This window comes from Pseudomonas sp. D5(2026) (genome assembly GCF_057766845.1).
Genome location: NZ_CM173421.1, coordinates 1,313,452 through 1,423,137 on the forward strand (window position 1 = coordinate 1,313,452; position 109,686 = coordinate 1,423,137).

120 protein-coding genes, 2 tRNA genes and 2 pseudogenes (2 of these 124 cut by a window edge) are annotated in these 109,686 nt (G+C 61.5%); 82 read left to right on the forward strand and 42 right to left on the reverse strand.

The window, feature by feature from the left end:
* From ruvA to AC3B5Q_RS06090, 12 genes are all read left to right on the forward strand, one after another.
* Positions 1-35 carry the final stretch of a Holliday junction branch migration protein RuvA gene (gene ruvA / locus AC3B5Q_RS06035; protein WP_012273768.1) on the forward strand. The gene continues 583 nt to the left of window position 1, outside the view, so the window shows 35 of its 618 coding nt (coding positions 584-618); its start codon lies off the left edge, out of view; its stop codon occupies positions 33-35.
* Positions 32-1,078, forward strand: coding sequence for a Holliday junction branch migration DNA helicase RuvB (ruvB, locus tag AC3B5Q_RS06040; protein WP_003254766.1), 1,047 nt, complete (start codon positions 32-34; stop codon positions 1,076-1,078). Before ruvA ends, ruvB begins: the two co-directional genes overlap by 4 nt.
* Positions 1,079-1,203: 125 nt before the next feature.
* Positions 1,204-1,656 carry a tol-pal system-associated acyl-CoA thioesterase gene (ybgC, locus tag AC3B5Q_RS06045; protein ID WP_016711994.1) on the forward strand — a complete coding sequence of 151 codons (453 nt, stop codon included), beginning with the start codon at positions 1,204-1,206 and terminating at the stop codon, positions 1,654-1,656.
* A gap of 2 nt (positions 1,657-1,658) precedes the next feature.
* The gene (gene tolQ, locus AC3B5Q_RS06050; protein ID WP_010952367.1) at positions 1,659-2,354 is read left to right on the forward strand and encodes a protein TolQ; all 696 of its coding nucleotides are present in this window, start codon (positions 1,659-1,661) and stop codon (positions 2,352-2,354) included.
* Between the two features lie 14 nt (positions 2,355-2,368).
* Positions 2,369-2,821, forward strand: coding sequence for a protein TolR (gene tolR / locus AC3B5Q_RS06055; protein WP_488392901.1), 453 nt, complete (start codon positions 2,369-2,371; stop codon positions 2,819-2,821).
* On the forward strand, positions 2,821-3,927 hold the full coding sequence (tolA, locus tag AC3B5Q_RS06060) for a cell envelope integrity protein TolA (protein WP_021783334.1): 1,107 nt from the start codon (positions 2,821-2,823) through the stop codon (positions 3,925-3,927). The genes tolR and tolA overlap by 1 nt, the downstream gene beginning before the upstream one ends.
* Positions 3,928-3,953: 26 nt before the next feature.
* A complete protein-coding gene (gene tolB / locus AC3B5Q_RS06065; protein WP_021783335.1) occupies positions 3,954-5,225 on the forward strand; it encodes a Tol-Pal system beta propeller repeat protein TolB in 1,272 nt (423 codons plus the stop codon).
* Positions 5,226-5,279: 54 nt separating this feature from the next.
* Positions 5,280-5,780 (forward strand): peptidoglycan-associated lipoprotein Pal, encoded by a 501-nt coding sequence (gene pal, locus AC3B5Q_RS06070; RefSeq protein WP_003254755.1) that lies wholly within the window; start codon positions 5,280-5,282, stop codon positions 5,778-5,780.
* 6 nt (positions 5,781-5,786) lie between these two features.
* Positions 5,787-6,593, forward strand: a complete 807-nt coding sequence (gene ybgF / locus AC3B5Q_RS06075; RefSeq protein WP_028698156.1) for a tol-pal system protein YbgF — start codon at positions 5,787-5,789, stop codon at positions 6,591-6,593.
* Positions 6,594-6,761: 168 nt separating this feature from the next.
* Entirely contained in the window at positions 6,762-7,409 is a 648-nt protein-coding gene (gene queE, locus AC3B5Q_RS06080) for a 7-carboxy-7-deazaguanine synthase QueE (protein WP_003254753.1), read from the forward strand.
* A gap of 17 nt (positions 7,410-7,426) precedes the next feature.
* Positions 7,427-8,101 (forward strand): 7-cyano-7-deazaguanine synthase QueC, encoded by a 675-nt coding sequence (queC, locus tag AC3B5Q_RS06085; protein WP_488392902.1) that lies wholly within the window; start codon positions 7,427-7,429, stop codon positions 8,099-8,101.
* 60 nt (positions 8,102-8,161) lie between these two features.
* Positions 8,162-8,237 (forward strand) — tRNA-Lys (locus AC3B5Q_RS06090).
* Between the two features lie 654 nt (positions 8,238-8,891).
* Here the strand turns inward: AC3B5Q_RS06090 and AC3B5Q_RS06095 are convergent.
* The 6 genes and pseudogenes from AC3B5Q_RS06095 to AC3B5Q_RS06120 form a co-directional block, all read right to left on the reverse strand.
* Complete coding sequence (locus tag AC3B5Q_RS06095; protein WP_028698154.1) at positions 8,892-9,257, reverse strand: hypothetical protein; 366 nt, start codon at positions 9,255-9,257, stop codon at positions 8,892-8,894.
* Between the two features lie 708 nt (positions 9,258-9,965).
* Positions 9,966-10,435: pseudogene (locus tag AC3B5Q_RS06100) on the reverse strand (hypothetical protein); the annotation flags it as partial.
* A 173-nt stretch (positions 10,436-10,608) separates the two neighbouring features.
* A complete protein-coding gene (locus AC3B5Q_RS06105) occupies positions 10,609-11,568 on the reverse strand; it encodes a cation diffusion facilitator family transporter (RefSeq protein ID WP_101196311.1) in 960 nt (319 codons plus the stop codon).
* Positions 11,569-11,713: 145 nt separating this feature from the next.
* Positions 11,714-12,469 carry a methyl-accepting chemotaxis protein gene (locus tag AC3B5Q_RS06110; protein WP_370688784.1) on the reverse strand — a complete coding sequence of 252 codons (756 nt, stop codon included), beginning with the start codon at positions 12,467-12,469 and terminating at the stop codon, positions 11,714-11,716.
* Between the two features lie 102 nt (positions 12,470-12,571).
* A pseudogene (mcpU, locus tag AC3B5Q_RS06115) lies at positions 12,572-13,780 on the reverse strand (methyl-accepting chemotaxis protein McpU); the annotation flags it as partial.
* Positions 13,781-13,845: 65 nt separating this feature from the next.
* Positions 13,846-15,198, reverse strand: a complete 1,353-nt coding sequence (locus AC3B5Q_RS06120) for an APC family permease (protein ID WP_101196312.1) — start codon at positions 15,196-15,198, stop codon at positions 13,846-13,848.
* 446 nt (positions 15,199-15,644) lie between these two features.
* Here AC3B5Q_RS06120 and AC3B5Q_RS06125 point away from each other — a divergent pair, with 446 nt between their 5' ends.
* Positions 15,645-17,153, forward strand: a complete 1,509-nt coding sequence (locus tag AC3B5Q_RS06125; protein ID WP_021783343.1) for a YdgA family protein — start codon at positions 15,645-15,647, stop codon at positions 17,151-17,153.
* Between the two features lie 297 nt (positions 17,154-17,450).
* Complete coding sequence (gene nadA / locus AC3B5Q_RS06130) at positions 17,451-18,509, forward strand: quinolinate synthase NadA (protein ID WP_003254747.1); 1,059 nt, start codon at positions 17,451-17,453, stop codon at positions 18,507-18,509.
* Between the two features lie 108 nt (positions 18,510-18,617).
* On the opposite strand, the gene AC3B5Q_RS06135 is transcribed toward nadA, so the two are convergent.
* Positions 18,618-20,054: a M48 family metalloprotease gene (locus AC3B5Q_RS06135; RefSeq protein WP_101196315.1), complete on the reverse strand. Its 1,437-nt coding sequence runs from the start codon at positions 20,052-20,054 to the stop codon at positions 18,618-18,620.
* Between the two features lie 122 nt (positions 20,055-20,176).
* Here AC3B5Q_RS06135 and AC3B5Q_RS06140 point away from each other — a divergent pair, with 122 nt between their 5' ends.
* Positions 20,177-20,416, forward strand: coding sequence for a sulfurtransferase TusA family protein (locus AC3B5Q_RS06140; RefSeq protein WP_021783344.1), 240 nt, complete (start codon positions 20,177-20,179; stop codon positions 20,414-20,416).
* 20 nt (positions 20,417-20,436) lie between these two features.
* A complete protein-coding gene (locus AC3B5Q_RS06145; RefSeq protein WP_021783345.1) occupies positions 20,437-21,507 on the forward strand; it encodes an AI-2E family transporter in 1,071 nt (356 codons plus the stop codon).
* A gap of 117 nt (positions 21,508-21,624) precedes the next feature.
* Here the strand turns inward: AC3B5Q_RS06145 and AC3B5Q_RS06150 are convergent, their stop codons facing one another.
* Positions 21,625-22,098: a peroxiredoxin gene (locus tag AC3B5Q_RS06150; RefSeq protein ID WP_014755600.1), complete on the reverse strand. Its 474-nt coding sequence runs from the start codon at positions 22,096-22,098 to the stop codon at positions 21,625-21,627.
* 11 nt (positions 22,099-22,109) lie between these two features.
* Positions 22,110-22,670 (reverse strand): glycine cleavage system transcriptional repressor, encoded by a 561-nt coding sequence (locus tag AC3B5Q_RS06155; protein ID WP_003254741.1) that lies wholly within the window; start codon positions 22,668-22,670, stop codon positions 22,110-22,112.
* Positions 22,671-22,929: 259 nt separating this feature from the next.
* Here AC3B5Q_RS06155 and dapA point away from each other — a divergent pair, with 259 nt between their 5' ends.
* The 7 genes from dapA to AC3B5Q_RS06190 all read left to right on the forward strand — a co-directional run bounded on the left by dapA (position 22,930) and on the right by AC3B5Q_RS06190 (position 27,721).
* A complete protein-coding gene (gene dapA, locus AC3B5Q_RS06160) occupies positions 22,930-23,817 on the forward strand; it encodes a 4-hydroxy-tetrahydrodipicolinate synthase (RefSeq protein WP_003254739.1) in 888 nt (295 codons plus the stop codon).
* 15 nt (positions 23,818-23,832) lie between these two features.
* Positions 23,833-24,954, forward strand: a complete 1,122-nt coding sequence (bamC, locus tag AC3B5Q_RS06165; protein WP_021783346.1) for an NlpB/DapX family lipoprotein — start codon at positions 23,833-23,835, stop codon at positions 24,952-24,954.
* Positions 24,955-25,713: an MBL fold metallo-hydrolase gene (locus tag AC3B5Q_RS06170; protein WP_021783347.1), complete on the forward strand. Its 759-nt coding sequence runs from the start codon at positions 24,955-24,957 to the stop codon at positions 25,711-25,713.
* A gap of 30 nt (positions 25,714-25,743) precedes the next feature.
* Complete coding sequence (purC, locus tag AC3B5Q_RS06175; RefSeq protein WP_003254733.1) at positions 25,744-26,454, forward strand: phosphoribosylaminoimidazolesuccinocarboxamide synthase; 711 nt, start codon at positions 25,744-25,746, stop codon at positions 26,452-26,454.
* Positions 26,455-26,545: 91 nt separating this feature from the next.
* A tRNA-Ser gene (locus AC3B5Q_RS06180) sits at positions 26,546-26,635 on the forward strand.
* A 308-nt stretch (positions 26,636-26,943) separates the two neighbouring features.
* Positions 26,944-27,270, forward strand: a complete 327-nt coding sequence (locus AC3B5Q_RS06185) for a hypothetical protein (RefSeq protein WP_488392903.1) — start codon at positions 26,944-26,946, stop codon at positions 27,268-27,270.
* A gap of 1 nt (position 27,271) precedes the next feature.
* Positions 27,272-27,721 (forward strand): hypothetical protein, encoded by a 450-nt coding sequence (locus AC3B5Q_RS06190; protein ID WP_488392904.1) that lies wholly within the window; start codon positions 27,272-27,274, stop codon positions 27,719-27,721.
* A 31-nt stretch (positions 27,722-27,752) separates the two neighbouring features.
* On the opposite strand, the gene AC3B5Q_RS06195 is transcribed toward AC3B5Q_RS06190, so the two are convergent.
* From AC3B5Q_RS06195 to AC3B5Q_RS06250, 12 genes are all read right to left on the reverse strand, one after another.
* Positions 27,753-28,991, reverse strand: coding sequence for an Arm DNA-binding domain-containing protein (locus tag AC3B5Q_RS06195; protein ID WP_488392905.1), 1,239 nt, complete (start codon positions 28,989-28,991; stop codon positions 27,753-27,755).
* The gene (gene xisR / locus AC3B5Q_RS06200) at positions 28,988-29,242 is read right to left on the reverse strand and encodes an excisionase family protein (RefSeq protein WP_488392906.1); all 255 of its coding nucleotides are present in this window, start codon (positions 29,240-29,242) and stop codon (positions 28,988-28,990) included. The genes AC3B5Q_RS06195 and xisR overlap by 4 nt, the downstream gene beginning before the upstream one ends.
* 217 nt (positions 29,243-29,459) lie before the next feature.
* Positions 29,460-29,984: a hypothetical protein gene (locus AC3B5Q_RS06205; RefSeq protein WP_488392907.1), complete on the reverse strand. Its 525-nt coding sequence runs from the start codon at positions 29,982-29,984 to the stop codon at positions 29,460-29,462.
* On the reverse strand, positions 29,981-30,166 hold the full coding sequence (locus AC3B5Q_RS06210; protein ID WP_133978488.1) for a hypothetical protein: 186 nt from the start codon (positions 30,164-30,166) through the stop codon (positions 29,981-29,983). Before AC3B5Q_RS06210 ends, AC3B5Q_RS06205 begins: the two co-directional genes overlap by 4 nt.
* A complete protein-coding gene (locus AC3B5Q_RS06215; RefSeq protein WP_133978490.1) occupies positions 30,163-30,363 on the reverse strand; it encodes a hypothetical protein in 201 nt (66 codons plus the stop codon). Before AC3B5Q_RS06215 ends, AC3B5Q_RS06210 begins: the two co-directional genes overlap by 4 nt.
* Positions 30,356-30,544 carry a hypothetical protein gene (locus AC3B5Q_RS06220; RefSeq protein WP_133978492.1) on the reverse strand — a complete coding sequence of 63 codons (189 nt, stop codon included), beginning with the start codon at positions 30,542-30,544 and terminating at the stop codon, positions 30,356-30,358. The genes AC3B5Q_RS06215 and AC3B5Q_RS06220 overlap by 8 nt, the downstream gene beginning before the upstream one ends.
* Positions 30,541-32,214, reverse strand: a complete 1,674-nt coding sequence (locus AC3B5Q_RS06225) for a DNA cytosine methyltransferase (protein WP_488392908.1) — start codon at positions 32,212-32,214, stop codon at positions 30,541-30,543. Before AC3B5Q_RS06225 ends, AC3B5Q_RS06220 begins: the two co-directional genes overlap by 4 nt.
* The gene (locus AC3B5Q_RS06230) at positions 32,211-32,708 is read right to left on the reverse strand and encodes a hypothetical protein (RefSeq protein WP_133978496.1); all 498 of its coding nucleotides are present in this window, start codon (positions 32,706-32,708) and stop codon (positions 32,211-32,213) included. Before AC3B5Q_RS06230 ends, AC3B5Q_RS06225 begins: the two co-directional genes overlap by 4 nt.
* Positions 32,709-32,791: 83 nt before the next feature.
* Positions 32,792-33,037 carry a pyocin activator PrtN family protein gene (locus tag AC3B5Q_RS06235; protein ID WP_019096608.1) on the reverse strand — a complete coding sequence of 82 codons (246 nt, stop codon included), beginning with the start codon at positions 33,035-33,037 and terminating at the stop codon, positions 32,792-32,794.
* Positions 33,034-33,543 carry a hypothetical protein gene (locus AC3B5Q_RS06240; protein WP_488392909.1) on the reverse strand — a complete coding sequence of 170 codons (510 nt, stop codon included), beginning with the start codon at positions 33,541-33,543 and terminating at the stop codon, positions 33,034-33,036. Before AC3B5Q_RS06240 ends, AC3B5Q_RS06235 begins: the two co-directional genes overlap by 4 nt.
* Positions 33,540-33,704: a hypothetical protein gene (locus AC3B5Q_RS06245; RefSeq protein WP_488392910.1), complete on the reverse strand. Its 165-nt coding sequence runs from the start codon at positions 33,702-33,704 to the stop codon at positions 33,540-33,542. The genes AC3B5Q_RS06240 and AC3B5Q_RS06245 overlap by 4 nt, the downstream gene beginning before the upstream one ends.
* Positions 33,705-33,843: 139 nt before the next feature.
* The gene (locus AC3B5Q_RS06250) at positions 33,844-34,548 is read right to left on the reverse strand and encodes a LexA family transcriptional regulator (protein ID WP_019096611.1); all 705 of its coding nucleotides are present in this window, start codon (positions 34,546-34,548) and stop codon (positions 33,844-33,846) included.
* Between the two features lie 97 nt (positions 34,549-34,645).
* Here AC3B5Q_RS06250 and AC3B5Q_RS06255 point away from each other — a divergent pair, with 97 nt between their 5' ends.
* The 34 genes from AC3B5Q_RS06255 to AC3B5Q_RS06420 all read left to right on the forward strand — a co-directional run bounded on the left by AC3B5Q_RS06255 (position 34,646) and on the right by AC3B5Q_RS06420 (position 64,004).
* Positions 34,646-34,870, forward strand: a complete 225-nt coding sequence (locus tag AC3B5Q_RS06255) for a transcriptional regulator (RefSeq protein WP_019096612.1) — start codon at positions 34,646-34,648, stop codon at positions 34,868-34,870.
* A 215-nt stretch (positions 34,871-35,085) separates the two neighbouring features.
* Complete coding sequence (locus tag AC3B5Q_RS06260) at positions 35,086-35,574, forward strand: phage regulatory CII family protein (protein ID WP_488392911.1); 489 nt, start codon at positions 35,086-35,088, stop codon at positions 35,572-35,574.
* Positions 35,567-35,770 carry a TraR/DksA C4-type zinc finger protein gene (locus AC3B5Q_RS06265; RefSeq protein WP_182407943.1) on the forward strand — a complete coding sequence of 68 codons (204 nt, stop codon included), beginning with the start codon at positions 35,567-35,569 and terminating at the stop codon, positions 35,768-35,770. Before AC3B5Q_RS06260 ends, AC3B5Q_RS06265 begins: the two co-directional genes overlap by 8 nt.
* Entirely contained in the window at positions 35,767-38,535 is a 2,769-nt protein-coding gene (locus AC3B5Q_RS06270; RefSeq protein WP_488392912.1) for a bifunctional DNA primase/polymerase, read from the forward strand. The genes AC3B5Q_RS06265 and AC3B5Q_RS06270 overlap by 4 nt, the downstream gene beginning before the upstream one ends.
* Before the next feature lie 325 nt (positions 38,536-38,860).
* On the forward strand, positions 38,861-39,409 hold the full coding sequence (locus tag AC3B5Q_RS06275) for a hypothetical protein (protein WP_488392913.1): 549 nt from the start codon (positions 38,861-38,863) through the stop codon (positions 39,407-39,409).
* Between the two features lie 207 nt (positions 39,410-39,616).
* On the forward strand, positions 39,617-39,964 hold the full coding sequence (locus AC3B5Q_RS06280; RefSeq protein WP_125854740.1) for a phage holin family protein: 348 nt from the start codon (positions 39,617-39,619) through the stop codon (positions 39,962-39,964).
* Positions 39,965-40,124: 160 nt separating this feature from the next.
* Entirely contained in the window at positions 40,125-40,706 is a 582-nt protein-coding gene (locus AC3B5Q_RS06285; RefSeq protein WP_488392914.1) for a terminase small subunit, read from the forward strand.
* Positions 40,707-40,710: 4 nt separating this feature from the next.
* Positions 40,711-42,759: a phage terminase large subunit family protein gene (locus AC3B5Q_RS06290; RefSeq protein ID WP_488392915.1), complete on the forward strand. Its 2,049-nt coding sequence runs from the start codon at positions 40,711-40,713 to the stop codon at positions 42,757-42,759.
* A 1-nt stretch (position 42,760) separates the two neighbouring features.
* On the forward strand, positions 42,761-42,967 hold the full coding sequence (locus tag AC3B5Q_RS06295) for a phage head-tail joining protein (RefSeq protein ID WP_313853626.1): 207 nt from the start codon (positions 42,761-42,763) through the stop codon (positions 42,965-42,967).
* A complete protein-coding gene (locus AC3B5Q_RS06300) occupies positions 42,964-44,454 on the forward strand; it encodes a phage portal protein (RefSeq protein ID WP_488392916.1) in 1,491 nt (496 codons plus the stop codon). Before AC3B5Q_RS06295 ends, AC3B5Q_RS06300 begins: the two co-directional genes overlap by 4 nt.
* The gene (locus AC3B5Q_RS06305) at positions 44,451-45,608 is read left to right on the forward strand and encodes a head maturation protease, ClpP-related (protein ID WP_488392917.1); all 1,158 of its coding nucleotides are present in this window, start codon (positions 44,451-44,453) and stop codon (positions 45,606-45,608) included. Before AC3B5Q_RS06300 ends, AC3B5Q_RS06305 begins: the two co-directional genes overlap by 4 nt.
* On the forward strand, positions 45,605-45,952 hold the full coding sequence (locus tag AC3B5Q_RS06310; RefSeq protein WP_488392918.1) for a head decoration protein: 348 nt from the start codon (positions 45,605-45,607) through the stop codon (positions 45,950-45,952). Before AC3B5Q_RS06305 ends, AC3B5Q_RS06310 begins: the two co-directional genes overlap by 4 nt.
* 61 nt (positions 45,953-46,013) lie before the next feature.
* Positions 46,014-47,009 (forward strand): major capsid protein, encoded by a 996-nt coding sequence (locus AC3B5Q_RS06315; protein ID WP_488392919.1) that lies wholly within the window; start codon positions 46,014-46,016, stop codon positions 47,007-47,009.
* A 2-nt stretch (positions 47,010-47,011) separates the two neighbouring features.
* Positions 47,012-47,326 (forward strand): head-tail joining protein, encoded by a 315-nt coding sequence (locus tag AC3B5Q_RS06320; protein WP_488392920.1) that lies wholly within the window; start codon positions 47,012-47,014, stop codon positions 47,324-47,326.
* A complete protein-coding gene (locus AC3B5Q_RS06325; RefSeq protein ID WP_488392921.1) occupies positions 47,323-47,985 on the forward strand; it encodes a hypothetical protein in 663 nt (220 codons plus the stop codon). Before AC3B5Q_RS06320 ends, AC3B5Q_RS06325 begins: the two co-directional genes overlap by 4 nt.
* Positions 47,978-48,511 carry a hypothetical protein gene (locus AC3B5Q_RS06330; RefSeq protein WP_488392922.1) on the forward strand — a complete coding sequence of 178 codons (534 nt, stop codon included), beginning with the start codon at positions 47,978-47,980 and terminating at the stop codon, positions 48,509-48,511. The genes AC3B5Q_RS06325 and AC3B5Q_RS06330 overlap by 8 nt, the downstream gene beginning before the upstream one ends.
* A complete protein-coding gene (locus AC3B5Q_RS06335; RefSeq protein WP_488392923.1) occupies positions 48,508-49,068 on the forward strand; it encodes a phage baseplate assembly protein V in 561 nt (186 codons plus the stop codon). The genes AC3B5Q_RS06330 and AC3B5Q_RS06335 overlap by 4 nt, the downstream gene beginning before the upstream one ends.
* A 58-nt stretch (positions 49,069-49,126) precedes the next feature.
* Entirely contained in the window at positions 49,127-49,381 is a 255-nt protein-coding gene (locus tag AC3B5Q_RS06340; RefSeq protein ID WP_488392924.1) for a hypothetical protein, read from the forward strand.
* A 73-nt stretch (positions 49,382-49,454) separates the two neighbouring features.
* Entirely contained in the window at positions 49,455-49,664 is a 210-nt protein-coding gene (locus AC3B5Q_RS06345) for a hypothetical protein (RefSeq protein WP_488392925.1), read from the forward strand.
* 4 nt (positions 49,665-49,668) lie between these two features.
* Positions 49,669-49,995, forward strand: coding sequence for a GPW/gp25 family protein (locus AC3B5Q_RS06350; protein ID WP_488392926.1), 327 nt, complete (start codon positions 49,669-49,671; stop codon positions 49,993-49,995).
* Complete coding sequence (locus tag AC3B5Q_RS06355; protein ID WP_488392927.1) at positions 49,992-50,873, forward strand: baseplate assembly protein; 882 nt, start codon at positions 49,992-49,994, stop codon at positions 50,871-50,873. Before AC3B5Q_RS06350 ends, AC3B5Q_RS06355 begins: the two co-directional genes overlap by 4 nt.
* Complete coding sequence (locus AC3B5Q_RS06360; RefSeq protein ID WP_488392928.1) at positions 50,873-51,481, forward strand: phage tail protein I; 609 nt, start codon at positions 50,873-50,875, stop codon at positions 51,479-51,481. Before AC3B5Q_RS06355 ends, AC3B5Q_RS06360 begins: the two co-directional genes overlap by 1 nt.
* Positions 51,474-53,819, forward strand: coding sequence for a phage tail protein (locus AC3B5Q_RS06365; protein WP_488392929.1), 2,346 nt, complete (start codon positions 51,474-51,476; stop codon positions 53,817-53,819). The genes AC3B5Q_RS06360 and AC3B5Q_RS06365 overlap by 8 nt, the downstream gene beginning before the upstream one ends.
* Positions 53,820-53,835: 16 nt before the next feature.
* Positions 53,836-54,270 carry a phage tail assembly chaperone gene (locus AC3B5Q_RS06370; protein ID WP_488392930.1) on the forward strand — a complete coding sequence of 145 codons (435 nt, stop codon included), beginning with the start codon at positions 53,836-53,838 and terminating at the stop codon, positions 54,268-54,270.
* A gap of 82 nt (positions 54,271-54,352) precedes the next feature.
* Entirely contained in the window at positions 54,353-55,531 is a 1,179-nt protein-coding gene (locus tag AC3B5Q_RS06375; protein ID WP_488392931.1) for a phage tail sheath subtilisin-like domain-containing protein, read from the forward strand.
* Positions 55,532-55,543: 12 nt separating this feature from the next.
* Entirely contained in the window at positions 55,544-56,053 is a 510-nt protein-coding gene (locus tag AC3B5Q_RS06380; RefSeq protein WP_488392932.1) for a phage major tail tube protein, read from the forward strand.
* 35 nt (positions 56,054-56,088) lie between these two features.
* Positions 56,089-56,388: a phage tail assembly protein gene (locus AC3B5Q_RS06385; protein WP_488392933.1), complete on the forward strand. Its 300-nt coding sequence runs from the start codon at positions 56,089-56,091 to the stop codon at positions 56,386-56,388.
* A 126-nt stretch (positions 56,389-56,514) separates the two neighbouring features.
* Entirely contained in the window at positions 56,515-59,781 is a 3,267-nt protein-coding gene (locus AC3B5Q_RS06390; protein WP_488392934.1) for a phage tail tape measure protein, read from the forward strand.
* A gap of 9 nt (positions 59,782-59,790) precedes the next feature.
* Entirely contained in the window at positions 59,791-60,636 is an 846-nt protein-coding gene (locus tag AC3B5Q_RS06395; protein ID WP_488392935.1) for a phage tail protein, read from the forward strand.
* Complete coding sequence (locus tag AC3B5Q_RS06400; RefSeq protein WP_488392936.1) at positions 60,611-60,817, forward strand: tail protein X; 207 nt, start codon at positions 60,611-60,613, stop codon at positions 60,815-60,817. The genes AC3B5Q_RS06395 and AC3B5Q_RS06400 overlap by 26 nt, the downstream gene beginning before the upstream one ends.
* 61 nt (positions 60,818-60,878) lie before the next feature.
* A complete protein-coding gene (locus AC3B5Q_RS06405; RefSeq protein WP_488392937.1) occupies positions 60,879-61,931 on the forward strand; it encodes a phage late control D family protein in 1,053 nt (350 codons plus the stop codon).
* Positions 61,932-61,949: 18 nt separating this feature from the next.
* Positions 61,950-62,501, forward strand: a complete 552-nt coding sequence (locus AC3B5Q_RS06410) for a glycoside hydrolase family 19 protein (protein ID WP_488392938.1) — start codon at positions 61,950-61,952, stop codon at positions 62,499-62,501.
* Positions 62,498-63,058 carry a lysis system spanin subunit gene (locus AC3B5Q_RS06415; RefSeq protein ID WP_488392939.1) on the forward strand — a complete coding sequence of 187 codons (561 nt, stop codon included), beginning with the start codon at positions 62,498-62,500 and terminating at the stop codon, positions 63,056-63,058. The genes AC3B5Q_RS06410 and AC3B5Q_RS06415 overlap by 4 nt, the downstream gene beginning before the upstream one ends.
* Positions 63,059-63,209: 151 nt before the next feature.
* On the forward strand, positions 63,210-64,004 hold the full coding sequence (locus AC3B5Q_RS06420) for a DNA adenine methylase (RefSeq protein ID WP_488392940.1): 795 nt from the start codon (positions 63,210-63,212) through the stop codon (positions 64,002-64,004).
* An 8-nt stretch (positions 64,005-64,012) separates the two neighbouring features.
* Here the strand turns inward: AC3B5Q_RS06420 and AC3B5Q_RS06425 are convergent, their stop codons facing one another.
* From AC3B5Q_RS06425 to AC3B5Q_RS06445, 5 genes are all read right to left on the reverse strand, one after another.
* Positions 64,013-64,681: an HNH endonuclease gene (locus AC3B5Q_RS06425; protein ID WP_488392941.1), complete on the reverse strand. Its 669-nt coding sequence runs from the start codon at positions 64,679-64,681 to the stop codon at positions 64,013-64,015.
* Positions 64,668-65,894 carry an AAA family ATPase gene (locus AC3B5Q_RS06430; RefSeq protein ID WP_488392942.1) on the reverse strand — a complete coding sequence of 409 codons (1,227 nt, stop codon included), beginning with the start codon at positions 65,892-65,894 and terminating at the stop codon, positions 64,668-64,670. Before AC3B5Q_RS06430 ends, AC3B5Q_RS06425 begins: the two co-directional genes overlap by 14 nt.
* A 259-nt stretch (positions 65,895-66,153) precedes the next feature.
* On the reverse strand, positions 66,154-66,360 hold the full coding sequence (locus AC3B5Q_RS06435) for a hypothetical protein (protein WP_488392943.1): 207 nt from the start codon (positions 66,358-66,360) through the stop codon (positions 66,154-66,156).
* A gap of 216 nt (positions 66,361-66,576) precedes the next feature.
* Complete coding sequence (locus AC3B5Q_RS06440) at positions 66,577-66,849, reverse strand: DUF3077 domain-containing protein (protein ID WP_021783348.1); 273 nt, start codon at positions 66,847-66,849, stop codon at positions 66,577-66,579.
* Positions 66,850-66,985: 136 nt separating this feature from the next.
* Positions 66,986-67,249 (reverse strand): hypothetical protein, encoded by a 264-nt coding sequence (locus AC3B5Q_RS06445; RefSeq protein WP_021783349.1) that lies wholly within the window; start codon positions 67,247-67,249, stop codon positions 66,986-66,988.
* 640 nt (positions 67,250-67,889) lie between these two features.
* Here AC3B5Q_RS06445 and AC3B5Q_RS06450 point away from each other — a divergent pair.
* Genes AC3B5Q_RS06450 through AC3B5Q_RS06460 form a run of 3 tightly spaced genes read left to right on the forward strand, consistent with a single transcriptional unit; the run spans position 67,890 to position 71,882 of the window.
* The gene (locus AC3B5Q_RS06450) at positions 67,890-68,750 is read left to right on the forward strand and encodes an SH3 domain-containing protein (protein ID WP_021783350.1); all 861 of its coding nucleotides are present in this window, start codon (positions 67,890-67,892) and stop codon (positions 68,748-68,750) included.
* 8 nt (positions 68,751-68,758) lie between these two features.
* On the forward strand, positions 68,759-70,663 hold the full coding sequence (locus AC3B5Q_RS06455; RefSeq protein ID WP_279935112.1) for a hypothetical protein: 1,905 nt from the start codon (positions 68,759-68,761) through the stop codon (positions 70,661-70,663).
* 10 nt (positions 70,664-70,673) lie between these two features.
* Complete coding sequence (locus tag AC3B5Q_RS06460) at positions 70,674-71,882, forward strand: hypothetical protein (protein WP_004575731.1); 1,209 nt, start codon at positions 70,674-70,676, stop codon at positions 71,880-71,882.
* Between the two features lie 95 nt (positions 71,883-71,977).
* On the opposite strand, the gene AC3B5Q_RS06465 is transcribed toward AC3B5Q_RS06460, so the two are convergent.
* The gene (locus tag AC3B5Q_RS06465) at positions 71,978-72,595 is read right to left on the reverse strand and encodes a LysE family transporter (protein ID WP_003254721.1); all 618 of its coding nucleotides are present in this window, start codon (positions 72,593-72,595) and stop codon (positions 71,978-71,980) included.
* 190 nt (positions 72,596-72,785) lie between these two features.
* Here AC3B5Q_RS06465 and AC3B5Q_RS06470 point away from each other — a divergent pair, with 190 nt between their 5' ends.
* Positions 72,786-72,977 (forward strand): YhfL family protein, encoded by a 192-nt coding sequence (locus AC3B5Q_RS06470; protein WP_003254720.1) that lies wholly within the window; start codon positions 72,786-72,788, stop codon positions 72,975-72,977.
* Between the two features lie 328 nt (positions 72,978-73,305).
* Complete coding sequence (gene mqo, locus AC3B5Q_RS06475; RefSeq protein WP_021783353.1) at positions 73,306-74,943, forward strand: malate dehydrogenase (quinone); 1,638 nt, start codon at positions 73,306-73,308, stop codon at positions 74,941-74,943.
* A gap of 129 nt (positions 74,944-75,072) precedes the next feature.
* On the opposite strand, the gene AC3B5Q_RS06480 is transcribed toward mqo, so the two are convergent.
* On the reverse strand, positions 75,073-75,408 hold the full coding sequence (locus AC3B5Q_RS06480; RefSeq protein ID WP_021783354.1) for an ArsR/SmtB family transcription factor: 336 nt from the start codon (positions 75,406-75,408) through the stop codon (positions 75,073-75,075).
* 49 nt (positions 75,409-75,457) lie between these two features.
* On the opposite strand from AC3B5Q_RS06480, the gene xenA reads away from it, so the two are divergent.
* Entirely contained in the window at positions 75,458-76,549 is a 1,092-nt protein-coding gene (xenA, locus tag AC3B5Q_RS06485) for a xenobiotic reductase XenA (protein WP_021783355.1), read from the forward strand.
* A gap of 123 nt (positions 76,550-76,672) precedes the next feature.
* Here the strand turns inward: xenA and AC3B5Q_RS06490 are convergent, their stop codons facing one another.
* From AC3B5Q_RS06490 to AC3B5Q_RS06510, 5 genes are all read right to left on the reverse strand, one after another.
* Positions 76,673-77,920 carry an NAD(P)/FAD-dependent oxidoreductase gene (locus tag AC3B5Q_RS06490; protein WP_488392944.1) on the reverse strand — a complete coding sequence of 416 codons (1,248 nt, stop codon included), beginning with the start codon at positions 77,918-77,920 and terminating at the stop codon, positions 76,673-76,675.
* A 2-nt stretch (positions 77,921-77,922) separates the two neighbouring features.
* Positions 77,923-79,500, reverse strand: coding sequence for an aldehyde dehydrogenase (NADP(+)) (locus AC3B5Q_RS06495; RefSeq protein WP_274118616.1), 1,578 nt, complete (start codon positions 79,498-79,500; stop codon positions 77,923-77,925).
* A gap of 152 nt (positions 79,501-79,652) precedes the next feature.
* Positions 79,653-80,600 carry a dihydrodipicolinate synthase family protein gene (locus AC3B5Q_RS06500; RefSeq protein ID WP_028697738.1) on the reverse strand — a complete coding sequence of 316 codons (948 nt, stop codon included), beginning with the start codon at positions 80,598-80,600 and terminating at the stop codon, positions 79,653-79,655.
* Between the two features lie 41 nt (positions 80,601-80,641).
* A complete protein-coding gene (locus AC3B5Q_RS06505) occupies positions 80,642-81,568 on the reverse strand; it encodes a 4-hydroxyproline epimerase (protein ID WP_323601627.1) in 927 nt (308 codons plus the stop codon).
* A gap of 23 nt (positions 81,569-81,591) precedes the next feature.
* Positions 81,592-83,205, reverse strand: a complete 1,614-nt coding sequence (locus AC3B5Q_RS06510) for an APC family permease (RefSeq protein ID WP_021783360.1) — start codon at positions 83,203-83,205, stop codon at positions 81,592-81,594.
* Between the two features lie 377 nt (positions 83,206-83,582).
* On the opposite strand from AC3B5Q_RS06510, the gene AC3B5Q_RS06515 reads away from it, so the two are divergent.
* Positions 83,583-84,365 carry an AraC family transcriptional regulator gene (locus AC3B5Q_RS06515; protein WP_021783361.1) on the forward strand — a complete coding sequence of 261 codons (783 nt, stop codon included), beginning with the start codon at positions 83,583-83,585 and terminating at the stop codon, positions 84,363-84,365.
* On the opposite strand, the gene AC3B5Q_RS06520 is transcribed toward AC3B5Q_RS06515, so the two are convergent.
* Positions 84,353-85,240 carry a LysR family transcriptional regulator gene (locus AC3B5Q_RS06520; RefSeq protein ID WP_021783362.1) on the reverse strand — a complete coding sequence of 296 codons (888 nt, stop codon included), beginning with the start codon at positions 85,238-85,240 and terminating at the stop codon, positions 84,353-84,355. The genes AC3B5Q_RS06515 and AC3B5Q_RS06520 overlap by 13 nt on opposite strands.
* Positions 85,241-85,381: 141 nt before the next feature.
* Between AC3B5Q_RS06520 and moaB the strand changes: the two genes are divergently transcribed.
* On the forward strand, positions 85,382-85,921 hold the full coding sequence (gene moaB, locus AC3B5Q_RS06525; protein ID WP_021783363.1) for a molybdenum cofactor biosynthesis protein B: 540 nt from the start codon (positions 85,382-85,384) through the stop codon (positions 85,919-85,921).
* A gap of 102 nt (positions 85,922-86,023) precedes the next feature.
* On the opposite strand, the gene AC3B5Q_RS06530 is transcribed toward moaB, so the two are convergent.
* Both AC3B5Q_RS06530 and moaA read right to left on the reverse strand, forming a co-directional pair.
* Positions 86,024-86,923 (reverse strand): bestrophin family protein, encoded by a 900-nt coding sequence (locus AC3B5Q_RS06530; RefSeq protein WP_021783364.1) that lies wholly within the window; start codon positions 86,921-86,923, stop codon positions 86,024-86,026.
* A gap of 20 nt (positions 86,924-86,943) precedes the next feature.
* A complete protein-coding gene (gene moaA, locus AC3B5Q_RS06535; RefSeq protein ID WP_021783365.1) occupies positions 86,944-87,948 on the reverse strand; it encodes a GTP 3',8-cyclase MoaA in 1,005 nt (334 codons plus the stop codon).
* 551 nt (positions 87,949-88,499) lie between these two features.
* Between moaA and AC3B5Q_RS06540 the strand changes: the two genes are divergently transcribed.
* Complete coding sequence (locus AC3B5Q_RS06540; protein WP_488392945.1) at positions 88,500-90,830, forward strand: FdhF/YdeP family oxidoreductase; 2,331 nt, start codon at positions 88,500-88,502, stop codon at positions 90,828-90,830.
* A gap of 115 nt (positions 90,831-90,945) precedes the next feature.
* Here the strand turns inward: AC3B5Q_RS06540 and AC3B5Q_RS06545 are convergent, their stop codons facing one another.
* The gene (locus AC3B5Q_RS06545; protein ID WP_003254691.1) at positions 90,946-91,407 is read right to left on the reverse strand and encodes an Lrp/AsnC family transcriptional regulator; all 462 of its coding nucleotides are present in this window, start codon (positions 91,405-91,407) and stop codon (positions 90,946-90,948) included.
* 92 nt (positions 91,408-91,499) lie between these two features.
* Between AC3B5Q_RS06545 and AC3B5Q_RS06550 the strand changes: the two genes are divergently transcribed.
* Entirely contained in the window at positions 91,500-92,681 is a 1,182-nt protein-coding gene (locus AC3B5Q_RS06550; RefSeq protein WP_028697741.1) for a trans-sulfuration enzyme family protein, read from the forward strand.
* Between the two features lie 104 nt (positions 92,682-92,785).
* On the opposite strand, the gene AC3B5Q_RS06555 is transcribed toward AC3B5Q_RS06550, so the two are convergent.
* Entirely contained in the window at positions 92,786-93,022 is a 237-nt protein-coding gene (locus AC3B5Q_RS06555; RefSeq protein WP_016391913.1) for an HP1242/YdcH family protein, read from the reverse strand.
* Positions 93,023-93,275: 253 nt separating this feature from the next.
* Between AC3B5Q_RS06555 and AC3B5Q_RS06560 the strand changes: the two genes are divergently transcribed.
* The 7 genes from AC3B5Q_RS06560 (at position 93,276) to AC3B5Q_RS06590 (ending at position 99,581) form a co-directional block, all read left to right on the forward strand.
* Entirely contained in the window at positions 93,276-94,913 is a 1,638-nt protein-coding gene (locus AC3B5Q_RS06560) for a phosphoethanolamine transferase (RefSeq protein WP_021783368.1), read from the forward strand.
* A gap of 207 nt (positions 94,914-95,120) precedes the next feature.
* Positions 95,121-96,254, forward strand: coding sequence for a ribonuclease D (rnd, locus tag AC3B5Q_RS06565; protein ID WP_021783369.1), 1,134 nt, complete (start codon positions 95,121-95,123; stop codon positions 96,252-96,254).
* Positions 96,251-96,544, forward strand: coding sequence for a YcgL domain-containing protein (locus AC3B5Q_RS06570; protein WP_021783370.1), 294 nt, complete (start codon positions 96,251-96,253; stop codon positions 96,542-96,544). Before rnd ends, AC3B5Q_RS06570 begins: the two co-directional genes overlap by 4 nt.
* A gap of 2 nt (positions 96,545-96,546) precedes the next feature.
* Positions 96,547-97,479 carry a D-2-hydroxyacid dehydrogenase gene (locus AC3B5Q_RS06575; protein ID WP_021783371.1) on the forward strand — a complete coding sequence of 311 codons (933 nt, stop codon included), beginning with the start codon at positions 96,547-96,549 and terminating at the stop codon, positions 97,477-97,479.
* Positions 97,480-97,660: 181 nt separating this feature from the next.
* The gene (locus tag AC3B5Q_RS06580; RefSeq protein ID WP_028697742.1) at positions 97,661-98,110 is read left to right on the forward strand and encodes a YcgN family cysteine cluster protein; all 450 of its coding nucleotides are present in this window, start codon (positions 97,661-97,663) and stop codon (positions 98,108-98,110) included.
* A gap of 41 nt (positions 98,111-98,151) precedes the next feature.
* Positions 98,152-99,360: a hypothetical protein gene (locus tag AC3B5Q_RS06585; RefSeq protein WP_021783373.1), complete on the forward strand. Its 1,209-nt coding sequence runs from the start codon at positions 98,152-98,154 to the stop codon at positions 99,358-99,360.
* Positions 99,361-99,362: 2 nt separating this feature from the next.
* Complete coding sequence (locus AC3B5Q_RS06590) at positions 99,363-99,581, forward strand: aldehyde dehydrogenase family protein (RefSeq protein ID WP_135192473.1); 219 nt, start codon at positions 99,363-99,365, stop codon at positions 99,579-99,581.
* A gap of 64 nt (positions 99,582-99,645) precedes the next feature.
* Here AC3B5Q_RS06590 and AC3B5Q_RS06595 read toward each other — a convergent pair whose 3' ends face one another.
* Both AC3B5Q_RS06595 and AC3B5Q_RS06600 read right to left on the reverse strand, forming a co-directional pair.
* Positions 99,646-100,116 (reverse strand): RNA methyltransferase, encoded by a 471-nt coding sequence (locus AC3B5Q_RS06595; RefSeq protein WP_003254677.1) that lies wholly within the window; start codon positions 100,114-100,116, stop codon positions 99,646-99,648.
* Positions 100,117-100,188: 72 nt separating this feature from the next.
* Positions 100,189-100,560, reverse strand: a complete 372-nt coding sequence (locus AC3B5Q_RS06600; RefSeq protein WP_003254676.1) for a YajD family HNH nuclease — start codon at positions 100,558-100,560, stop codon at positions 100,189-100,191.
* A gap of 132 nt (positions 100,561-100,692) precedes the next feature.
* Between AC3B5Q_RS06600 and AC3B5Q_RS06605 the strand changes: the two genes are divergently transcribed.
* Positions 100,693-100,980 (forward strand): hypothetical protein, encoded by a 288-nt coding sequence (locus tag AC3B5Q_RS06605; protein ID WP_103444786.1) that lies wholly within the window; start codon positions 100,693-100,695, stop codon positions 100,978-100,980.
* A 181-nt stretch (positions 100,981-101,161) separates the two neighbouring features.
* Here AC3B5Q_RS06605 and AC3B5Q_RS06610 read toward each other — a convergent pair whose 3' ends face one another.
* The gene (locus AC3B5Q_RS06610) at positions 101,162-103,204 is read right to left on the reverse strand and encodes a S9 family peptidase (protein ID WP_488392946.1); all 2,043 of its coding nucleotides are present in this window, start codon (positions 103,202-103,204) and stop codon (positions 101,162-101,164) included.
* An 87-nt stretch (positions 103,205-103,291) separates the two neighbouring features.
* Between AC3B5Q_RS06610 and AC3B5Q_RS06615 the strand changes: the two genes are divergently transcribed.
* From AC3B5Q_RS06615 to AC3B5Q_RS06625, 3 genes are read left to right on the forward strand one after another with little or no spacing between them, the layout of a single operon-like run.
* Entirely contained in the window at positions 103,292-103,789 is a 498-nt protein-coding gene (locus AC3B5Q_RS06615) for a hypothetical protein (protein WP_021783376.1), read from the forward strand.
* 14 nt (positions 103,790-103,803) lie between these two features.
* Positions 103,804-104,577 (forward strand): class II glutamine amidotransferase, encoded by a 774-nt coding sequence (locus AC3B5Q_RS06620; RefSeq protein ID WP_021783377.1) that lies wholly within the window; start codon positions 103,804-103,806, stop codon positions 104,575-104,577.
* 10 nt (positions 104,578-104,587) lie between these two features.
* Positions 104,588-105,109 (forward strand): DUF2937 family protein, encoded by a 522-nt coding sequence (locus AC3B5Q_RS06625; RefSeq protein ID WP_135192471.1) that lies wholly within the window; start codon positions 104,588-104,590, stop codon positions 105,107-105,109.
* Positions 105,110-105,231: 122 nt separating this feature from the next.
* Here the strand turns inward: AC3B5Q_RS06625 and AC3B5Q_RS06630 are convergent, their stop codons facing one another.
* Complete coding sequence (locus tag AC3B5Q_RS06630; RefSeq protein ID WP_031322349.1) at positions 105,232-106,143, reverse strand: LysR family transcriptional regulator; 912 nt, start codon at positions 106,141-106,143, stop codon at positions 105,232-105,234.
* Between the two features lie 130 nt (positions 106,144-106,273).
* Between AC3B5Q_RS06630 and AC3B5Q_RS06635 the strand changes: the two genes are divergently transcribed.
* The 4 genes in view from AC3B5Q_RS06635 to AC3B5Q_RS06650 are tightly spaced (at most 9 nt apart) and all read left to right on the forward strand, a layout consistent with a single transcriptional unit that may run on beyond the window.
* Complete coding sequence (locus AC3B5Q_RS06635) at positions 106,274-107,560, forward strand: MFS transporter (RefSeq protein ID WP_021783380.1); 1,287 nt, start codon at positions 106,274-106,276, stop codon at positions 107,558-107,560.
* Positions 107,561-107,569: 9 nt separating this feature from the next.
* The gene (locus AC3B5Q_RS06640) at positions 107,570-108,346 is read left to right on the forward strand and encodes a 5-oxoprolinase subunit PxpA (protein ID WP_103444783.1); all 777 of its coding nucleotides are present in this window, start codon (positions 107,570-107,572) and stop codon (positions 108,344-108,346) included.
* Entirely contained in the window at positions 108,346-109,032 is a 687-nt protein-coding gene (pxpB, locus tag AC3B5Q_RS06645; RefSeq protein WP_135192470.1) for a 5-oxoprolinase subunit PxpB, read from the forward strand. The genes AC3B5Q_RS06640 and pxpB overlap by 1 nt, the downstream gene beginning before the upstream one ends.
* Positions 109,029-109,686 carry the 5' portion of a 5-oxoprolinase subunit C family protein gene (locus AC3B5Q_RS06650; RefSeq protein ID WP_338444642.1) on the forward strand. It continues 260 nt past the right edge of the window, so only the first 658 of its 918 coding nucleotides appear in the window; it begins with the start codon at positions 109,029-109,031; the stop codon falls past the right edge of the window. The genes pxpB and AC3B5Q_RS06650 overlap by 4 nt, the downstream gene beginning before the upstream one ends.

Below are 109,686 nucleotides of genomic sequence, written 5' to 3' on the forward strand. Positions count from 1 at the left end.
TTCGCCGCAGCCTGAAAGGGATGATTACCAAGTGATCGAAGCCGACCGCCTGATTGCCGCCAGTGGCCGCGACCGCGAAGAAGTCCAGGACCGTGCGATTCGCCCCCTGAGCCTGGACGAGTACATCGGCCAGCCAGTGGTGCGAGAGCAGATGGCGCTGTTCATCCAGGCGGCCCGAGGCCGCGGCGAGTCGCTTGACCACACGCTGATCTTCGGCCCGCCCGGCCTGGGCAAGACCACCCTGGCCAACATCATCGCCCATGAAATGGGGGTGTCGGTGAAGAGCACTTCGGGGCCGATTCTCGAGCGCCCCGGGGACCTGGCAGCCATGCTGACCAACCTCGAGCCGCACGACGTGCTGTTCATCGATGAAATCCACCGGCTGTCACCTGTTGTCGAAGAGGTGCTGTACCCGGCCATGGAGGACTTCCAGCTCGACATCATGATCGGCGAAGGCCCGGCAGCCCGATCCATCAAGCTTGATCTGCCACCCTTCACCCTGGTGGGGGCTACTACCCGTGCCGGCATGCTGACCAACCCGCTGCGTGACCGCTTCGGTATCGTCCAGCGCCTGGAGTTCTACAACGACAAGGATCTGAGCACCATCGTCAGCCGCTCGGCCAACATCCTTGGCCTGGCCATCGAAGACCAGGGCGCCTACGAGATTGCCCGCCGTGCCCGTGGCACGCCGCGCATCGCCAACCGCCTGCTGCGCCGCGTGCGTGACTACGCCGAGGTGCGCGGCAAGGGCCAGATCACCAAGGCCGTGGCGGACATGGCGCTGAACCTGCTGGACGTCGACGAGCGTGGTTTCGACCACTCGGACCGTCGCCTGCTGCTGACCATGATCGAGAAGTTCGATGGTGGCCCGGTGGGCGTGGACAACCTGGCTGCAGCCATCAGCGAAGAGCGTCATACCATCGAAGATGTGCTTGAGCCGTACCTCATCCAGCAGGGCTACATCATGCGCACGCCGCGCGGCCGCGTGGTTACCCGGCATGCCTACCTGCACTTTGGGCTGAATATCCCCGGGCGCTTGGGGGAGGGGGGCGATTTTTCCGAGCCAGGCGATGAATGACAGATCAAAAGCGACTTTTTGTGGTCCTACCGCTGGCATGCCCTTGGCGCGCTGGCAATAAGACATTAATGAAGAAAAAACAGTTGCCACAGCGGATTGGCAAGCTGAGGAGTAAGCACTAGAGTATGCGCGCGCAAAATCAGCTCGAACCGTTCGCACATCGGTGTCGCGTCTATTACGAAGATACCGATGCGGGCGGCGTGGTGTATTACGTCAACTACCTGAAATTCATGGAGCGCGCGCGCACCGAACGCCTGCGGCACCTGGGCTTTTCCCAGTCGCAGCTGGCTGAAGACAACCTGCTGTTCGTTGTCCATTCCAGCGAAGCGCGCTATCACGCGCCGGCGCGGCTTGATGACGAATTGCGGGTGACCGCGCAAGTACTTGAACTCAATCGCGCCAGCCTGCGTTTCGTACAGCAGGTGTGGCGGGAAAAGGATGAAACGCTGCTTTGCGAAGGGCAGTTCCTGGTGGCCGCCGTGCGCGCCGACACTTTCAAACCCCGAGCCATACCGCCCCAGCTGCGCGACGCCTTTGCGGCGGACGGCTCGGGTAATCAATCGAATGCAGGAGAATAAGCGTGGAAGCTAACGTCGTCGACCATACCTCCATGTGGAGTCTGGTCAGCAATGCCAGCGTGGTGGTACAGCTGGTAATGCTGACCCTGGTGGCCGCCTCGGTCACCTCATGGATCATGATCTTCCAGCGCAGCACCATGCTGCGCGCCGGTCGTCGTGCGCTGGATGCCTTCGAAGAGCGCTTCTGGTCGGGCATCGACCTGTCCAAGCTGTACCGCCAGGCAGGCAGCAACCCAGACCCGGACTCCGGTGTGGAGCAGGTGTTCCGTGCCGGTTTCAAGGAGTTCTCGCGTCTGCGTCAACAGCCGGGCGTTGATCCCGACGCGGTCATGGAAGGCGTTGGCCGTGCCATGCGCGTTGCCATTTCGCGCGAGGAAGAAAAACTCGAGCAGAGCCTGCCGTTCCTGGCCACCGTTGGTTCGACCAGCCCGTATATCGGCCTGTTCGGCACTGTATGGGGCATCATGAACTCCTTCCGCGGCCTGGCCAGCGCCCAGCAGGCCACCCTGGCCACCGTTGCTCCGGGCATCGCCGAAGCACTGATCGCAACCGCCATCGGCCTGTTCGCGGCAATCCCGGCTGTTATTGCCTACAACCGTTTCGCCGCACGCAGTGAAGTGCTGATCGGCCGTTACTACACCTTCGCCGACGAGTTCCAGGCGATCCTGCACCGCAAAGTGCACACCAGCGAAGAGTAATCAGGTAGAAGCCCATGGCCCGAGTTCGCCACAAACGCAAGCCCGTCGCCGAGATGAACGTGGTGCCCTACATCGACGTGATGCTGGTGCTGCTGGTCATCTTCATGGTGACGGCGCCCATGCTCAACCAGGGCGTGAAGGTCGACCTGCCCAAGGTTTCCAGCGAAGCCTTGCCGCAGGACAACAACGTCCAGATCCTCACCATCTCCATCAAGGCCGATAAAACCTATTACTGGAACCTCGGCAGCGAAGTCGATACCGACAAGCAGATGGACGAAGCCATGACCTTGCCGGCCATGACCGACGCCGTCACCAAGATCATTGCTGCCGGCCGTGACCAGGGCAAGCAGACCCAGGTGTTCATTCGTGGCGACAAGGCTGTCGACTATGGCGCGGTCATGGGTGCCATGGGCGGGTTGCAGAAGGCCGGTGTCGGTAACGTTGGCCTGATTACCGAGGCGCCCTGATGCAACAGCGAGAGCCATCCGCCTCGGAAAGCTACTTCTGGCCCAGTGTCTGGGCCATCGGCCTGCATGTGCTGGTGTTCGCCCTGCTGTTCGTCAGTTTTGCCATGACGCCTGAGCTGCCGCCATCCAAGCCGATTGTTCAGGCTACCTTGTATCAGCTCAAGTCCAAGAGCCAGGCGACCACCCAGACCAATCAGAAGATTGCCGGGGAGGCGAAGAAAACCGCTTCGCGCCAGACCGAAGTTGAGCAATTGGAACAGAAGAAGGTCGAGCAAGAGGCCGTGAAGGCCGCGGAACAAAAGAAGGCCGACGCTGCTCAAAAGGCCGAAGAGGCTCGCGAGGCTGCTGAAGCGAAAAAAGCCGAGGCCGCTGAAGCCGCCAAGGCTGCCGAGGCAAAGAAAGCTGCCGAAGCCAAGAAAGCCGAAGAGGCGAAGAAAGCCGCCGAGAAGCAGCAGGCCGACATCGCCAAGAAGAAGGCCGAGGACGAAGCGAAGAAAAAAGCCGAAGAAGAGGCCAAGAAAGCGGCCGCTGAAGAGGCGAAGAAACAAGCCGCCGAGGACGCCAGGAAGAAGGCAGCCGAAGAGGCCAAGAAGAAAGCAGCCGAGGACGCCAAGAAGAAAGCGGCGGCCGAGGACGCGAAGAAGAAGGCAGCTGAAGAGGCCAAGAAAAAGGCCGCTGCAGACGCCCAGAAGAAAAAGGCACAGGAAGCGGCCCGCAAGGCGGCAGAAGACAAGAAAGCCCAGGCCCTGGCCGAGCTGTTGTCTGACACCACCGAGCGGCAGCAGGCGCTGGCTGACGAGCAGGGCGATCAGGTAGCTGGCGACTTCGACGACCTGATCCGTATGCGCGCGGCCGAGGGCTGGGCGCGTCCGCCTTCCGCGCGCAAGGGCATGACGGTGACCCTGCAGGTCAGCATGTTGCCGGACGGTACCATTACCAGTGTCAGCGTGGCCCGTTCCAGTGGTGACGGCCCGTACGACAGTTCGGCAGTGGCTGCGGTCAAGAACATTGGTCGTCTGACCGAGATGCAGGGTATGAAGCCGAGCGATTTCAACCGTTATCGTTCGTTCAAGATGACATTTACACCTGAGGATCTAGCGTTGTGATTAAACGTCTGAGAGGACTGCTGGTCATGCTGTGCTGCGTGGCAGGCATGGCCGTTGCAGAGGAAAAGAACATCCTGGTCACCAGCGGCAGCGATCGGGCTACCCCCATCGCGGTAGTGCCGTTCGGTCTGCAGGGCGGCAGCGTGCTGCCAGAGGACATTGCTGACATCATCGGCAACGACCTGCGCAACTCTGGCTACTACTCGCCAATCCCGCGGCAGAACATGATCAGCCAGCCGTCGCAGGCCAGCGAAGTGATCTTCCGTGACTGGAAAGCGCTGGGAGCCCAGTACGTGATGGTCGGTAGCATTGTGCCGTCGGGCGGTCGCCTGCAGGTGCAGTACGCGCTGTTCAACGTCGCCACCGAGCAGCAAGTGCTGACCGGCAGCGTAGCGGGCAGCACCGACCAGCTGCGCGACATGGCGCACTACATCGCCGACCAGTCGTTCGAGAAGCTCACCGGCATCAAAGGCGCGTTCTCGACGCGCATGTTGTACGTAACGGCCGAGCGTTTCTCCACCAACAACACCCGCTACACCCTCCAGCGTTCGGACTACGACGGTGCACGTGCGGTGACCCTGCTGCAATCGCGTGAGCCGATCCTGTCGCCGCGCTTTGCGCCGGATGGCAAACGTATCGCCTACGTTTCGTTCGAGCAGAAGCGCCCACGTATCTTCGTGCAGAACATCGATACTGGCCGCCGCGAGCAGGTCACGAACTTCGAAGGCCTGAACGGTGCGCCAGCCTGGTCGCCGGACGGTTCGCGCCTGGCGTTCGTGCTGTCCAAGGACGGCAACCCGGACATCTACGTGATGAATATGGCTTCGCGCCAGATCAGCCGTGTTACTGCAGGCCCGGGTATCAATACCGAGCCGTTCTGGGGCAAAGATGGCAATACCCTTTACTTCACTTCCGACCGTGGCGGCAAACCGCAGATCTATAAACAGTCGGTCAGTGGCGGTGGTGCCGAGCGTGTGACGTTCGTGGGTAACTACAATGCCAACCCGAAACTTTCGGCGGACGAGAAGACCTTGGTAATGATTCATCGCCAACAGGGCTTTACCAACTTCAAAGTGGCGGCCCAGGACTTGCAGCGCGGAAGTGTAAAGATTCTGTCTGAAACAAGTCTTGATGAGTCTCCCACTGTTGCGCCAAACGGCACCATGCTAATCTACGCCACCCGCCAGCAGGGCCGGGGAGTCTTGATGCTCGTGTCGCTTAATGGCCGCGTGAGGCTCCCACTTCCTACCGCTCAAGGCGAAGTCAGAGAACCGTCCTGGTCCCCTTACCTGAACTGATTGCGGCGTAATACATTTTGCTTAACACACTGGGGTTTCATTAGGAGTTTCACGATGGAAATGCTGAAGTTTGGTAAATTTGCTGCGCTGGCCCTGGCCATGGCCGTAGCTGTAGGTTGCTCCTCGAAGGGCGGTGACAACGCAGGCGAAGGCGCTGCTGTAGACCCTAACGCTGGCTACGGTGCCAACACTGGCGCTGTTGACGGCTCCCTGAGCGAAGAAGCCGCTCTGCGCGCAATCACCACCTTCTACTTCGAATACGACAGCTCGGACCTGAAGCCAGAAGCCATGCGCGCTCTGGACGTTCACGCCAAGGACCTGAAAGCCAACGGCAACCGTGTTGTTCTGGAAGGTAACACCGACGAGCGCGGCACCCGCGAGTACAACATGGCTCTGGGTGAGCGTCGTGCCAAGGCCGTTCAGCGCTACCTGGTTCTGCAGGGCGTTTCCCCTGCTCAGCTGGAACTGGTTTCCTACGGCGAAGAGCGTCCAGTTGCTACCGGCAACGACGAGCAGTCCTGGGCTCAGAACCGTCGCGTAGAACTGCGTAAGTAAGTTCTTATGCGTATGTGCCGCCGTGTAGTAACCGTCCTCGCACTCAGCCTGCCGCTTGCGGCCTGGGCTGAGGTCCCTGTAGTAGATGACAACGCAGGCAGCTATCCGCCTGTGGGTTATGGCACGAGCGGCGCCTATGCCGGGTCAGGGGCTTCGGCCCCTGCCTCTGCACAGGGCCAGCTGTTCATGCAGCTGCAACAGATGCAGGATCAGCTTTCCCGCCAGCAAGGCATCATCGAAGAGCTGCAAAACGATGTGTCGCGCATGAAGCAGGAAAACCTGGAGCGTTACCAGGACCTGGACCGTCGCATCAACAGTGGCGCTGCGCCTGCCGCAACCCCTGACAATTCCTCCGGTGGTGGTGCGTCCAATGCCGCCCCCGATGCCGCAGCAGGTGCTGCTGCGCAACAACCGGCCGGCAGTAGCCAGCCCGGTGATCCGGCGAAAGAGAAGCTCTACTACGACGCTGCTTTCGACCTGATCAAACAGAAAGACTTCGACAAGGCCAGCCAGGCGTTCAACGCCTTCCTGCGCAAGTACCCCAACAGCCAGTACGCCGGTAATGCCCAATACTGGTTGGGTGAAGTGAACCTGGCCAAGGGCGACCTGCAAGGCGCCAGCCAGGCCTTTGCCCAGGTCAGCCAGAAGTACCCGAAGCACAGCAAGGTGCCTGATTCGCTGTACAAACTGGCTGATGTCGAGCGCCGTATGGGTCATACCGACAAGGTGAAGGGCATCCTGCAGCAGGTCATCACCCAGTACCCGGGCACCTCTGCTGCTCAACTGGCCCAGCGTGACCTGCAGAAGCTCTAGGCGTCCCCGCTGTACCGCTCGAAAGAAACCCGCGCCAGTCGCGGGTTTTTTCGTTAGAATCACTGCCCTTTTTTCTTAAACACGCTGCTGCGGATAACGCTATGTCGAGTCCGCAACAGTGCCTGACGGAGGCGGACAGCCTGTTTAGCTGTCACGCCCGTGGCGAGCATGCAAGACACATTACGCATCACCGAAGTCTTTTACTCTTTGCAGGGTGAGACGCGAACGGCCGGGCTGCCCACGGTTTTTGTGCGCCTCACCGGTTGCCCCCTGCGTTGCCAGTACTGCGACAGTGCCTATGCCTTTAGTGGCGGTACCGTGCGCACCCTTGATTCGATCCTTGAGCAGGTGGCCGGCTTCAAGCCGCGCTACGTCTGTGTCACCGGTGGCGAACCACTGGCGCAGCCCAACGCCTTGCCGTTGCTGCAGCGGCTGTGTGACGCCGGTTACGAGGTGTCGCTGGAGACCAGCGGTGCGCTGGATATTGCCGGCACCGACACCCGCGTCAGCCGTGTGGTCGACCTGAAAACCCCAGGTTCCGAAGAGTCGCACCGTAATCGCTACGAGAACATCGAGCAGCTGACGCGTAACGACCAGGTCAAGTTCGTCATCTGTTCCCGCGAGGACTATGACTGGGCGGTATCCAAGCTGATTCAGTACAACCTGGCTGAGCGTGCCGGTGAGGTGTTGTTCTCTCCCAGCCATCATCAGGTGAACGCCAGTGACCTGGCTGACTGGATCGTTGCCGACAACTTGCCCGTACGCTTCCAGTTGCAGTTGCACAAGCTGCTGTGGAACGACGAGCCCGGACGTTGATTGAGGAGCACGTATACATGACCGAAAAACGCGCAGTAATCCTGTTGTCCGGTGGCCTGGACTCAGCCACCGTGGTTGCCACGGCCAAAGCCGAAGGCTACAGCTGCTACACCATGAGCTTCGACTACGGGCAGCGTCATCGTGCCGAGCTGAACGCCGCTGCCCGCGTGGCCCGCGACTTGGGTGTGGTTGAGCACAAGGTCATTGGGCTGAATCTCGACGGCATCGGCGGTTCGGCATTGACCGACAGCAGCATCGACGTGCCGGAAGCCCCGGGTGAAGGCATTCCGGTCACTTACGTGCCGGCGCGCAATACTGTGTTCCTTTCGCTGGCCTTGGGTTGGGCAGAAGTGCTGGAAGCGCGCGACATCTTCATTGGCGTCAATGCCGTGGATTACTCTGGCTACCCGGATTGCCGACCCGAGTTCGTCGAGGCCTTCGAGCGTATGGCCAACCTGGCGACCAAGGCTGGCGTAGAAGGGCAGGGCTTCCGCATCCAGGCGCCGCTGCAGAACATGAGCAAGGCTCAGATCGTGCAGGCTGGTATGGCTCGTGGTGTGGACTACAGCTTGACCGTTTCCTGCTACCAGGCCGACGATGACGGCCGTGCCTGTGGCAAATGCGACAGCTGCCGCCTGCGCGCCGATGGCTTCAAGGCAGCCGGTATCGAAGACCCGACGCGGTATTTTTGAACAAAGTTTGATGGGGTATTGATTTCTCGTTAGAAATCAGTATTATACGCGCCATCCAACGGGTCGTTAGCTCAGTTGGTAGAGCAGTTGGCTTTTAACCAATTGGTCGTAGGTTCGAATCCTACACGACCCACCATATGCAAAGCGGTTCGTGAGTACTAGAGAGGGAGGCTTGCCTCAGCCAGTTTCTAGTCTTGCAGCCGTCTGAGGCGAACCTTAGGCTCGCTTCGTCGTGATGTAAATATGGAATAGCCCGCCTGTCATGGTGGGCTTTTTCGTGTCTGCCCTAGAAAAGTCAATGAGTTAGCGGGTTAGCGGGCTATCACGGCTATAGGTAACCGCGCGTCCGCATGGTCATAAATCGCACGCAGCCGAAACCATGGCGCCAGTTTCCTAGCACGATGACTTGGGATAGCTCTGCCTTGTTCGTCGAACTACGGGCGGATGGCTCGGCGCTCGCAGTGCTGGTTCAAGGGGAGGTGCGAGCGCTGTTGGGCGTGACTGTTTGACTTGCAGACGTTCGGGATGCCGGCGTCGTCTTTACGCCTGATGTCATCGATCTGAATAGCAGGGTGGGTGTGAAAAGCTCCTCTGGGGCAACAGGTCGCTGGAACAGCTTGCAGCGCCCCTTACTGCTCGACGCAGCGTTCTTGAGCAAGGAGTTCCACGAAGCGCGCGGCAATAAGGAATTTTGTACCTTTCTAACCAGGACTGAAGATGATTGGAGTTGGCCAGCTGGGACGAGGCCATCTATCTGGCCATCGTCCCGATAATGCCAGTCAATTATTTTTCAACGATCTGCATAATGGGAAATGGTAAGCGCAATGAGCAGCACGATTTGGATGGCTAACATGCTCACCAATAATCGTTTCATGTTGGGCGGGAAACGTTTAACTTCATTTAAGTCAATTAAGCCTCTGCGCAAAAAAATTGTCGGTATGGCAAGTACCATAGAGATCAATCCCGTACGCATGACTTTACCAAGCAAGCCTGCATGTTGGAATGTTTTTTTATTGCCAGTCACGAACTTACAATTTGTGAGAAACGACTCAAAGTCTTCAGTGTATCTATGCGCAATATAGCACTGCACGATCATCGCCAGATTCATGGGCGCAAGGATAAACAACGCAATTAATCCAGGGTCAACTTGATTCACTCCGATACCTCACGATATAAAAAATCACCCACCTTCTCGCCTCTCTCGCTCCCGAAGTCACCGGCGATTTTACCGCCTACTGTACCGCCTACCGCAGCACAAATCAGCGCTCTTGGGTCGCCTGTACTAAACCCCAGAACGACTGCACAAGCACCACCCCCCCTACCATACCCCCGAAGCTGCCGCCTCCCAGGCCACCTATCATAAAAACTCAGTCAGTGCAGTATATCTTCAACGGGCTTTGCCTACTTATAACTGGGACTGAAGGTGATTGGAGTTGGCCAGCTGGGACTGGGCTATCTATCTGGCCATCGTAACGATTAAGCTAATGTCACTCAGCTAAGCTTCAACTATATACATAATGGAAAATGGTTAGTGCGATTAGCAGCATGATTTGGATTGTTAACAAGCTCACCAATAACCGCTTCGTGTTGGGCGGGAAACGTTTAACTTCATTTAAGTCAATTAAGTTTCTACGCAAAAAAATTGTCGGCATCGCCAGCACCAGAGAGATCGATCCCGTGCGCATGACTTTGCCCAGTAAGCCTGCATGCTGGAATATTTTCTTATTTCCGGTCACGTACGTACAATTCGGAAGAAACGATTCAAAGTGCTCAGTATATTTGTGTGCGATGTAACAAAGCCCGATCATAGACAGAGTTATGGGGGCAAGTATCAACAGCGCAATCCATCCAGGGTCAACTGCATTCACTCTGAAACCTCACTATATAATAAATCACCCATCATCTCGCCTCCCCAGCTTCCGATGTCTCCGAATATTTTACCGCCTACTGCACCGCCTACCACAGCACAAACCAGCGCTCCAGGGCCGCCTGTACTAAATCCCAGAACGACTACACAAGCACCACCCCCTGCCATACCTCCCGCATACCCTCCGAGGCTGCCGCCTCCCAGGCCACCTATCAACGCCGAGCTTTCAACATATTTGGCGCGGCGGCACTGCTCCTCCCGGCCCATTGTGCAGGCTTTATGAATCGACAAGCCTGTGGCGGCCACATCCAGCGCAGTACCGATATACGTGCCTTTCTTGACCAGATTCGACGCTTTGGCAACACCAGATACCTTGTCTGCATAGCCGGCGATCTCGCTGTATGGAGGTAGCTGCGGGTCGAGATGCCCAATGCCTGCTTGACCTTCCCTTGGTTACGTGCATCGCTCATCGTCTTACCTCACGCGCAAGTCATCGGGGCTCGGCTGAGGAACGTTTTGAGCCTGGGGTTGATTGGTCGGACGCTGACCGCCGCCGCCAGACAGAGATACTTGCTCGATGCGATGTGGACGTTTCGTTTGCGCTACGGGTTTCGGAAAAAGGGCGCAGAGCGCCCACACATCACTCGGCCCATTCCGGGTCGCCAGTGAACACCACCGTCAGCCAACGGTCCGGCCCTTCACCGCCCACCGCGTCACCAATTTCGTTACGCCACGCATCCCATTCATCAATGGTCTTGGCCGCCATGGCCTTGGGCACGATGAAATACAGCTCAATTTCCCTCGAGCGCCCGACCTTGGCGACATAGGCGCGGTAAGACTGCAGGCCGTGGCGGGCGACGAAGGCCTTGGCCACTTCATCCACGTGCAGTTTGAGGTCGCCGGGGGTGACCAGGAAGATTTCAGACAGCGCCTGACGCACCACCGACATCGGCAACGGCACGATCACCAGGCACACCAGCGCCAGCACCGCCGGGTCGATGTACGGTGATACCCATTCCAGCGAAGTGCCCTGTACTGCATAGCCAAAGCAGAAGGCGATCAGCAGCGCGGCAGTGATGCTGGCTGACATCACCCAGCCCTTGACGTCCATGCGCACGAAGTCTGACTTCAGTTTGCGGTTGGCGCGTGCCTCGACGACGGCGATGCTCACGCAGGTGATCACCGTCAGCATTGCGTAGACCATGGCAATGCCGAACTCCAGGTGGCGCCCGCCTTGCAGCAGGCTGCTGACGGCGTTGATCAGCGCGTAGATTGCCACGCCGCTGAGCAGGATGCCGTTGAGTGCCAGTACCATGGGCTCCAGGTGCCAGAAACCCATGGTGAAGCGTTCGCGCAGCTTGCGCGACATCTGCACGCTGGTGGTGTGCGAAGTGATCAGCTTGACCACCACAAGCGACAGCCCGCTCATGCTGGCATCCACCAGCGAGTAGACGCCGTCGAAGATGATGGAGAACGAGCCGGAGGCCAGGCCGAAGGCGATGCCGATGGTGGCAATGAACAGGGTGGCGGCGATCGAGGTGCGTAAAAGCCCTTGTTCGCTGGTGATGTCGAAGAAGGTGGATCGGGTTGCGGTTTGCATGAGTAGTGCTCAGTAAAAACGACGATGCTGTTGTGTCTGCAAGGGCCTCTTCGCGGGCAAGCCCGCTCCCACAGGGTCTGCACCAGCCTCGAAAGCCACTACGCCCCTGTGGGAGCGGGCTTGCCCGCGAAGAGGCCCTTGCAGGTCAGACGCGAAACTGCTCCATCAGCGCCTGCTGCTGGTTGGCCAGCCGGTTCAATGCCTGGCTGATACGTGCTGATTCGTCGGCCTGGCCAGCCAGTGACTCTGTCACATCGCGGATGCCGGCCACGTTGCGGTTCACTTCCTCAGCCACCGCGCTCTGCTCTTCCGCTGCCGAGGCAATTTGCAGGTTCATGTCACTGATGACCGCCACCGCCTCGCCAATGCGTTGCAGTGCTGGCAATGCCTGTTCCATGCGTGCGGCGCTGTCCTGGGCCTGGCGTTGGCCTGCATGCATGGCCCCGACAACGTCTTGGGTGCCTTGCTGAAGGCCTTCGATAACTTGGCGAATTTCCTCCACCGAAACCTGCGTGCGCTGGGCCAGGCCGCGCACCTCATCGGCAACCACGGCGAAGCCACGCCCGGCTTCGCCTGCGCGGGCCGCTTCGATGGCGGCATTCAGTGCCAGCAGGTTGGTTTGCTCGGCAATGGTGCGGATCACTTCAAGCACCGAGCCGATTTGTCCGCTGCGGTCTTCCAGTGCGCGCGCCTCGTCCATGGCAGTGTTCATGCCTGCGGCCAGGCGGTCGATGCCCTGGCGCGTGCTGTCGACCAATTGCAAGCCTTCCTGGCTGGCTTGATCCGCAGCACGTGCGGCCTGGGCCGCCTGCGAGGCGTTGTGGGCGACATCCAGGGCCGTGGCGCTCATTTCGTTGGCCGCTGTGGCCACCTGTTCGATTTCGCGATGCTGTTGCTGCATACCGTTGCTGGTCTGGCTGGCGATGGCCGCCGATTGGTCGGCGGTGTCGCGTGCCTCCTGCAGCGACCCTTTGACCTGGGCGATAATCGGTTGCAACTTGTCGAGGAAGCGGTTGAACCAGTTGGTGAGCTGGCCCAGTTCATCCTGGCGGGCGTAGTCCAGGCGGCGAGTAAGGTCGCCTTCGCCACTGGCAATGTCTTCCAGGCGTGCAGCCACGGCCAGGATTGGCCGGCTAACACCGCGAGCGGTCAGCCACACCAGCAGCAAACCCGCGATTGCTGTGCCAATGCCTATCAGCAGGCTGGTGAGGTTGGCGTTCTGGTTATGGGCATCAAGGCGCTGGTTGAGGGCGACGGCAGGCGCCTGCAGCACGCTTTCTGGCAGCTCCAGCAGAACCTGCCACGGGGCTGTGTCAGGGATTGGCGTGAAGGGGTGGGCCACCCGCAGCAGGCCGTCGGGTACTGCCTTGTCCATGGGCTTGCCGAGCGCGCTGTCGTCGCGACTGTTGCCCGCCAGCAGACCGGCGGCGGTAGCGATGCTCACCTGGCCCTGGCCGTCGAACAGATCGCGGCGGCCGTCCACGCTCAGTTGCTGCAGATTGGCCAGGCCGATGTCCAGGCCGACCACGCCGACTACCTTGCCGTGTTCCAGCAATGGCAGAGCGATGCTGGTCATCAGCACCTGACGGCCGTTGACCTCGTCGAGGTACGGTTCGAGCATGCAGGTTCTGGCGGTGTCCTGCGGACAGGTCAGCCAGCGGTTTTTCGCCGCGCCGTTGCTGCCAATGCTGTTGTCACCGAGCATCGTTTCCGGCATGGCTTCAAGTTCCAGGGTGCCGGGACTGGGTTGTGACCAGTACAGCGAGAAACGCCCGCTCTCATTGCTGCCCATGGCGTCCTGGCCGAGGTACTGGCTGTCCTGTTGGTCCAGGGCGTTGGGCTGGAACACCAGGTACAGGCCGATCACGTCCGGGTTGCCGGCGAGGCTGGCACGCGCCTGGCGGGTCAGTTCGGCGCGCAGGTCGCCACCACCCCGGGCCTTCAGCACTTGCACCAGGCGGGCAAAGCCATTGCCGTACTGGTAGGCATCCATGAAGTAGCGCTGGATACGCAAGGCCTGGGTTTCGGCTTGGGCCTGCAGGCGCTGGCGGGCGCTGTTTTCAAGCATGGCGGTGTTGGCCTGGTTGACCAGGGCAGCGCTGCGGTGCGCCTGGGTCAGCGAGGTGGCTACCAGCAAGGCGACAATGGCCAGCAGGCACAGCCCGGCGAGCAGGGTGATCTTCCATTGGATGGAGAGGCGACGCAGCGGCATGAGGCTTTCCTTATCGATCAAGTACAACGCCCGCGGTCAGGCGCGGGCGTTGTGGGCAGCAGGGGTCATTCGGCGACATAGTTGGGCGGTGCCGAGCGGAAGGCTTTGGTCAGCCAGCCCAGGTAGATCAGCCCGAGCGCAGCCCAGATGCCGCCGAACATCAGCGAATGTGCGTTCAGGTCCAGCCATAGCGAGACGATGATGCAGAAGCCGATGGTAGGCAGTACCAGGTACTTCAACTGGTTGCTCAGGCCTTTGCGATTGCCTTCACGCAGGTAGCAGTGGTTGATCACCGACAGGTTGACGAAGCTGAACGCAACCAGGGCGCCGAAGTTGATGATCGAGGTGGCAGTCACCAGGTCGAAGAAGATCGCCGACAGCGAAATGACGCCGACCACGGCAATGTTCAGCACGGGTGTCTTGTAACGCGAATGCAGGCGGGCGAAGACGCTGGCCGGGATCACGTTGTCGCGGCCCATTACATACAGCAGGCGCGACACGCTGGTTTGCGAGGCCAGGCCCGAGGCGATGGTGTTGATCACGGTGCAGGCGATGAAGATCGACTGGAATAGCTTGCCGCCAACGTACAGGGCGATTTCCGGCAGGGCCGCTTCCTGGTCGTGGAAACGGGCCATGGTCGGGAAGTAGGCCTGGATGAAATACGACACAGTGATGAACACCACGCCACCGATCAATGCGGTGAGGAAGATCGCCCGGGGGATGGTCTTGGCCGGATCGCGAGTTTCCTCGGACAGGCATGTGACCGCGTCAAAGCCCAGGAACGAGAAGCACAGGATGGTCGCACCGGCGGCCAGGGCGCTGAACTGGGTTTGGCTGTCGGCGAACGGTATCAGGCTCCAGGTGGTACCCAGCCCTTCACCATGGTCCAGGCCACGCACGCACAGGTAAATGAATACGGCGATGATCGCCACCTGCACACCCACGAACAGCAGGTTGAAGTGCGCCACCAGGTTCACGCTGCGCATGTTGATCAGGCTGATCAGGGTGACGAAGCCGGCCACCCACATCCACTCCGGCACTTCCGGGAACATGGCTGAGAGGTAAAGCTTGGCCAGCAGTGCGTTGACCATTGGCAGCAGCAGGTAGTCCAGTAGTGAAGACCAGCCCACCAGGAAGCCCACGTGCGGGTTGATTGCGCGTTGGGTGTAGGTGTAGGCCGAGCCCGACTGCGGAAAGCGCTTTACCAGGGTGCCGTAGCTCACGGCAGTGAACAGGATGCCGGCCAGCGCCAGAATGTAGGCGCTGGGTACGTGGCCGGCGGTAATCCCGCTGACGATGCCGAAGGTGTCGAACACGGTCATCGGGGTCAGGTAGGCCAGGCCGATGATGATCACGTGCCAGAGGCGCAGGGTTTTGCGGAGTTGGCCGTGGCCGGAAGCGCTCTGGTCAGGCTGCATGCTGGCATGGCTCCTGCTGCTGGGCGTAAACGACGGGCACGGTGTATTGCGCATGCGGCAAGGGCGAGCGGATGGGCTCCATGTTGTTCACCTTTTATGTTGGAGCGGCGGGAGGCGCGGGGGAGCGCGCAAAGTGGTGAAAATAAAAAACGATGGATAGGTGAGTGTCAAGTTAAACATGACAAGATGTTGCTGAATTGAAATGTTTATCGATTAAATCCGGGTTTTGTTCGGTTTTTGCGCGTTTATTTGCGATTGTGATCAATTGGAGTGTTCGTAAAAATTAACGAATCCTGTGCTTGCCTTGTCTCGGTGTCAGACGTGTCCGAAAAATGGCATTTCTCGACCTGAGCCAGCACTCGGCCCAATCGGGGGTGGTACTCTTCGTTTTCTGCGTGGCCACTGGCCGCCTTCGAAGCCCTTACGGACAGCAATCGGTTCTATTCATGAAGAAAACAGTTGGCATCCTTTCCGGCCTGGCTATCGCCATTGCCGTCGCAACTACCGCAGGCGCCTGGTACACCGGCAAGCAGCTGCCGGCAGAGCTGGACAACGCGCTTGCCCGCAGTAACGCCGAACTCAGAAAGGCCCTGGTCAGCACCGGCGGTAGCATGAGCATCGAGCGCGTGTCGCTGGAGCAGCACCTCTTCAGCAGTACTGCCCAGTACCGGCTCAAGGCTCGCGACATCAACGTGGGTGAGGGTGAGGTGATCAATTTTGACGTAGGCGTGACCGACCAGATCGAGCACGGCCCGTTTCCCTGGTCCAGGGTCAGGGCGCTGAAGCTGATGCCGGTAATGGCGGTCAGCAACAGCACGCTGCAGAAGGATGAGGCCGTCGCGCCATGGTTCGCTGCTGCGGGTGGCAAGGCCCCGATCAGTGCGCAGACCAGCCTGGGTTACAGCGGCAGTGTGGTCAGCCAGGTTCAGCTGGCGCCGCTCAGGCTTGATGAAGCGGACGGCAACAGCCTGGATTTCTCGGGCATGCAGTTCGAAGCCAGCGGGGACAAGGAAGGCAAGGCCTCGACGTTCCACGGCCAGGCCGACAGTCTCGTGATTAAACGGGTGCAAGACGACCAGCCGCCGGCCACGTTCGAGCTCAAAGGGCTGAAGTTTGGCGGTAACCTCGCAGCCACCGCGCACGATGCCATCTATGTGGGTAACGTCGATCTGGCGTTGGCCGAAACCAAGGTCACACTTGGGCCGAAACAGCAGGTGCTGCTGATCAAGGGGCTGGAGCAGAAGGCCTTGCAAACCCTCGAGGGCACGGACACCGTGGGTGGCCGCGCGGAGTACAAGGTCGGCGACATCAGCTGGGATGGCCGCGCGGTAGGCAAGGCACAGATGGCGGTGAGCGTGACCTCGGTCAACGCCCCGGCGCTGCAGGCCTTGTCGAAGTGGTACCAGTCGCACTTGCCTGAGTTCGAGGCCGCCAGTGCGGCTGGTCAGCCGGTGCCGCAGATCCAGATGGACGATGCCGAAAAGGCCCGCTTCCAGGGTGACTTGCAGAAATTGCTGGCCGCCAAGCCCAAGCTGGCGGTGGAAAACTTGTCGTTCAAGACCGCCAATGGCGAGAGCCGCTTCAACCTGTCGATGGACCTCGCCGCGCCGGCCAGCTTCGACCTGCCGCCGGACCAGCTGAGCAAGCAGATCATCACTGAGGTGAAAGGCAAGCTGTCGCTGTCCAAGCCGATGATCGGTGACCTGGCGACCTTGCAAGCCTTGCTGGATGGCCAGACCGATGCCCAAGCCATTGCCATGCAGTCGAGCCAGGCGGGGGAGATGGTCGGCATGATGGCGCTGCAGAGCGGCATGGCCACCGTGCAGGGCGATGATGTGGTCAGCAGCCTGCACTATGCCGAGGGCATGGTCGATTTCAATGGCCGAAAAATGACCGTGGAAGAATTCGCCATGTTCATGGCGGCGCATCTGGCGGCCCTGTCGCCGCAGGGTTGATTGATTGAACCTGTACCGGTCTTTTCGCGGGCACGCCCGCCCCCACAGGTTACTCATTGCCCCTGAGGGCAGCACAGGAGCTGTGGGGGCGGGCGTGCCCGCGAAGAGGCCAGTACAGGCAACACAAAAACCCCTTTAGTAATCGCTGGATTGTCTGTAGCCTTCGGCCTCCGATAATAATCCGCGCCCGCAGAGGGCCGTGGCGGTCAGTGTGCCGTCCGGCACCCTTAGCCGATCTGCCAGGGCCGGGTGATACACTCGATTTGACGCGCAAGCGCGCCTGCAGGTCCAGCGATCATGACCCAGATTTCCGAACGCCTTTTGGTTCAGGCCCACCTCGACGCCAAGCAGCCCAACCCGCTGACAGCCGAGCAGGAGGCCGAATACCGTGCGGCCATCGCTGCCGAGCTCAAGGCCCAGAATGCCGTGCTGGTTGCCCACTACTACTGCGACCCGGTCATCCAGGCGCTGGCTGAAGAAACCGGCGGCTGTGTATCCGACTCTTTGGAAATGGCCCGTTTCGGCAAGAATCACCCTGCCGAAACGGTCATCGTGGCCGGTGTGCGCTTCATGGGCGAGACGGCAAAAATCCTCACCCCGGAAAAGCGCGTGCTAATGCCGACCCTGGAGGCCACCTGCTCGCTCGACCTGGGCTGCCCGGTAGAAGAGTTCTCGGCTTTCTGCGACCAGCACCCTGAACGCACCGTGGTGGTCTACGCCAACACGTCCGCAGCGGTGAAGGCACGCGCCGACTGGGTAGTGACTTCGAGCTGTGCGCTGGAAATTGTCGAAAGCCTGATGGACAACGGCGAAACCATCATCTGGGGCCCGGACCAGCACCTTGGCCGTTACATCCAGAAGCAGACTGGCGCCGACATGCTGCTGTGGGACGGTGCCTGCATCGTTCACGAAGAGTTCAAGTCGCGCCAGTTGGCCGACATGAAGGCACTGTACCCGGATGCTGCGATTCTGGTGCACCCCGAGTCGCCGGAAGCGGTGATCGAGTTGGCTGACGCGGTAGGTTCCACCAGCCAGCTGATCAAGGCTGCCCAGACCCTGCCGAACAAAACCTTCATCGTCGCCACTGACCGCGGCATCTTCTACAAGATGCAGCAGCTGTGCCCGGACAAGGAATTTGTCGAAGCTCCCACCGCCGGCAACGGCGCGGCATGCCGCAGCTGTGCGCATTGTCCGTGGATGGCGATGAACACCCTGGAGCGGGTGCTGGATTGCCTGCGTAACGGCACCAACGAAATTTTTGTCGACCCGGCGCTGGTGCCCAAGGCCATCAAGCCGCTTAACCGCATGCTGGACTTTACCCAGGCGGCGCGGCTGAAGCTGTCTGGTAATGCCTGACGCCAGACCGCGTCATACTCTTCGCGGGCTCACCCGCTCCCACAGATATTGCACCGTTTACCAAGGCGGTGGAGTAGCTGTGGGAGCGGGCGAGCCCGCGAATCGTCTTCAGCGCCCCATCATTTCCTGAACCATGCGCCGCTGCTCCATGATCTCGCGCTGGCGCTGGTCAATCTGTGAGGCCAGCGGGAAATTCCCACCCGCCCGGCGCTTGGCGTAATCCAGCTGCTGGATTGCCTGGTCAAAGTCGCCGACCAGTGTGAAGTACTCGGCCCGTGCCCGGTGCAAGCCGATGGTATTGCCCGACAAGCCCCGCACTTCAGCCATGTCGTACCACACATCCGGGTCATCCGGGCGGCTCTTGACCAGCTCGTTCAATACCTTCTCGGCCTCGGCCGGCTTGTTCTGTTTCACCAGCAGGTCGGCACGCACCTGTTTCAACGGGTAGTTGCCCGGGTACAGCCCCTGCATCCGTTCGGCGCGCTGCTGGGCGTCGGCAAGACGGTTGTTGGTGATGTCCAGGTCGATTTGCGCCAGGTTGTAGGTGATGTCGTTGGGCGCCTTGGCCAGCAGCGGCTTGAGCATTTCACGCGCCTCGTTCAATTGCCCACCCTTGATCTGTGCCAAGGCCAGGCCATAACGTGCAGCGTCCAGCTTTGGGTCTTCGTCCAGTTGGGCGCGGAAGCGCTTGGCGGCAAGCCCCGGTGTGCCCTCGTAGATCAGTGCCACCCGGGCGCGGATCAGTTGGTAGCGCATGCTGTCTTCGATACCACCCTTGGGCGCCTGGTCGGCGCGGTTACGGGTGTCGGCAATACGTGATTCGGTCACCGGGTGGGTCAGCAGGAATTCCGGCGGTTTGGCGTCATACCGGTACTGGCGTGCCAGGCGCTCGAACATGGTCGGCATGTTGCGCGGGTCGTAGCCGGCCTTTTCCAGGTTCTGGATGCCAATGCGGTCGGCTTCCTGTTCGTTCTGGCGCGAGAAGCGCCGCTGCTCCTGGATGGCCGCTGCCTGGGTGCCGGCAATCATGCCGATGCCCGCATCGCCGGCGCCACCTGCGGCCAGCACGATGCCGGCCAGCAGCGCCGCCATCATCGGCAGCTGCATCCGCTGCTGGGCCTCGACACCACGCGCGAAATGGCGTTGCGACAAGTGCGCCAGTTCGTGGGCCAGTACCGAGGCATATTCGCCCTCGGTCTGGGCGTTGAGGAACAGACCACCGTTGACCCCGACAATGCCACCTGGGGCTGCGAAGGCGTTGAGCTCGCGGCTGTCGATCAGGATGAACTCCAGGCGCCGGTCCTGCAGCTGGCTGGTTTCGGCCAGCTTGTAAACGCTGGTTTCGACGTAGTCCTTGAGCTGAGGGTCGTTGAGCTGATTGACCTGGCCACGCAGCAGGCTGAGCCAGGCGCGGCCCAGTTGGTGCTCCTGTTGCGGCGAGACGATCGCAGAACTGGCATCACCCAGTGATGGCAGGTCGTCAGCATGGCCGGGAAGGGCCATCAGGCAGGCCAGCGTCAGCAGGGTAGGGCGCAGTAGATTCATGCATGAAGCTCGCGTCGGATCAAAGATACCTACTGTAGCGGGCTCACACGTTGACGACCAGTGGCGCTATCCTAGCCAGCCATGCCAAGAAGCAGCCTGGCGATGCCTATGGAGACCCTGCGATGAGTAACACCCTGACCTGCGACGCCGAACTGGACGCCAGCGGGCTGAATTGTCCTTTGCCACTGCTCAAGGCCAAGATGGAGCTCAATCGCCTGGCCAGTGGCGCTGTGCTCAAGGTAATCGCCACTGACGCAGGCTCCCAGCGCGACTTCCGCACTTTCGCCCAGTTGGCCGGTCATACCCTGCTGCATGAAACGGCCGAGGCCGGTACCTATACTTACTGGCTGCGCAAGGCCTGAGTCTTTTCCAAGGATCGTCAATGTTCAAAGTCTTTCGCGACTGGGTGCAGCGCTACTTCTCCGATGAGGAAGCGGTGGTGCTGGCGGTCCTGTTGTTCCTGGCGTTTACCGCAGTGCTCACCCTGGGCGGCATGCTCGCGCCGGTGCTGGCGGGCATGGTGCTGGCGTTTCTGATGCAGGGGCTGGTCAACGCCCTGGAGCGTGTGCGCGTACCTACACGGCTGGCGGTGATGCTGGTGTTCGCCTTGTTCATGGGCGCACTGGCGGTGTTCATGCTGGTGCTGGTACCGCTGCTGTGGCACCAGTTGATCACGCTGTTCAACGAGCTGCCGGGCATGCTCGGCAAGTGGCAGTCGTTGTTGTTGCTGCTGCCGGAGCGCTATCCGCACCTGGTGTCGGACGAGCAGGTATTGCACGCCATCGAGTCGGTGCGCGGTGAAATTGGCAAATTTGGTCAATGGGCGCTGACCTTCTCGCTGTCCAGCCTGCCACTGCTGGTCAACGCCATGATCTATCTGGTGCTGGTGCCGATTCTGGTGTTCTTCTTCCTGAAGGATCGCGAACTCATTGGCCGCTGGGTCAGCGGCTACCTGCCGCGCCAGCGCACCTTGTTGAGCCGGGTGGGCAGCGAGATGAACCGGCAGATCGCCAACTACATCCGTGGCAAGGGCATCGAGATCTTGATCTGCGGCATTGCCACTTACATTGCCTTCATCAGCCTGGGGCTCAACTACGCAGCGCTATTGGCGTTGCTGGTGGGGCTGTCGGTGGTGGTGCCTTACGTGGGCGCGGTGGTCGTGACTGTGCCGGTCACCTTGATTGCGCTGTTCCAGTGGGGCTGGGGCGACCAGTTCATCTACCTGATGACGGTGTACGCGATCATCCAGGCGCTGGATGGCAATGTGCTGGTGCCGCTGCTGTTCTCTGAAGCGGTGAGCCTGCACCCGGTGGCGATTATTTGTGCAGTGCTGCTGTTTGGCGGGCTATGGGGGTTCTGGGGGATATTTTTCGCCATCCCGCTGGCGACGCTGATCAAGGCCGTGCTGGATGCGTGGCCCAAGCAGGAGCCTAGCGTTTCACCGATGCTTTGAATGTCATTGGGGGCGCTCTGCGGCCCTTCGCGGGCACGCCCGCTCCCACTGGGCCCTGCACAATTCCTGTGGGAGCGGGCGTGCCCGCGAAGGGCTGCAAGGCAGCCCCATTCAATTTCAAGCCTTGTTCAAGGTCTGAGCAGCAGCCAGAACTGCATCCACATGCCCGGGCACTTTCACGCCACGCCATTCCTGGCGCAGCACCCCGTCCTTGTCGATCAGGAAAGTGCTGCGGTCAACGCCCATGTACTCCTTGCCATACAGCTTCTTCAGCTTGATCACGTCGAACAGCTGGCACAGGGCCTCGTCCTTGTCGCTGATCAGCTCGAACGGGAAACCTTGCTTGGCCTTGAAGTTCTCGTGCGACTTGATGCCATCACGCGACACACCGAATACCACGGTGTTGGCCGCGGCGAAGGCGTCATGCTGGTCGCGGAAGCCCTGGCCCTCGGTGGTGCAGCCTGGGGTGCTGTCCTTGGGGTAGAAGTACACCACCACCTGCTGGCCCTTGAGTTCGGCAAGGCTGACGGTTTGCCCGCTGGTGGCCTGGGCCTGGAAGTCGGCGACAGGTTGGTCGAGTGCTACAGCCATGATCGGTTTCCTTACATTGGGTTCTGGGGACGCCATGGCTCGATCAGTGCGTCGAGGTTCAGGGCATCGGCAAAGTCCAGGAACTGGTCGCGTAGCCAGCTGATCTGCGTGCCGGCCGGCAGAATCACGGTGAACTGGGCGTTGAGCATGCTGCTACCGGTTTGCGGCGCCAGGTAGGTGTCGCAGGTCATGGCTTCCAGCTCGACGCGGTGGTCAAGGAAGAACTGGCACAGCTCGTTGATGATGTCCGGGCGGTAGGCAGCGCTGACGTAGGCTACATACGGAAGGGCCTGCGGGCGCACTTCCTGGTCTGCGCTGCGGACCACGTCGAGGGTCAGGCCGTGCTTCTTGCCCAAGCCTGGCAGGGTGGACTCGAGACGTGCCAGGGCGTCCCAGCTGCCGCCCACCTGCAGCACCAGGGCGCTGGTCTCGCCGTGGCGGCTCAGGCGCGAGGTGACCACCGCGCAGCGGTTTTCGAAGGCAGCGCGGCTGAGGACGTTGGCCAGCTCCATGGGGTTCGGGCCCAGGGCACTGATGACAAGGAATTGTTCGCGGACGGTGGGGGTGGACATGCAGCATTCCTAAAGCGATGAGCGGTCGGCACAGGACGGGCAAAAGCCTCCTGTCGGCAGGGCCCGGGGCTCGCATGCGAGGTCTTGGACGCTGGCGGGGAGCAAGGTCGACGGCCCGGCGGGCCGCGCTGCACCGATCAAAGGGCCAAGGGTAGCGAAATAAGCCGCCGAGGGGAATGCTCCACCCGCCTGCTTCGCTTGTGCAAGGTCGATGCCCCCAGTACCATTACCGCTCTCTTTTTCCGGCAGGAGCAGTTACATGATTGCGGGCAGTATGGTGGCATTGGTCACACCCATGGATGCACAAGGGCGTGTTGACTGGGGCAGCCTCGACAAACTTGTAGACTTCCACCTGGAAAACGGCACCCATGCGATCGTCGCTGTCGGCACCACCGGTGAGTCGGCCACGCTGGATGTCGAAGAACACATCCTGGTCATCAAGCACGTGGTCGAGCGCGTCAAACGCAGCGCCAAACCGATTCCGGTCATCGCCGGCACCGGTGCCAACTCCACCGCCGAAGCTGTGCACCTGACCCAGAACGCCAAGAATGCTGGCGCCGACGCCTGCCTGCTGGTTGTGCCGTACTACAACAAGCCAACGCAAGAAGGCCTGTACCAGCACTTCAAGCACATTGCCGAAGCCGTCGACATCCCGCAGATCCTCTACAACGTTCCCGGCCGTACCTCCTGCGACATGCAGGCCGAGACCGTGATCCGCCTGTCGACCGTGCCGAACATCATCGGCATCAAGGAAGCCACGGGCGACCTGGCCCGCGCCAAGGCCATTCTCGATGGCGTCAGCAAGGACTTCATCGTCATGTCTGGCGACGACCCGACTGCCGTCGAGCTGATCCTGATGGGTGGCAAGGGCAACATCTCCGTCACCGCCAACGTCGCTCCGCGCGAAATGGCCGACCTGTGCGAGGCCGCCCTTGAGGGCAATGCCGAGAAGGCCCGCGCAATCAACGAAAAACTCATGCCGCTGCACAAAGACCTGTTCTGCGAGTCCAACCCGATCCCGGTGAAATGGGCGCTCGTCGAAATGGGCCTGATGCAAAAAGGTATTCGCCTGCCCCTGACCTGGCTGAGCGAAGGCTGCCACGAAAAAGTCCGTACTGCCTTGCGCCAGTCCGGCGTACTGGTTTAAGAGGAAGTACACCGCATGAAGCGACTGGCTGGTCTTTCCGCCCTTGCCCTGATTATCTCCAGCACCAGCGGGTGTGGCTGGCTGTGGGGCGAGGATGGCTATTTCCGCGACCGCGGCAGTGACTACCTGCAGGCGCACCCGACCGCGCCGATGCAACTGCCGCCGGACGCCAGCAACGTCAAGCGCCTTGACCCGCTGCTGCCGATTCCGCGTAACGTCGCTGACGATAACGTCGCGGGTGAGTTCGAAGTGCCTCGCCCGCAACCGCTGACTGGCGGTGCCGCCCAGGTTACCGACTACAGCCTGCAGCGCAGCGGCAGCAGCCGCTGGGTACTGGCCCAGCATTCGCCAGCCGAAGTGTGGCCGGTAGCCCGGCAGTTCTTCGAGGACAACGGCTTCCGCATTGCTGAAGAGCGCCCGCAGACAGGTGAGTTCAATACCACCTGGCAGCGTTTCGATGAGCTGTCGGCATCGCTTGGCCAGCGTCTGGCCAGCACTGCCAGCAGCGGTGACAGCGAGGTGCGTGTGCGTGTGCGCATGGAGCCTGGCGTGCAGCGCAACACCTCCGAGGTGTATGTGGTCAGCGTCGAGCGCCCGGCGGGCAGCACTGCCGATCCTGCGTTCCCGTCCACCTCCAGCAATATCGGCACCGATGCCCTGCTGGTCGACGAAATGCTTGCCAGCATGAACCGCAGCGCCGAGAAGGGTGGTTCGGTGTCGCTGCTGGCCGCGCGCGATTTCGACGCCCCAAGCCGCGTCAGCCTGAGTGAAGACGGCAGCGGCAACCCGGTGCTGTACCTGGGGTCTGACCTGGACCGCGCCTGGTCTGGCGTAGGCCGTGCCCTGGAGCAGGGTGGCGAATGGCGTGTTGAAGACATCAACCGCAGCCTGGGCCTGTACTACATCAACCTGTCCGAAAAGCCTGAAGACAAGCAGAACCAGCCTGGCTTCTTCAGCCGCCTGTTCGGCAGCGAGCCGACCAAGGAAGAGCGTGAAGCCCGTGCCGAGCGTTACCAGGTTCGCCTGAGCAAGGTGGGTGAGAGCGTGCAGGTCACGGTCGAGAAAAACATCAACACCGTGGCTCCGGCCGATGTCGCCCGCCGCGTGCTGAGCGCCATTCAGGACCACCTGGGCTAAGTGCGCTTCGCGGTACTCGGAAGCGGCAGCCAAGGGAACGGCACGCTGATCGCCAGTGGTGACACGTTCATCCTGGTCGATTGCGGCTTTTCCCTGCGCGAAACCGAGCGGCGCCTGGCGCTGCTCGGCGTGTCGGCGGCCCAGCTCAGTGCGGTACTGGTCACCCACGAACATGCCGACCACGTGCATGGGGTCGGCTTGCTGTCACGGCGCTACAATGTACCGGTCTACCTCAGCCAAGGGACCTTGCGCGGCATGCGCAAGCCGGTAGAGGTGGCCGGTTTTCTCGCTTGTGGCCAAAGCCTGCGCGTCGGCAGCCTGGAAGTAACCGCAGCGCGGGTCGAGCACGATGCTTACGAGCCATTGCAGTACGTGGTCAGCGATGGTCAGCGGCGTTTTGGCATGCTCACTGACCTGGGTTCGTACGACGCGCTGCTGTTGGAGCGTTACCAGGGCCTGGATGCACTGCTGATCGAGGCCAACCACTGCCGCGACCTGCTGGCACGCGGTCACTATCCGGCCTTTTTGAAGCAGCGGGTGGGTGGCATGCAAGGGCATTTGAACAACCACCAGGCCGCGCGCCTGGTGCACGAGTTGGGCTGGAACAACCTGCAACACCTGGTGCTGGCCCACCTCAGCAGCAAGAACAACCTGCCACACTTGGCCCGCCAGTGCTTCGTCGACACCCTTGGGTGCGACCCGGACTGGCTCCAGGTGGCGAATCAGGAACACGGGCTCGACTGGCGCGAAATCGCCTAGCCCAACACCTCAAGCAAGCGGAGCCCAATCATGGAAAAACGCGAAGAACTTTACCGCGGCAAGGCCAAATCGGTTTACAAGACCGACGACGCCGACCGCTTGATCCTGCTGTTCCGTAACGACACTTCGGCGTTCGACGGCAAGCGTATCGAACAACTCGACCGCAAAGGCATGGTGAACAACAAGTTCAACGCCTTCATCATGCAGAAACTGGAAGAAGCCGGCGTGCCGACCCAGTTCGACAAGCTGCTGGGCGACAACGAGTGCCTGGTGAAGAAGCTGGACATGATCCCGGTCGAGTGCGTGGTGCGTAACTACGCTGCCGGCAGCCTGGTCAAGCGCCTGGGCGTGGAGGAGGGCATCAAGCTGGAGCCGTCCACCTTCGAGCTGTTCCTGAAGAACGACGAAAAGGGCGACCCCTTCATCAACGAATCCCACGTTGTCGCGTTCGGCTGGGGCACCGCCGAGCAGCTGGTAGAAATGAAGAAGCTGTCGTTGAAGGTCAACGAAGTGCTGAGCAAGCTGTTCGATGACGCCGGCCTGCTGCTGGTCGACTTCAAGCTGGAGTTCGGCGTATTCCACGGCCAGATCGTGTTGGGCGACGAGTTCAGCCCGGACGGCTGCCGCCTGTGGGACAAAGAAACCCGTAAGAAGATGGACAAGGACCGCTTCCGTCAGGGCCTGGGCGACGTGATCGAAGCCTACGAAGAAGTTGCCAAGCGCCTGGGCGTGCCGCTGTAAGCGACGGGTTCACGCAAGCGCCTGATACCACGCGGTTTTTTTGAAAAAAAGGTTTGCGTTTTAAAAGAACGCTGGTATGATGCGCGGCATTGGAGAGATGCCGGAGTGGTCGAACGGGACGGATTCGAAATCCGTTGTACTGGCAACAGTACCTAGGGTTCAAATCCCTATCTCTCCGCCATATGTGAAGTAGTCGAAGCCCCCGAAAACGTTGAAGTTTTCGGGGGCTTCGTCGTTTCAGGCCTATGTGTTAGGGCAAATTTAGGGCAGATTTATGCCGTGTGAGGCCGCATCTGGCCGCGTTGGCCCATAAGCTCCAGAGTGCCCTAGAGTATGGTGCCGCTTCGAAGGATCGCCTGTTGTGGTGTCGCTGTGGCATCATTTGAGCTTTGAAGGGGGCGGGGGTGTGATTTGGCCATTGCGAAGCGAGAAGGCCTTCGAGATCTTGACGCAGATAGTTTGTACAGTGGCGAGTTCATGGTCGCTACGGTGCAAGCAGACTATTCACTCAGCGCGTCTGAACATGTGATCCTGAAAAATGGGTGGGTCTCTGCCTACAGTTGGGCGTTAAATGTCGGTTTTGCTACCTTTGGCTATTTGTTAAGTGTCCTGCCGAAGTTTATTGCACATCTTGAGAATGAATCTAACCCGCCACTTTCTAGCGGGGAGTGGTGGACGCTAGGGGCTGGCGTCGGCTTGGTTGTAGTTCTCTTCTTAATTGGTTGTGTTTGCAAGAATGAAAAGAAAGACTTGCTAAAAGCTATCGATGAACATTTTAGAACTGCCCCAAAAGTTCGTCGGCGAGTAGAGGGTTGATATGTATACTTTAAATTCTTTGCCCAAAAACTATAAGCCATATGATAGCCTGAATCTTTGTAGTAATCGTATTTTGGGTGGCGGACACATATTTTCAGTTGGCGATAAGCTTCCTCTGATAATAGGTGCTGGTGTCAAACCGCAAATTTGGCTTTTTGCGGTGGCGGATCCCAAGAAAGGTAAGTTTGTTCCATTAGTGGATTCTTCTGTTTCAAAGCACCCTTGGGTAAGGGTAGAAGAAATAGGGCGTCAGTTGTTGGTGAAGGTTCATGGCGCCACTGTGCTTAGAATTGAGCAAACAGGAGAGGGGCAGGCGGTTGTTTCTGAGTTGGACTTGCGTTCGGTTGGATTTACTATACATGGTGGGGCTTCTTCGCTAACCATCGGCGGGATGACGTTCTCGGGATCTACTTTTGAGCAAGTTGGTGTGGTAGCTGGTTTTAAGGGGTGAATACGGGGCAGGCTTACCCTGCCCGTACAAATCACTTATCAATGAAACCCATCATTTTTGATACGATGTCTGCCATGCTCTTGGTGTCCTTCGAAATCCAGCGGCCGTAGTGTTTGCGCACCATGGTCGTGTCGCTGTGGCCGAGTTGGCGGGCCACCCATTCAATCGGGACGTAGCTCGACAGTGCTTGGCTCGCGAACGTATGGCGTGCCTGGTTGGCGCCTCGATGGCGAATGCCTGCTTTCTCAAGGTGGGCGGTGAACCAGTTGCTGACGGTCTTGCCGTTCCACAGCAGGCCGCTGGTGGAGCTGCGGAACAGGAAGCGGACTCGCTCATGCTTTTTCGTGATGTTGTCTCGCTGCACAACGGTGATGTGCGTGGGTTCGGCATCCTTGGCTTCGGCCACGATCATGGTCAGCAGCTCCAGGGCCGGCGCAATCAGCTCCACCGTTCGAATACGCGAGCGTTCCTTCGGTACCTTGAATTCCCCTGCGACCAGGGCGCGTCGAATTGTGAGAGTGCCGGCCACCAGGTCGACGTCCTCTACACCGGCCGCGATCAACTCGGACAGAGACAGCCCGGCCCAACAGTTGAAGACGATCATCCGGCTGTCTGCCATTCGTTCCGGGTCGGCGGCGGCTATCCGCTCGATCTCGCTTCGGGTGAATGGGTCGGCGAATTCGCTGTCGCTGTCAGACTGGATGTTCTCGATGCGCTCCAGGGGGTTGAACTTGATGATCTCATCGCTGAACGCATCCCCCCACACCCCCCTTATTATTGTGAAGATGTCGTTTACGGTTTTCGGTTTGAGGCCATTTGTAAGTAGTTCGGCTTGGAATAATTCAAGTTCGCTCTTGGGGATGCTTGCGATTGTTCTGCTGGTAAACTTTTTTCTGACGTGTTCGGACTTGCTCTTATAGTTTATATACGTACTGTGGGCTTTTTTGACCTTGGCAACTTCAAGCCACTGGGCTATCCCTTCGTCTACAGTTCTTTTGGCGGGCTCGTTCGGTAGTTCTTGTCTAGCCTTAAGCCAAACCGAGTCGGGGAAGTGAGCCGCATAATCGAAGCGGTTTTCCTTGATCTCGGCCAGTATCGTTCTGCGTTTGTTGTCCGCATAGGCGATGGCGGCCTTGTTGATCTTGGCGACGTTACGTAGTGGCTCCCGGCGGCGTTCGCCTTCGTACATGAAGGCGATCCGCAGAAGGTTGCCATTGATATCGACGCCCGTCGGTAGGGCGTTGACACCTGCTGGGAGTTTCACACTCATGGATGGCCGGCCATCCACTTTTCGATTTCAACGCGGTTGTAGACAATGACGTTGGCCGGGTCAGTGCGCCACTGTTTTTCCTCCAGCCAGATACCACGGTCGCGATATTTGCGCACGGCCTCAGTGCTCAACCCGAAAACCGGAAATAACAATTCCTTTCTAATCCATACTGCGGGAGTGATGAGAAGTTGCACTGCCTCGGAAGTCGGGTTGTTTGCTTCGTGGATGGGTTTAACTTGTTGCTTAGCCATAAAATATTCTCCGACTTACCGAAGGGGTCGCAGGCGCTGCGCCTGCTGATGTTTTTTTGCGGCCACGTTGGCCATGTAGGCAGCCCACTTATCGCTCTCGCGCTGCTGGCGGATCCGGCTGCATGTGGTGTGTCGCCTGGTCGACCTGCCTTTGCCGCAGACATCGCAGATGGCAGGAAGATCGAGGCTGTGCGAAGCCATGGGTGGACGGATACGCTCAGTCATGGCGTGCCTCGCGCTTTGCACTGGCGGATAGCGCGGCTTTTATGCGTTCGCGCAAGGGCTTCGAGTAGCCACCTTTGAGCATGGCGGTGAAGCAATCGCGCAGCAGTCCATCCCGCTCGTCCAACTGGTTGCGGAGATCGATTGCGTTCTGTGCATTGGCGTCATGGTCAGCCTTAGCCGTCGCCATGTCTGCGCGCAGCTGCTCGCGGGGGATATTGTTGTCGGGCGTATCGCCCTCCGCTTTGCCGAGGCTGCGGCAATGCGCTGCATCTGTGCAGTGCACATCGAAGATCAGGGGACTGATCTCGGGCTTGTAGCCCTCGGCATTTATCGGGCGTTGGCGCCGACATCCGCTTTTCTCTGCGTCCACAGCGCCGGCTTTGTAGCCAGACAGGAACACCAGGTAATCGCTATGCGTGCGCTCGTCGGCGAACCCGGAGCTGTCTTTCTTCAGTTCGCGCTCGTCCAGGCCGAGGGGGTTGAGGCTGATGAACAGGTCTCGTGGATCAGTGTTCATGATTTGCGACCTCGCATGATGATGAAGCCAGCTGCCTGGCGGGCCTTGGAGCACTGGTCGTGATTGCCCTTCACGCGAGCCTTGCCGCAAATGTCGCAAATGAACGACATGGCGGGGCGTTGCATGGGCTGCATGCCCTTCGGCGTCCGGGTAGTCGGGGTGTAGGTCTGTGTGGTGGTCACAACGAATACCTCTCATGGGCGCGGCGTGCGTTCGGGCTTAGGGCCAGGCGCTCGTAGTTCTGGCTGTTGTCGACAGTCCTTAGCGGGCCTGCTGGGCAGCGGGCAGTGCTGCTGCGATACAGCTCGATCAGGGCAGCAACCAGCACCACAAAGAGCACAAGGCTGATCAGCTGCCAGATGCGTGTTGGGTTAGGCATGAATGCAGGCCTCGAGAACGTGTTTGCGCGCGAGTTCGAATAGCTCGTCTGCTGACACTGGCTCCAAGAGCTGCTCGCCGTTCTGCACGGCTTCAAACCGAGAGCGGTACAGCCCGGCCTGGCCGAGCCACGCGGCTGCGTTGAGTTTCGCATCGGGTGCGGGATGGTCGTGCTGGCTCATGCTGCCTCCCGCTGGTACAGATCGATCAGATCCTTGGCATTGGCGGCGATCAGATCCTCGGCCTCGTCAGGGCAAACACTGTTGCCAATAAGTCGGATCTGGTCGGTGTTATTGATGGCGCGCCACTCCAGCTGGCCCGTGTGAGGATTCTCAAAAAGTCCGCGATCGAGGATGTAGTCAGGGCTGAACCCTTGCGCCAGCTTCAGCTCTGGTGCCTTGAGCATGCGCAGGGTGAAATCCACCAGGGCGTACTCGCCGAGCAGCACCACATCCACTGGCTCGGGGAAGTGTTCAGGCAGGTACTTGTGCAGGAAGTGGGCGCACTTCCGGGCTCGTTCCATCAGTTCCGGCGGCAGAATGGCGGCTGGCACCTGCACGATGGTGACCAGCGCCATGCGCTCTCTCGTTGGCAGCGTGTGCATAGGCTCTTCCACGCCTTGCCACTGTCCACCCGTGCCGTAGTACTTCACCAGGTAGGCGGTGGCCAGACGCTGATTGGTGCCTCGTCCGAGAATGGTGCTCAGTGGTGCCTTTGCGGCCCGCCCGTCACCGTTGTAGAACCCGCCGTTGGCTTGCTCGAAGTGTGATGCGGCAAGAGCATAGTGCCTGCTGCCTGTGGGCAGGTGCGTGAGGTGTGCTGCTGCCAGGGCGAAGTGGCCGCCCTTCACCTGGGCAACTTGGGTGCGCAACGGCTCTGCAATGCTGAAGGTTCGCTGGTTGCTCGCGTTGGCGAACTCGGTGAGGCTGGCGGCAGCCAGCTGCTGATCGTTCAACGGGATGACAAACGGTTGCTCGGCCAGCACTGTGTGCCGCCAGAATCCCTTCGCGACCCGGCGGCAGGTGTTGTCTACCAGCGGGCGCTTGCGGTCCAGGATGCTTTTGCCCAGGTCGGAAAAGTCGATGCACTCCGCCGCCGTTCGCCATGGCAACTGGTCGGCCTGAGGGTTCTCGTGTCTCTTGGGTTTGGTCCACACAATGGGACGGCCATCGGTGCGACCGATCAGGAACAGGCGCTTGCGGATGGTCGGTGACCCAGCGTTGGACGCACGGCGTTCTTTCCATTGCACTTTGCAGCCTAGGCCGCGCACCAGAGCTTCCATGGGAACCCACTGGCCGATGCAATCCATGATTTCCGCCATGTCGGGATGATCGGCAGGCAGGCCGGTGGTAAGACAGGATACGAACGCCTTGAAGGTGCGGCCCATCTCGGTCTTGAGCGGTTTACCAGCATCGTCCAGCGGACCCCATGCCTGGAACTCCTCGACGTTCTCCATGAGGAACAGGCGCGGGCGTGTCGCAAACACCCAGCGGACAACGACCCATGGCAGGGAGCGAACGCTTTTGCTGCGTGGCGCGCCACCTTTGGCCTTGGAGAAGTGCCGGCAGTCCGGTGAAGCCCACAGGATGCCAACTGGCTGGCCGCCGGTGGCCTTCAGTGGATCAACTTCGTAAATGTCGCTGATGTAATGTCGGGTCTTGCGGTGATTAGCTCGGTGAACAGCGATAGCAATAGGGTTGTGGTTTATGGCCACATCAGGGTCGCGATAGGCGCGTGCGCCGCCGCTGCTGGCTCCGCCCGCGCCTGCGAACAGATCCACGTACAGCTCCCGCTGGAAGGGAAGGGCCTGCTGCTGCGCGCCTGCAACGTTGATTTGCTGAGCGGTCGTCATGCTGCCACCTCAGCGCTTGCGGCACTGGCAGGGGTTTCGCGCAGTTGGGTGTGAATGCGTTTAGCCAGACCGTCCAGTCCAACGGCTTGTAGTTTGGCGCGTGATGCCTGCTGAGTTGCCTTCATTGCGGTTAACGTCCGCTCGGTGAGGCTCAGGGTTTCCAAGGCGCTGATGAGCAGCTCGTAATCCGCCCTGGTCACTGCCAGTCCGGTATACGACATGATCCTGGCTTCGAGCTCGCGGACGTTGCCTTTGAGATGTGCTACAGCCATGTGGTGCTTGCGCTGGCTCGCCTCGGCTTGAACCCGTGCTTCGTCCAGGTCCACTTGCAGGCTTTGTATCTGCAATTTCAGATCGGCTTGCAGACGCTGTTTCCCGATTTCCAAGCCCCTGTTGAAGGCACGATGCCGAGCTTTCGCGAACAGGAAAGGCAGGATGGCCAGGGTGACTAGGAAGATGATGCCCAGGGCAAGAACTTGTTGATGCGGTTGCATGTGCTGTGCTCCAAATGTAGCCCTCCGCCGTTGGTGTGAGAGTCGGCGGGGGCCATGAGCCCCTGATGGCCGGGGCCGCCTGGTCAAGCAGATTGGGTAGAGCGTTCGGCCTGCCGGTCGAGATAAGCGGCAAGGTTGTGCAGGTAGATCACGTGCTGGGCTTTCTTTGAGCTGTCGATCTTGCTCAGCTGAAGATCAATCCGCCCTTTGTTGATCAGCTCTTTGAACCGCCTGTCTGACCCGATGTGGGGGAAATATCGCTCTCTGACAGCAGTGAGCGTTGGGCAGGGGGTGGTCCACTCGCTGCGGAGCTGTTCCAGCGTACTCATGCGCATTTCCCGATACCGTCAGGGCTGGGCCGGAGCTTCGCGCGGACTGCTGCTGCGAGCTGCTCTTTAGTGGCTCCCGTCACTGCAGCGCAGACATCTCCCTGGTCGTCAGTCACCACGGCGCCAAGTGGAAGCTGTCGGTTTACGGTGGCGATTACGTAGGCTGTCTGACCCGTCTGCAGGACCTCTTCAACGCTGACTTGCGCCTCCATGAGAGCAAGCGCTTCTTCCGTTTGGGCTGCGGAGTCAGCCCGGCCATTCGCGATGTCCTGCACAAAATCTCTTAAGGACTGGCACTTGGTAGAGAGGGCGCGCGGAAGTTTCAGGCTGTTGCATAGCGGCCCAAGGGTCACTTTGATGCTGTGATGAGTACTGTCATTTTCGATCTCGATCTGTGCATCGACCGTGGCTTCGGGACGCTGCAATTTGCAGGTCGCAGTGCCGCCGTTATCCAAGGTGCGTTGCAGCAGCATGATCTGGCGAAGGGAGATCCTGAATTCGCTCATGCAGCACCCCCATTGGCAGGTACAGCATGGGCTTTACCTTCGAGCGTGACGACCAGCTGCAAGCCGGTGCTGCGTTGGAATGCCTGTATTTTTTCCACGCTGCTGCAGGTGGTTGGATGGATCAGAATTGCTACCGATCCGTTGTGCTGTGCTGATTTCATTCTTCGTGTCCTTGATGTGAGAGAGGGGCACGAAGCTGAAATTAGCAAAAGCTAAATAATTGTTCAATAGCAGATGCTAAATTGCATGGGCGTGGTTGCGCCCCGGCGGATGGCCGGTGGGACACAACCCGAGAAGGCGTTAGAGCTTTTTCGCGTTCCAGGCCAGTAGGACACGGGCCTGGATATGCATCCGCTCGATCATCGACTCGTCGATGGTAATCGGTGGGTAGATAGGATTGTCGGAGATCATTCGGAGCTGGCCTCCAGTCAGACGCTGCAGGCGTTTGATGTACAGATCGCCATCGAGGGTGAAGACATAAATTGCGTCTGTCTTCACCTCGGTGATCCCGCGATCCACAAGCAGGGCATCGCCGTCTGCGAATGTGCCAGACATGCTGTCGCCATCGCCAGTGATGATCGCCAGGTTGTCGATGTTGGAAAAACTAAGGCCCTGCATCCTGAGCCAGTCTAGGTGAACCGTCATGTCGCGGATGACTTCAATGTGCATTTCCGGGGCTGCCTTGCCATGCCCCATAGAAGCCGCGACATCGAGATGCGGAATCAGAACGTAGTTCTTGTCCTTTGCTGCCCTGGTGGGCAGGCGAACCACGTTGGTTGGGGCTGCGATGGAGGGTTCCTCCATTGGAGGAGATGTCAGCGTCCCTGCTGCAAGCCCAATCTTGAGCTCGAGATTAAGCGCAGCCTTTTCCCCCAGCTTGCGATGGCCGTTGAGCAGTTGCGACAGGTACGACGCGTCTAGGTCGTGAGCCTCGGCGAATTCCTTCTGGCTCAGGTTCCCCATGATCGTACGGAGGGAGGCGATGCGCCTTTCGTTAATGTCCATCTGCAGATGATTGCTTTCCGTTAGCAAACAGTAAATTACGAGTTGCTATTGCCTTCATAATTAGCAATTGCTAATCTGCCGGGCATTGGAGGTGTCTATGACGCTTAGCGAATATTTGAAAACGATAGACAAGGAAGGGGTCGACGCCCTCGCACGGCACTGCGGAACATCGGTCGGCCAACTGAAGCAAGTGGCTTATGGAAACCGCCGCGCAGGTGCGGGGTTGGCTGTCAATTTGGATCGAGAAACGGGAGGAGAGGTTACTTGTGAATCGCTGCGACCGGACATTGACTGGGGATACTTGAGGCAAGGAAAGGGGTAAGAACGCTGGGCCAGGACTCTCACCTCCCAGCCCAGCTATGACAGTACGAAGCACCATCACTCTCGTCGGCCGGTGGCCTCTCTCACAAGTTCAGCCGGACGACTATTACCACATGCCATGCCCGCACAGCACGCAAGGCACAGCACACAGGTCGTGGTCGTAGGATAGGTCTTACATGATCCTATGACTAGGCCGTAAACCGAGGATTTACGGTTATGAGTAGGATTGATCTTTTGCCGGGCGCAGGTCCGGTTCTCACTTTGCGACAAGCGCTCTATCGCGCGGGTCGTGATTATCACGGCGGTATCACCAGGCTGGCCTTCGACATGGGGCTCGAGGTGGATGCCCTGCAGAAGAAGTTGCACCATGCCGATGACCGCCGCTGGCCAACCCCTGACGAATTGGAAGAGATCGTGCAGTGGACCGCGGACTCTCGGCTGCTCGATGCGCTAGTTCGTCCTGCCGGTGCGGTCTGGTATCGCCCCAAGCCTGTGCCTGCTACCAACGATGCCTTGCAGGCGGTTGCGAAGCTTCTGGCCGAGTCCGGACAGTTCGTGGGTAGCCTGCATGATGGTGCCTCGGACAACGTTTGGACCTTGTCGGAGGTGTTGAATCTGGAGCAGCGTGGCATGGAAGTTATCCGGCAAGTTCTCGCCATCATGGCGGGCGCGCGCGAAGCCATGGAGGACTCAAACCATGGCTGATGCCGTCGATTTTGCCAATGACCGCGCTGAGTATTTCCTCCAGTTGTCGCTGCAGCGTCTTGCGCGGCTCCCGGTCAAGCCAAGCGCGCAAATCTGCGAAGACTGCGATGAGCCCATCCCGCTGGCACGTCAATTGTCAGCCTCCGGTTGCGAAACCTGCATCGATTGCCAAGAGTTGCGGGAGCGCCGGAGATGAGCAAACGCCCAACTCCTACCACAGCTGATTGGGCGCGGCGTTACATTGAAACCTTCGGTCTGGCTCTGGTTCCTATCGAACCGGGTGAGAAGGGGCCGAAGGGGGCCGGATGGAACAAGCCTGGTGGCTATTTCACGGATGCCTCGAAAGCTGAAGCGTTCTGGACTGCGAGCCCGAGCCACAACCTCGGTGTTGTGCTTGGGCCGAGTCGTGTCTGCTCGCTCGATGTTGATGATGTCGAACTGACCCGGCAGGTGCTGCAGCAGACGCTTGGGCTCGATGTCGACGCACTCGCTGACGCGTACCCCACCTCCGTGGGCAACCCTGAACGATTCCGCGTGATGTTCCGCGTCCCTGAGGGGGTGGAACTGAGTCGCCACGCCTTGGTTTGGCCAAACAGAAACGACCCGGATGGCACCATCTACAAAGGGCTCATGGTCCAAGTGAAGGCTGCCATGGACGCCGGGGATGCAGGCCGCGAGGCCGCTTTCCGCATGGCGGCTGAGCCTTTCAAGAAAGTGACGGTCTTCGAGTTGCGGGGTGGCCTGGTGCAGGACGTATTGCCACCATCCATTCACCCTGGCACGCACAAGCCATACACATGGCGTACCCCTCCGACAGCTGACGGCTTGCCAGAGCTGCCTGACGACTTGTTGGCAATCTGGCAGGACTGGGATGAGTTCAAACCGAAGGGGGAGGCCGTTTGCCCGTGGAAACCGAAGGCGGCAACACCTGTGCCTGCAACTCATCCCATGGCCAAACCATCAACAGCTACAGCACGATCTGGTGACCGGCTCCCCGAGGTCATCCCTGAATTCAATCGTATCCATGACATCGCAACGATGATTGAGGCGCACGGTTACAAGCGCGTCGATGGGAAGTGGTTGAGCCCGCACAGCAGTTCAGGCCTACCCGGTGTGACGATCACGGAGGGCAAGCTTTACTCGCATCACACCTCGGACCCGCTGGCGAACGGACACAAGAATGATGCGTTCGATGTGTTCTGCATCTTAGAGCACGACGGCGACCAGAAGGCTGCGACTAGGGCGGCAGCTCGGATCCTGGGTATTGACGCGAAGTCGCGTCCGCCGGCACCGCCGCCATTGGGCGAACTTCCCCGAGCCCCATCGGTGGTGGAGCCGGCCGAGCTGCCTCCGGTCGTCGATAGCAATATCGAGCATCTTCCCCGCACCCCATCAGACGTCGAGGCCATCAGCCCGGCCGACTCCTCGGCCACCGGGGGGCCGGGGGGAGATGCCCTGGACATTGATGCTGCGATGCGCCGATTTGCCCTGGTCGAAGGTTCCACGAACGTATGGGACTTCGACAAGCGACGGTCGATGAAGCGGACAGGCTTCGAGGCCTTGGTCGGCAAGCCACTTTCGAAAGCGTGGATGGAGCGGACCGACAAGAAGCTCATCGCTTTCGAGCAGGTGCAAGAGCTTGAGCAGGCCCGGAAGATGTCCAGCAAGAAGGGTGGAGCGCTGAAGCTTGAACCGCTCGACCGGTACATCTACATCGATGGGACAAAAGAGGCCTGGGATCGTGAGAAGAAGCGTCGGTTGCCCGAGGGCAGCGTCAAGATGGCCTTGGGGGATGCCTATCAGCTCTGGCTGAACAGCCCGGAACGGCGGGTGGTGGACGTCGATCACATCGTGTTCGACCCAACGATGACCAAGGACCCGGCGATCTACATCAACACTTTTGAGGGCTTGCCGCTTGAGCCGGTCCGTGACGATGCTGCGTGCGAGAACCTGCGGTGGCTGATCTCGTTCCTTTGCAACAATGACGCCGAAGCGTTGGATTGGTTGGTCAAGTGGCTGGCCTACCCGCTACAACACATGGGCGCAAAGATGGACACCGCGATTCTGTTCCACTCAACCATGGAGGGCTCGGGCAAAAGCCTGCTGTTCGCGGACATCATGGGCGAGCTGTACGGTCGTTACGGTGCCACGGTTGGCCAAGCACAGCTGGAGGGCAATTTCAACGCCTGGCAAAGCGGCAAGCTTTGGGCCGTGTTTGAAGAGGTGGTGAGCCGTGACCAGCGCTACAACCAGGTAGGCAAGATCAAGCACATGATCACCGGCAAGACGGTGCGCATGGAATCCAAGTTCATCAACGGCTGGGAAGAATCCAACCACATGAACTCCGCGTTCTTGAGCAACGAGATCATGCCATGGCCGATCAGTGAAGACGACCGCCGGATGCTAGTGATGTGGCCAATGGAGACTCTGCCCGCCGAAAGGCAAAAGGCTATCGCCCGAGAGTTGGCCAACGGTGGGGTGGCTGCCTTGTACGGGTGGCTGCTCGATATCGACCTTGGGGATTTCAACCAGCGCACGCGTCCGCCAAAAACTGAAGCCCGCCAGAGGCTTGTTGAGCTGAGTCGCACGGCTTGGCAGACCTTCTTCTACCTCTGGCGAAACGGCGAGTTGGGGCACGGTCTATGGGGCTGCTGCCTGACTTCCGATGTGTACGCCATGTTCCTTGAGTGGTGCTCCCACAACAAAGAGAACTCCATGAGCCACACGAAGTTCTCGCTGATGTTAAGCGCGAAGGTGGAGAAGACACGCCCTATCCCCTGGACTGATGGCAGCTCTCGCCGATTTGCGGCGTTCTTTGTGCCCAGCGAGGGTGATCCTTCCCTGCCCCCATCCATGAAGTCGGCCGAGCTGGGCAAGACCGTTGTCGAGTGGCGTGCCCGAGCAAAGCTGGCGGGCTGGAACGTCGACAGTTGGGACCACATCAAGAGGCTTGCGGCATGACTCTGCCATTAAGTGTGTTGGGTGTGTTGGGTTTGTGTTGGGTTGGTTTCGGTAAGCCAACACACATTCAGGCCCCGGAATCTGTGGCTTTGGGGGTATGTGTGTTGGGTGTGTTGGGTTTGTGCGCACGCGCGCGCGCGCGATTTTTTTTAATCGCTGAAATCGAAGGGGGAAGAAATCTCTATGCGAACCCTGAAAAACCCAACACACCCAACACACTCAACACAGTTACTTCCAATCCATTGAATTCATTGAGTTTTAAGTGTGTTGGGTTTGTGTTGGGTTTGCCAAATGCGTGTTGGGTACTGGCCGGGGAGGGCTGGCGATGACGAAGGACCAAGGATTGCGCCTACAGGGGCAGGTGGATCACGCGCTGCACCGCATGGATATGGCGGCACTTATCGACCAGTCCGAACGCCTGCGTCTGGTTGCCGAGCTGATGAAGCACTGGGGAGAGCGGCGTGGACAGCTTGGGCTGGATGCCAGCTTGGGCAGTCAAATGGGCAGCATTATGGAATGGAAGGGGGCTGCACCGCGCGGAGGCTCATCCGGTTCGCGAATTTTGGTCGGCGGTGCAGGCCTTGATCACGCGGCAGCAGAGGTTGACGCGGCAGTGGTCCAGCTGGAGCGGCGTGATCCGCGCGGGGCTACGCTGGCCAAGCTGGCCCAACTGCGCTACCTGTATGGGGTCACGGTGCGCGAGCAGATGCGCGAGGTTGGGCTGGCTGAGGACGCCGACCGCACCTACCGAAACTGGGTTAAGGCCCTTCACCTGCAGGTTTTTGCCATCCTGGCCGCCCGCGCTGGCCGCGTCCGCCAGCAGACCGTTCGTCGGGTGAATATGCGACTTGCGTGCAACATTGATGAGACATAACCACCACATGGCGACGAACCGAAAATAGGCCCTTTTCGGTTTTTCCGGTGGCATGTAAAAAGGCGCCACGATATCAAAAGTGCGCTTAGGCGCTTACCCCACAAGCACTGTGCTGTGCAAGCCGCTCCGAATTGTCGGCGCACCGAGAACCCTGCCAACTGGCGGGGTTTTCTTTTTCCGGCGCCGTGCTTTGCCAATGAGGCTTACATGAACAGCGAGCAACAAACGTTAGCCGAACTGCCAATCTGGATGGTGATCGTGCTGTCCCTGGTCGGCGGTGTTTCGGGAGAGATGTGGCGGGCGGATATGGCGGGCGCTCGCGGTTGGGGGCTGATTCGCCGGTTGGCGTTGCGCTCTGGTGCCTGCGTGACCTGCGGTCTTTCGACCAACATGCTGCTGTACGCCCTCGGCGTTTCGGTATGGGCGGCAGCAGCGGTTGGTTGCTTGGCTGCGATGGCCGGTGCCGATGTCGCGATCAACCTCTACATGCGCTGGGCCGCCAAGCGGCTGGGACTGGAGCAGGCGCCGCCCCAGGCCGGCGAGCCGGGGCAATGACCCGGCCGGCAGCCCCGGCGGGGCGGGGGACCCTGGCGATATGGCAGGGGTACGGGACGGGAAACCCGCGGGTCTTTGTTAGCGGGAGGTTCACCAGCTTAGTGAACTGGGGTGAACTGGTTAACCCCCTTAATTCATTGGGTGAACTGGACGTTTCGACATGACGCACCTGACGAAATCGGAGTTCGCCGCCCGGCATGGATGGTCGAAATCCTACGTTTCCAAACTGGCCAAGCAGGAACGCTTGGTGCTGACTGTTGACGGGAAGGTCGACGTTGAAGCCACGGAGCTGCTGCTGGCTGATTCAGCCGATCCGAGCAAGGCGGCTGTCGCTGCCCGGCACGAGGAGAACCGTGTCGAGCGGGATGTCCGAAGCCAGCTCCAGCCCGAGACCGGCCCACCTGCGGTGCTGCAACCGGATCCGGCGCCCGGCGGTACTCACAACTTCCAGAAGGCGAAGGCCCACCGCGAGTATTACCTCGCCCAGCTGGCCGAGGCCGAGTTCAACAAGGTCCAGGGCAACCTGGTCGAGCGGCAGGCAGTAGAAGATGCCGCGTACTCTGCGGGTCGTATGCTTCGCGATCAGTTCTTCGGCCTTGCGCCACAGTTGGCCGCCGAGCTGGTTGCGATGAACGATCCCTGGGACATCGAGAAACACCTAGTTGACGCCTTCCGTCGCGTCTTCACCGAAGTCGGCAAGATGAACAGCGCCGACCTTTCGCAAGCCATTACACAGAGCTGAGCCTATGCCCACCGGATACGCAGACGGTGCCGAGGTGTACCGCGAAGCGTTTTGCAGAGGGCTGAAACCTGACCCCGATCTGTGGGTCGACGAGTGGTCGGACGAGTACATGCGGATCCCGCGTGATACCGGCGCCGCAGAGCCTGGCAAGTACCGCACCGCGCGTACACCGTACGCCCGCGAACCCATGCGCTGCCTGTCGCCTGCTCACCCGTGTAAGCGGGTGGTGACCAAGGTCGCTTCGCAGCTGATGAAAACGCAGATTGCCCTGAACTGGATCGGGGCGCTGATCCACATGGCGCCTTCAAACATCCTGACGCTGCTGCCCAGCTTGGCCCTTGCAAAGCGAGTATCGTCGCGGATCGGCAAGACCATCGACGCAACGCCCGAGCTCAAGGAGCGTGTTGCCACGTCCCGCTCCAGGGATGCCCGCAACACCATGGACACGAAGGAGTTCCAGGGCGGCACGCTGTACGCCACCACGGCTGGCTCGGCCGCGAACCTGTCCGAGCTGTCGGCTCGGTACATTTACGGCGATGAGGTTGATCGCTGGGATGTCGACGTCGACCAAGAGGGCGACCCCATCAAGCTGGCCGAGGCCAGGGGGAGTACCTTCGGGCGCAACGCCAAGTTCTATTTCTCCAGCTCACCACTCATCAAGGGGGCGTCGCGGATCGACGACCTCTTCATGATGGGCGATCAGCGCCACTTCTACGTGCCGTGCCCGACTTGTGGGCACATGCAGGTGCTGAGCTGGGACCGTCTTCTGTATTCGCCTGACTTCAGTACCGTGCACTACCAGTGTGCCGGCTCGGATTGTGATGTGCTGATCGAGGAGCACTACAAGAGCGAGATGCTGGCCAAGGGCGAGTGGCGTGCCCATGCGAAGGGTGACGGCGAGACAGTGAGCTTCCACCTCAACGCGCTGTATGCCCCGCTGGGCTGGCACTCGTGGACGATGTTGGCCCGCGAGTTCGAAGAAGCCAAGCGCGCCCAGGACCACGGTGACCTAGAGCCCATGCAGGTGTTCTACAACACTCGCCTGGCTGAGGTCTGGGACAGTGCGGTCGAGCAGACCAAAGCTGAGGTGCTGCAGGCCCGCGCGCTGCAAGAGGACTATGTCCTCGGCACCTTGCCCGTGGGGGCGCTTGCCTTGACTACCTCCGTCGACGTCCAGGCCAACCGCCTGGAACTGATGGTGATGGCTTGGGGTACCGGGATGGAACGCTGGGTGGTCGATCACCAGGTGATTCCCGGCGATCCGGCTGACGAGCGTACCTGGTCGCTGTTGGACGAGCGGCTGAAAGTCCGATACCGGCATCCCTGTGGCGTGAGCCTGGGGATCCTGGCCACGGGCATCGACTCGGGTGGTCACCATACCCACGAGGTCTACCAGTTCACCCGCGTGCGCCGCTGGCGCAACGTGTTCGCGCTCAAGGGGGCGAGCAAGCCAGGTCGCCCCGTGATCGCCCAGCGGCCGTCCCAAGTGGACGTCACCTGGAAGGGCCAAACTGAGCGCAACGGTGCGGAGCTGTGGATCGTCGGTACCGACACGGCCAAAGACTGGATCTACAACCGCTACAGCTTCGAAAAAGGGCCTGGCGCGTTGCATTTCGCCAAGGACCTGCCCGACGAGTTCTTCCAGCAATGCGTGGCCGAGCGAAAGGTCGCCCGGTACGTGAAGGGCTACAAGCGGATTGAGTGGATAAAGGGCAAGGCCGACCGCAACGAGGCGCTCGACCTGATGGTGTACAACCTAGCCATGGCCAACTTCCTCGGGCTGCACCGCTACGGCGAACAGGACTGGGACAAGCTGCGGCAGGCGCTCGCGCAGGCCAACTTGTTCGAGCAGGTCGAACCGGAGCCAGCCCGGCCCCAGGCCAGTAAGTCCGATGCCGACGACCAGGACGAAAAGATCGATTCGCCGGCCCCTGCGCCTGTTCCGATTAAGCGCAACGATCCACCACCACCACCACCACCGCCGGCTCCTCGAGCTGCGCCCCGACCCATGCAACGCCGCAGCTCCAGTAGCGGCTACCTGAAGAGACGCTGACATGGCCTATACAAAAGCACACCTCGACGCTGTCGAGCGGGCGATTGCGCGCGGTGAAAAGATCGTTCGCTACTCGGACCGCACCGTCGAGTATCGAACGGTCGACGAGCTGATCAAGGCTCGCGACCTGATCCGCACCGAATTGGTGGCCGCCGCCGGGCGTCGCTCGCGGGTAACCCGCGTCTACCATGGGGGCAAGGGGCTGTGAGCGGACGCTACCTGTCCCTCGGTCGCTCGGGTATTTTGGTGCCCGAGCGGATCAAGGCCAGCTACGAAGGTGCCGCAGAGGGGCGGCGATCATCAAACTGGGATGCGCCTGACACCGGCGTGAACAGCTTGATCATGCCGGCCCTGCGCAACCTGCGCTCCCGCTCCCGTAGCGCGGTGCGTAATGACCCCTACGCTGCCAACGTCATCGACAAGCGCGTCAGCAACCTGATCGGTACCGGCATCACGCCACATCCGCGGCTGCTCGACAAGGCGATTCGCAACGTGATGCAGGAGCTGTGGGAGGACTGGGTAGACGAGGCTGATGCCGATCAACTCACGGACTTCTATGGCTTGCAGGCGCTGGTGGCGCGCACGGTAGAGCAATCGGGCGAGTGCTTCATTCGACTGCGCCCGCGCCGGCTGGAGGATGGCTACGCGGTGCCGCTGCAGCTGCAGTGCCTATCGCCGGAGTTTGTGCCCCATGACAAGTTCGAAATGACCCGCTTCGGCAACGTCATTCGGGCCGGCATCGAGTTCAACGCCATGGGCCGGCGCGTGGCGTACTGGTGCTATCGCAACCACCCCAGCGACAAGTCCTCGCTCAATGTGGGCTACAACCAGCTGGTGCGGATCCCTGCCGAGCAGATGCTGCACGTGTTCGAGCCCTTGGAGCCAGGTCAGCTGCGCGGCGTTCCGCGTTTGGCGCCGGTCCTGAAGCGCCTGCGCAGCTTGGACAATTTCGACGACGCAGTGCTGTTCCGCCAAGAGGTGGCCAACCTGTTTGCCGGTTTCGTTCGCAAGCCAGCCCCAGATGGGCCGCCGCAACTCGACCCGCTTACAGGGGCGCCGGTCAAGTACGACCGCGACGGTTTTACCCCGATGGTGGGGCTGGAGCCCGGCACGATGCAGGAGCTGTTGCCTGGTGAGCAAGTCGAGTTCTCGGACCCTCCAGACGCCGGCAACAACTACCCCGACTTCATGCGGCAACAGTTGATGGCCGCTGCCGCTGGGTCTGGGCTGCCGTACGAGCTCATGACCGGCGACATGCAGGGCGTGAACGACCGGGCGATCCGCGTGGTGTTGACCGAATTTCGGCGGCGGCTGGAGCAGCTCCAGTTCCAGGTGTACGTCCATCAGTTGTGCCGGCCGGTGCGCAAAGGTTGGATGGATATGGCTGTGCTCGCTGGTGCGCTCGACCTGCCGGACTACGCGCAGCGTCGCCGCGAGTACCAGCGTACCCGTTGGGTGCCGCAGGGCTGGGCCTATATCCACCCGGTGCAGGACGTTCAGTCTCGCAGCATGGAAATCGCTGCGGGGTTCGCTTCGCGTAGCGAGGTTTGCCTGCGCAATGGCACCGATGCAGAGGTGGTCGACGAGGAGAACGCCGCCGATATCGCCCGGGCGAAGGCCCTGGGTCTCAACTACAGCAGTTTGCCGGCCGTCGAGGATGACCCTGATGAGTCCAGCGACAAGGGGAAAATATGAATCAATTGATGCCGTTCCGCATCTTCAACAAGGTGCCGTCGGTGCAGCAGATCGAAGACCAGCACTGGTACAAGATCAGCGCGGCGGCTGAGGGGCAGGGCGATGCCAAGGCCGACGCCACGCCCATCGAGATCTACATCTACGGTGAAATCGGGGGCTGGGGCATCACCGCGAACGAATTCATCCAGGACCTGAAGGCGATCGACGATGGTGTTTCCCCGGTTGTGGTGGCGTTCAACACCATCGGCGGCGATCTGTTCGACGGCCTGGCCATTCATAACGCGCTGAACCGGCTGGGTGAGCGCTGTACTGCACGTGTTGATGCCTTGGCAGCCAGCGCAGGTAGCGTCGCAGCGTGCGGCGCGCACCGCCTAGTGATGGCTTCAAACGCAATGCTGATGGTGCACAACCCGTGGACCTGGACCAGCGGTGATGCCGAGGATTTGCGCCGGGTGGCAGACGTCCTCGACCAGACCTTCGAGGCGATCATCGCTGCTTACAAGGCCAAGGCGCCGGACATCGACGATGCCGAGCTGCGGCGCATGGTCAACGACGAGACCTGGCTGACCGCGCAAGAGGCCCTCGCGCTGGGGCTGGCCGATGAAGTGGGCAACGGGGTCGAGGTCAAGGCGTGCCTAGGCCAGGGCGCCGCGATGAAGCGGTACCGCCAGACGCCCAAGGCGTTGCTGGATCAGCTGGCTGACCAGCCCCAGGCAGAGGGTTGGGATCCGGCACCGCCAGCTGAACCGCCGGCCGCTGGTGCTGGCGACTCTACCGCACTGGCCTTGATGATTACCCAGGACTGCGCCAAGGCGGGAATCAGCAACCTGGTCGAGCCGCTGATCGCTTCCACCAAGCTGACCGACCAGGCCACGGTCCAGGCCGCGCTGAAGCGCGCCAAAGGCATCCACGATCTCTGCGTTGCGGCCCGCCTGCCGGAGCTGACTGCCGAATACGTGAAGGCCGGCCTGGAGCCCGATGCGGTGCGGGTGCGGCTGTTCGAGAAGCTGGTTAGCTCCGGGAAGGGTTTCGAGATCGATAACAGCCTGCCGCCCGCAGACGACGAGCCGGAGAAGATCAAGGCACAACTCCCCAACCCAACTGACATCTGGGCTGCCCGCCGGCAGGCCGCCAATAAAGGAGCACGACCATGAGCACCATCCATGAGGAACCGGTCCACGCCGGTGAATTTCTGCTTTCCGAAGGTGCGGGGAAGATCTCCCGCGAAGCCATCAACGTCGTCGCGGGCCCGGCCCTGGTTGCAGGCCAACTGCTCGGCCTGGTCACTGCAAGTGGTGAGTTCGCTCCCTACAATCCTGCGGCTGAAGACGGTAGCGAGAGCGCCGTCTGCATCCTCTTCGCACCGCTCGGCGAATCGGACGTCCCGCGACGTGGGCGCGCTGTGGTGCGGCTGGCTGAAGTCACCGAGGCGCTGTTGACGGGCCTCGATGGCGATGCGGAAAAGTCACTTGCGGCGAACTTCATCATCCTGCGTTGACTGAACCATTCTTTTCTCCCAACCCCGCCTCGAGCGGGGTTTTTACTTTCTGGAGTACCCCATGGCTGAGATTGCCATTTTTCAAGATGATGCCTTCAGCGTTGCAGCCCTGACTGCGGCCATCAACGAGCAGGAGTACGTGCCGGGCCGCCTGGCTGCCCTCGGGCTCTTTCGCGAAGAGGGTGTCCCGACCCTGACCGTTCAGATCGAAAAGGACGGCGATACACTCGCCCTGGTGCCTGCGGGTGAGCGCGGAACCTCCGGCTTGGTGGTCGGTGGCAGCAAGCGCAAGCTCATCCCCTTCAACACCATTCACCTGCCGCAGCGTTTCTCGATCAAGGCTGACGAGATCCAGGGCATTCGTGCGTTCGGCTCCACCACCGAGCTGCAGGCCGTTCAGGCGGTTGTGAACAAGCGCCTGGGCAAGGCCCGGAGCCAGCTGGACGCTACCCATGAGTATCACCGCATGGGGGCAGTCAATGGGCAAGTGCTCGACGCCGACGGCTCGTCGGTGCTGCTGGACATCTACAAAACCTTTGGTGTGTCCCGACAGACGCTGTCGATGGGCCTCAACGACCCGAACACCAACATCCAGGCTCAGTGCGTCGACGCGTTGGATATGCAGGAGGATGCGCTCGGCAATGTCACCACCACCGGCGCGCGTGCGTTCTGTGGCAAGACTTTCTGGAAGAGGCTGATCTCTCACCCGTCGGTGGTCGAGACCTACAAGGGCAGCCAGCAAGCCGCAGCCCTGCGGGGTGATGGACGGGAGGGTTTCGAGTTCGGCGGCATCAGCTGGGAGCGCTATCGCGGCAAGGTCGGCGGCAAGGCCTACGTGTCGGATGACGAGGCCCGCCTGGTCCCAGAGGGTGTCTCGGATCTGTTCCTGTCGATCTACGCGCCGGCAGACTACATCGAAACCGTCAACACCGAGGGCTTGCCGTACTACAGCAAGATCGAGGAAATGCCCTTCGGGAAGGGTATTGACGGCGAGGCGCAGTCCAACCCGCTGCACATCTGCACCCGTCCCCGCACTGTCATCCGTCTGACGCTCTGACCATGGGCTTTCGAGAGCTGCTGGCCGATGTTGACGACACAGTTTTCGAGGTGCTGGGCGATCCGGCGCAGATCGAGGGGCGCGATGTGCTCGGCATGTTTTCCGCGCCCTGGCTCCAGCCCAAGCTCGGCCAGATCCGCACGGCCCTACGTGAGCCGCACCTGGTGATTCGGGTTGGCGACAACGCGGGGGTGGAGGTCAAGCAGAAGGTGTTCATTGATCTGCCGCCTGAGGATGGCGGTGGGTACTACACCATTACGGTGATCGAGCCGGGCGGTGATGGTTTGGTCACGCTTGTGCTGAGGAAGGCGCCATGAGTATTGGTAGCTACTACAAGCAGTCGGCCTCCAGCGGAATGATCTCGCTGAGGGTCGATCCGCAGGATGTGAAGGGCTTTCAGGACTTCATGCGGTTGGTCCCCAAAGCTGTTGCTGCGGCGCAGCGTCGAGCCATCAACAAGGTTCTCCGCTGGCTTCGGACTCACATCGCCCGCGATGTCGGCCGTCAAGAGCGCATCGCGATTGCAGCAGTGCGACAGCGCCTCAAGGCGTTCCCTGTATCCAGCAATGGACAAGGCCGGTTGTGGTTCGGGATCAACCCTATCGAAGCCAGTCGGGCTGGCCGGCCACGACAAACCCGCTCGGGTGTGTCGGTGGCCGGGCGGCGCTATGAGGGTGCGTTCTTCAAACGCGTTTACGGTGGCAGTCCAGATATCTGGATCCGTACGGCCAGCAAGCACTTCGACGCGAGCGACTACCCCGACAGCGAGGTGTCTGGCGGTGGTGGCCGCCGGTCTGGTTGGATCTCTGAGAACGATAGCCGCTTCCCCTTGGCCAAGGCGAAAATCTCGCTTGATGACACCCGGGCGCACTTCGAAGCCTGGACCGATCGAGCGCACGAACGCCTGCAAGTAGTGATGGAGCAGGAAATGAACTTCGAGCTGCAGAAGTATTTGCGGAGAACGGGCAATGGATGACGATCCGATCCCTCTTGGTCAGGTGTATGCCGCCATTGAGGAACATATCAAGGAGGCGATCCCTGGGCTGGCCTACGTCGGAACCATGCCGGAGAGCATCAGGGTTATCCCGCCGCCGGCAGTGGTGATCGAGCTGGCAGGGTTTGACGCAGCAGAAAAGGACCCTGGCACTGGTGAGGTCGCGGTGGAGGCGCGCTTCGAGGCCCGCGTGATCGTTGGCCAAGAGGAAGCGAACTGTCTGCAGGTAGCGGCATTCATCGCTGCGCAGTTGGCGGTGCTGCTGCGGATGCAGTCCTGGGGCTTGCCCGTGGAGTTTGCCGAGTTTGTGCGGGCGGAGCGGGATTGGACGCGGCCTGAGCTAGATGGCTATGCCGTATGGGTCGTCGAATGGGTGCAGGTCATCTACCTGGGTGTCGAGGTGTGGCCTTGGGAGAATCAAGCGCCTGGGTCACTGGTGTTCGCCTTCGATCCAGACAGCGGGCCGGGCAGCGAGCATCACTACCAGGCGCCGGAGGACATGGCATGAGCTATGTGGCCGCGCAGCACGACCGCATATTGGCCGGCCTGGTGATTCCTTGCTATGTGGTGGGCGTTGACCTGACGGCCGCCCGGGTGCGCGTCTCCGATGGCGGCGACTGGACCAGCGCCTGGGTGCGCTGGCATGCCCTGGCCGCCGGTAAGGCTCGCCACTGGCGTGCGCCAAGCTTGAACGAGCAGGGCGCGCTGGTCAGCCCGAGCGGCGAGCCGGCACAGGGCACGTTCGTGCCGGGCCTGTATGGCAATGCCGGCCAGCCGCCGGATAACCGCGACCATGTCGAGGTGTGGCGGTTCGATGATGGCGGCTCGTTGGTCTACGACTGGCAAGCCAAGAGCTACACCATCACGCTCCCAAGCGGCACGGCGAAGGTCAAGGTTGGCGGCAGCGAGGTGGTCGTTACGGATAACGCGATTGCCGCCAAGTCCGGTGCGGTCACCATCACCGGCCCCGTCACCATAAATGGCACGTTACTGGTAACGGGCGATATCACCGGCGGTGCTCGCATCATCGACACGACCGGTAACACGGCCAATCACAAGCACTGAGGTGCCTATGAGTTAGAAAGACCCACTGCCGCCAATTAATGGGGCGGATCGAGACGTAGTGCGAAAGATGGTGGAGCACAGCATCACCGGTTTTGCCGATCACATCCGCATGCTGAGCTTTTGGCGTCGCCTGCTTGCGGGCGACAACGACCCTGAGGAAATCGCTCAGGGTCTGGTGATGGCACTGCAAAGTGGTCGCTACATCCGCAACCCCGGCCCTGGCCGGAGCATGGCCGTCACAATCAACATTTCGGGCAACCCCGATGCGCAGGCGTTGGCCGACGCGCTCAATGGCGCGTTAGGCATTCGTTAAGCCAGTCAAGGCTGCACCCACTATCAACCCTACAGGCCCGCTCTCGCGGGCTTTGTCATTTCTGGAGGGCCCTATGGCTACCAAGAAACCTGCGGACGCCGCGACCACCACGCCGGCGGCCGTGACCTATCGCGACAAGACCTACACCTCCCGCGTGCTGATCCTGGGTACGCGTGAGCTGAAAGTGGCCGGCGGCCAGCTGCAGATCGAGGAGGGCGACGCCGAGGCGCTGGCCTACCTGGATGCGCGCGCCGACTTCGAGCGCCTGACCCCGGCGGGTTAAGGCCATGATCGGGCTGGATCGTCGCACCGGGCTACCGCTATCCGGCGTGGCCCACCTGAAACAGTCCATTGAGGACATTCTGACCACGCCTGTCGGCAGTAGGCGCATGCGCCCGGATTACGGCAGCAACCTGCGCCGTTATGTCGACCTGCCGGTTAACGAGGGCTGGAAAAGCGCGGTACAGGCTGAGGTGGCGCGCGCCTTGGGGCGCTGGGAGCCGCGTTTGAAGCTTGAGCGCGTGCGCGTGGTGGCGGTGGTCGGCGGGCAAATCACGCTGTCGCTGTCGGGTATCTACCTCGGTGACAGCGTTGTATTGGAGGTGAGTGCATGAGCGCAATCGACCTTTCCGAGTTGCCGGTGCCTCAGGTGCTGGAAGACCTGGATTATGAGGAGCTGTATCAGGCCGACCTCGCGACCTTCCGTGCGCACATGGGTGAAAACTGGAGCGCGGAGTTGGAAAGCGACCCAGTCACCAAGCTGCTGGAGGTCGGGGCCTACCGCAAGCTGCTCAACCGCTCGCGCGTCAACGACGCGGCCAAGGCGCTGATGCTGGCTTATGCCGAGAAAGCGGACCTTGACCAGCTGGCGGCCAACGTCAACCTGACGCGCCTGGTGGTCCAGGCCGAGGACCTGACGGCGGTTCCGCCGCAGGATGAGGTGCTGGAAGAAGACGACGCCCTGCGCGAGCGGATTCAGCTGGTCTACGAGGGGCTGACCACGGCCGGCCCCCGTAACAGTTACATCCTGCACGCGCGTAACGCCTCGGGCCTGGTGGCCGATGCCACCGCCGAAAGCCCTTCGCCGGCGGTGGTTGAGGTGACCGTGCTGGCCCTGGAGGGTGACGGCACGGCCTCGGCAGAGCTGCTGGCAACCGTCGACGCTTACCTGAACGATGACGATGTGCGGCCGGTGGCTGATCGGGTGATCGTGCAGAGCGCCGAGATTCTGCCGTATCAAATCAACGCCAAGCTGTACATGGCCAGCACGGGCCCGGAAAGCGAGGGTGTACTGGCTCAGTGCGAGGCGCGCCTGGCCGCCTGGATCAACCCCCGGCGCCGACTGGGGGTTGAAGTGCCCCGTTCGGCGATTGACGCCCAGTTGCACATCGACGGGGTGAGCCGCGTCGAGCTGACGGGGTGGGTGGATATCAGCCCGACCAAGTCGCAAGCGGCCTGGTGCACAGAGTTCACCGTTGAGCGGGGTGGCTGATGAGCAGTCTGCTACCGCTCAACCGCACGCCGCTGGAAGCCGCTATCGAGGCCGCCGGTACCGAAGACTTGCCGACCATGCTGCGCCGCCTCTACAACCCCGACACCTGCCCGGCCGGGCTGCTGTATCTGCTGGCTTTGGCGTGGTCGGTTGACCGCTGGGATGACCGATGGTCCGAGGCGGTCAAGCGCTCGGTGATTCGCTCGTCGTTCTACATCCACGCACATAAGGGGACCATCGGCGCTCTGCGCCGTGTGGTCGAGCCGTTCGGCTACCTGATCGAGGTGACCGAGTGGTGGGAGACGGTGCCTGAGGGCGTGCCGGGCACCTTCGCGCTCAAGGTCGGCGTAGCTGATCAGGGCATCAGCGAGGAAACCTACCAGGAACTGACCTGGCTGATTGATGACGCCCGGCCGGTCAGCCGGCACATGACCGGACTGGCCATCAGTCTGGAAACCACCGGCGCCATGTACCTGGCCGCATCCGCCTACGACGGCGACGAACTCGATGTGTACCCGCCGCAGTCGGTTGATATTGAAGTCACCGGCGAGATTGGTCGTGGCGGCTACGAACACACCATTGACTATCTGGACGTTAACCATGGTTGACCAGACCACACAGTTTTACGCAATCCTGACCAGCGTCGGAGCCGCGAAGCAGGCCAACGCGGACGCCCTGGGCATTCCCTGGACCTTTACCCATATGGCGGTCGGCGATGGCAACCCGACCGGCCTGGAAAGTCCGCCGCTGCCCATGCCGACCGCCTTGCAACCGGCGCTGCTCAATGAGTGGCGTCGTGCGCCGCTCAATCAGCTCAAGATTGACCCCAATAACGCGGCAATGATTGTCGCCGAGCAGGTCATTCCGGCCGATGTGGGCGGAAAGTGGATTCGCGAGCTTGCACTGTACGATGCGGACGGCGACATGGTGGCGGTGGCCAACTGCCCGCCGACCTTCAAGCCGCTGCTTAATCAGAACGCTGGTCGCACCCAGGTGGTGCGGATGAACCTGATTGTCAGCAACTCCAGCAATGTACAGCTCAAGATTGACCCGTCCGTCGTGCTGGCCACCCGCGAATGGGTGACAGAGGAACTGGCCAAGCAGGATTTCAAGCACTCGGTTGTCGCTGCCACCACGGCCGCCATCAATCTGAGCGGCCTGCAGACAGTTGACGGCGTGGTGCTGACCGCCGGCGCGCGGGTGCTGGTGAAGGACCAGGCCACCGCCAAAGACAACGGCCTGTACCTGGTCGTCGCGGGTGGTGCCTGGACCCGCTGCCCCGATGCGGACAGCAGCGCCAAGGTAACGCCGGGTCTGCTGATACTGGTGGAGCGCGGAACGGTCAACGGCGATAGCGCCTGGCAGCTGCTGACCAATGCACCGATCACCTTGGGTGTGACCGATCTGGCGTTCGACATGGCGTTTGGGCGCACAGGCGTGGCCGAGGGCACCTATCGCAGCGTGACCGTGGATAAGTACGGCCGAGTCGTCGCGGCGACCAACCCGACCACAGTAGCGGGCTACGGCCTGACCGATGTGTACACCAGGACGCAGATCGACCAAGCCTTGGCGCTCAAGGCGCCGCTGGACAGCCCGGCGTTTACCAATAACCCAACGGCGCCGACACAGGTGCCGGGGAACAACAGTACCCGCCTGGCCAACACCGCGTTTGTGCAGGCAGCGCTCGCGGCACTGGTGGCTTCCTCGCCGGCGACGTTGGACACGCTCAATGAACTGGCGGCAGCGCTGGGTAATGACCCGAACTTTGCCGCTACCATGGCCAACGCGCTGGGGCTCAAAGCGCCCCTGGCCAGTCCAATCTTCACCGGCGACCCGAGAGCGCCGACGCCGGGCCAGTTCGATGCCGATACTTCGCTAGCGACGACAGAGTTTGTGCAGCGGGCTCTCGGCAACTATCGGGCATCCGTGTACAGCATCACAGCCAATCGCGCCCTTACCGTAATGGATGTGGGCTCGACGCTGGCAACCGCCACGGCCGCCGATATCACGCTCACTCTGCCCAATGTGTCAGAAGTGGTAGGCGGGGGTGCGCTCCACATTTACAACCAAGGGACTGGCATCACCACGCTTGTAGCTGCTGTGGGAGGTGGCACTATTCGTGCCGGCAACGCCGGCGTGGCTTCGCTTGAACTGTTGCCTGGCGACTCGGTAACACTCGTTCGCGTGCCCGGTGACGGTGTGTGGTATGCGATGCACGGTAGCGTGGCAAGCCGTTACTCAGGCGCTATGAAGGCTGCGGTTTGGACCACTCGGCCAAAGTTCGATAGTTCTAAAGCACTGGCCACCACTGAGTTCATCCGTACAGCAGGCCTGTCATATGGTGGTTACTCTGCGGTAGGCACGAAAGTTATCGAAGCCGATGATCTCGGCAAGATCCTGTTCCCATCGGCAGGCTCAACCCTGACGCTTCCGAACCCGGCAACAGCGGGAATCCCGCAAGGTGCCGCCTTCACCGTCTTCACCAGCAACGCGGCATCCCCCGTCACCGTCGCTGCCGCCGCTGGCGTTCAGATTGCGCTGAACGGGTATGTATCCTCTGTGTCACTGCTTGCGGGCCAGGCCGCTACCTTCGTAGCGCTCGGATCCAACTGGGTAATGCTGGGTCACGGTGCGGGGATGGGTTCTTCTGCTGACATGGGGGCCTTACTGTCAGCGAACGGTTACCAGAAGCTACCAAGCGGCTTGATCGTTCAATGGGGGGCAGTTACCTTGCCCGCGTCCAGTTCCCAGGTTGTTACGCACCCTATCGCTTTCCCGAATGCTGTTTTGGGTCGATACGCCTCTAACGGCGCTGCCTCATACACGGCTAGCTCTACTCCATTCGTGGGTATTTCCCCATCTGGTAACCCACTCGCCCAGTCCACCATCCAGAACGGGTACTCGTCTTCGGCAAACCCTATCTACTGGTTGGCAATCGGCTACTGAGCCAAGGAGATAAATCATGGCGATTTTTGCATCCAAATCCGCTCAGGCTTTCTACGACGACACCATCAACACTGTTATCCCGGAAGACGCGCAGGAGATTACCCCTGAGTTCCATAGGGCCTTACTGGCAGGTGCAAGTTCCGGAATGAGCATCATTAAATGGAATGTCGGCGACCTCCCTGTTTTAGCTGATCGGCCGCCGCCGACCGAGGCTGAACTTGCGGTCTCCGAGCGCCGGTGGCGCGATGATCAATTGTTGGCTGCCGATCCTCTCGTCACGCGTCATCGCGATGAGCGCGATGTCGGCGGTGCAACCACGCTGACAAGCGATCAATATTCGGAGCTCCTGTTGTATCGCCAGGAGCTGCGCGATTGGCCGCAGTCCGAGCTGTTCCCCGATGTTAGTAAGCGTCCTGTGGCGCCGCCTTGGCTCGCTGAGCAAATCCAATAACGCCCCGCACTGACGGGGCGTTTTCTTTTCCGCTGTACCACCTGGCCCTGCTTTGCGGGGCCTTCTTACATCTGGAGTAAACATGGCTGGATTCTTTCACGGCGTTACCGTAACGAACGTCGACAACGGTGCGCGCACCATCGCCCTGCCGTCGACCTCGATCATTGGCCTGGTCGACACCTTCACCCCTGGCCCTGGTGCGGATAGCACCCCAACCGCCAAGGCGAACGACCTGGTGCTGATCACCAGCGAGCGCGAGGCTATCGCCGCCTTTGGTGCAGGCTCGGCCATCGCCAAGGCCTGCCAGGCGATCTACACCCGCGCGAAGGCGGTGATTGTCGCCTGTGGCGTGACCAAGGTGGAGGATGCGGCCGCGCAGATGTCCGCGATCATCGGCGGCGTGCTGGCCGACGGCACCCGCACCGGCCTGCAGGCGCTGCTCGATGGCAAAAGCCGTTTCAACGCCAAGCCTCGGTTGCTGGTGGCCCCCAAGCACAGCGCGACACTGGCGGTGGGTACCGCACTGGTGGCTTTGGCTGACAAGGTGCGCGGTCTCGCCATTATCGACGGCCCCGGCACTACCGACGAGGCCGCCCAGGCCTATGCTGCCGAGTTCGGTGCCAAGCGCGCGTTCATGGTCGACCCTGGCGTCAAGTATTGGGACACCACTGCCTCCGCCACGGTGGATGCCCCGGCCTCGGCCTGGGTGGCCGGCCTGTTCGCCTGGACCGACAGCGAATACGGTTTCTGGGCCTCGCCGTCGAACAAGGAATTTGTCGGCATCACCGGCACCACCCGCGCGGTGGAGTTCCTGGGCGGCGACGAGACCTGCCGGGCCAACCTGCTCAACAACGCCAATATCACCACCATCATTCGCGAAGATGGTTACCGCCTGTGGGGTAACCGCACCCTGTCGAGCGATCCGAAGTGGGCTTTCGTCACCCGCGTGCGGACCATGGATATCGTCATGGACGCGATCCAGTACGGCCACGACTGGGCGGTCGACCGCTCGATCACCGCGACTTACATCAAGGATGTGACCGAAGGCCTGCAGGCGTTCATGCGCGACCTCAAGAACCAGGGCGCGATCATCAACTTCGAGGTGTACGCGGACACCGAGCTGAACACTGCCAGCCAGCTGGAGCAGGGCAAGGTGTACTGGAACATCCGCTTTACCGACGTTCCGCCGGCAGAGAACCCCAACTTCCGCGTCGAAATCACCAATCAATTCCTGACCGAAGTTCTCGACTCGGCTGCATAAGGAGCGTTTTACATGGCAATGATTCCCGAAACCCTGGCCAACCTGAACCTGTTCGTGGATGGCATCAGCTTCCAAGGCGATGTGCCAAGCCTGACCCTGCCCAAGCTCACCCTCAAGATGGAGGAGCACCGCCCCGGTGGTATGGATATGCCGGTGGAGATGGACCAGGGCATGGAAAAGCAGGAGGCCAGCTTCACCACCACCGGCGTGCGCCGCGAGTCGCTGAAGTTCTTCGGCCTGGCCGATGGTACCGCCTTCAATGGCGTGTTCCGGGGTGCCTTCAAGGGCCTCAAGGGCAAGATCAACCCGGTGATCGTCACCCTGCGCGGCAGTCTCAAAGAGGTCGACATGGGCGACTGGAAGGCTGGCGACAAGGCCGAGATCAAGCACGCCGTCAGCCTGACCTACTACAAGCTGGAGGTCGACGGCCGCACGGTTTACGAGATCGATGCGCTGGGCATGCGCCGCGTCATTGACGGCGTCGACCAGCTGGCCGAGCAGCGCGCCGCGCTCGGTCTGTAACCCCCACCTCCCCACAAACTCAAGGAAGCACCCTCATGACCACCAAGAAAACCCCAGCCTGGCTGAGCCTGTCGGCCGACCGCGTTACCGTAACGCTGAGCAAGCCCACCGAACTGAACAGCGTGACGGTCGATACCGTCAGTCTGCGCTCGCCAACCGTGCGCGACATTCGCGTGGCGCAGCAGGGCGCCGGCGCCGATGACGAGCAGCGCGAGCTGAACCTGTTCGCTTCTCTGGCCGAGGTCAGCGCCAAGGACCTGGAGGGCATGGCCCTCAAGGACTACACCCGCCTGCAGACCGCATATTTTCGCCTGGTGCAAGACGACGACGTTTGATGCGGTCACGCAGAAGCGGCTGGCCAAGCGGCTGGCCGCCGAGCTGAATTTCTCGGCCGCTGAGATATTCGGCATGTCCTTCGCGGACATGCTGTGGTGGCTCACCGACTGAGCAGGGGGTAGCTGATGGCAAAGATGAAGATTGCCCTGGAGATCGGCGGTTCCGTCGCGTCGTCGGTCGGTGCCGCGTTCAAGGACGTCCAAGGCCGTATCCAGAAGCTCGAGCAGACGAGCAATAAGGCCAAGGTGCTCAAGGGCACCATTGGCGACACCATGAAGCTGCAGGCCGAGTGGAAGAAGGCGCACGACACCGGCGCCGCCGGTGCCGACAAGCTGCTGCGCAAGCTCAATGGCAACCTGGACTCGCTTCGCAAGCAGGGCGTCGAGGTCGGCCGGTTAAGCCGCGAGTATCAGCGCCTGGCACGGGAGGCAAAGGGTGCCGACTTGCAGCTGAAGGGGCATCAGCAGATTAATGCGGGAAAGTCGGGGCTCAAGTCCAACGCGGCGGCCGCCGCTGTGGGCGTGGGCCTGGCGGCTGTGCCGACCAAGATCAGCGCCGACTATCAAGCGATCATCCGCGACATTGCGATCAAGGCCGATGCGGTCAACAAGCCCGAGGAGGTGCAGCTCAGCCGCACCGTGATTCAGACGGCCAAAGACACCGGCATGGGTCGCAATGATGTGGCCGATCTGATCAACCAGCTGGTCGGCGCCGGCATGGAGCTGGACAAGGCCATGGCCTATGCGCCGACGGCGGCCAAATTCGCAGTCGGCCAAGGCGCCTCGGGCGTCGACACGGCCAGCATGATCATGGCGCTGCAGCAAAACGCCAAGATCAGCGACCCCAAGGTCATGCAGCAGGCCCTGGAGGCCATCGCCTACCAAGGCCAGGCGGGCAGCTTCGAGGCCAGCGACATGGCCAAGTGGTTCCCGCAATTGCTCGCCGGCATGGAAAAGAACGGCATCACCGGCATGGACTCGGTTTCGTCCCTGGGCGCCATGCTGCAGGTGCAGATGAAGACCGCCGGCAGTTCGGATGAAGCGGCGAACAACTTCAAGAACTGGATGGAAAAGATCGGTTCCAGCGAGGTGGTCAAGGCCTACAAGGATGCAGGTATCGACTACCAGGCTTCGCTGAACACCGGCCTGCAGAAGGGCATGAACGTTATCGAGTCCTCCATGGCCCTGGCCATGAAGTACGTCGAAGCGACAGACCCGGCGAAAGCCAAGCAGATGAAGGAGGCTCAGGCCAACATCGACAAGGAAGCCGACCCGGAGAAGGCCAAGGCGGCCCTTGAGGCGCTGGAAAAGACCCTGCGCACCGGCGACCTGTTCGCCGACATGCAGGTCAAGGCTGCACTGACCGCCTACGCGCAAAACCGGGGGCTGTATGCCGAGCTGAAAGCCGATTCGCTGAAGGCCAGTGGCATCTTGGATAAGAACCTGGCCGAGCGCCGCGAAACATCGTCCCAGCAATGGGCCGAGACGGCCCAGGCGGTTGACGATGCCATGCGCAGCATTGGCGATGCCATCCGCCCGGCCACCGACATGGCGGCGAAGGGGCTGACGGCGGTTGCCCAGGGCATCACCACACTGTCGGACAAGTTCCCGGCGGTGATCATGGGGCTGGCAGGCCTGGCAGCGGGTATCAGCGGGTTGCTGGCTGTTCGCAGCGGGGCCAAGGTTGCGCGGGGCGCGTTCAACGTCGCGCGCGGCCGCGCCTGGAGCGCTCGAGGCGGCGGCAAGCTCGAGGAGGCCCCGGCCGGGGCGGCGCTACCCAAGACTGGCAATCGCGTGCTCGATGCCGGCATGGGGGCGCTGGGCAAGGTGTTCAGCGCGCCGGCCAGCAATGACCCGGCCCCAGGCGTCGGCAGCGATCCGCAGCGCGTGTTTGTGGTGAATGCCGACGCTATCGGCCGGCTTGGCGGTAGCGTGGCTAATTCGGGCCCTGCAGAGGCTGGTAGCCGTCGTGCGCGTCGTCGCCGCCGGCGCCGTGCCGGGACCATGGCCGATGTGCGCCGCGCGCCGGGTGCGTCAGTACCAGCGGCCAAGGCGCCTGCAGTGCATCTGCCGGCGGCCGGCGCGTCGGCGCTCGCAGGCGCAGCGGAGGCGGCCGGTGAAGCGAACAAGCTGGGGCGGATGGTGCGCAGCGTGCGCGGCATCACCCGAGCCGCCGGCAAGCTGCCGGGCGGCAAGCTGATTGACGCGGTACCGGGTGCGCTCGATGTGGCGTTGAACGCCGAAACCCAGGACGAAAAGGCCGAGGGTTACGGCGGGGTGGCGGGCGGCATGGCCGGCGCCATGGCAGGCGCGGCCGCTGGTGCGGCGATTGGCTCGGTTGTACCGATCATTGGTACCGCTGTGGGTGGTGCCATTGGTGCGGCCCTCGGTGGCCTCGGCGGTGAGTCTGTCGGCGGCTGGCTGGGCAAGCGGTGGTTCGGTGAGGAAAAGCCTGAATCGGACCAGGTCGCGAGCGCAGAGCCAGCGGCGCAGCAGAGCGAGGTGCAGGCTACGCCGGCGCCGGCGGCCAAGGAATCGGCTCCTGTGCCGGCCCTGCCGGTGGCGGCTGCGATGCCGGCGCCAGTGGTCAAGGACCTGACTTCGGCGCCTCCAGCTGCAGCAGCACCGGCGCCGGTGGCCAAGGAGTCGGTTCCTGTTCCGGCCCCACCGGTTGCGGCTGCTATACCGGCGGCGCCGGCTTCGGCCGCCATGCCGGCACCGGTGGTCAAGGACCTGGCCCCGGTGGCCGCCATGCCTGCACCGGCGGCGGTCACCACGCGGCCGGCCGCGCCGTCCAAGCCGGTCGATCAGATGACTGACGCCGAGGTCGAGCAGGCCTATGCCAAGCTGCCGAAGTTCGCCCAGCGCGGTCTGTTCGACGGCGTGGGTGGGTTCGGCGGTACCGGCGTGGGCCTGGGTGAAGACTTCGCCCCGACCTTGACGCTTGATACCAAGCCCGCCAAGCCGCGCCCTGAGCCGCCGCCGGTGGATCAGACCCAAGCGCTCGGCATGGCTGTGCGCGAGCTGCAGAAGGTGCCGCAGCTGCCGCCCTCGATTGCCCCGGTGGTTTCGCAGGTGGTCAAGGGTGGCGGTGAGCCCGGCGCCATGGGCGATGTGGTGCGCTCCCTGGTGGCATCGGTGCAGCCGCCGGCAGCGGCCCTCCCTGCGGCCGCCAAGGCCGCCGAGAAGGCCAAGCCCGAGCCGGCGAAGGTTGACCAGTCGTTTACCTTCGCGCCGACCATGCCCATTACCGTGCATGGTGATGTGAAAGACCCCAACCAGATCGTGCGCGAGGCCGAGCAGGCGCTGCGCGTGATGTTTGAGGGGTTCCAGCGCGAGGTGGCGGCCCGCCAAGCCTCGGTTAGCTTGTTTGATGCGGCAGATGTCGCTTAAGGAGGTGCCATGGCCTACATGGAGCTGATGGGCTCGACGCTATCGTCGCTGGTGGCGGCTGGCCAGGCCGGCCGTACCAGCCTCGACGGCATGCTGGGCCCGCTGAATGGGGCCGTCCGTGACATGACGGGGGCGGCCTCGGAGCTGGACAGCCTGCCGATCGTTGGCCCGATGGTGGGCGAAAAGCTGCAGCGCACCATGCGGCAGATCAACGCGGCCCAGTCCGCAGTGGGGCAGGTGGCGGCGAAGTACAACCAGGCCGTTTCGGCGGCCTCGCAGGTACAGCAGCGCCTGGGCACGCTCAAGGAGCAGGCGGCCAAGGCCGGGGCGGCGATCAACCGCATTGGCGGGAAGCTCAGCCCAAGCCTGGGCAATATCTTTCCAAGCAGCGTGCTGGGCGCCGACATGACGCCGGCGGCCGAGGCGGTGAAGCCGTTCCCGCATCTGCTGATCATCCAGCCGCAGGACCCGAAACTTAAGCCCTACTTCTTCAACCTGGACACGGCCGCGTTTGACGAGCTGACGCGCAAAACCGCGTTCCGCTGGGCCGGGCAGGAGCGCCTGACGCGTGAGATTGCGCAGCAGGCGGTGGGGCAGGGTGAGGACAAGCTGACGATCAAGGGTGCGATCTTCCCGCTGTTCCGGGGCGGCATCGGCCAGCTGAACGAATTGCGCACCATCGGCCGGCGCCTGCAGCCGCTGACCCTGACCACGGGTTACGGCGAGGTGCTGGGCACCTGGTGCTTGTTGAACGTGGACGAGGAGCAAGGGGCGCTGCTCGCCGGCGGCATCCCTCGCAAGCAGTCCTTTAGCCTGGAGTTTGTCGCCTATGGCAATGACATGCAGAACGTCTGAGGGCGACTTGCTCGACAGCCTGTGCCACGCCTACTACGGCAGCCTGGTGGGTACCGTCGAGGCGGTGTTGCAGGCCAATCAGGGCCTCGCCGAGGAGGCGCAGCCGTACCGCGCCGGCGTGCTGATTTACCTGCCCGACCTGACAGCGGCCGAAACCGAGCAAGTCACCTTGTGGGACTGACCCCGCGTTACGCGTAACGAACCCCGCCCTGTGCGGGGTTTTTCTTTTCTGGAGCAACCCCATGAAGCCCACGTTTCAAATCGTCGCGGATGGCAAGGACATTACCGCGCTGATCAATGACCGCCTGTTGCTGCTGCGCACCTCGGACAAGCCCGGCATGGAGTCGGACGAATTCGAGCTGCGCATTGACGACCGCGCCCAGGCCGTCACGCTGCCCTCGCGCGGGGCCAAGATCGAGGTCTTTCTAGGCTACGGTGCGCAGGCCATGGCGCGCCTGGGCAGTTACACCGTGGACGAGGTCGAGGTGACCGGCCCGCCGGACACCATCACCTTGCGCGGAAAGGCCAGCGACATGCGCGGCAGCGGCAAGACCACCCGCAGCGGCAACTGGGAGGATGTGGCACTTGCCAAGATCGTCAGCGATGTGGCCGCCCGCAACGGCTGGGAGCCGGGCTGCACGGTGCAAACCAAGGTGCCGCGCGTCGACCAGCGCAACGAATCCGACTTCAATTTCATCACCCGCCTGGCCAAGCAATACGACTGCACTGCCAAGGTGGCCAGCGGCAAGCTGGTGGTGCTGCCGCGCCAGGGCGGGCAGAGCGCGAGCGGCAAGGCAATCGGTACCGTCACCATCAGCCGCGCCGATGTGAGCCGCTATTCGTTCCGCCTGGGCGACCGCAGCACGCAGAAGGCGGTGAAGACCCAGCACCAGGACAAGGCCACCGGCAAGTTGAACGTGGTGGAGCTGGGCAACGACGACGCCCCCGCCGGCCTGCCGGGCGTGCATACCGACCGCCATATCTACCCCAACAAGAGCGCCGCCGAGCAGGCCGCCAAGGCGCGGCTGGCCGCGTTCAATCGCAGCACCGCCGCCGTGCGCCTGGAAATGGTCGGGCGTACCGATCTGTTTGCCGAACGGACCATCAATGCCCAGGGCTTCAAGAACGGGCTCGATGGCGAGTACCTGGTGGACAGCGTGGAGCAGGTGTTTACCGCCTCGGGCTGGACCACCACCGTCGAATGCAACGGTGGCAAGAAGGGCAAGGCCACCGCCAAGGGCAAGAAGAAAATAGAAACCCAACCATTGCGCACGGTGGATGTGTCGCCTGCGTGACCTTTACGGAGATAAGCAATGCCGATCACTGAAAAACAGCTGCAGCAGATCCTCCCGAACGCCGGCCGCAAAGCCGGCGTTTTTGTTCCTGGCCTCAACGCCACCATGGGCAAGTACGCCATCGTCACGCGGCTGCGCATGGCTGCGTTTCTCGCCCAGGTGGGGCACGAGTCTGGCCAGTTCCTATACGTGCGCGAACTCGGTAGTGATAGCTACTTGTCGAAGTACGACACCGGCCGCCTGGCGCAGCGCCTGGGCAATACGCCGCAGGCTGATGGCGATGGTCAGCTCTACCGTGGTCGAGGGCTCATCCAGGTGACAGGTCGCGACAACTATGAAGCCTGCAGTGAGGCGCTATTCGGCGACAGCCGACTGCTCAACACACCAGAGCTGCTCGAACAGCCGGTCTATGCCTCGCTGTCTGCTGGCTGGTTTTGGCACAGGGAAGGCTTGAACAGCTTGGCCGACAAAGGCGACATCCTCGCCATCACCAGGCGGATCAACGGCGGTACTAATGGGCTGGAGGATCGAAAGGCCATCTACAAACGGGCACTCGAGGTGCTGCAGTGATCGCCTGGGGCACTCGCCATATAGTCTTGGCAGCGCTGGTGATCACGTGTGCCATCGGCGCCCGGGCAGCCTGGATGTGGCAGGCCAATGCCTATGGGCAGCAGCTCGCCGAGCAGGCCGATGCTTACGGCAAGCAGTTGGCGGACAAAGACCGCGCGCATGGCCGTGAGCGTGAGGAAGCCGCAGCAGCGGCACTCAATCAACTGGCAGAGCAGCAGGAAGCGCGTCGCGCCCTGGAGGCTCGCCTGAAGGATCTGACCAAAACGCACTGGAAGGAAATGAACGATGCTCAACAGACTCAGGCTCGGCTGCGTGACCGGCTTGCTACCGCTGATTTACGGCTGTCAGTCCTTGTCGACACTGCAGCCTTTGCCACCCCGGGTTGTGACGGTGGGATGCGAGAAACTGCCAGCCCCGGAGGCTTGGTTCATGGAGCCGTACGCGCCCAACTTGACCCAGCGCATGCTCAACGAATTGTCGCCATCACCGACGAAGGCGACCGGGGACTGATCGCGCTGCAGGCCTGCCAGGCCTACGTTCGCGAAGTCGCCAAGTGAAAAGAGGCGAGCCGGGTGGATGCGCCAACATCCAGCCCGGCCCGCCGAACCCGCAGACCCTTCCTGCAAGTCCAGCCGTGGCCTCTGCCTTGTGCACAAAGCGCGGCGAGCCTAACACCTGTTTATCCATACAGTAAAGACTTGCGTACCTATGACCTCTCCAATTATCCCCTGGATGGGTGGCAAACGCCGCCTGGCCGACCGCTTGATCCCTCTCTTTCCCCCTCATGAATGCTACGTCGAAGTGTTCGCCGGCGGAGCCGCGTTGTACTTCATGCGTCCCCAGCCCGCCCCAGTGGAGGTGCTGAACGATCTCAATGGTGACCTGGTCACCCTCTACCGCGTTGTGCAGAACCACCTTGAGGAGTTCGTGCGCCAGTTCAAGTGGGCGCTCAGTTCCCGTCAGATCTTCGAGTGGCAGAAGATGACGCGCCCCGAGACCCTGACCGACATCCAGCGTGCTGCCCGGTTCTTCTATCTCCAGCAGCACGCTTTCGGTGGCAAAGTCACCGGGCAGACGTTCGGTACCGCAACCACCGGGCCGGCCATCAATCTGTTGCGTATCGAGGAGAATCTATCCGCCGCGTGGCAGCGACTCGCCGGCACCTACGTCGAGAACCTGTCCTGGCTCGCCTGCGCCGAGCGCTACGATCGAGCACACACGTTCTTCTACATGGACCCGCCTTATTGGCAGACCGCCGGCTACGGCGTGGACTTTCCCTTCGAGGAGTACGAGCGCATGGCTGACTTCATGCGCCGATGCAAGGGCAGAGTGATGGTCAGCATCAACGACCACCCGGACATCCGGCGTGCCTTCGACGGCTTCCACTTCGAGTGCCTAGATATCCGCTACAGCAATACGAACCAGCGGCAGGGCAAGGCGGAGGTGACCGGTGAGCTGGTGATCATGAATTGGTATCCGAGCTTGTTGAGCCAGCTTTTCTAGTCGGGCTGTCATTTTGCTAGTTCTTTTAGTTCCGGCATGGCCTCCAGCAGCTTACGATCGCCAAGTACCCACCACTTCCAAAAAACAGAAAATGGATATTTGCTTTGGAGCATAGTTTTGATACGGCCCATTGGGATAACTTTTTCTTCGTCGGCGAACCTGACGGATGTCACTATGTTTCTGTAGCCAACGAGTTGATGGTAGTCAGAATGAATTTTCTCAATTAGTGCAGCTCTGGTAATACCTCGTAGTCCAGTGGCATCTTCGTTATAACATCTGTCGAGTAGTTTGGCAGTGTTTATTGTTTGCTCACTGGGCTCTTTTTCAGTAAGGCTTACCTCTATATCATCATCGTAGCGAGAGGGAAGAATAAGTTTTATGGGTGAGAAAACATCTGTCTCCGGATCGCAGCAGTCCAAAATATTTATGTGGTTTGACCCTTTCAGGCTATTGCACCTGCTGCATGCGTAGTAGAGGTTGTTCCAATCAAACTTTAATTTTTTATTTCCTTTATGTGGTTGGAAGTGCTCGATCTCGGGGTCGCTCAATGAGTCTTGTTCACATAAATAGCATTTCCCCAAGAATATTTTTTCAAGCGTTTTGACTATGTCTGGAGTGTTGTAGCCGGTTTGCTCATTGCAATTCGGGGCGTCCTTTGGTCGGTTAACCTTGAACATTTTCGTTCTCACTATCAGTAAGTGCTTTTTCGCCCAGTCGATAGAAGGTTTTGGCGCGACTGTCCAAAAGATCGAAAGAGTCATGAAGCTTGTGTAGTTCTGTGCGGAGTGATAGCGTGTCGACGGGAGTGGAGTTTATTATTTGTGATATGTTCTTAATGATTCTCTCTAGTACAACTGACGTTGCTTTGGTATTCAAAATCCCTTGCATTACCGCAGCGTAGGTAAAAAGCGAGAGGTCTGCGTCAACGACCGTATTGGCACTGATGTCGTACACGACAGCATCGGGTGTAGAGGTTAGTATGAATGGTGAGTGCGTTGTTATGATGAATTGTATGTTAGGGAATGCACTTTTAAAAAATGGGAGGATTAGACGCTGTAACGAAACATGTAAGTGGGTTTCTATTTCGTCGATGAATGCTACACCTTTGAACTCGGCGGGTGGGATGTCGAGCACCTCGGTTCGCATGAGGATTTCGCTGTAGATGCTAAATACTGATGAGTAGCCTGAGGACAGGCTCTGAAAGTTTGTGTCACGTTTCCCCTCTCGGGTTATTGTGAAGGTGTCCTTTTTAGGGTCATAAACTAGTTTTGTGGAGTCGTCCTCCATGAGGAGCTTTAGATTTAGTTCTTGGTTGGCGAACCATTCATCAATACCTTTAGCGTACTCCTCGTTGTTTTCGTATCTTGCGACGATTGCGGCTCGACTTTTTAAGTTTGCCAAATGTTGCTCTAGTGTGTTGCCAACAAAATTTTGTTCTATGCTGGATCGCCACTGCGCTTTGCTTATGTCAACGCTTGATATCGATGCTGCAGGGCTTATGGATGACTGTCGCTCTGCTTCAAAGAACATCATCATTTGTGCAGCTTCATTTGATGGGGTTTGATCTAAGTCTAAGCAAATTCGTGATTCATAATATTTGATCTGATTGCGTAGGTTTTCTACTGCTCTGGTGTTGTTGTGGCGGAATTCGTAATTTTGGCTTTGATTAATTCTTGTTGTTAGTTCGTCCATCTCTTTGTATAGTTGGCTTAGTGATGGTTCATTCATCAATAATTTTTTTGATAGACTGCTATTTAGTTGCCTGAGAAACCAGGTTTTCCCTGATCCGTTGGTGCCGGTTATAATTAGGTTTTTCCCATCTAGTGGAATGTTTAGTTGGGTTTCAGTATCGGGAATTTTGCCGCCAATTTTCTGAATGTGGGGAGCCATTTTAACTCGCTTTGTGGTTGTTAGATGGAGGCGATGGTTTGTTGTAAGTTGTAATTTGCAGTATTTCTCTGATTGGTGCAACGAAACTTTCTGTTGTCGCGCGGATGTCTTCGGGCGAAAAGTGCTACCCGGACCTTAATAGCTGGTTCGCTGAGGGTGGATGAAGCACATGCCCAATCGATGATCGGCGCTTCTTCACGCTGCGGTCATTGGCTTGACCACACACTAACGTTTGACCCGGCGCTGACGGTTTCGTCGCTCACAAGCGCAAGCGCTCAATACCGCTGGAGATCGCTTCAGTATGCATGTCCATGTTTGCGAGGGCACTCATGACGTTTTCGTGGATGTGAGTCGAGCCACGATGGCTCACCCATAATGACAGTTCTTCAAGCGCTGCTCTGATGGCGACCTGGTTCAGAAGCAACAGCTCAAGGGTGTCAGCTGTGGTCGAGGCTTGGTCATCCATGCGTATGCTCCAGGTACGAGAATTCTTAGGGCAAATTTAGGGCAAATCCTAGGGCGTGTTAGGCCTATGCAGGCCATCCGCTAAAGCCAGAATAGCCGTTTATGCTGGCCTCCGGGGGCCTATTGAGATCCTCGGGCGGGTTCAAATCCCTATCTCTCCGCCATACAAGATCAAGCCCCTGGAAGCGAAAGCTTTCGGGGGCTTTTTCGTTGCGGCTTACTTTTTCATCATCCCCAACTCAGCATCATCCAGCAGCGCCTTGGCCATTGCGCTCAGGTAATGCGAGGCCCAGATCAGTTTCTGGTCGCCGTCCATCAGGCCGGTGATGATCAGGTCGCGCACGTAACCCATCAGTTCGGAGGCCTGCTCGCGGGCGTCCTGGCAGGGGATGCCGGGCTCGATGCGGAACAGCGGGTGGGTGTTGTTTTCGCCTTGGTAGAAGCAGGTCTTGCCGACTGTGGTGGGTTCTGGTGTGTTGTCGGTGGGCATTGTTTTGTTTCCCTGGATTTTGGGTTGCCTGGGCTGGCCTCTTCGCGGGCTCGCCCGCTCCCACAGGTACTGTGCAGTGCGTGACGGCTGTGATGACCCTGTGGGAGCGGGCGTGCCCGCGAAGAGGCCTGACCTGCTAATGCAAGGTGTGAGGCTCTGTGGGTAAATGCGGCCGCATCTGCAACTGCATCAACGCCGACTCGACCAGCCCCTGTACCGCTTCCATTTCATGAATTACGGCCTGCATCACGATCGAGCTGTGGGCGGTAGGTTCGAGTTGCACGGATTGGCGGGCCACGGACAGGGCGCAGAGCACGTACTCTGAAGACTGGACCAGGGTGTCTTGCAGGATCTGGGTGGAATCGGGGGAGTAGGGCGGATCGGGGACTGTCTTGCGCATGTAAGCTCCTTGGGTAGTGGAGCCGCCTGGCAACGCTGTCAAACGAATGGAGGCAGCTATACATGGGTTGACAGACCGGTACCCAAGGACCCGGCGCACACGAATGTGCCCCATGCACAGCTGCCATTAAGCGCTGCAACGGAAACTTGAGTAGTCGGCCTGTCAAAGCCGGTCGCTGATTTCACAACGACGAGCCGAGACTAGAGCGCGACCGAATCCGTCGCAACCGTTTGAGCGGGTTGGCAGTATGTTTGGGAAACGCCCTACAAGGAAGGGGATAATTCTGAGTACAAGTTGTAGGACGGATTTCTACCAATACATCAGACAGGCTTCCTGCAACATTTTGTCTTGAACTGCCAATGGCACCTTAGGCTACAATGCGGCGCTCTGATACGCCACTCACGCCCAGGCCACACGCCGTAATGATTACGCGCGCTGGGCGATGAACTCTTCCTGACATGGATTCGTTGGATGCTTTGCGCCGTACTGGTCTCCCCCTGCGCCCCTCGCTGGACGGCTGAATTGTCGTCTGCGGCCAGTGCTGCACACTTTCTGAAAACCCCGCACAACTTTGAATGCTGCCGCCAACCATTGGCTGCGGTACGCGGCTGTGCGCCCCACCGAAAATGGAGTGCTCCACTTGCACAAGAAATTCGTCGCGTCCCTTCTGGCGGTCGCCATCGCCTCTACCACGGCCTGTGCACAGCTCGGTATCAGCAAAGAGCAAGCGGGCACCGTGATCGGTGGCCTGGCCGGTGTGGCCATCGGCTCGACCATGGGCAGTGGTAACGGCAAGATCGCCGCAGCCCTGATCGCGGGTGGCATCGGTGCCTACATGGGCAACCGTATCGGCCACATGCTGGACGAGAAGGACCAGCAGGCCCTGGCGCTGCGCACCCAGGAGGTGCTGAGCCAGCAGCAGACCACCGCCAGCGCCCAGCCGGTGACCTGGAAGTCCGACCATTCGGGTGCCACCGCGCAGATCGTGCCGGGCAAGGAATACACCAAGACCAAGCAGGTCGAGGTCAAGCGCGCGCCGAAGATCCAGGCGGTGCCGTCGATGAAGCTGATCAACGAGCCGTATGTGACCACCAGCGACAACCTCAATGTGCGCGCCGCGCCCAATCAGACTGGCGAGAAGGTCGGCAGCCTGAAGAACCACACCGAATTCACCGCCGTGGGCTCCACCGGTGACTGGATCCTGGTCGGGCGCAAGGGTGTGACCGTTGGCTATGTGCACAAGAACTACGTCGAGCCCAAGGCCCAGGCCGTGGCCAAGCGCGTGACCCCGGCGGTGAACCTGGACGAGCTGGACGTTGCTGCCAGCAAGGAAACCCAAGGCTTCGACCTGGACTCGGTGCAGTCGCTGCCGACCCAGACAGTTGCCGCCGAAGCGGCCTGCCGCCCTGTCACCGTCAGCCTGAAATCGCAAAGCGGCAAGACTGAGCAAGAGCAGAACACCTTCTGCAAACAAGCCAATGGCACCTGGGAACTGATCTGAGGAAATCCATGAAAAAGCACGCGCTCGCGCTGGCAGTGATCGGCGCTTGTGGTCTGGTACCGCAGGCGTTCGCCCATGAGCTGGCCTTTTCCAAGAAAGACAACATCAAGGTCGAAGTGCCTGGGGATGCCACCAGCTGGTGCAAGCCCCAGGTCGACCTGACCATCACCCGCCCGGCCTGGGATAACCAGGAACTGCTGTCAGGCCTGCTGACCAAGCTGCCGTTCGTGTTCGCCAAGGACTGCTCGACCGCCAAGGTGAGCTGGAAGGCGGTCGATGCCAAGGGCAACCTGTACGCCAGCGGCTCGGGCAATGCCAGCAACCTGGGGCTGGTGACACTGGCTGCTGCGCCTGCCACTGCCGCCCCGGCGCCGGCTGCAGCAGTTGCCCCCGCTCCGGCACCTGCGCAGCCAGAAGCACCGGCTGCTGCTGCACCGACACCGGCACCTGCTCCGGCCCCAGCCCCAGCCCCTGCTGCTGCAGCGGCCCCGGCAGTGGTCGAAGCCGCACCTGCGCAGGCAAAACCCGCTCCGGCCCCCGCGCCCGCGCCCGCGCCAGCCGTAGCCGCAGAGCCAGCCCCGGCCCCCGAAGCTCCGGCAGCAGCCCCTGTTGTGCCGCCCGCTCCGGCACCTGCCACAGCAGTCGCCGCAGCCCCCACTTCGGACTTCGGTCGCTCGGTGGTCCTGGAAAACCGCAACCTGATGCAGGTAACGGACGGCACCGGCTGCAAATGGGTGCTCAGTACCTCGATCATCGGCGATGGCGACACCCTGTCGTTCGGCACCACCCCGGCCATGCCGTGCCCGGCGTCCGGCTTTGGTGAAGGCAGCTTCGACAAAATCAGCTGGAAGGCTGTGGGTACCTACCGGGGTGATAACTGGACCCGCGTCTATGCTCACCCGAGTGGTTTGATCTTCAACAAGAACCTTGAGCCTGCGGTAAAGGACAAGGCCGTTTCTTATCTCACGCCGCAAGCTGACCAGGCCGCGTTCCTGGTCGGTGAGATCCCCGGCCGGCAGATGAAGGTGTACCTGACGTTCACCCGCTCCAGCTACGGCGTGCTCCGCCCGTTCGGCAGCGACCCTTACTACGTCGCGGTCACCCCGGACGAGTCGTTTGCCCTGGACGCGACCAAGTACAAGGAAGCTGCGCTGGAAATCTTCGACCTGATCAAGACCACCTCGCCGACCACCACCGATGTGGCCAACCTGTTCATCGTCAAAGACCTGTCGGCGATCTCGAACAACATCTGGGGCAACGACGCGCAGAAAATCACTCGCAACCGCATCGGCATCAACCGCCAAGGCCTGTTCTTCGATGTGCGCGACGGAGCCAACTGGGCGGTACAGCGCGAGCAGCAGCGTGTGCGTGAGCAGCGTCAGCGCCAACAGGAACTGGCCCGCGTGCACACCCGTGTGCTGGAACGTTACCAGCAGTTGCAGGACGGCATGAGCGACTTCAAGGGGCGCGAAACCGAGGCGTTGGCGCAGATGGCCGGTATCAAGGTGCGCTTCGCTTCGCCACTGGAGCAGCAAAACCCTGCGACCTCGGCCAGCGTAGTGCCGATGATGGTGCACGTTACCGGCAAGAAAGGTGACTTCTACAGCATCGACTTCCCGAGCAACGGCCGCCTGGTTGCGGACGAGGAATACAGCGAAGGCTGGTACGTGACCCAGGTGGCCAACGCCACGCCGTACTACCCGCTGGACGACGGCCGCGCCGTGCCTACCTACCGTGCCTACAGCGCCGGTGAACCCGAGGCCTGCAAACAGGACCACTGTGCCGACCGCGTGTCGTTCGGCGCCGTGCTGGCCAAGGAATTCCCCAACGCCGGTATCGATTTCAGCTGGACCCCCGAGGTCTCCCAACAGTACGTGAACGACTGGAACAACGCTTCCGCCATGGTCCAGTGAGGCAAACACCATGATCAAACAGATGAACAAGAAGCAGCTGCTGATTGGCGGTGTGGCCGCAGCGGTGCTGGTGCTCGGTGGTGGCTATGCGATGGTCGCCAGCTCGGGCAAGAAGGCTGCGCTGGCCTACTACGACGACTTCAAGGAGCGCTATTTCCTTGAGGATGTGCTGTCTGAGGGGGACATTTCCTACTCGGCGTTTTCCGGCAACCTGACGGTAGCCGACCCGGAGATCCGCGTGGCGGCGGCGCAGACCAATGGCGCCCAGCAGTTCATGCGCGGCCTGTCGGGCTTGATGGAGTCCGTACAGGGTGGTTCGGCTGAAGAAGGCCTGGCGGGCTGGGCCAAGTACCAGCTCAATGTCAGCCGCAATGTGGCCGGGGTGTACCTGAAGGCTGATGCGCTGAAGCTGGCCCATGACGGAGACAGCAAGGATGGCAGCATTCATATCCAGTTGCTGGGCATGCAGATGGCCAACCCTTACGTTGCCAGCAAGGGGGCTGAAGTCGTGCTGGTGGCGGATGTCAGCGACGAAGTCCAGCCACGTGCCGAGCTGGCCGCCAATGGTCGGGCCGCCCCGTCGAACTTCACCTGGGGCGCCAACATGGCGGTGCGCCAGCCAGTAACCGGCGCGTTTCTGGTCAGCAGCACCGGTGACTTTGGTACCACGGTCGACCTGGACTTCACCATCAAGCGCTCCAGCGATGGCGAAGGCTCGATGGCGTTCGTGGTCACCCACCGCAACGACGGCTCCAAGGTGGGGGAGATCGTGCGCAAGGCCGACTTCCAGTCGCTGCCGGAGCTGGACGATGTCGAAACACAGCTCAAGAGTGCCCTGAGCGCGATGCTGATTGGCGCGTACAGCCCGTACACCGGCCAGGCGGTGTTGGCTGAAGCGGTGAGCGGCTTTGCCCGCAAGGCCAAGGTCGAGAACTACTCGGTGAGCTACAGTGGCTTCAAATCGCTGAAAGAGGCTTTCAGCGATTACCAGCAGCAAGTCCCCAAGGCAAAGTTCGCAGCCTTCTGCCAGGAGGTTGGGCTGTCGTCGTGGAGCAGTGACTTTGGCGCCAAGGCCAAGAACCACAGCGACTCGGAGTGCGCCATCGGGCAGAAGCTGGTCGAAGACGGCAGTTTCGAAGAGCAGTACACCTTCAAGGAAGGCAAGAGCCTGTTTGCAGCGTTATTCGTGAGCAAGGCGTATCAGCTGGAAACCAATTGATTGGGTAATGGCTGAGTGAGCAAGCCCCCGGGAACCCTGAGTTGCCGGGGGCTTTTTTTGCTGTCAGGTGTGCCCGGACCCTGTCGGGCTTGGGATCAGCGCATCGCCGCCAGTTTGATGCCGAATCCCACCAGGCAAGCCCCCGCCAGTCGCTCGAACATATTGGCAATTCGCGGGTTGGCGCGCATGCGCTCGGCCAGTTGATGGGTCAGCACCACGGCAATCAGCCCATACAGGAAGGTCACCACCGCCACTGTCGCCGCCATGAAACCGAACGTCACCAGCCCTTGGTGCTTCACCGGGTCGACGAACAGCGGGAAAAACGCCATGTAGAACATGATCGCCTTGGGGTTGAGCAGGGTGATCATCATGGTCTGGCGCAGGTACTGGCCGTTGTCCATGCGGCAGGTGTGTGCTGCACCACCGGGTTTGCTCAGCAGCATGCGCAGGCCCAGGTAGGCCAGGTATGCAGCCCCCGCCCACTGCACCATATGAAAGGCGGCAGGGTAGGTGGCCAGCAGGGTGGCGACGCCGGCTACCGCCAGCCACAGCAGCACCTGGTCGCCCACGATTACGCCACAGGTCGCGGCCAGGCCTGCCTTGATACCGCCCTTGCCGGTGGCGGTGATCAGGGCGAAATTGCCCGGGCCGGGGATGGCCAGAAGAATAAGGAAGGCGATGACGAATGCGCCGTAGTCGGTGACGCCAAGCATGGTGAGTTCCTGTTGGGCATTGCGAAGGCAGTGCGCTGAACTATCGTCGCCAACGGCGCGCTTTTCAACCTGTTGTTGCACAGTTGCAAAGAACCTGTGCCAAGTGCGGCTTGGATCCAATGCCTGGAGTCTGTATGATTCCGCGGCCATCAGACGATGGTCGAAGATGATTCATTTAAAGGACTGAGTAATGAAAAAGCTGTTCAAGGCCACCGTTGCCGTTGCTGTCGTTTCGGGTGTTGCCCTGCTGTCGGGTTGCACTGGCCAGGTTTACAACCAACCGAAAAACTGCACCTACGACTACCTGTTCCACCCTTCGGTTTCCATCTCCAAGATCATCGGTGGCTGCGGCCCGATCGATAAACTGCCTCAGCAGCAGTAATCTTGGCGGTACCCTGATCGCGACGCTTGCGGCGTGATCCAAGACCCCCGGTCATGTACATGGTCGGGGGTTTTTGTTTTTTGGCGTGACATTCTGCCGCTGGGGCAACCGGTCGCCTTGACGCTCCGGCCTGCAATTTGTTTGTGCTGGCATTTCAGATACAATCGGAAAAACGATTCAGCCTTGTCGGTCAATTCGACTAAAGGCCGAGTCGTTTTCTGGTTCTCTGGCTGCTGAACAATGATCAACAACAAGCCTGCGCTGAAGAACACGCTATACCGGGGCCAGCCACAGGCCCTCACTCTGTTCTCCTGACTGGAAATGATCAATGTTCAAGAAAGCTGGCAAGACCTTGCTGGGTCTGGCGGTCGCTGCAAGCGTCATTCAAGCGCACGCTGCAGAAACCAAAAAAGTAGACGTGCTGCTGGTCGGCGGCGGCATCATGAGCTCCACCCTGGCCGTGTGGCTGCACGAGCTGGAGCCAAGCTGGTCGATGGAAATGGTCGAGCGCCTGGATGGCGTGGCCGAAGAAAGCTCCAACGGCTGGAACAACGCCGGTACCGGCCACTCCGCGCTGGCCGAGCTGAACTACACCCCGGAAGACAAAGACGGCAACGTCAACATCTCCAAGGCCATCGAAATCAACGAAGCCTTCCAGATCTCCCGCCAGTTCTGGTCGTGGCAGGTACGCCAGGGCGTACTGAAGAACCCGCACTCGTTCATCAACACCACACCGCACATGAGCTTCGTGTGGGGCGATGACAACATCAAGTTCCTCAAGAAACGTTACGACGCACTGCAGACCAGCCCGCTGTTCCGCCCGATGCAGTACTCCGAGGACCACGCGCAGATCGCCAAGTGGGTCCCGCTGATGATGGAAGGCCGCGACCCGAACCAGAAGCTGGCCGTGACCTGGACGCCAATCGGCACCGACGTCAACTTTGGCGAGATCACCCGTCAGTTCGTCGGCCACCTGCAGACCCAGAAAGGCTTCGACCTGAAGCTGTCCAGCGAAGTGCAGGACATCACCCGCAACAAGGACGGCTCCTGGCACGTCGAATACAAGAACCTGAAGGACGGCACCGAGTCGGCCACCGACGCCAAATTCCTGTTCATCGGTGCCGGCGGCGGCGCATTGAAGCTGCTGCAGAAGTCGGGTATTCCGGAAGCCAAGGAATACGCAGGCTTCCCGGTAGGCGGTTCGTTCCTGGTGACCGAGAACCCGACCGTGGCCATGCAGCACATGGCCAAGGCCTATGGTATCGCCTCGACCGGTGCACCACCCATGTCGGTCCCGCACCTGGACACCCGTGTGCTGGATGGCAAGCGCGTGATCCTGTTTGGCCCGTTCGCCACCTTCTCGACCAAGTTCCTGAAGAATGGCTCGTACCTGGACCTGCTGAGCAGCACCACCACCCACAACGTGTGGCCGATGACCAAAGTCGGTATCGACCAGTACCCACTGGTCGAGTACCTCGCTGGCCAGCTGATGCTGTCTGACGATGACCGCTTCGAAGCCCTGCGCACCTACTTCCCGAACGCCAAGAAAGAAGAATGGCGCCTGTGGCAGGCCGGCCAGCGCGTGCAAATCATCAAACGTGATGCCGAGAAGGGCGGAGTGCTGAAGCTGGGCACTGAAGTGGTGGCGTCCGAAGACCGCACCATCGCTGGGCTGCTGGGTGCCTCGCCGGGTGCTTCGACTGCTGCGCCGATCATGCTGCACGTGCTGGAAACGGTGTTCAAGGAGAAGGTCGCTACCCCAGAGTGGCAGGCCAAGATCAAGGAAATCGTGCCGAGCTACGGCACCAAGCTGAACGATTCGGCAGCGGCCACCCAGAAAGAGTGGAACTACACCGCTGAAGTGCTGCAGCTGGGGAAACCGCCGGTGATCGACGCCAGCGTTGAATTCGGTGGCGCGGCGAGCGACCCGGTTGAGAGCAAGCCCGAGAACGACATGGCGCTGTAATCGACCATTGCTGTGAAACTAGCCACGGGGGAGACCTCGTGGCTTTTTTTTGCCAAGCACAGCGCAACCCTCAGGCTTATCGCCATCCCTGTAGGAGCGGGTTCACCCGCGAAGAGGCCTGCACAGGTATCACTGCTGGCGCAGTATGCACTCCAGCAACCCCGGGAACCGCTTATCCAGCATCTCGCTACGCAGCGAATTCATATGGGTAGTCCCGACATTGCGGGTTTGCACCAACCCTGCATCACGCAACACACGGAAGTGATGGGACATGCTCGACTTCGGCCGACCTCCGTCCAGCTCGCCACAGCTGGCCTCGGCCACGCCGGCCAGGTGGCGGACGATTTCCAGGCGCACGGGGTCGCTGAGCGCATAGAGCAGGCGTTCAAGGATAAGGTCTTCGGGGTTGGGATGTTTATAGGCTCGCATGGTTGACATGATAACGGGGGTTTCATTAATTGCCATAGTTCGATTATGATCGAACAACAGTAATCAAATGACCCCGGAGTTTCCCATGTCCGCGCTATTCGAACCCTACACCCTCAAAGACGTCACCCTGCGAAACCGCATTGCCATTCCGCCGATGTGCCAATACATGGCCGAAGACGGCATGATCAACGACTGGCACCATGTGCACCTGGCCGGGCTGGCCCGTGGTGGTGCGGGCTTGCTGGTGGTCGAGGCCACTGCTGTGGCGCCGGAAGGGCGTATCACCCCCGGTTGCGCCGGTATCTGGAGCGATGCCCACGCTCAGGCGTTCGTACCGGTGGTGCAGGCCATCAAGGCTGCCGGTTCCGTGCCGGGTATCCAGATTGCCCACGCCGGGCGCAAGGCCAGCGCCAACCGCCCGTGGGAGGGTGATGATCACATTGCCGCCGACGACACGCGCGGCTGGGAGACCATTGCCCCGTCTGCCATTGCCTTTGGCGCGCACCTGCCGAAGGTGCCACGGGAAATGACGCTGGACGATATCGCCCGGGTCAAGCAGGACTTCGTCGATGCTGCCCGCCGTGCGCGTGATGCCGGCTTCGAGTGGATCGAACTGCACTTTGCCCATGGCTACCTGGGTCAGAGCTTCTTCTCTGAGCACTCCAACAAGCGCACCGATGCCTACGGTGGCAGCTTCGACAACCGCAGCCGCTTCCTGCTGGAAACACTGGCCGCCGTGCGCGAAGTGTGGCCGGAGAACCTGCCGCTGACCGCGCGCTTTGGTGTGTTGGAATATGATGGCCGCGATGAGCAGACCCTGGAAGAGTCGATCGAACTGGCCCGTCGCTTCAAGGCCGGTGGGCTCGACCTGCTGAGCGTGAGTGTCGGCTTCACCATTCCCGACACCAACATCCCCTGGGGGCCCGCGTTCATGGGGCCTATTGCCGAGCGCGTGCGCCGCGAGGCAAAGCTGCCCGTGACGTCGGCGTGGGGCTTTGGTACGCCGCAGTTGGCGGAGGCCGCATTGCAGGCCAACCAGCTGGATCTGGTTTCGGTAGGGCGCGCGCACCTGGCCGACCCGCACTGGGCTTACTTTGCGGCCAAGGAACTGGGGGTGGAAAAAGCCTCCTGGACCTTGCCGGCACCGTATGCGCACTGGCTCGAGCGTTACCGCTGAGGTTTGGAGGGGCTGCTTTGCAGCCCTTTCTCGGGCAAGCCCGTCCCCACAGAGACACCACAGGTTTCAGATGCTGCACCCTCTCTGTGGGAGCGGGCTTGCCCGCGAAGAGGCCGGTAAAGGCTAAAACCGATCCAGTCGGTATGCAGCCATCTCAGGCCCACCAGCCTGCTCAGCCAGCCGCCCCACCCATTCCGCCGTCACCGCCGCCTGAGTCAGCCCCAGGTGCTGATGCCCAAACGCCAACAGCACCCGCCCATCGCACACCCTGTCGATCACGGGCAGCGAGTCCGGCAACGAAGGCCTGAACCCCATCCACGGCGTTGCCCCAGCGACGCTCAAGTCGTGCCGGAACAACCCCTTGCTCAACCGGTGCAATTGCCAAGCCCGTTGCATGCTCGGCGGTGCCTGCAGCCCGGCAAACTCCACAGTGCCAGCCAGGCGCAAGCCATCGGCCATGGGCGTCATGATGAACTTGCGCTCAAGCGAGGTGACCGCAAACGGCAGGCGCTGGTGCTCACCTGGCAACATCAGATGGTAGCCGCGCTCTGTATCCAGCGGCACCCGTTTGCCTGTCAGCGCGGCGGTAAGTTTCGCAGAGTGGGCACCACAGCTGACAAGCACCTGGCGTGCATTGAGCATGCCTTGGTCGCTGGCAAGGCTCACGCCGGCACTGTGCAACTGCCCACCATCGACCTGCGCCTGGACAAAGCGCACCCCACTGGCCTTGGCCGCTTCGAACAATTCGCACACCACCCGATAAGGGTCGATGAAGTGCCCGGTGCACGGAAAGAACAGTCCGCCCAACAGTGACGGGCTGAGTTGCGGCGCCGCTTCACGCACGGTTTCGGCCGACCAGAAGTCCACCGGCACTGCCTGCTGTTGCATGCGCGTGCGCAACGCCTCCAACGCCTGGCGTGACTCAGGCTTCTCGAACACCAGCAACGAACCATCCTCTTGAAACAATTCGCTGCGCCCGATCGAACCCAACAGCCGGTGCCAGGCGCCCAAGCTGCCTTCGTTCAACGTGCGGATGCCAGCCACGCTGCGCTGGAACGGCGCCTGGCGCAGGTTGAGCAGCAGCCGCGTGAACCACGGCATGGCCTTGGGCAGGTATTTCCAGTCCAGGCGCAGCGGGCCCATCGGGTCGAGCAGCATGCGAGGCAGGCGCTTGAGGATCGACAGGTCGGCAATCGGAAACACTTGCTCGGTTGCCAGGTGCCCGGCATTGCCGAAAGACGCGCCGAGGCCGGGTGCCTGGCGGTCGACCAGCATTACCCGATGGCCCTGGCGGGTCAGTTGCAGGGCACAGGTGACGCCGACAATGCCGGCGCCCACCACGGCGATATCGGTTTCAGCGGTTTCGACCATGCTCAGTCTTCCCGTTTACCATCAAGCAGGCGCCGCAGCTGCAGCGGGTTGCCGTGTTTCAACGCTTGCGGCAGCAGCGCATTGGGGAAGTCCTGGTAGCAAACCGGGCGCAGGAAACGCAGGATCGCCGCCGTGCCCACCGAGGTGGTGCGGGCATCGGAAGTGGCCGGGAACGGCCCGCCGTGGACCATGGCATCGCACACCTCGACGCCGGTCGGCCAGCCATTGACCAGAATGCGCCCGGCCTTACGCTCAAGGGTGGGTAGCAGGGCGCGAGCGCTGTCGATGTCGGCCTCGTCCAGTTGCAGGGTGGCGGTCAGCTGACCTTCCAGGTGTTCCGCTACCTGGCGGACCTGCTCATCGTCGGTGCAGGCAACGACCAGCGACGCTGCACCGAACACCTCAGCCTGCAACGCCGGGTCGGCGAGAAACGCTTCGGCCTGGGTCACGAACAACTGTGCCTGGCACTGGTTGGGGCGCTGATCGGTTTGGCCACTGGCGATGGTTTGGGCACAGGGGTTGTCTGCCAGGGCTGCGATACCGGCCTGGTAGGCACTGAAAATGCCGGGGGTGAGCATGGTTTGGGCGGCGGCCTGCTGCACGTACCCGGCGGCTGCAGTGATGAACCGCTGCAATGCCGGCCCCTGCCGGGCGATTACCAGGCCAGGGTTGGTGCAGAACTGGCCGGCGCCCTGGGTCAGCGAGGCGACGAAACCTTGTGCCAGTGCTTCGGCACGGGTTTGCAGGGCGGCGTCGAACAGGAACACCGGGTTGATCGAACTCATTTCGGCATACACCGGAATAGGCTCCGGGCGCGCCTGGGCGGCCTGGCACAGCGCCATGCCACCGCTGCGCGAACCGGTGAAACCAACGGCTTTGATACGTGGGTCGCTGACCAGGGCAATGCCCACTTCGCGGCCCGAGCCATAAAGCAGCGAGAACACACCCTCGGGTAAGCCGCACTGCTTCACCGCTTGCGCCACCGCCTGGCCGACCAGCTCGCTGGTGCCGGGGTGGGCACTGTGGGCCTTGACCACCACTGGGCAGCCAGCGGCCAGTGCCGACGCGGTGTCACCACCGGCCACCGAGAAGGCCAGCGGGAAATTGCTGGCGCCAAACACGGCGACTGGCCCCAGGGCCACCTGGCGCTGGCGCAGATCAGCGCGGGGGAGTGGCTGGCGCTGAGGCAGGGCGCTGTCGACCCGCACGTCCAGCCATTCGCCGGCCCGCACTACCCGGGCAAAGGTGCGTAGCTGGGTGCAGGTACGACCACGCTCGCCCTGAATGCGCGCCTTGGGCAGGCCGGTTTCGGCCACGGCGCGGTCGATCAGGGCATCGCCGATGGCCTCGATCTGTGTGGCGATGGCTTCAAGGAACTCTGCTCGTTGTTCGAGCGATGTTTCGCGGTAGGCGTCGAATGCCGCCCAGGCCAGGGCGCAGGCCTGGGCCACGTGTTCGCCTGTGCCGCCGAGGTAGGCCGGTTCCAACGTCTGACCGGTACTTGGGTCGATGGCACGGATGGCTTCGCGGCTGCCGGTTACCGGCCTCTGGCCGATCAGCAGGTTGCCTGTGAGGGGCATGTAGCCTCCTTGGAAATCTAATGCAGATGCATGGGGGGGATTACGACCCCTGTAGGAGCGGGTTCACCCGCGAACACCGGCGAAGCCGGTGCCATGCACCGGGTCGCCTGATTCGCGGGCACGCCCGCTCCCACAGGGAGAGCAGTGGCTGCTCAGGCGATGTTCTGCTCAGCCGACCAGCTGGCGTACCAGCTGCGGAACAGCGTGTACTGCTGTTCGGCATAGTTGCGCTGAGCGTCGGTCAGTACGTCGGTCTCGTTGAAGTGCAGGCTGTACTCGGTGTCGCCGTTGAGCACCATCAGGTGCTTGTAATACAACACCAGGTCGCAGCCTTCATCGAACGACGACAGCACCGCCAGCGCCGCTTCCAGCTCGCGCGCCAGGCGGCGGGCACGGGCGTCGCCTTTGGCCGCCTGTTTACTCAGGCTCACCAGTTGCAGCACTTCCCGCGGCAGGGCATTGCCGATGCCGGTGATGGCGCCGGTGGCGTTGCAATTGACGAAGCCATGCACCACTTGGGTGTCGACACCGACCATCAGGGTGACATCGTCATCCTTGGAGGTGATGTGTTCGGCGGCGTAGCGCAGGTCGGCGCCACCGCCGAACTCCTTGAAGCCGATCAGGTTGGGGAACTCGCTGCGCAGTTCGAAGAACAGGTCGGCGCGGGTGGCAAAGCCGTAGTAAGGGCTGTTGTAGATCACCGCCGGCAGTTTCGGCGCGGCAGCGAGGATGGCCGAGAAGTGGTGCTTCTGGGCGATCAGTGAAGCACCGCGGCTGAGCACGCGGGGGATGACCATCAGGCCGGCGGCGCCAACCTTGGCGGCGTGTGCAGCATGCGAAACCGCCTCACGGGTGTTCACCGCGCCGGTGCCGACAATGGTCGGGATACCGGCCGCCACCAGGCGCGCCACGCCTTCCTGGCGCTCGGCCTCGGTCAGCAGTGGCCAGTCACCCATCGAGCCGCAGTACACCACCGCGCTCATGCCGGCCTCGATCAGCTCGCGACCCTTGCGCACCAGGGCGTCGAAGTCCGGTTTGCGCTCGGCGGTGCAGGGGGTCATCAGGGCGGGCATGGTGCCGGTGAAGATGTTGTCATTCATTGTTGTCACTCCTGGCAATGTTCAGTCGGGAAAGGCCGGGGTCAGATGCCCCAGGCGAAAGGGTCTTGTTCGTCGATCAGCAGGGTGCTGTCGGCGGTCATGTAGGCGCGGCCGGTGATGAACGGGCGAATGCGTTCGCCGTCGCGCACGTAGCGGCCATGGAACTGGCTGCCGGTGATGCTGGCCTGCACCCAGGTCTGGCCTTCGGCAAGCTTGCCGTCGGCGGCCAGGCAGGCCAGCTTGGCGCTGGTGCCTGTGCCGCATGGGGAGCGGTCGTAGGCCTTGCCGGGGCACATCACGAAGTTGCGGCTGTCGGCGTCGAGGTCGTCGGCGAACAGCTCGATGTGGTCGATGGGGGCGCCGTTTTCGCCGGTGATGCCCTGGGCCTCCAGGGCCTTGAGCATGGCCCAGGTGTACTCGGTCAGCGCCTCGCGGTTATCCAGCGCAATGCGCTGGCCGTGTTCGGACACAAGGAAAAACCAGTTGCCGCCCCAGGCAATGTCGCCGCGCACCACGCCATGGCCGGGCACGTCCACCGCCACATGCTGGCGGTAGCGGTAGGAGGGCACGTTGGCGACGGTGATGGCGCCATCTTCATGCAAGGTGGCGCTGACCTGGCCGACCGGGGTGTCGATCTTGTGCTCACCCGGTGTGATCAGGCCCAGGTACTGCAACGAGGCGACCAGGCCGATGGTGCCGTGGCCGCACATGTTCAGGTAACCGGCGTTGTTGAAGAAGATCACTCCGCAGGTGGCGTCGGCCGACACTGGCGGGCAGTACAGCGCGCCAACCAGCACATCGTTGCCGCGTGGCTCCAGCAGGCAGGCGCGGCGCCACCGGTCGTGCAGTTCGCGCAGTTCGTCACGCTGTTCGGCCATGCTTCGGCCCCGCAGTTGCGGAAAGCCCTTCATCACCAGGCGGGTTGGTTCGCCACCCGTGTGGGAGTCGATGACGTGAATCTGTTTCATGGGCTTGTCCCTTGCTTAAAAGATCAGGAAGCGACGGCGACAGGGCGGCCGTTAATGGTTTCAGCGCAGGCTTCGCTTTCGTCGTCGCCTTCCAGACGCACCAGGTGGGCAGGCACACCCGTGGCGGCGCCCCAGTAGTAGATGCCCAGTGCGCAGGCCGCCACGACCACGGTGTCGAATGGGTGGCCGATGACGCCCAGGCCGCCGAAGCTGCCCAGCCACGACAGCAGGATGGTCACCGCGTAGAACCCGATCAGCCACGCCGACGAGCGAACTTGCTGGGCCAGCGACAGGTGCTGGGTGGGTACGAAACGGCTGCACAGCAGGTACAGCACGAACATCACGATCTGCAGGGCCAGCAGCCACGACACGGTGTTCCAGCCCGACCAGTACACGATCAGTGCAGCGATGATGAACGACAGCGGACCAAGCACGGCCATGCCCTTGACCCGGAACGGGCGCGGCATGTGTGGTGCATTGCGGCGCAGGGCGGCGACGCTGACCGGGGCCACGGCGTAGCTCAGCACCAGGGCGGCGGACACCACGTTGATCAGCGCTTCCCACGATGGGAACGGCAGGGTCCAGAATACCGACAAGCCAAACGTCAGCCACAGGGCCGGGCGCGGGATGCCGGATTCTGCATCGATGCGGGTGAAGTACTTGAAGAAGGTGCCGGTCTGCGCCCAGCCATAGATCACGCGTGGGGTGGCGTTCATGTAGATGTTGCCGCAGCCGCTTGGCGAGATCACTGCGTCGGCCACCACCAGGTAGGCGAGCCAGCCCACACCCAGGGCCAGGGCGATGTCACGGTAGGGCAGTGCCAGCTCCTTGGTCACGCTGGCCCAGCCGTTGGCCAGCATTTCTGTCGGCACGCTGCCAAGGAAAGCCAGTTGCAGCAGCGCGTAGATGGCGGTGGACAGCAGTACCGACAAGATCAGTGCAATGGGGATGGTGCGTTGCGGGTTCTTCACCTCGCTGGCCACCGAAATGATCGGCGTCAGGCCCAGGTAGGCGAAGATGATGCCACCGGCGGATACCGCCATTTCCACCCCGGACAGACCGAACGGGGCAAAGCCCTGGACCTCGAAGTTTTCCGGTTTGAAGAAGGTGAACAGCACGCCGATCACCAGCAGTGGCACGATGAACTTGAACACGCTGACCAGGTTGTTGGCCTTGGCGAAGGTTTTCACGCTGCGGTAGTTGAGGAAGAAGAACAGCCCCAGCAAGGCGAACTGCACCATCCAGCCGAGCACGGTCGGGTCGCTGGAGCCGGCCTTGGTGAGGCCGGGAAACCAGGCGGCGGCGTATTGGCGTGAGGCGACTACTTCGATGGCGATCAGGCTGGAAAAGGCGATCAGGGTGATGAAGCCCATCAGGTAGCCCAACAGCGGGCCGTGCGAGTACACCGGGTAGCGCACCACGCCACCGGCGCGGGGCAAGGCGGCGCCCAGCTCGCAGTAGACGATGCCCAGCAACAGTACGGCGAACCCGCCCAGGAACCAGGAGAGGATGCCTGCCGGGCCGGCGATGGCCGAGACGTGGCTGGCGGCAAACAGCCAACCGGAGCCGAAGATGGCGCCTAGGCCGATGAAGGTGAGGTCCAGCAGTGATAACTGTTTTTTGAATTTGCCTGACATGGGTTCGCCTTTTTGTTGGTTATTGGATAGGCAGGTCTGATGTCACGAGATGCGGCTTTTTGGGCCGCGCTCTTGTAGGACTTGGGCGGCTTGCGTGGGGCATAGAGTGGACCGATCAGGGCGGCGGTTCTTGATGGTTTTCTGCACAGGGAATGACGAAATCGGCACAGTTGCAGAAAAACAGTGGTAAGGCGCAAAGCGGGGGGATAGGCTCAAAGCCATACCGGATAAGGGTTTGAGAGATGCAGTGCTAGTGCCGGCCCTTTCGCGGGTGAACCCGCTCCTACAGGTACGGCGCAGAATTCGAAATCTGTGGGGGCCCTGTAGGAGCGGGTTCACCCGCGAAGAGGCCGGCCCAGCCAGCAGAGAACCGACAGATGACCGACGCCCCCCTGGCAACCCTCTACCAGTCCCTCGACCAGCACCGCCCCGCCACCCTTGAGGCCCTGCTCGCCGGAGTATCGCTGTTGTTGCCGATGCTCGACGCCATCCCCAACGCCGCAATCTTCATCAAGGATTCTGCTGCCCGCTATGCGTTGGCCAACAACACACTGGTCCAGCGCTGTGGCCTCAAGCGCCTGCAACCGCTGCTAGGCAAGACCAGCGCCGAGGTATTTCCGGCACAATTTGGCCCCGGCTATACCGAGCAGGATCGACGTGTTCTCAAGGAAGGCCTGGTGCTGGAGGACCAGTTGGAGCTGCACCTCTACGGCAGCCGTGAGCCCGGCTGGTGCCTGACCCACAAGCGCCCGCTGTACAACCCTGCCAGCGAAATCATCGGCCTGGTCGGCATCTCGGTCGACTTGCAGTCAGCCGCCGACAGCCACCCTGCCTATCAGCGGTTGGCGGCGGTTGACGAGCACATCCGCCGGCATTTTCATCAGCCGATCAGCATGGGCGAGCTGACCCGCATCGCTGGTATCTCCGTGGCTCAACTGGAACGCTACTGCAAGCGGGTGTTCCACCTCACGCCCCGGCAGATGATCCACAAGGCGCGCCTGGAGCATGCCCATCGCCTGCTGCATTCGGAGCTGCCGATCACTGAAGTGGCGATGCGCTGCGGCTACACCGATCACAGCGCCTTCAGCCGCCAGTTCAAGCAACTGACCGGCTTTACGCCGCGCCAGTATCGACAGGCTACCGCCGATCAGGTGGCCTGAAACAGCCCACGCGCCTCGGCAAAGCATTGCTCGGCAATCGCCGAGCGCGGCTCGCTGCGGCGCAGCAGCAGCCCGACCGGGCTAAGGATGGCGGCGTCGGCCACCGGCAGGATTCGCAGGTGCTCGCTGAGGTCTTCCAGGCCGCAGTCCAGTGGCATGATCGCGCAACATATGCCGGTGTTGATGGCCTGGATAAGCTGGAAGCTCGAGTCGCTCTCAAGCACCGCATTGGGTTCAAGACCACGGCTACGGAAGCTCAGGTCCAGAGACTGGCGGTAGTGCATGCCTTTGCTCAGCAGTCCCAGCGGAATATCGCCGAGCTCGTCCCAGCGCAACTGGTCGCTGGCGAACTGGAAGTGCCGCGTGTCGTGCAGCAGGCCCATGGTGGTGGTGCCGAGTTCGATCACTTCGAAGAAGCTGGTATTGACCTGGTCCAGGTAGCAGATACCCAGGTCGAGCTGGTTGCGGCTGAGGCCGTCGAGTACCTGTTCCGAACTCAGCGAGCTGAGCTGAAAGTGCAGTTCGGGGTATTTTTCGCGCAGGGGCAGCAGCAGGTGCATGGGGTTGAAACTGGCCAGCGGCACCGTGCCCAGGCGCAGGCTGCCGACCACCTGGCCACGACAACTGGCAGCCTCGGCCTGCAGGCCGTCGTGGGCAGCGAGCAGGGTGCGGGCCCAGGCCAGGATGCGCTCGCCGGCCTCGGTGAAACCTTCGAAGCGCTGGCCCCGCTTGACCAGCACCAGGTCCAGTTCGTCTTCCAGGTTGCGCAGGCGCATGGACAGCGTCGGCTGGGTGATATGGCACAGCGCCGCCGCCTGGCCGAAGTGGCGGGTCTGGTCGAGGGCGATGAGGAACTTGAGCTGCTTGATGTCCATGGAAGTGCCTGGCGTATGGTTATGCAGACCTTAACCCACGTCTGCGATAGATGTCATTGATCGGCCGGTACGTCATATCGATTGGACGCCTCTGGGGGTATGCCTCTAGCGTGGTGAAAATGCCCTTCAAGGAGCTTCACCGTGCGCGTCCAACTTGATGCGGTCTTCGTACCGCTGAACATCGCCGTGCTGACTGTCAGCGACACCCGTACCTACGATAGCGATACTTCCGGCGCGCTACTGGCCAACCGCTCGGTCGAGGTCGGTCACCGGCTGGTGGCGCGAGCGCTGCTCAAGGACGACCTGTACAAGATCCGCGCTCAGGTGGCCAGCTGGATTGCCGATGAACAGGTGCAGGTGGTGCTGATCACCGGCGGTACCGGCTTTACCGGGCGCGACAGCACACCCGAAGCGGTCGAGTGCCTGCTGGACAAGCGTATCGATGGGTTTGGCGAGTTGTTCCGGGCATTGTCGATTCTCGATATTGGCAGCTCGACCGTACAGAGCCGGGCATTGGCCGGGTTGTCCAACCGCACATTGGTGTGCTGCCTGCCGGGCTCGACCGGGGCCTGCCGCACCGCCTGGGAAGGGATTCTGGCAGAGCAGCTGGATGCACGGCACCGGCCATGCAACTTCGTCAAACACCTGTTGCCGATCGAGGCCTGCGCAAGCCGGGGCTGAGGGTTATCCGGTGCAAGGTACAGCACAGGTTTCGGGCCCTCTGCTGTGCCTTGTAGGAGCGGGTTTACCCGCGAAGAGGCCAGAACAGGCAACCACCCACGGTCAGCTCAACACATACCCCACCGGCAACAAGGCCGGCGGCAACTGCTGTTCCCCCAATCCGGCCAGCACATCGCGCTCCACCGTGCGCACCATGGCATCGGTCGGCAGGTCGTTCTCATCGCGCCCGAACGGGTCTTCCAGCTCGTTGCCGATCGCATCCAGCCCGAAGAACGTGTACCCCACGATGGTGGTGAACAGTGGTGCCAGCCAGCCCAGCGGCTCGGCCAGGGCAAACGGCAGCAGCAGGCAGAAAATATAGATGGTACGGTGCAGCAGCAGCGTGTAGGGGAACGGCAAGGGCGTGCCCTTGATCCGCTCGCAGGTGGCCTGCACTTCGGTCAGGCCCACCAGGCGTTGTTCCAGCAGGTTGTAGCGCCATTCGCTGATCTGTTGCTGCGCGGCCAACCGTGAACAGTGTTCGCCGATTTCACGCAGGATACCGTCGCACACATTGTGCGGGCTGATCGCATCGGCCTGGGCCAGCCACGGTCTGGCAGCTGCCCGTTCGTCCTCGTTACGCAGCCGGGCATTGAGTGCATGAGCGAAGCCACACAAGTTGCGCAGCAGTTCGTTGCGCAGTGTTTCGTCGGCGATCACCATGCTTTCGCGCACGAACGAGCGAGTTTCTATAATCAGCTTGCCCCAGGCCTTGCGCCCCTCCCACCAACGGTCGTAGCACGCGTTGTTGCGAAAGCTCATGAAGATCGACAGCGACAGGCCCAGTAAGGTGAATGGCGTGGCGCTGACCGGGTAGAAATACGCCGGAAAATGCCGCTCGACCAGCACGATCAGCGCGGCCAGCAGTGTCACCGTCAGGCAGCGCAGGGCAATGCGTTTGACGATCGACCCCTTGAGGGTGAACAGCACGCGCAGCACATCGGGGGAGGGCGGGACGATCATGGAAGTCCTGAGACGGCTGCTCAGCCGCCGGTCATGTTCATGAAGCGCAGGATCTGCACATCGCCACCGACTTCGAAGTGATGGCGATAGGGCTTGAGGTGCAGCGAGTCGCGAATGGCCTTTTCCAGGCGTTCGGGGTTGCCAGGATGGGCGCGCAGCACGTGCTTGAGGTCTACCGAGTGTTCGTTGCCCAGGCACAACAGCAGGCGGCCTTCGACGGTAAGGCGTACGCGGTTGCAGGTGGCGCAGAAGTTGTGGCTGTGCGGTGAAATGAAGCCGACCCGGGTGTTTTTGGCTTCGGCCAGGCGCCAGTAGCGGGCCGGCCCCATGGACGATTCGGTCGATTCGATCAGCGTGAACTGCTCGGCCAGGCGTTCACGAACTTCATCGCTGGAGCAGAACGATTCGTCACGTTCATGCTCGCTTATCACCCCCAGCGGCATTTCCTCGATGAAGGTGATGTCCAGCTCGCGTTCGATGGCAAAGCGCACCAGATCGACCAGTTCATGGTCGTTACGGCCTTTGAGTACCACGCAGTTGAGCTTGGTGCGTTTGAAACCGGCCTGGCGTGCGGCGTCGATGCCGGCGATTACCTGGGCAAGGTCGCCGGTGCGGGTCAGTTGCTTGAAACGGTCGGCATCCAGGCTATCCAGGCTGATGTTCAGGCGTGTCACGCCGGCGTCGAACAGCGGCTGAGCCAGGCGTCCGAGTTGCGAGCCGTTGCTGGTCAGGCACAGCTCGTGCAGGCCGGGCAGGGCGGCGATGCGCCCACACAGGTCGACGATGCCCTGGCGTACCAGTGGCTCGCCACCCGTCAGGCGGATCTTGCGGGTGCCGAGGGCGACAAAGCGCTCGGCCACCTGGAACAGTTCTTCGAGACTGAGGATTTGCTGGCGCGGCAGAAACTGCATGTCTTCGGCCATGCAGTACACGCAACGGAAGTCACAGCGGTCGGTGACCGACATCCGCAGGTAGTCGATTTTCCGGTTGAAGCCGTCGATCAGGGCCCGGCTGTTCTGTTCCACGTTCGCACTCGAATCTCGAAGGGGTTGGGGCATGACTCCAAGCTATAACCTGGGGGCAGGGGCGTCAAATTGCTTTGTCCTACTGGTTGATCGATGGCCTCTATCACTCGGCTTGGCATTTTCAGCGCCAGTGAGATCGAGCGCCGCCCGCGCGGCGCATCGCGAGCTACGCTCGCTCCTACGTTTGTTTCGGGCCAATGATGCCTGGGGGATTTGCGCGCGCACGCCTTGGTGCATGGCTCGATATCGCGTCGCACAAACCAGGCGGTCGCGCGCGCCTTGGCGCATGGCTCGATCTCGCGTCGTACAAACCAGGCGGTCGCGCGCGCCTGTCACAGGCGTCACTGGCCCGAAACAAACGTAGGAGCGAGCGCAGCTCGCGATGCGCCGCGCGGGCGGCGCTCGATCTCACTGACGCTGAAGATGGCACGGCAAGCACCAGGAAGCCCATGATCGAAACCGCTTATCACGCCGTAAGATCTTTCGATTGGACGCCCCCTCCCCACGCTCCATAGGCTGGAAAAAAGCATCGAAGCGTGAGGATTCATCGCATGAGCCAGGACGAACACATCAGGGACTACAAGGGCGCCGCCGCCGGCTGGGGGGCGCTGAAAAGCGTGACCAAGAGCTGGCTGGGCAGCGAAAATGCCTTCAAGAACCTGCGGGCCATGCTCAAGACCAACCAGAACGGCGGCTTCGACTGCCCCGGCTGTGCCTGGGGCGAGTCGCCGGAAAGCGACATGGTCAAGTTCTGCGAGAACGGCGCCAAGGCGGTCAACTGGGAAGCCACCGGCCGCTCGGTCGACCCGGCTTTCTTCGCCAAATACAGCGTCAGCGCGTTGAAGGAGCAGACCGACTACTGGCTCGAATACCAGGGCCGCCTCACCCACCCGATGCGTTACGACGCCGCCACCGACCACCTTGTCGAAACCACCTGGCAGGAGGCCTTCGAGCTGGTCGCCAGGCACCTGCATGCGCTTCAGTCGCCAGATGAGGCCGAGTTCTACACCTCGGGCCGGGCCAGCAACGAGGCGGCGTTCCTCTACCAACTGTTCGTGCGCGCTTACGGCACCAACAACTTCCCTGATTGCTCGAACATGTGCCACGAAGCCAGCGGCGCGGGCATGTCGGAAACCCTCGGGGTGGGCAAGGGCACCGTGGTGTTCCACGACCTGGAACTGGCCGACGCGATCTTCGTCATTGGCCAGAACCCCGGCACCAACCACCCGCGCATGCTCGAACCCCTGCGGGAAGCGGTCAAGCGTGGTGCCCAGGTAGTCTGCTTCAACCCGCTGAAAGAGCGTGGCCTCGAGCGCTTCCAGCACCCGCAGCACCCGTTCGAAATGCTCAGCAACGGCTCCGAGCCGACCTCCAGTGCCTACTTCCGCCCGGCCTTGGGTGGGGACATGGCGGCAATGCGCGGCATTGCCAAATATTTGTTGCAATGGGAGCGCGAGGCGCAGGCCAAGGGCGAGCCGGCGGTGTTCGACCATGCCTTCATCGCCGAGCACACCAGCGGCGTCGACGATTACCTGGCGACGGTGGACGCCACGTCCTGGGAGCACATCGTCAAACAGTCGGGCTTGACCCTGGCCGAGATCGAGCTGGCCGCCCGCATGTATCGCAAGGCCGAACGGGTCATCATGTGTTGGGCCATGGGCGTCACCCAGCATCGCCATTCGGTGCCGACCGTGCAGGAAATCGTCAACCTGCAGCTGCTGCGCGGCAACGTCGGCAAACCCGGCGCAGGCCTGTCGCCGGTGCGTGGCCACAGCAACGTGCAGGGTGACCGTACCATGGGCATTGATGAGAAGCCGTCGGCGGCGCTACTCGATGCCATCGAACAACGTTTCCAGTTCAGTGTGCCGCGTACCCATGGGCACAACGCGGTGTTGGCGATCAAAGCCATGGAAGAGGGACGGGCCAAGGTGTTCATCGGCTTGGGCGGCAACTTTGCCCAAGCCACCCCGGACACCGCGCGCACCCACGCGGCGCTGCAGAACTGCGCGTTGACCGTGCAGATTTCCACCAAGCTCAACCGCTCGCACCTGGTCACCGGCCGCGATGCGCTGATCCTGCCGTGCCTGGGCCGTACCGAAATCGACCTGCAGGCCGAAGGGCCGCAAGGCGTGACTGTGGAGGACACCTTCAGCATGGTGCACATCTCCCACGGCCAGTTGCGCCCACGCTCGCCGCATATGCGCTCGGAGCCCTGGATCATCGCCGGTATGGCCAAGGCTACGCTGGGTAACCAGCCGATAGACTGGGAGTTTGCGGTGGCCGACTACAGCCGTATTCGTCAGATGATCGCAGACGTTATCCCTGGTTTCGCCAGCTTCAATGAGCGCTTGCAGCAGCCGGGCGGTTTCCACCTGGGTAACACCGCCGCCGATCGCAACTTCCGAACGGCCACGGGCAAGGCCCGGTTCATGCCCCACGCGCTGCCCGAGGAGCTGGTCAATGCCAAGGTGCTGGCCCGGGGTGACAAACCCGACCTGATCCTGCAGACCCTGCGCTCGCACGACCAGTACAACACCACCCTGTATGGCCTGGACGACCGCTACCGTGGGGTGTTCGGCCTGCGTGAAGTGGTGTTCGTCAATGAGGCGGACATCCGTCGCCTGGGCTTCGAACCGGGTGAGCAGGTGGACCTTGTGTCGTTGTGGGAGGATGGCGTGGAGCGGCGGGTGTCGGGGTTCCGCCTGGTGGCGTATGACGTGCCGGAGGGGCAGGCGGCGGCGTATTACCCGGAAACCAACCCGTTGGTACCGCTGGAAAGCTATGGTGAGGGGACCTATACCCCGACCTCGAAATTCGTGGCGATCAAGGTCGTGAAAGCCAAGGCGGGGAACCGCATTGCGGCGGTGTTGGCCTCGGATTGATGGGGTGCCTGTACTGGCCCCTTCGCGGGTGAACCCGCTCCTACAGGACCCCACAGCGCTTGAGGTTGAGGTGACCCTGTAGGAGCGGGCGAGCCCGCGAAGAATCCAGCACCAGTCAGGCGCGATGCACCGGGTAAGCCGTGGTGTACTTCATCTGCTCCATGGCAAAACTGGAGGTGATGTTCGATAGCCCGTCGGTACGGGTAATCAGCTTTTTGTAAAACCGGTCATACGCCGCGATATCGCCCACCACCACCCGCAGCATGTAGTCCCAGTCGCCGGACATGCGGTAGCACTCCATCACTTCCTCGAACCCGGTGACGGTCGCGGCAAACTGCTCCAGCCAGGCGCTGTCGTGGCGCTGGGTCTTGAGCTGGACGAACACAGTAAGCCCCAGCCCCAGCCGTTCGGGGTCCAGCAGGGCGACACGGCCGAGTATGTAGCCGTCTTCTTCCAGGCGCTTGACCCGCTTCCAGCACGGTGTGGTGGACAGGTTGACGGCCTCGGCCAGGTCCTTCAGCGAGATCGAGGCATCACGCTGTAGCAGGGTAAGAATGTGCTGGTCGAAACTGTCCATATCGTGCGCTGGCCGTGCAGAAAAATATTTCACAGATTACCCCAAGGCCAGACGATTTGGGTTGTGCGATAGTTGCAGCTTTCATTCTGCCAATGGGCCTGACCATGTCCGACAAGCCGCGCAATTTCGCCACCCGTACCATTCACGCCGGCGAGCAGTTCAGCGTTGCCGATAACGCCATTTTCCCGGCCATCGTCACCGCCAGTTCGTTCACCAAGCGCAGCCTGGATGACAAGCCGGAATATTCCTATAGTCGCGTCGGCAACCCCACCCGGCATGCCTACGAAACCTGTGTCGCTGCCCTGGAAGAAGGCGTGGGCGCTGTGGCCTGCGCCTCGGGAGTCAATGCCACCGCAACCGTGCTTGAGCTGCTGCCCAAGGATGCCCACGTGGTGGTGATGAACGGCGTGTACGGTGGCACATTCCGCATCATGGAAGATTACCGCAGCCGCACCTCGGGGCTGACCACCACCTATGTCGATCTCAACGACCTTGAAGCCGTAGCGGCTGCGATCAAGCCGGAAACCCAGCTGATCTGGATCGAATCGCCGACCAACCCGTTGCTGCACCTGGTCGACATCAAGGCGGTATGCGACCTGGCCAGGGCGCGGGGAATTCTTACCTGTATCGACAACACGTTCTGCTCACCGTGGAACCAGCGCCCGATCACCTTGGGCGTGGACTTGGTGATGCACTCGGCCAGCAAGTACATCGGTGGCCACTCCGACCTCACCGGCGGTGTGGTGGTGGCAGCCAATGACGCGCTGCTGGCCCGCCTGCGCCGTATCAGCATGGCGATTGGTGCGGTGCAGGGACCGTTCGACTGCTACCTGGCCCTGCGCGGCCTGAAAACCCTGGATGTGCGCATGGAGCGCCAGTGCGCCAATGCCCTGCAGGTGGCGCGCTTCCTGGAAGGCCACGCGCAGGTCGAGCAGGTCTTTTACCCGGGGCTGGAAAGCCACCCACAGCATGAACTGTGCAAACGCCAGATGCGCAGTGGCGGGGCAGTGGTGGCGATGAAGGTCAAGGGCGACCGCGCCGCGCTCAACCGCCTGGTAGAGGCACTGCAGATTTTTGTGCTGGCTGACTCGCTGGGCGGGGTGGAGAGCATGATCAACCATTCCTGGAGCATGTCGCACTGCTCGCTGAGCCCGGAGCAGAAAGGGGTGATGGGTATCAGCGAAAACCTGCTGCGGTTGTCGGTAGGTATCGAGGATTACCGTGACCTGGTCGAGGACCTGGATGGGGCGTTGAAAGCGCTGGTTGCTGTGTAAGGGCTGCTGGCCTCTTCGCGGTCAAGCCCGCTCCTGCAGGTGTCGTGTTTCAATGTAGGAGCGGGCTTGCCCGCGAAGAGGCCGGCGGATTCAATAGATGCCTGTCAGGATTTGGGCGGATGAATGATCCGTTCGATCTTGTCCTTGATCAGCAACCTTTCCTTGCGCAGGCGGTTGACGGCCTCGTCGTTGGTACCGTTGCCTTCGGCGGCGACCACCTCCTTGTCCTTGGCGTTGTACTCCTTGTGCAGTTTGTGCAGGTCCTGATCCTTGTCAATGAGCGCCTGGAATGCATCAGCGGTAACGTGCAGGTCAGCGAGCAGATCATGCGGAACTGGCATTTCTTCACCTCTGTCAGGGTTGTCGGTAAGGCTCTGATCACTGAGGATAGCTGTCTTTGCGCAGGCTTGTGGCCGCTGCCCAGGCTGAATGGCAGCTGAATGATTTTGAGATTATTTGTAAAAGACGCACCTTCACGAAATTGTTACCGTCTTTTTCACAAAAATTTGATGGCGCCCTTTCTAGAGTTCGCCCAACTTTCCCACGGTGCCTTCTGGCCTGGGGGTTGAAAATCACTCTTGATTGCGAACGCTGATGCTCAACTTCAAATCCCTGCGGACTGAATGGGTCACGCTGCTGGCCAGTCTTTACCTGCTGATCGGCTTCAACATGTTCCTCTGGGAGCACCTGCAAGCCGCGGTTCCTGCCGGCCTGTCGGGGTTGTGGCTAAGCCTGGCGTTTGCCATGCTGATGCTCTTCGCCTTCAATCTGATCCTCACGTTACTTGCTTTCCGATATGTATTGAAGCCGGTACTTATCGTGTTGTTCATGAGTGGCGCAGGCGTGGCTTACTTCATGAACCAGTACGGTGTACTTATTGATACCGGTATGTTTCGTAATATGGCCGAGACCAATATTGCGGAAGTGCGCGACTTGATGTCGTTCAAGTTTGCCGCATATATCCTGCTGCTGGGTGTGCTGCCTTCGGTGCTGCTGTGGAAGGCGAAGATCGCTTACCGCCCCTGGCACCGCGAGCTGCTGGGCAAGTTGGTGGTCAGTGGCGCCTGTGTAGTGACCATCGGCTCGGTCGCCTTGGTCAATTATCAGGGGCTGTCGTCGCTGTTTCGCAATCACCATGAACTGCGCCTGATGCTCACCCCCAGCAATATCGTCGGGGCTTCCATTGGTTATGTCAGCGAGCGTGTCGGTACGGCCTCGCGCCCGTTCCAGCATTATGGCGAAGATGCCAAGCGTGATGCGGCCTGGCAAAAACATGAGCGCAAGTCGCTGACCGTGCTGGTGGTCGGGGAAAGTGCCCGGGCAGACCATTTCGGCGTGCTGGGCTATGACCGCGATACCACGCCGAATCTCGCCAAGGAGCAGGGCCTGCTGGCGTTTTCCGACGTGCACTCGTGTGGTACGGAAACGGCGGTTTCGGTGCCTTGCATGTTCTCGGGCATGAAGCGCAGGGACTACGATGCCCGGGTAGCGAAAAACCGTGAAGGGCTGTTGGACATTCTCCAGCGTGCCGGCCTGGCCGTGCAGTGGCGTGACAACCAGTCGGGCTGCAAAGGCACCTGCGATCGCGTGCAGTTCATTGATGTCAGCAACCTCAAGGATCCGCAGCTGTGCGCCAATGGCGAATGCCATGACCAGATCCTGCTGCAAGGCCTGGACGCGCTGATCGACAACCTCGACAAGGACACCGTGCTGGTGCTGCACCAGATGGGTAGCCACGGCCCCGAGTACTTCAAGCGCTACCCCAGTGACGACGAGCGCTTCACCCCGGTGTGCCAAAGCAACGCGTTGAACCAGTGCAGCAAGGAGGAAATCATCAACGGGTACGACAACACCCTTGCTTACACCGACAAGGTGCTGGCCTCGCTGATCGATATCCTGCGCAGCAAGCAAGACAAGGTCGACACGGCGATGATCTACCTGTCCGACCACGGCGAGTCGCTGGGCGAGTACAACCTGTTCCTGCACGGTACGCCGTACGCCATCGCTCCCGAGCCGCAGAAGCATGTGCCGCTGCTGACCTGGTTCTCTGACAGCTACAAGGAGGACTTCGGCGTCGATACCGACTGCCTGGCCCGGCTCAGCGATGCCCCGCTGTCCCAGGACAACCTGTTCCACTCGATGCTTGGCTTGTTGCAGGTACACACCGAACTCTACCAGCAGTCGCTGGACATGTTCGCCAGTTGCCGGCCCTGGCTGGCGGCCAAGCGCTGAAGCCAGTCGCGTGTCATGCAAGCTTGCGCGGTCCCTGTGGGAGCGGGCAAGCCCGCGAACCCGGGCCAAGCCCGTGCCATACACCGTGTTGCCTTCTTCGCGGGCGCGCCCGCTCCCACAGGGTGGACTGCTCCCGAAAAGCTGGACAGTTTCACCAGCAGTGCCCGCGCCGTATATACTGCGCGCCAATGTTAGTGGGAGAGCCTTGTGGCCATCGAAATTCACTGGATCCGTGACGACCAGAGCCTGGCCGAACACTGCCGCGACTGGCACCAGTTGCCGTTCGTCGCCGTCGACACCGAATTCATGCGGGTCGACACCTTCTACCCGAAAGCCGGGCTGATTCAGATCGGCGACGGCCAACGCGCCTTCCTGATCGACCCGCTGCTGATCAGCAACTGGCAACCCTTGGCCGACCTGCTGGAAGACAGCGGTGTGGTCAAGGTGCTGCACGCCTGCAGCGAAGACCTTGAAGTGCTGCTGCGCCTGACCGGCAAGCTGCCTCAACCGCTGTTCGACACTCAGCTGGCCGCCGGTTACCTGAACCTGGGCTTCTCCATGGGCTATTCGCGCCTGGTGCAGGAAGTGCTGGGCATCGAATTGCCCAAAGGCGAAACCCGCTCTGACTGGCTGCAACGCCCGCTCTCGGAAACCCAGGTCAGCTACGCTGCCGAAGATGCCGTGCACCTGGCCGAGCTGTTCACCGTGCTGCGCCCGCGGCTGAGTGACGACAAGTACGCCTGGGTGCTGGAAGACGGCGCCGAGCTGGTGGCTGCGTTGCGCCGTGAAGTCGAGCCCGAAAGCCTGTATCGCGACGTCAAGCTGGCCTGGAAGCTGGCGCCTCAACAACTGGCAGTGCTGCGTGAGCTGTGCGCCTGGCGCGAGCGCGAGGCGCGCAACCGCGATGTCCCGCGCAATCGTATCCTCAAGGAGCACTCGCTGTGGCCCATGGCCAAGAGCCAGCCGAACAACCTGTCGGCCTTGGCCAAGATCGACGAGATGCACCCGCGCACCATTCGTCAGGACGGTGAGTTCCTCATCCAGCTGATCAAGCGCGCCGCCAGCCTGCCTGCCGAGCAATGGCCAGCGCCCTTGCCCGAGCCGCTGCCGATCGAGGCTGCCGGCCTCCTCAAGCAGTTGCGTGCCATCGGCCAGGCCGAAGGCGAGCGCCTGGGGATTGCGCCCGAGCTGATGCTGCGCAAGAAAGCCCTGGAGGCGCTGCTCAAGAGCGGTTACCCCAATGGCCCTTATCAACTGCCCGATTCGCTGCGCGGCTGGCGCCGTGAGCGCATGGGCCAGGCCCTGCTGGACAACCTGGCAGGTGCCGGAGAAACCCGATGAAACGCATTTGCTCGATCTACAAGAGCCCACGCAAGAACGAAATGTACCTGTACGTGCTCAAGGCTGACGGCCTGGAGCGCGTGCCTGAAGGCCTGCTGCCGTTTTTCGGCACCCCCGTTCACGCTTTCGACCTGGTGCTCAGCCCTGAGCGCAAGCTGGCCCGCGAGGACATCAGCAAGGTGCTGGAGAACCTCGAAAGCCAAGGTTACCACCTGCAGATGCCGCCGCTGGAAGATGAGTACATCGAGCACCTGCCCGAAGAGCTGCTGCGCCGTAACGACCCCGTCTGACCATGCGCGTACTGATTGCTGAGCATGACCATGCTCGATACGCCGAGCTTTTGCGCGCAGCCGCGCCTGAAGTGGAAGTTCTGACCAGCGGCGACTCTGCCGAACTCGCCCGCCAGGCACCGCAGTGCCCGGTGTGGCTGGGCCAGCCGGACTTGCTGGCAAGTCTGCTGCGCCAAGGCCATAAGCCTGCCTGGATGCAGTCGACCTGGGCCGGTATCACGCCGTTGTTGGCCGATGGCCTGCCGCGTGATTACCGCCTGAGCCGGGCAGTGGGTATCTTCGGGCAAGTGATGGCCGAGTACATGCTCACCTATATGCTAGGCCATGAGCGTGAGGTGCTTGCGCGCCTGGTCAGCCAGGTCGAGCGGCGTTGGGATGACCACCCGGGGCGCAGCCTGGAAGGGCGCAAGGTTCTCATTGTGGGTGTAGGTGACATTGGTCAGCGTGTGGCCGAGTTCCTGCAGCCGTTTGGTGTGGAGCTTTACGGGGTCGCCAGCAGCGCCCGTGAGCAGGCGCCGTTCGTCGAGGTGGCGGCGCTGGTCGACCTGCCGCGCATGGTCGGCCAGGTCGATTACGTGCTGAACCTGCTGCCCGATACCCCGGCGACTCATGACCTGTATGACGCAGCGCTGTTCAAGTGCTTCCAGCCCTCGGCCTTGTTCATCAACGCCGGCCGTGGTGTGGCGGTGGTCGATGCCGATCTGGTTGAGGCGCTGAAGGCGGGCCATCTGGCCGGTGCGGTAATCGATGTGTGCCGCCAGGAGCCGCTGCCCAAGCAACACCCGTTCTGGACCGCCTGGGGCTTGCTACTGACCGGGCACAGCTCGGCGCCCACCTCGCCGGCGGCGATGGTGCGTTTGTTTGTCGAGAACGTGCGGGCTTATGAAGCGGGGCAGGGGTTGCGGGGAGAAGTGGACTTCGACCGGGGTTATTGAAATGTATGGGCTGTGTCGAAGGTGTGCCATAGCGCCGAAGCCTGTTGCGCCTGGCTGCGATTGAACGGCACCACTGCGTGTCGGCGTGACTGACAAGCGGTCTGGCTTTGCCGAAGGCCAGGCTCTAGACTGGCGCCGCCGCGCGCTGTGGCCCCCAAGATGAATGCAGGAACCCCGTGTGATGATCGCTGAAAACGCGCCGTTCTGGCGGCGCAAGACCCTCGAACAACTCAGCCAGCAAGAGTGGGAGTCGCTGTGCGATGGCTGCGGCCTGTGCTGCCTGCAAAAGCTCGAGGACGAAGACGACAACAGCGTCTATTACACCCGCATCGCCTGCAAGTTGCTGGACCTGGATACGTGCCAGTGCAGTGACTACCCCAACCGCTTCGCCCAAGTGCCGGACTGCATCCAGCTTACCCCGGGCAAGGCCGACCAGTTCAAGTGGCTGCCAAGTACCTGTGGTTACCGTCTGGTCAGTGAGGGCAAGGACTTGCCGGCCTGGCATCACCTGGTCTGTGGCGATCGCCAACAGGTCCATGAACAGCGCATTTCACAGTCGGGGCGTATGCTCAGTGAACACGATGTGCACGAAGACGACTGGGAAGACCACCTGATCTTCCGCGCCAGCTGACCGGCGCGACCCGCTGCCCCGGGGAAACAAGGAGTTTCTGTATGCGTTGCCAGCTGTTGTTGCTGTTGGGCCTGATGGCCAGTTCGCCGGCCTGGGCGAAAAAGGTCGACCTCGACTACCAAGTGCGATTGCTGCCTGCCAGTGGCCAGGCTGAAGTGCGCGTTACATTGGCCGAAGGCAGCGTAGTGCGCAGCCTGGACTTCGACCTGAGCAAGGCCGGGGCTTACAGCGGCTTCCAGGCTGATGGGCAATGGCAACTGAAGGGGCAGCGTGGCATATGGCAGCCAGCGGCCGGCAAGACCAGCCTCAGCTACCGCGTGCAGCTGGACCAGAAGCTGGCCAGCGGCGCCTATTCATCACGCGTCACCCCGCACTGGGCACTGTTCCTCGGCGACCAGTTGATACCCCCTGCGCGCCTCGACCAGCAGGACGGTACCGAGTTGGTGGCGCGCCTGGCTTTCGACCTGCCCGAGGGCTGGAAGAGCATCGAAACGTCCTGGCCGCGCATTGGCAAGGGGAAGTTTCGCATCGACAACGTGTCGCGCCTGTTCGATCGCCCGACCGGCTGGATGCTTGCCGGCGACCTGGGCAGCCGCCGCGCTCGCCTGGGCGAGACCGAAGTGACCGTGGCCGCACCGGTGGGGCAGGGCATGCGGCGCATGGACAACCTGACCTTGCTCACATTCGTCTGGCCACAACTACAAGCTGTGTTCCCGCGTAACCCACCCAAGCTGCTTTTGGTCGGGGCGCGTGACGGCATGTGGCGAGGGGCTATGGCTGCGCAGGGCTCGTTGTACCTGAACAGTGCCCGGCCCATGGTCAGCGAAAACGGCAATAGCCCGTTGCTGCGCGAACTGGTGCAACTCTTCGCGCAGATTCACGGGCGTGACGGCAGTGACTGGCTGGTAGAAAGCCTGACCGATTATTACGCCAACGAGTTGCTACGCCGCTCGGGCGGGATGAGTGACGACCGCTACCAGGTCTGGCAGGCGCGCCTGAGCAAGCAGGGCGCCAAGGTCAACCGGCTCAAGGGTGAGCGCGCCAGTCCGGCGCAGGTGGCCCGTGGCGTGATGCTGTTGCAGGCGTTGGACAAGGAAATCCGCATTCACACCCAGGCCAAGCGTTCGTTGGACGATGTGGTGCGTGGGCTGATGCGCCTGCCCAGCGTCAGTACCGAAGACTTTGTGCAGATCAGCGAGAACGTACTGGGGCGGCGTTCCGATGTGCTGCAGAGCAAGGTGCTGCACTAGGTATCCCTGCGCCTGACAATCGGCAGGGCGGCATCGTCTGCAAGTCGCATTTCAAGCGTATCAAGTCGTACCTGGAATACACCGCCGAGCAGAAACTCAGCATTGTTCACGGGGCGAAACCGAGGATGGGGAGCGTGCAGCCAACCATCGTCGGCAACGTTGATCGCGACAACCCATGGTTTGTCGAGGCAATGTTCGGCCCGGTTTCGGTGCTGTTCTGACGGAGCTCAGCACTCGGTCGCCCTGTGTTGGCAGGTCTGTCCTGCCGCCGCAGTGGCGGCCTTTTTATTTGAACTTGGGCCCCGAGCGGGTATTCAGCCCCTTGGCCAAGCGGTCGTACAGCACCACATTCACCGTCGCCGCCAGGTTCATGCAGCCCTCGGTTGGTATGTAGATTGTCTCCTCACACCAGCCCCGCACCTCTTCGCTCAACGAGCCATCCTCTGGTCCGAAGATGTAAATGGCACGGTCCGGATGGGTGTAGTCCGGCAATGGCCGCGCACCCTCCACCAGTTCCACCGCCACTGGCGTGCACCCCAGCGGGATAATGCGCTGCAGGTCGTCGATGCCGATCAGCGGGATGTCGTAGTGCACGCGCTTGGTGTCGGTGACGAAGTCACGCGCGCGCTCATAGCGTTTGCCCGTGTAGAACACCGAATTGACGCCATAGCAGCCCGCGGCGCGCATCACAGAGCCGACGTTTTCTGCCGACTTGGGGTTGAACAGGCCGATGCAGCTGTATCGTTTGTTTGCCACGTACCGGGGCCCTTCGCGAAAAAAAGCGCGATTATACGGGCTGCCCGGTAGCAGCGGGGGGCGAATCGATGGTCAGTCTTTCTTCAGCATGCCCGCCAACCCGGCAAACGGGTTGTGCGTAGCCTTGGCAATGCTCGGGGTGCTGGTGGAGCCTTCGCTGAAGTACTGCTGGTCGGTGTAGCGCGAGTGCTCGTTGTCGTGGCAGTACAGGCACAGCAGCTCCCAGTTGGAGCCGTCCTGAGGGTTGTTGTCGTGGTTGTGGTCACGGTGATGCACGGTCAGCTCGCTCAGGCGCTTGCCGGCGAATTCGCGGGCGCAGCGGCCGCACACGTGCGGGTACATTCTCAGGGCCTTGTCGCGGTAGCCCATTTCCTTGTCGCGCTTGGCATCGGCCAGGATGCGGTCGAGGCGCGCGGTAGCGGCGGCAGAAGAGGTGGAGCTCATGGTGTTTCCTTTGTTCTGATCAGGCAGGTGACGGTTATGCCGTTGAGTCTAGCGCGCTTGCAGGTCAGGCGGACAGGCGAAAGCGTTGATTTAGGCGTAGCCTGTAGCAAGGTTCCCGACAGGAGGTTGCTGATGTTTCACGCGATCCTCGCCGCGCTGTTGATGGCTGGCCTGCCTCTGGCAGAAGCTGCCAGCACGCCACCTCGACTCAATACGCCAGTGCCTGGTGCACCGGGTACGCCCACGCCCACGCCATACCCGCAGATAACTCCGAGTACACCGCCCAAGGCTTATGACAGTCAGCCGGGGGCGCCGTTGTTGCCGCCGATGCCAGTGCCCGGCCCGCCGAAGGACCAGCCATTGCCCGGGTTGCGGCCGGAGCCGCCGAAGCCGCCGAAGCCGCCGGCCCAGAATGATTGAGCATGAGCGGCCCACGCCGTCATCATGTTGGAGCAACTGTCTTGCTCAATTTCTGAAGCTGGCGGGTGTGGGAGCGGGCTTGCCCGCGAACACGGGCGAAGCCCGTGCCATCCACCACGGTGTTGGCTTCGCGGGCTTGCCCGCTCCCACAGTCCAATCGCGCGGGTGCTCAAACCTGGGTTTAGGCAATACCTAGCTCGCCAAACACGAACGCATACTCCAGCGCCACATCTTTCAACCCTTGGTACCGCCCGCTCATCCCACCATGCCCAGCCCCCATCTCGGTCTTGAGCAGCAGCAGGTTGCTGTCGGTCTTGAACGTGCGCAACTTCGCCACCCATTTGGCGGCTTCCCAATACTGCACGCGGCTGTCGTTGTAGCCCGCCACCACCAGCATCGCCGGGTAGGCCTGCGCTTTCAGATTCTCGTACGGCGCATAAGCCTTGATCCGTTCATACACCTCTGGTTCTTCAGGGTTGCCCCATTCGTCGTACTCGGTCACGGTCAGCGGCAGCTCCGGGTCGAGCATGGTGTTGAGCACGTCGACGAATGGCACCTCGGCAATGGCGCAGCGGAACAGTTCCGGGCGCAGGTTGAGCACCGCGCCGATCAGCAGGCCGCCAGCGCTGCCACCACTGATGGCCAGGCGGTCGGCGGCCGTCACGCCCTGGCTGATCAGGTGCTCGGCGCAGGCGATGAAGTCGCTGAAGGTGTTGTGTTTGTGCTCCTGCTTGCCGGCGCGGTACCAGGCCTCCCCCAGTTCACCGCCACCCCGCACATGGGCGATGGCAAAGGCCACGCCACGTTCCAGCAGGCTCAGGCGCGCATGTGAGAACCAAGGGTCGAGGCTTTCGCCATAGGCGCCATAGCCGTACAAGTACAGCGGCACGGTCTTGCCCAGGTCCTGGCGGCGGCGTACCAGGCTGATCGGCACCTGGGTGCCGTCCGCTGCGGTTGCCCACAGGCGCTCACTGACATAATCATCGGCATCGAATGCACCGAGCACCGGGGTTTGCTTGAGCACCACCTGGTCGCCCGTGGACAACGCCAGTTGGCGCACCTGGGCCGGGCGGTTGAGCGCTTCGTAGCGCAAGCGTATGCGAGTGCTGGCAAATTCCAGGCTGTCCTGCACGTACAGGCTGTAGGCGGCGTCTGGCAGCTCGACACGGTAGGCCGGCAAACCTTGCGGGTGCACTTCGATGATCGGCAGGCCGCCTTCGCGCAGGCTCAGGGTCAGGGCACCGCTATTCAGGCTGAGGCCTTCGAGCATGACCGCGTCGCGGTGCGCCACCAGCACCTGCCACTGTTCGCGGCTTGGTACTGGCGCGACTGGCGCATGGTACAGGGCGAAGTTGATGCCATCCTGGTTGGTGCGGATGAACCAGCGCCACTGGCCGTCGAGCTGGCCATGGTCGGGGAAGTATTCGTGGCCTTCGACGCGCGGCGCCAGGCAGATGAACGGTGCCTGCGGGGTTTCGGCGTCCAGTACCCAGGCCTCGCTGGTGGTCTTGCTGTTCAGCAGCAGTACCAGCTGGCGCTCGGAACTGGTGCGGTAGCAGTGCAGGAAGAAACGCCCGTCCGGCTCTTCGAACACGGTTTGCGCGGCGTCAGTGCCCAAGGTGTGGCGACGCAGGCGCCATGGGCGGTGGGTGTCGTCAAGCTCAGCGAAGAATAGTGTCTGGCTGTCGTTGGCCCAGGTCAGGCTACCGTCGCAGTCGTCGAAGGGCAGGGTAGTGACACTGCCACTGGCCAGGTCTTTGACGTACAGGGTATAGATTTCGTCGCCGCTGGTGTCGAGGCTGTAGGCCAGCAGGCGGTGGTCGGGGCTGATGCTGAACGCGCCGAGGGAAAGGAAACCGCCGTTGGCCAGGACGTTGGGGTCGAGCAGCAGTTGCTCCTGGCGTTCATCGACGGTGTTCGAGTCATCGGCCGGGCGTGGGCAGCGGTAGTGACGCGGGTATTCGTCGCCGGCGGTGGTACGGGTGTAATACAGGTAGGGGCCCCAGGGCGCCGGCAGTGACAGGTCGGTCTCCAGGATGCGGCCCTTGATCTCTTCGAACAGTTGCTCACGCAACGGGGCCTGGTCGGCCAGGCAGGCTTCCTGGTAGGCGTTTTCAGCTTGCAGGTAGGCGAGGACCTCTGGGGTGTCGCGCTGTTGCAGCCAGGCATACGGGTCGGTTGCCTGGTTGGCTTGGGCAATCGGGGGTTGGGGCTTGGTTGGCATTGAAGATCTCTTGATTGGGGCAAACACTGTCTGCGCCCTGAAAAGTGTTTATCATAGGCAACTCTTTGCCTGGCTTGCACGAACACCATGACCGAGAACGACTACACCTTCGCCTGGGGCCTGTACGCAGTGGCCGCCTTAGGGTGCCTGCTGGTGGGCTTCAAGCTCACCGGCTGGATGTGGCGCTGGCTGCGCGAACCGCTACGGGTGGTGCTGGCGGTGCTGCTGCTGACCCCGACCATCGTCGATCCGGTCAAGGACAGCTTCGCCCCGGCAATCGCCATCACTGCGCTGGATGTTGCCTTCAAGGTCGGCAACAACGCCTGGCGCGCTGTGTCCGACTTCGTCATGTACGGCATGATCGCTTTCGGCCTGTACTTCCTCTTCGTCCTGCTGCGCTGGCCGCTTGAAAAGCGCGCGCACGCACGCCGTGAACAGGCCGAAGCCGCTGCCAAGCGTCAGCTGGCCGAGGATGATCAGCTCGGCGCCCAAGCGCCGCTGGCAGCCGAGCGCAGCGACCGTTACCGTGACGACTCGCCGCCAGCCGCTGCGCGTGGCGCAGGCCGGGTCGAACCACGCCTGTAAACGGAGACACTCCGATGTGCGAACTGCTGGGCATGAGTGCCAACGTCCCTACCGACATCGTTTTCAGCTTCACCGGCCTGATGCAGCGGGGCGGGCGTACCGGCCCGCACCGTGACGGCTGGGGGATAGGCTTTTACGAAGGCCGCGGGCTGCGCCTGTTCCAGGACCCGGCTGCGAGCAGCGAGTCGGAAGTGGCCAACCTCGTGCAGCGCTACCCGATCAAAAGCGAAGTGGTGATTGGTCATATCCGTCAGGCCAATGTCGGCAGGGTGTGCTTGTCCAATACCCACCCGTTCGTGCGGGAAATGTGGGGCCGTAACTGGTGCTTCGCGCACAACGGCCAGCTGGGTGACTTCAAGGGCCTGGCCAGTTTCTACCGGCCAGTGGGCGACACCGACAGCGAAGCGGCCTTCTGTGACCTGCTCAACCGCATCCGCAGCGCTTTCCCGGAACCGGTGCCGGTGGAACAGCTGCTGCCAGTGCTGGTCGAAGCCTGTGCCGGCTACCGTGGTCAGGGCGTATTCAACTGCATGCTCAGCGACGGCGACTGGCTGTTCTGCTTTTGCTCGACCAAGCTGGTGCACATTACCCGCCGTGCGCCATTTGGTGCCGCACGGTTAAAGGATGTCGACCTGATCGTCGATTTTCATACCGAAACCACCCCCAACGACGTGGTCACGGTGATTGCCACCGAGGCCCTGACCGAGAACGAGTCCTGGCACCGCTACGCACCGGGTCAGTGGGCCCTGTGGCGGCACGGCGAGTGCGTGGCGCACGGCCAGAGCTAAGGACGCCTGCATGTTCAGAAGTTACCTTCGATTGCTGTTGTTCACCTTCGGCCTGCTGGCCGGTATTCAGGTCCCGGGGCTGGTCAAGGACTATAGCCAGCGGGTCGAGGCGCACTTGTTCGAATCGCGCGAGGCGCTCGATGGGTTCCGGCAAACGGCCGAGCGCTTTTTCAAGGGCGACTTGCAGGCGCTGCTGCAGCACTACCGCAGCAGCGATGACCCGGTGTTCATCAGTGACGCCAACAGCATCGAAAGCCTGATGATCCGCAACGAACTGCTGGAAAATGAATGGCAGGTGCTGCAAGGGTCATGGGCCGAGCGTACCTGGCATGTGCTGGTGCAGGCCGACCCGCAGTTGCGCGAAGAAACCCTCAATGGCTACAGCTACCAGATTCTACTGGTGCCCGAGGCGATCGGCTGGGGGGTTGGTGCCGGTTTTGTGCTGGCGTTTGTGGTCGAAAGCCTGTTGCTGGGGATTGGCTGGCTGATCCTGGGCGGGCGGCGCAGGGTGGTGAAAGAGAGCTGGCGCTAAGTTCTGCTGTACCTGTACCGGCCCTTTCGCGGGCCTGCCCGCTCCCACAGGATTATCACAGGCCTGGCGGGAGTGGGAGCGGGCGAGCCCGCGAAAGGGCCGGTACAGGCAGAGACCGTCGTTCAGACCAGCACGATCCGCTGCCCACCCACATCCCGCGCATAACGCTCCAGCACCTGCCGGCAAACCCCAACCACCTCATCTACCAACGCCACCCCGGTCTGCCACGCCACCACCAGCTCCAGGCTCGGCGGCGGCCGCAACCCTTCCAGCAGCACCAGCTCGCCCCGGCCCAAGTCGGCATCCACCAGCGCCGGCGGTAGCGCGCCAATGCCAAAGCCGTCGCGCAACAGCCGGGTAATCGCCGCCACCGAGTTCACGCAATTCAACCGCGGCGCCTCTGCCCCCGCAGTCTGCAGCAAGCTCAGTACCTCCTGGTGCGGCCGTGAATTCTTCGAGAAGGTGATGATACGCTCGCGCCCAAGTTCGGCCAGCGACGCATAGTCCCGGTGCTGGTGGGCGCCTGCGGCTACCACCCAGCCCATTGGGTAGCGCGCCAGGTCGAGGCTGCGGATCGATTGCTCGCGTAGCAAGTCGGTCTGCAAAATCACGTCAAGAAAACCCTTCTGCAACTGCTCGCGCAAGTTCAGCGCGGTGTCGGCCACCAGTTCGATTTCCACCTGCGGGTATCGCTCGCTCAACTCCGCCACCAGTGCGCTCATCCAGGTGTGGATCACAGTATCCATCACCCCGATGCGAATGCGCCCGACCTTGGCCCGGTCGCTGTCCAGCGATTGCTTCATGGCCTTGGCGGTTTCCAGCATGCGTTCGGCGTATTCCAGTACCTTGCCGCCCTCCGGGGTCAGGCTGACGCCGCGGGAATCGCGCAGCAGCAGCTTCACGCCCAGGTCAGCCTCCAGTGCGGCAATACGGCTGGATACCGAAGCCTGGGTGGTGAACAGCTTTTCTGCCGTCAGGCGGAAGCTCTTGAGCCGGGCGACCCAGACGAAGGTTTCGAGGAAGCGAAGGTTCATGATCAGTTTTTCTTGTTCCAGACCGGCGGTTTTTTTCGTTGGACGCAGGCGAGGCGGCCTCTGAACAATGTCGCCCAGGCCGCGACGCTTTATGTCGCTCATAAAACAATACCAACAAGCCGAGGCATCCATGAACCCCACCGGCGTGCAGCAGCAGGTCAGTTCCTTCCGTTCGACCGGGCCTTTCGCCTGGTACCGCGACATCGACAAACAGCAACGACGTACTTTCTGGAGCTGCAAGATTGGCTATGGCCTGGACGGCATGGACACGCAGATGCTCAGTTTCGTCATCCCTACGCTGATCATGCTGTGGGGGCTCACTACCACCGAAGCCGGCTTGATCCACACCAGCACGCTGATCGCCTCCGCTGCAGGAGGCTGGGTGGCCGGTATCCTCTCCGACCGCATCGGCCGTGTGCGTACCCTGCAACTGACGGTGTTGTGGTTCGCCTTCTTCACCTTCCTGTGTGGCTTCGCTCAGAACTACGAGCAACTGCTGATTGCCCGAACCCTGATGGGCTTTGGCTTCGGTGGCGAGTGGACCGCCGGCGCGGTGTTGATCGGCGAGGTGATCCGTGCCCAGGACCGCGGCAAGGCGGTCGGCATGGTGCAGTCCGGTTGGGCAATTGGCTGGGGCCTCACGGCCATCCTCTATGCGCTGCTGTTCTCTTGGTTGCCGGCAGAGCAGGCCTGGCGTGCGTTGTTCCTGCTGGGGCTGGTACCGGCGGTTTTCGTGATCTTCGTTCGCCGCCTGGTCAAGGACCCTGAGGTGTATCGTAAGGCCAAGGCAGTGGAAAACGCCGAGGCCCCTTCGCGCTTCTACGAAATCTTCGCGCCGGGCATGCTCTGGACCACCGTTCGGGCATCCCTGCTGACCACCGGCGCGCTCGGCGGTTACTACGCCATCACCTCGTGGCTGCCAACCTTCCTGAAGAACGAGCGCGGCCTGAGTGTGCTGGGCACGGGTGGCTATCTGGCCATGGTGATCGTCGGCTCGTACGTGGGCTATGTGGTCAGCGCTTATCTGTCCGACCTGCTGGGGCGCAAGAAGAACTTCATCCTGTTCGCCGTGGGCTCTTTCGTCATTGTGCTGTTGTACACGCAGATGCCGGTCAGCGATGGCGTGATGCTGTGGCTGGGCCTCCCGCTGGGCTTTTTCGCCTCGGGTATCTTCAGTGGCATGGGCGCGTTTCTGACCGAACTGTTCCCTACGCGCATTCGGGGTTCGGGGCAGGGCTTCTGCTACAACATCGGCAAGGTCATAGCCGCGCTGTTCCCGTTGATGATCGGCATGCTCGGCCAGAATGTTCCGCTGGGCCTGGGTATCGGCGTGTTTTCTGCGGTGTCCTACGGCATTGTGATCGTGGCGGCCTTGAGCTTGCCGGAAACCCGCGGCAAACAGCTGCAGGCGCGGTAAGGTAGGCATATGCACAACGACAAGGGAGACCGCGTGGTGGAACGCCTGCTACTCAATTGCGACATGGGTGAGAGTTTCGGCAGCTGGCGCATGGGCCTGGATGCCGAAGTCATGCCTTACATCGATTGCGCCAACATCGCCTGCGGTTACCATGCCGGCGACCCCGGTATCATGCGCCGCACCGTGGCGTTGGCGCTGGAGCACGGGGTGACTATCGGCGCTCATCCGGCCTACCCGGACCTGGTCGGCTTTGGCCGCCGTTCCATGGCCTGCAGCCCGGAAGAAATCCGCGACCTGCTGCATTACCAGATCGGTGCGCTGGATGGCATCTGCAAAGTGCTGGGTGGTCGCGTGGCCTATGTGAAGCCCCACGGCGCGCTGTACAACGACATGATGGCCGACCCGCTCAAGCTGCGTACCGTGCTGGAGGCCGTAGCGGCCTATGACAGCAACCTGCCGTTGATGCTGATGGCCACCGCCGACAACCGAGCCGCCCAGGTACTGGGCGATGAAGTTGGCGTACCGCTGTGGTTCGAGGCGTTCGCAGACCGCGCATACACCGCCAGCGGCCATCTGCTGTCGCGGCGGCTGCCGGGCGCGGTGCATCACGACCCGGCGCGGGTGGTGGAGCAGGCTGTGCGTCTGGCCCGAGGCGAAACGCTGTTGGCTGACGATGGCAGTGCCTTGCAGCTCGCCGCCCGCACCCTCTGCGTGCATGGCGACAACGACAGTTCGGTGGCTGCGGTGCGGCAGATTCGCCAGGCCCTCGATGGGCTGGAGGCGTGATGAAGCCGCGAATCGAAGTGGTCGCCATCGACAGCCTGATGGTACGCCTGTTCGACCGTATCGATGAGGCCAACATGCCATGGATGCTCGCCGCCAGCCGGCGCTTGAGCGCGGCGTTCGGCGAGCACTTGCTGGACCTGGTGCCGTCCTACACCACGCTGATGGTGCAGTCTGCCCTGCCGCCGGGCGAGGCGAGGGCGCGAATCGCTCAGGCGCTGGACGGCTTGCAGCCTGACACCGGCAGTAGCGGCCGCCGACACGAGATCCCGGTGTGGTACGACGCCAGTGTCGGCCCCGAGCTGCCTGTGCTGGCGGCCCGCAGCGGCTTGAGTGAAGCCGAGATTGTTCGCTTGCATTGCGAGCGTGATTACCCGGTGTTTGCCTTGGGCTTCGCACCTGGTTTCGGCTTCATGGGCCTGGTCGATGAGCGCCTGGCCAGCCCTCGTCTGAGTACCCCGCGCAAGCGCGTGGCGGCGGGCAGCGTGGGCATTGCCGAGCGTCAGACGGCGGCGTATCCGGCAGTATCGCCGGGTGGCTGGAACCTGATCGGGCGCACCCCGGTGCGGTTGTTCGACCGTGAGCGTGAGGGTTACAGCCTCTTGCAACCCGGTGACCGGGTGCGCTTTGTGCCGGTTTCGCGCAGTGAATTCCTGGCCATGGGTGGTGATGTGGAGGCGCAGGGATGAAGCAATTGAGGATCGAGGCCAGTACGCCGTTGTGCCAGTTACAGGATGCCGGGCGCTTTGGCGTGCGTCATTTGGGCGTGACCCAGGGCGGGGCGCTGGACTGGGTGGCGATGCACTGGGCCAACTGGCTGCTGGGCAACCCGTTGGGGGCGCCAGTGGTCGAGGTGGCGCTGGGTGGTTTTTGCGTGGTGGCCGAACAGGATTGCGTGCTGGCCCTGGCCGGTGCCGACCTGGATGCCAGGGTCGATGATCAGCCCTTGGCGCCATGGCGCAGCTTTGCCCTGGCCAAGGGCCAGCGCTTGACCCTGAAACAGCCAAAGCGGGGCGTCCGGGCGTACCTGGCGGCACCTGGCGGGTTTCAGGGCGAGGACGTGCTGGGCAGTTGTGCCACTGTGGTACGTGAAGCACTGGGTGGCATCGATGGCCAGGGTGCTGCGCTGGCTAAAGACCAGGCATTAGCTTTTACCGGTAGCAAAGCAACCCTGCGCGAAGTGCCGCAAGCGTTGTGCCCGCAGTTCGCCAAAAAGCCGGTGCTCGACCTGGTGATAGGCGCGCAGATCGGTGAATTCAGCGGTACCAGCCTGTTCGAAGCGTTCAACAGTGACTGGACGCTGGACAGGCGGGCCGACCGCATGGGCGTCCGCTTACTGGGAC

Bases quoted from the DNA above. Each gene is read 5' to 3' on its own strand.
- AC3B5Q_RS06405 (WP_488392937.1), top strand. From the start codon at position 60,879: ATGAAGCCCACGTTTCAAATCGTCGCGGATGGCAAGGACATTACCGCG.
- AC3B5Q_RS06120 (WP_101196312.1), bottom strand. From the start codon at position 15,198: ATGCAGCCTGACCAGAGCGCTTCCGGCCACGGCCAACTCCGCAAAACC.
- AC3B5Q_RS06490 (WP_488392944.1), bottom strand. From the start codon at position 77,920: ATGGTCGAAACCGCTGAAACCGATATCGCCGTGGTGGGCGCCGGCATT.
- AC3B5Q_RS06515 (WP_021783361.1), top strand. From the start codon at position 83,583: ATGACCGACGCCCCCCTGGCAACCCTCTACCAGTCCCTCGACCAGCAC.
- AC3B5Q_RS06610 (WP_488392946.1), bottom strand. From the start codon at position 103,204: ATGCCAACCAAGCCCCAACCCCCGATTGCCCAAGCCAACCAGGCAACC.
- AC3B5Q_RS06240 (WP_488392909.1), bottom strand. From the start codon at position 33,543: ATGAGCGAATTCAGGATCTCCCTTCGCCAGATCATGCTGCTGCAACGC.
- AC3B5Q_RS06335 (WP_488392923.1), top strand. From the start codon at position 48,508: ATGAGCTATGTGGCCGCGCAGCACGACCGCATATTGGCCGGCCTGGTG.
- AC3B5Q_RS06320 (WP_488392920.1), top strand. From the start codon at position 47,012: ATGGGCTTTCGAGAGCTGCTGGCCGATGTTGACGACACAGTTTTCGAG.
- AC3B5Q_RS06285 (WP_488392914.1), top strand. From the start codon at position 40,125: ATGACGCACCTGACGAAATCGGAGTTCGCCGCCCGGCATGGATGGTCG.
- AC3B5Q_RS06215 (WP_133978490.1), bottom strand. From the start codon at position 30,363: ATGCCTAACCCAACACGCATCTGGCAGCTGATCAGCCTTGTGCTCTTT.
- pxpB (WP_135192470.1), top strand. From the start codon at position 108,346: ATGAAGCCGCGAATCGAAGTGGTCGCCATCGACAGCCTGATGGTACGC.
- AC3B5Q_RS06270 (WP_488392912.1), top strand. From the start codon at position 35,767: ATGAGCAAACGCCCAACTCCTACCACAGCTGATTGGGCGCGGCGTTAC.
- xisR (WP_488392906.1), bottom strand. From the start codon at position 29,242: ATGGCTAAGCAACAAGTTAAACCCATCCACGAAGCAAACAACCCGACT.
- AC3B5Q_RS06295 (WP_313853626.1), top strand. From the start codon at position 42,761: ATGGCCTATACAAAAGCACACCTCGACGCTGTCGAGCGGGCGATTGCG.
- AC3B5Q_RS06315 (WP_488392919.1), top strand. From the start codon at position 46,014: ATGGCTGAGATTGCCATTTTTCAAGATGATGCCTTCAGCGTTGCAGCC.
- AC3B5Q_RS06330 (WP_488392922.1), top strand. From the start codon at position 47,978: ATGGATGACGATCCGATCCCTCTTGGTCAGGTGTATGCCGCCATTGAG.
- AC3B5Q_RS06480 (WP_021783354.1), bottom strand. From the start codon at position 75,408: ATGGCAATTAATGAAACCCCCGTTATCATGTCAACCATGCGAGCCTAT.
- AC3B5Q_RS06265 (WP_182407943.1), top strand. From the start codon at position 35,567: ATGGCTGATGCCGTCGATTTTGCCAATGACCGCGCTGAGTATTTCCTC.
- AC3B5Q_RS06495 (WP_274118616.1), bottom strand. From the start codon at position 79,500: ATGCCCCTCACAGGCAACCTGCTGATCGGCCAGAGGCCGGTAACCGGC.
- AC3B5Q_RS06250 (WP_019096611.1), bottom strand. From the start codon at position 34,548: ATGGACATTAACGAAAGGCGCATCGCCTCCCTCCGTACGATCATGGGG.
- AC3B5Q_RS06620 (WP_021783377.1), top strand. From the start codon at position 103,804: ATGTGCGAACTGCTGGGCATGAGTGCCAACGTCCCTACCGACATCGTT.
- AC3B5Q_RS06570 (WP_021783370.1), top strand. From the start codon at position 96,251: ATGAAACGCATTTGCTCGATCTACAAGAGCCCACGCAAGAACGAAATG.
- AC3B5Q_RS06580 (WP_028697742.1), top strand. From the start codon at position 97,661: ATGATCGCTGAAAACGCGCCGTTCTGGCGGCGCAAGACCCTCGAACAA.
- AC3B5Q_RS06575 (WP_021783371.1), top strand. From the start codon at position 96,547: ATGCGCGTACTGATTGCTGAGCATGACCATGCTCGATACGCCGAGCTT.
- AC3B5Q_RS06305 (WP_488392917.1), top strand. From the start codon at position 44,451: ATGAATCAATTGATGCCGTTCCGCATCTTCAACAAGGTGCCGTCGGTG.
- AC3B5Q_RS06635 (WP_021783380.1), top strand. From the start codon at position 106,274: ATGAACCCCACCGGCGTGCAGCAGCAGGTCAGTTCCTTCCGTTCGACC.
- mqo (WP_021783353.1), top strand. From the start codon at position 73,306: ATGTTCAAGAAAGCTGGCAAGACCTTGCTGGGTCTGGCGGTCGCTGCA.
- AC3B5Q_RS06500 (WP_028697738.1), bottom strand. From the start codon at position 80,600: ATGAATGACAACATCTTCACCGGCACCATGCCCGCCCTGATGACCCCC.
- AC3B5Q_RS06420 (WP_488392940.1), top strand. From the start codon at position 63,210: ATGACCTCTCCAATTATCCCCTGGATGGGTGGCAAACGCCGCCTGGCC.
- AC3B5Q_RS06560 (WP_021783368.1), top strand. From the start codon at position 93,276: ATGCTCAACTTCAAATCCCTGCGGACTGAATGGGTCACGCTGCTGGCC.
- AC3B5Q_RS06445 (WP_021783349.1), bottom strand. From the start codon at position 67,249: ATGCGCAAGACAGTCCCCGATCCGCCCTACTCCCCCGATTCCACCCAG.
- AC3B5Q_RS06505 (WP_323601627.1), bottom strand. From the start codon at position 81,568: ATGAAACAGATTCACGTCATCGACTCCCACACGGGTGGCGAACCAACC.
- AC3B5Q_RS06105 (WP_101196311.1), bottom strand. From the start codon at position 11,568: ATGCAAACCGCAACCCGATCCACCTTCTTCGACATCACCAGCGAACAA.
- AC3B5Q_RS06355 (WP_488392927.1), top strand. From the start codon at position 49,992: ATGAGCGCAATCGACCTTTCCGAGTTGCCGGTGCCTCAGGTGCTGGAA.
- AC3B5Q_RS06290 (WP_488392915.1), top strand. From the start codon at position 40,711: ATGCCCACCGGATACGCAGACGGTGCCGAGGTGTACCGCGAAGCGTTT.
- AC3B5Q_RS06640 (WP_103444783.1), top strand. From the start codon at position 107,570: ATGCACAACGACAAGGGAGACCGCGTGGTGGAACGCCTGCTACTCAAT.
- purC (WP_003254733.1), top strand. From the start codon at position 25,744: ATGGAAAAACGCGAAGAACTTTACCGCGGCAAGGCCAAATCGGTTTAC.
- AC3B5Q_RS06125 (WP_021783343.1), top strand. From the start codon at position 15,645: ATGAAGAAAACAGTTGGCATCCTTTCCGGCCTGGCTATCGCCATTGCC.
- AC3B5Q_RS06530 (WP_021783364.1), bottom strand. From the start codon at position 86,923: ATGATCGTCCCGCCCTCCCCCGATGTGCTGCGCGTGCTGTTCACCCTC.
- AC3B5Q_RS06280 (WP_125854740.1), top strand. From the start codon at position 39,617: ATGAACAGCGAGCAACAAACGTTAGCCGAACTGCCAATCTGGATGGTG.
- AC3B5Q_RS06410 (WP_488392938.1), top strand. From the start codon at position 61,950: ATGCCGATCACTGAAAAACAGCTGCAGCAGATCCTCCCGAACGCCGGC.
- AC3B5Q_RS06345 (WP_488392925.1), top strand. From the start codon at position 49,455: ATGGCTACCAAGAAACCTGCGGACGCCGCGACCACCACGCCGGCGGCC.
- AC3B5Q_RS06400 (WP_488392936.1), top strand. From the start codon at position 60,611: ATGGCAATGACATGCAGAACGTCTGAGGGCGACTTGCTCGACAGCCTG.
- AC3B5Q_RS06430 (WP_488392942.1), bottom strand. From the start codon at position 65,894: ATGGCTCCCCACATTCAGAAAATTGGCGGCAAAATTCCCGATACTGAA.
- AC3B5Q_RS06380 (WP_488392932.1), top strand. From the start codon at position 55,544: ATGGCAATGATTCCCGAAACCCTGGCCAACCTGAACCTGTTCGTGGAT.
- AC3B5Q_RS06385 (WP_488392933.1), top strand. From the start codon at position 56,089: ATGACCACCAAGAAAACCCCAGCCTGGCTGAGCCTGTCGGCCGACCGC.
- AC3B5Q_RS06195 (WP_488392905.1), bottom strand. From the start codon at position 28,991: ATGAGTGTGAAACTCCCAGCAGGTGTCAACGCCCTACCGACGGGCGTC.
- AC3B5Q_RS06520 (WP_021783362.1), bottom strand. From the start codon at position 85,240: ATGGACATCAAGCAGCTCAAGTTCCTCATCGCCCTCGACCAGACCCGC.
- AC3B5Q_RS06205 (WP_488392907.1), bottom strand. From the start codon at position 29,984: ATGAACACTGATCCACGAGACCTGTTCATCAGCCTCAACCCCCTCGGC.
- AC3B5Q_RS06230 (WP_133978496.1), bottom strand. From the start codon at position 32,708: ATGCAACCGCATCAACAAGTTCTTGCCCTGGGCATCATCTTCCTAGTC.
- AC3B5Q_RS06435 (WP_488392943.1), bottom strand. From the start codon at position 66,360: ATGGATGACCAAGCCTCGACCACAGCTGACACCCTTGAGCTGTTGCTT.
- tolB (WP_021783335.1), top strand. From the start codon at position 3,954: ATGCTGTGCTGCGTGGCAGGCATGGCCGTTGCAGAGGAAAAGAACATC.
- AC3B5Q_RS06550 (WP_028697741.1), top strand. From the start codon at position 91,500: ATGGGCCTGACCATGTCCGACAAGCCGCGCAATTTCGCCACCCGTACC.
- AC3B5Q_RS06225 (WP_488392908.1), bottom strand. From the start codon at position 32,214: ATGACGACCGCTCAGCAAATCAACGTTGCAGGCGCGCAGCAGCAGGCC.
- AC3B5Q_RS06140 (WP_021783344.1), top strand. From the start codon at position 20,177: ATGAGTAACACCCTGACCTGCGACGCCGAACTGGACGCCAGCGGGCTG.
- AC3B5Q_RS06555 (WP_016391913.1), bottom strand. From the start codon at position 93,022: ATGCCAGTTCCGCATGATCTGCTCGCTGACCTGCACGTTACCGCTGAT.
- AC3B5Q_RS06425 (WP_488392941.1), bottom strand. From the start codon at position 64,681: ATGTTCAAGGTTAACCGACCAAAGGACGCCCCGAATTGCAATGAGCAA.
- AC3B5Q_RS06370 (WP_488392930.1), top strand. From the start codon at position 53,836: ATGGCGATTTTTGCATCCAAATCCGCTCAGGCTTTCTACGACGACACC.
- AC3B5Q_RS06145 (WP_021783345.1), top strand. From the start codon at position 20,437: ATGTTCAAAGTCTTTCGCGACTGGGTGCAGCGCTACTTCTCCGATGAG.
- AC3B5Q_RS06310 (WP_488392918.1), top strand. From the start codon at position 45,605: ATGAGCACCATCCATGAGGAACCGGTCCACGCCGGTGAATTTCTGCTT.
- AC3B5Q_RS06255 (WP_019096612.1), top strand. From the start codon at position 34,646: ATGACGCTTAGCGAATATTTGAAAACGATAGACAAGGAAGGGGTCGAC.
- AC3B5Q_RS06360 (WP_488392928.1), top strand. From the start codon at position 50,873: ATGAGCAGTCTGCTACCGCTCAACCGCACGCCGCTGGAAGCCGCTATC.
- dapA (WP_003254739.1), top strand. From the start codon at position 22,930: ATGATTGCGGGCAGTATGGTGGCATTGGTCACACCCATGGATGCACAA.
- AC3B5Q_RS06275 (WP_488392913.1), top strand. From the start codon at position 38,861: ATGACGAAGGACCAAGGATTGCGCCTACAGGGGCAGGTGGATCACGCG.
- AC3B5Q_RS06455 (WP_279935112.1), top strand. From the start codon at position 68,759: ATGAAAAAGCACGCGCTCGCGCTGGCAGTGATCGGCGCTTGTGGTCTG.
- AC3B5Q_RS06350 (WP_488392926.1), top strand. From the start codon at position 49,669: ATGATCGGGCTGGATCGTCGCACCGGGCTACCGCTATCCGGCGTGGCC.
- bamC (WP_021783346.1), top strand. From the start codon at position 23,833: ATGAAGCGACTGGCTGGTCTTTCCGCCCTTGCCCTGATTATCTCCAGC.
- queC (WP_488392902.1), top strand. From the start codon at position 7,427: ATGACCGAAAAACGCGCAGTAATCCTGTTGTCCGGTGGCCTGGACTCA.
- AC3B5Q_RS06220 (WP_133978492.1), bottom strand. From the start codon at position 30,544: ATGAGCCAGCACGACCATCCCGCACCCGATGCGAAACTCAACGCAGCC.
- AC3B5Q_RS06615 (WP_021783376.1), top strand. From the start codon at position 103,292: ATGACCGAGAACGACTACACCTTCGCCTGGGGCCTGTACGCAGTGGCC.
- tolR (WP_488392901.1), top strand. From the start codon at position 2,369: ATGGCCCGAGTTCGCCACAAACGCAAGCCCGTCGCCGAGATGAACGTG.
- AC3B5Q_RS06395 (WP_488392935.1), top strand. From the start codon at position 59,791: ATGGCCTACATGGAGCTGATGGGCTCGACGCTATCGTCGCTGGTGGCG.
- xenA (WP_021783355.1), top strand. From the start codon at position 75,458: ATGTCCGCGCTATTCGAACCCTACACCCTCAAAGACGTCACCCTGCGA.
- AC3B5Q_RS06470 (WP_003254720.1), top strand. From the start codon at position 72,786: ATGAAAAAGCTGTTCAAGGCCACCGTTGCCGTTGCTGTCGTTTCGGGT.
- AC3B5Q_RS06600 (WP_003254676.1), bottom strand. From the start codon at position 100,560: ATGAGCTCCACCTCTTCTGCCGCCGCTACCGCGCGCCTCGACCGCATC.
- AC3B5Q_RS06540 (WP_488392945.1), top strand. From the start codon at position 88,500: ATGAGCCAGGACGAACACATCAGGGACTACAAGGGCGCCGCCGCCGGC.
- AC3B5Q_RS06375 (WP_488392931.1), top strand. From the start codon at position 54,353: ATGGCTGGATTCTTTCACGGCGTTACCGTAACGAACGTCGACAACGGT.
- nadA (WP_003254747.1), top strand. From the start codon at position 17,451: ATGACCCAGATTTCCGAACGCCTTTTGGTTCAGGCCCACCTCGACGCC.
- ybgF (WP_028698156.1), top strand. From the start codon at position 5,787: ATGCGTATGTGCCGCCGTGTAGTAACCGTCCTCGCACTCAGCCTGCCG.
- AC3B5Q_RS06190 (WP_488392904.1), top strand. From the start codon at position 27,272: ATGTATACTTTAAATTCTTTGCCCAAAAACTATAAGCCATATGATAGC.
- AC3B5Q_RS06365 (WP_488392929.1), top strand. From the start codon at position 51,474: ATGGTTGACCAGACCACACAGTTTTACGCAATCCTGACCAGCGTCGGA.
- tolA (WP_021783334.1), top strand. From the start codon at position 2,821: ATGCAACAGCGAGAGCCATCCGCCTCGGAAAGCTACTTCTGGCCCAGT.
- AC3B5Q_RS06545 (WP_003254691.1), bottom strand. From the start codon at position 91,407: ATGGACAGTTTCGACCAGCACATTCTTACCCTGCTACAGCGTGATGCC.
- AC3B5Q_RS06585 (WP_021783373.1), top strand. From the start codon at position 98,152: ATGCGTTGCCAGCTGTTGTTGCTGTTGGGCCTGATGGCCAGTTCGCCG.
- pal (WP_003254755.1), top strand. From the start codon at position 5,280: ATGGAAATGCTGAAGTTTGGTAAATTTGCTGCGCTGGCCCTGGCCATG.
- AC3B5Q_RS06235 (WP_019096608.1), bottom strand. From the start codon at position 33,037: ATGAGTACGCTGGAACAGCTCCGCAGCGAGTGGACCACCCCCTGCCCA.
- AC3B5Q_RS06325 (WP_488392921.1), top strand. From the start codon at position 47,323: ATGAGTATTGGTAGCTACTACAAGCAGTCGGCCTCCAGCGGAATGATC.
- AC3B5Q_RS06465 (WP_003254721.1), bottom strand. From the start codon at position 72,595: ATGCTTGGCGTCACCGACTACGGCGCATTCGTCATCGCCTTCCTTATT.
- queE (WP_003254753.1), top strand. From the start codon at position 6,762: ATGCAAGACACATTACGCATCACCGAAGTCTTTTACTCTTTGCAGGGT.
- AC3B5Q_RS06110 (WP_370688784.1), bottom strand. From the start codon at position 12,469: ATGCAGCAACAGCATCGCGAAATCGAACAGGTGGCCACAGCGGCCAAC.
- AC3B5Q_RS06605 (WP_103444786.1), top strand. From the start codon at position 100,693: ATGTTTCACGCGATCCTCGCCGCGCTGTTGATGGCTGGCCTGCCTCTG.
- AC3B5Q_RS06245 (WP_488392910.1), bottom strand. From the start codon at position 33,704: ATGAAATCAGCACAGCACAACGGATCGGTAGCAATTCTGATCCATCCA.
- AC3B5Q_RS06440 (WP_021783348.1), bottom strand. From the start codon at position 66,849: ATGCCCACCGACAACACACCAGAACCCACCACAGTCGGCAAGACCTGC.
- AC3B5Q_RS06150 (WP_014755600.1), bottom strand. From the start codon at position 22,098: ATGGCTGTAGCACTCGACCAACCTGTCGCCGACTTCCAGGCCCAGGCC.
- AC3B5Q_RS06155 (WP_003254741.1), bottom strand. From the start codon at position 22,670: ATGTCCACCCCCACCGTCCGCGAACAATTCCTTGTCATCAGTGCCCTG.
- AC3B5Q_RS06390 (WP_488392934.1), top strand. From the start codon at position 56,515: ATGGCAAAGATGAAGATTGCCCTGGAGATCGGCGGTTCCGTCGCGTCG.
- ybgC (WP_016711994.1), top strand. From the start codon at position 1,204: ATGCGCGCGCAAAATCAGCTCGAACCGTTCGCACATCGGTGTCGCGTC.
- AC3B5Q_RS06460 (WP_004575731.1), top strand. From the start codon at position 70,674: ATGATCAAACAGATGAACAAGAAGCAGCTGCTGATTGGCGGTGTGGCC.
- AC3B5Q_RS06625 (WP_135192471.1), top strand. From the start codon at position 104,588: ATGTTCAGAAGTTACCTTCGATTGCTGTTGTTCACCTTCGGCCTGCTG.
- AC3B5Q_RS06630 (WP_031322349.1), bottom strand. From the start codon at position 106,143: ATGAACCTTCGCTTCCTCGAAACCTTCGTCTGGGTCGCCCGGCTCAAG.
- AC3B5Q_RS06260 (WP_488392911.1), top strand. From the start codon at position 35,086: ATGAGTAGGATTGATCTTTTGCCGGGCGCAGGTCCGGTTCTCACTTTG.
- AC3B5Q_RS06510 (WP_021783360.1), bottom strand. From the start codon at position 83,205: ATGTCAGGCAAATTCAAAAAACAGTTATCACTGCTGGACCTCACCTTC.
- AC3B5Q_RS06135 (WP_101196315.1), bottom strand. From the start codon at position 20,054: ATGAATCTACTGCGCCCTACCCTGCTGACGCTGGCCTGCCTGATGGCC.